101 protein-coding genes and 4 pseudogenes (2 of these 105 running past the window's edge) are annotated in these 115,343 nt (G+C 63.5%); 50 read left to right on the plus strand and 55 right to left on the minus strand.

Annotated features, from left to right (window positions below; translation table 11 throughout):
• Positions 1 to 6,359, minus strand: the 5' portion of a protein-coding gene (locus tag E3T29_RS12720; RefSeq protein WP_134345803.1) for a DUF3320 domain-containing protein. The gene continues 49 nt to the left of window position 1, outside the view; 6,359 of the gene's 6,408 nt are visible here — the first part of the coding sequence; its start codon is at positions 6,357 to 6,359; its stop codon lies beyond the left edge, outside the window.
• A gap of 169 nt (positions 6,360 to 6,528) precedes the next feature.
• Here E3T29_RS12720 and E3T29_RS12725 point away from each other — a divergent pair, with 169 nt between their 5' ends.
• Together E3T29_RS12725 and E3T29_RS12730 are read left to right on the plus strand one after the other, a co-directional pair.
• The gene (locus E3T29_RS12725) at positions 6,529 to 7,140 is read left to right on the plus strand and encodes a hypothetical protein (RefSeq protein ID WP_166792407.1); all 612 of its coding nucleotides are present in this window, start codon (positions 6,529 to 6,531) and stop codon (positions 7,138 to 7,140) included.
• 94 nt (positions 7,141 to 7,234) lie between these two features.
• Entirely contained in the window at positions 7,235 to 9,109 is a 1,875-nt protein-coding gene (locus E3T29_RS12730; protein ID WP_134345807.1) for a hypothetical protein, read from the plus strand.
• Between the two features lie 25 nt (positions 9,110 to 9,134).
• On the opposite strand, the gene E3T29_RS12735 is transcribed toward E3T29_RS12730, so the two are convergent.
• Positions 9,135 to 9,761 carry an NUDIX hydrolase gene (locus E3T29_RS12735; protein WP_134345808.1) on the minus strand — a complete coding sequence of 209 codons (627 nt, stop codon included), beginning with the start codon at positions 9,759 to 9,761 and terminating at the stop codon, positions 9,135 to 9,137.
• Between the two features lie 90 nt (positions 9,762 to 9,851).
• Here E3T29_RS12735 and E3T29_RS12740 point away from each other — a divergent pair, with 90 nt between their 5' ends.
• From E3T29_RS12740 to E3T29_RS20000, 4 genes are all read left to right on the plus strand, one after another.
• Entirely contained in the window at positions 9,852 to 11,291 is a 1,440-nt protein-coding gene (locus tag E3T29_RS12740; protein ID WP_134345810.1) for an ADP-ribosylglycohydrolase family protein, read from the plus strand.
• Positions 11,292 to 11,452: 161 nt separating this feature from the next.
• Complete coding sequence (locus tag E3T29_RS12745; RefSeq protein ID WP_134345812.1) at positions 11,453 to 12,067, plus strand: hypothetical protein; 615 nt, start codon at positions 11,453 to 11,455, stop codon at positions 12,065 to 12,067.
• Positions 12,068 to 12,093: 26 nt separating this feature from the next.
• Entirely contained in the window at positions 12,094 to 12,414 is a 321-nt protein-coding gene (locus E3T29_RS19995) for a hypothetical protein (protein WP_198417758.1), read from the plus strand.
• A gap of 243 nt (positions 12,415 to 12,657) precedes the next feature.
• The gene (locus E3T29_RS20000; protein ID WP_241987800.1) at positions 12,658 to 13,017 is read left to right on the plus strand and encodes a hypothetical protein; all 360 of its coding nucleotides are present in this window, start codon (positions 12,658 to 12,660) and stop codon (positions 13,015 to 13,017) included.
• On the opposite strand, the gene E3T29_RS20485 is transcribed toward E3T29_RS20000, so the two are convergent.
• Positions 13,012 to 13,359, minus strand: coding sequence for an acyclic terpene utilization AtuA family protein (locus E3T29_RS20485; RefSeq protein ID WP_198417759.1), 348 nt, complete (start codon positions 13,357 to 13,359; stop codon positions 13,012 to 13,014). The genes E3T29_RS20000 and E3T29_RS20485 overlap by 6 nt on opposite strands.
• Before the next feature lie 565 nt (positions 13,360 to 13,924).
• Between E3T29_RS20485 and E3T29_RS12760 the strand changes: the two genes are divergently transcribed.
• On the plus strand, positions 13,925 to 14,452 hold the full coding sequence (locus tag E3T29_RS12760; RefSeq protein ID WP_134345814.1) for a hypothetical protein: 528 nt from the start codon (positions 13,925 to 13,927) through the stop codon (positions 14,450 to 14,452).
• Between the two features lie 86 nt (positions 14,453 to 14,538).
• Complete coding sequence (locus tag E3T29_RS12765) at positions 14,539 to 16,182, plus strand: TIGR02391 family protein (RefSeq protein WP_166792408.1); 1,644 nt, start codon at positions 14,539 to 14,541, stop codon at positions 16,180 to 16,182.
• Between the two features lie 157 nt (positions 16,183 to 16,339).
• Here the strand turns inward: E3T29_RS12765 and E3T29_RS12770 are convergent, their stop codons facing one another.
• The 3 genes and pseudogenes from E3T29_RS12770 to E3T29_RS20305 all read right to left on the minus strand — a co-directional run.
• The gene (locus tag E3T29_RS12770) at positions 16,340 to 17,464 is read right to left on the minus strand and encodes a DNA cytosine methyltransferase (RefSeq protein WP_241987802.1); all 1,125 of its coding nucleotides are present in this window, start codon (positions 17,462 to 17,464) and stop codon (positions 16,340 to 16,342) included.
• Positions 17,465 to 18,039: 575 nt separating this feature from the next.
• Positions 18,040 to 18,975 (minus strand): annotated as a pseudogene (locus E3T29_RS20300) (sigma-70 family RNA polymerase sigma factor); the annotation flags it as partial.
• 1,416 nt (positions 18,976 to 20,391) lie between these two features.
• Positions 20,392 to 20,769, minus strand: a pseudogene (locus E3T29_RS20305) (ATP-binding protein); the annotation flags it as partial.
• A gap of 401 nt (positions 20,770 to 21,170) precedes the next feature.
• On the opposite strand from E3T29_RS20305, the gene E3T29_RS12780 reads away from it, so the two are divergent.
• The 12 genes from E3T29_RS12780 (at position 21,171) to E3T29_RS12835 (ending at position 32,539) form a co-directional block, all read left to right on the plus strand.
• Complete coding sequence (locus E3T29_RS12780; protein ID WP_134345820.1) at positions 21,171 to 22,160, plus strand: PD-(D/E)XK motif protein; 990 nt, start codon at positions 21,171 to 21,173, stop codon at positions 22,158 to 22,160.
• A complete protein-coding gene (locus E3T29_RS12785) occupies positions 22,153 to 25,179 on the plus strand; it encodes a Z1 domain-containing protein (protein ID WP_134345822.1) in 3,027 nt (1,008 codons plus the stop codon). Before E3T29_RS12780 ends, E3T29_RS12785 begins: the two co-directional genes overlap by 8 nt.
• A 539-nt stretch (positions 25,180 to 25,718) precedes the next feature.
• Positions 25,719 to 26,054, plus strand: a complete 336-nt coding sequence (locus E3T29_RS12790) for a hypothetical protein (protein WP_134345824.1) — start codon at positions 25,719 to 25,721, stop codon at positions 26,052 to 26,054.
• Between the two features lie 104 nt (positions 26,055 to 26,158).
• The gene (locus E3T29_RS12795) at positions 26,159 to 27,385 is read left to right on the plus strand and encodes an exonuclease domain-containing protein (protein WP_134345826.1); all 1,227 of its coding nucleotides are present in this window, start codon (positions 26,159 to 26,161) and stop codon (positions 27,383 to 27,385) included.
• 148 nt (positions 27,386 to 27,533) lie between these two features.
• Positions 27,534 to 28,232, plus strand: a complete 699-nt coding sequence (locus tag E3T29_RS12800) for a vWA domain-containing protein (protein ID WP_104089779.1) — start codon at positions 27,534 to 27,536, stop codon at positions 28,230 to 28,232.
• A 292-nt stretch (positions 28,233 to 28,524) separates the two neighbouring features.
• Positions 28,525 to 28,773, plus strand: coding sequence for a type II toxin-antitoxin system Phd/YefM family antitoxin (locus tag E3T29_RS12805; RefSeq protein ID WP_134345828.1), 249 nt, complete (start codon positions 28,525 to 28,527; stop codon positions 28,771 to 28,773).
• A complete protein-coding gene (locus tag E3T29_RS12810) occupies positions 28,770 to 29,027 on the plus strand; it encodes a type II toxin-antitoxin system RelE/ParE family toxin (protein ID WP_092338846.1) in 258 nt (85 codons plus the stop codon). The genes E3T29_RS12805 and E3T29_RS12810 overlap by 4 nt, the downstream gene beginning before the upstream one ends.
• A gap of 321 nt (positions 29,028 to 29,348) precedes the next feature.
• A complete protein-coding gene (locus E3T29_RS12815) occupies positions 29,349 to 29,771 on the plus strand; it encodes a hypothetical protein (protein ID WP_166792409.1) in 423 nt (140 codons plus the stop codon).
• 171 nt (positions 29,772 to 29,942) lie between these two features.
• The gene (locus tag E3T29_RS12820) at positions 29,943 to 30,314 is read left to right on the plus strand and encodes a PH domain-containing protein (RefSeq protein ID WP_134345831.1); all 372 of its coding nucleotides are present in this window, start codon (positions 29,943 to 29,945) and stop codon (positions 30,312 to 30,314) included.
• 375 nt (positions 30,315 to 30,689) lie between these two features.
• Positions 30,690 to 31,775, plus strand: a complete 1,086-nt coding sequence (locus E3T29_RS12825; protein WP_166792410.1) for a ThuA domain-containing protein — start codon at positions 30,690 to 30,692, stop codon at positions 31,773 to 31,775.
• A gap of 359 nt (positions 31,776 to 32,134) precedes the next feature.
• Positions 32,135 to 32,236: a type II toxin-antitoxin system RelE/ParE family toxin gene (locus E3T29_RS20560; protein ID WP_134345835.1), complete on the plus strand. Its 102-nt coding sequence runs from the start codon at positions 32,135 to 32,137 to the stop codon at positions 32,234 to 32,236.
• 36 nt (positions 32,237 to 32,272) lie between these two features.
• Positions 32,273 to 32,539: a HigA family addiction module antitoxin gene (locus E3T29_RS12835; RefSeq protein WP_241987820.1), complete on the plus strand. Its 267-nt coding sequence runs from the start codon at positions 32,273 to 32,275 to the stop codon at positions 32,537 to 32,539.
• 15 nt (positions 32,540 to 32,554) lie between these two features.
• Here the strand turns inward: E3T29_RS12835 and E3T29_RS12840 are convergent, their stop codons facing one another.
• A complete protein-coding gene (locus tag E3T29_RS12840) occupies positions 32,555 to 32,929 on the minus strand; it encodes a YccF domain-containing protein (RefSeq protein ID WP_134345836.1) in 375 nt (124 codons plus the stop codon).
• A 393-nt stretch (positions 32,930 to 33,322) separates the two neighbouring features.
• Between E3T29_RS12840 and E3T29_RS12845 the strand changes: the two genes are divergently transcribed.
• Positions 33,323 to 33,841, plus strand: coding sequence for a hypothetical protein (locus E3T29_RS12845; protein ID WP_134345838.1), 519 nt, complete (start codon positions 33,323 to 33,325; stop codon positions 33,839 to 33,841).
• 61 nt (positions 33,842 to 33,902) lie between these two features.
• On the opposite strand, the gene E3T29_RS19705 is transcribed toward E3T29_RS12845, so the two are convergent.
• The gene (locus E3T29_RS19705) at positions 33,903 to 34,055 is read right to left on the minus strand and encodes a hypothetical protein (RefSeq protein WP_166792411.1); all 153 of its coding nucleotides are present in this window, start codon (positions 34,053 to 34,055) and stop codon (positions 33,903 to 33,905) included.
• Between the two features lie 101 nt (positions 34,056 to 34,156).
• On the opposite strand from E3T29_RS19705, the gene E3T29_RS20010 reads away from it, so the two are divergent.
• Positions 34,157 to 34,597, plus strand: coding sequence for a hypothetical protein (locus tag E3T29_RS20010; RefSeq protein WP_198417760.1), 441 nt, complete (start codon positions 34,157 to 34,159; stop codon positions 34,595 to 34,597).
• Between the two features lie 181 nt (positions 34,598 to 34,778).
• On the opposite strand, the gene E3T29_RS12855 is transcribed toward E3T29_RS20010, so the two are convergent.
• Together E3T29_RS12855 and E3T29_RS12860 are read right to left on the minus strand one after the other, a co-directional pair.
• Positions 34,779 to 36,212 carry a sodium:solute symporter gene (locus E3T29_RS12855; RefSeq protein ID WP_134345840.1) on the minus strand — a complete coding sequence of 478 codons (1,434 nt, stop codon included), beginning with the start codon at positions 36,210 to 36,212 and terminating at the stop codon, positions 34,779 to 34,781.
• A gap of 114 nt (positions 36,213 to 36,326) precedes the next feature.
• Positions 36,327 to 37,103 carry a MurR/RpiR family transcriptional regulator gene (locus E3T29_RS12860; protein ID WP_166792412.1) on the minus strand — a complete coding sequence of 259 codons (777 nt, stop codon included), beginning with the start codon at positions 37,101 to 37,103 and terminating at the stop codon, positions 36,327 to 36,329.
• 177 nt (positions 37,104 to 37,280) lie between these two features.
• Between E3T29_RS12860 and E3T29_RS12865 the strand changes: the two genes are divergently transcribed.
• From E3T29_RS12865 to E3T29_RS12880, 4 genes are all read left to right on the plus strand, one after another.
• Entirely contained in the window at positions 37,281 to 38,519 is a 1,239-nt protein-coding gene (locus tag E3T29_RS12865) for an amidohydrolase family protein (protein WP_134345844.1), read from the plus strand.
• Positions 38,520 to 38,669: 150 nt separating this feature from the next.
• Entirely contained in the window at positions 38,670 to 39,212 is a 543-nt protein-coding gene (locus E3T29_RS12870; RefSeq protein ID WP_134345846.1) for a PadR family transcriptional regulator, read from the plus strand.
• Between the two features lie 55 nt (positions 39,213 to 39,267).
• Entirely contained in the window at positions 39,268 to 40,917 is a 1,650-nt protein-coding gene (locus E3T29_RS12875; protein WP_134345848.1) for an AarF/ABC1/UbiB kinase family protein, read from the plus strand.
• A 109-nt stretch (positions 40,918 to 41,026) separates the two neighbouring features.
• A complete protein-coding gene (locus E3T29_RS12880; protein WP_255575292.1) occupies positions 41,027 to 41,278 on the plus strand; it encodes an HNH endonuclease in 252 nt (83 codons plus the stop codon).
• A 65-nt stretch (positions 41,279 to 41,343) separates the two neighbouring features.
• Here E3T29_RS12880 and E3T29_RS12885 read toward each other — a convergent pair whose 3' ends face one another.
• The 8 genes from E3T29_RS12885 to E3T29_RS12920 form a co-directional block, all read right to left on the minus strand.
• On the minus strand, positions 41,344 to 41,892 hold the full coding sequence (locus E3T29_RS12885) for an HAD domain-containing protein (RefSeq protein WP_134345849.1): 549 nt from the start codon (positions 41,890 to 41,892) through the stop codon (positions 41,344 to 41,346).
• Between the two features lie 250 nt (positions 41,893 to 42,142).
• Complete coding sequence (locus E3T29_RS12890) at positions 42,143 to 43,357, minus strand: M20 family metallopeptidase (protein WP_134345851.1); 1,215 nt, start codon at positions 43,355 to 43,357, stop codon at positions 42,143 to 42,145.
• A gap of 85 nt (positions 43,358 to 43,442) precedes the next feature.
• Entirely contained in the window at positions 43,443 to 44,213 is a 771-nt protein-coding gene (locus E3T29_RS12895; protein ID WP_134345853.1) for an amino acid ABC transporter ATP-binding protein, read from the minus strand.
• A complete protein-coding gene (locus E3T29_RS12900) occupies positions 44,210 to 45,172 on the minus strand; it encodes an amino acid ABC transporter permease (RefSeq protein WP_134345855.1) in 963 nt (320 codons plus the stop codon). Before E3T29_RS12900 ends, E3T29_RS12895 begins: the two co-directional genes overlap by 4 nt.
• A gap of 2 nt (positions 45,173 to 45,174) precedes the next feature.
• Positions 45,175 to 46,107, minus strand: coding sequence for a transporter substrate-binding domain-containing protein (locus E3T29_RS12905; protein WP_134345857.1), 933 nt, complete (start codon positions 46,105 to 46,107; stop codon positions 45,175 to 45,177).
• A gap of 266 nt (positions 46,108 to 46,373) precedes the next feature.
• On the minus strand, positions 46,374 to 47,204 hold the full coding sequence (locus E3T29_RS12910) for an IclR family transcriptional regulator (protein ID WP_134345859.1): 831 nt from the start codon (positions 47,202 to 47,204) through the stop codon (positions 46,374 to 46,376).
• Positions 47,201 to 48,478, minus strand: a complete 1,278-nt coding sequence (locus tag E3T29_RS12915) for an amidohydrolase family protein (protein WP_134345861.1) — start codon at positions 48,476 to 48,478, stop codon at positions 47,201 to 47,203. The genes E3T29_RS12910 and E3T29_RS12915 overlap by 4 nt, the downstream gene beginning before the upstream one ends.
• On the minus strand, positions 48,475 to 50,025 hold the full coding sequence (locus E3T29_RS12920) for an AMP-binding protein (RefSeq protein WP_134345863.1): 1,551 nt from the start codon (positions 50,023 to 50,025) through the stop codon (positions 48,475 to 48,477). Before E3T29_RS12920 ends, E3T29_RS12915 begins: the two co-directional genes overlap by 4 nt.
• Positions 50,026 to 50,165: 140 nt before the next feature.
• On the opposite strand from E3T29_RS12920, the gene E3T29_RS12925 reads away from it, so the two are divergent.
• The 6 genes and pseudogenes from E3T29_RS12925 to E3T29_RS12955 all read left to right on the plus strand — a co-directional run.
• On the plus strand, positions 50,166 to 51,320 hold the full coding sequence (locus E3T29_RS12925) for an acetyl-CoA acetyltransferase (RefSeq protein ID WP_134345865.1): 1,155 nt from the start codon (positions 50,166 to 50,168) through the stop codon (positions 51,318 to 51,320).
• On the plus strand, positions 51,313 to 51,711 hold the full coding sequence (locus E3T29_RS12930) for a Zn-ribbon domain-containing OB-fold protein (protein WP_166789986.1): 399 nt from the start codon (positions 51,313 to 51,315) through the stop codon (positions 51,709 to 51,711). The genes E3T29_RS12925 and E3T29_RS12930 overlap by 8 nt, the downstream gene beginning before the upstream one ends.
• The gene (locus E3T29_RS12935; RefSeq protein ID WP_166789987.1) at positions 51,708 to 53,114 is read left to right on the plus strand and encodes a M20/M25/M40 family metallo-hydrolase; all 1,407 of its coding nucleotides are present in this window, start codon (positions 51,708 to 51,710) and stop codon (positions 53,112 to 53,114) included. The genes E3T29_RS12930 and E3T29_RS12935 overlap by 4 nt, the downstream gene beginning before the upstream one ends.
• Positions 53,115 to 53,457: 343 nt before the next feature.
• Positions 53,458 to 54,351 carry a phospholipase gene (locus E3T29_RS20310; RefSeq protein ID WP_241987803.1) on the plus strand — a complete coding sequence of 298 codons (894 nt, stop codon included), beginning with the start codon at positions 53,458 to 53,460 and terminating at the stop codon, positions 54,349 to 54,351.
• 255 nt (positions 54,352 to 54,606) lie between these two features.
• Complete coding sequence (locus E3T29_RS12950; RefSeq protein WP_134345870.1) at positions 54,607 to 59,448, plus strand: NAD-glutamate dehydrogenase; 4,842 nt, start codon at positions 54,607 to 54,609, stop codon at positions 59,446 to 59,448.
• Between the two features lie 113 nt (positions 59,449 to 59,561).
• Positions 59,562 to 60,058: pseudogene (locus tag E3T29_RS12955) on the plus strand (LLM class flavin-dependent oxidoreductase); the annotation flags it as partial.
• Between the two features lie 388 nt (positions 60,059 to 60,446).
• Here the strand turns inward: E3T29_RS12955 and E3T29_RS12960 are convergent.
• From E3T29_RS12960 to E3T29_RS12970, 3 genes are all read right to left on the minus strand, one after another.
• Positions 60,447 to 60,770, minus strand: coding sequence for a hypothetical protein (locus tag E3T29_RS12960; protein ID WP_104129955.1), 324 nt, complete (start codon positions 60,768 to 60,770; stop codon positions 60,447 to 60,449).
• Positions 60,771 to 60,836: 66 nt separating this feature from the next.
• Positions 60,837 to 61,109, minus strand: a complete 273-nt coding sequence (locus E3T29_RS12965) for a glutaredoxin domain-containing protein (RefSeq protein ID WP_134345872.1) — start codon at positions 61,107 to 61,109, stop codon at positions 60,837 to 60,839.
• Between the two features lie 49 nt (positions 61,110 to 61,158).
• The gene (locus E3T29_RS12970) at positions 61,159 to 61,455 is read right to left on the minus strand and encodes a hypothetical protein (protein ID WP_134345874.1); all 297 of its coding nucleotides are present in this window, start codon (positions 61,453 to 61,455) and stop codon (positions 61,159 to 61,161) included.
• A 62-nt stretch (positions 61,456 to 61,517) separates the two neighbouring features.
• Between E3T29_RS12970 and E3T29_RS12975 the strand changes: the two genes are divergently transcribed.
• Positions 61,518 to 61,808, plus strand: a complete 291-nt coding sequence (locus E3T29_RS12975) for a hypothetical protein (RefSeq protein ID WP_134345876.1) — start codon at positions 61,518 to 61,520, stop codon at positions 61,806 to 61,808.
• A gap of 47 nt (positions 61,809 to 61,855) precedes the next feature.
• Here E3T29_RS12975 and E3T29_RS12980 read toward each other — a convergent pair whose 3' ends face one another.
• Entirely contained in the window at positions 61,856 to 62,632 is a 777-nt protein-coding gene (locus E3T29_RS12980; RefSeq protein WP_134345878.1) for an ice-binding family protein, read from the minus strand.
• A 253-nt stretch (positions 62,633 to 62,885) separates the two neighbouring features.
• Complete coding sequence (locus E3T29_RS12985) at positions 62,886 to 63,485, minus strand: histidine phosphatase family protein (RefSeq protein WP_134345880.1); 600 nt, start codon at positions 63,483 to 63,485, stop codon at positions 62,886 to 62,888.
• A gap of 209 nt (positions 63,486 to 63,694) precedes the next feature.
• Between E3T29_RS12985 and E3T29_RS12990 the strand changes: the two genes are divergently transcribed.
• Together E3T29_RS12990 and E3T29_RS12995 are read left to right on the plus strand one after the other, a co-directional pair.
• Entirely contained in the window at positions 63,695 to 65,014 is a 1,320-nt protein-coding gene (locus E3T29_RS12990) for a short-chain fatty acid transporter (RefSeq protein WP_134346038.1), read from the plus strand.
• Positions 65,015 to 65,142: 128 nt separating this feature from the next.
• Entirely contained in the window at positions 65,143 to 65,904 is a 762-nt protein-coding gene (locus tag E3T29_RS12995; RefSeq protein ID WP_134345882.1) for an endonuclease/exonuclease/phosphatase family protein, read from the plus strand.
• A gap of 2 nt (positions 65,905 to 65,906) precedes the next feature.
• Here E3T29_RS12995 and E3T29_RS13000 read toward each other — a convergent pair whose 3' ends face one another.
• A complete protein-coding gene (locus tag E3T29_RS13000) occupies positions 65,907 to 66,650 on the minus strand; it encodes a sulfite exporter TauE/SafE family protein (RefSeq protein WP_134345884.1) in 744 nt (247 codons plus the stop codon).
• A gap of 130 nt (positions 66,651 to 66,780) precedes the next feature.
• Between E3T29_RS13000 and E3T29_RS13005 the strand changes: the two genes are divergently transcribed.
• Positions 66,781 to 67,455: an HAD-IA family hydrolase gene (locus E3T29_RS13005; protein WP_134345886.1), complete on the plus strand. Its 675-nt coding sequence runs from the start codon at positions 66,781 to 66,783 to the stop codon at positions 67,453 to 67,455.
• 164 nt (positions 67,456 to 67,619) lie between these two features.
• Positions 67,620 to 68,480 (plus strand): DarT ssDNA thymidine ADP-ribosyltransferase family protein, encoded by an 861-nt coding sequence (locus E3T29_RS13010; protein WP_166792413.1) that lies wholly within the window; start codon positions 67,620 to 67,622, stop codon positions 68,478 to 68,480.
• 118 nt (positions 68,481 to 68,598) lie between these two features.
• Here the strand turns inward: E3T29_RS13010 and E3T29_RS13015 are convergent, their stop codons facing one another.
• Positions 68,599 to 69,156, minus strand: a complete 558-nt coding sequence (locus tag E3T29_RS13015) for an MOSC domain-containing protein (RefSeq protein WP_134345889.1) — start codon at positions 69,154 to 69,156, stop codon at positions 68,599 to 68,601.
• A gap of 137 nt (positions 69,157 to 69,293) precedes the next feature.
• Between E3T29_RS13015 and E3T29_RS13020 the strand changes: the two genes are divergently transcribed.
• The 6 genes from E3T29_RS13020 to mgrA all read left to right on the plus strand — a co-directional run bounded on the left by E3T29_RS13020 (position 69,294) and on the right by mgrA (position 74,458).
• Positions 69,294 to 69,617, plus strand: a complete 324-nt coding sequence (locus E3T29_RS13020) for a hypothetical protein (protein WP_134345891.1) — start codon at positions 69,294 to 69,296, stop codon at positions 69,615 to 69,617.
• A 140-nt stretch (positions 69,618 to 69,757) separates the two neighbouring features.
• A complete protein-coding gene (locus E3T29_RS13025) occupies positions 69,758 to 70,246 on the plus strand; it encodes a Dps family protein (RefSeq protein ID WP_092340827.1) in 489 nt (162 codons plus the stop codon).
• A 3-nt stretch (positions 70,247 to 70,249) separates the two neighbouring features.
• On the plus strand, positions 70,250 to 71,287 hold the full coding sequence (locus tag E3T29_RS13030) for an acyl-CoA dehydrogenase family protein (RefSeq protein ID WP_134345893.1): 1,038 nt from the start codon (positions 70,250 to 70,252) through the stop codon (positions 71,285 to 71,287).
• Positions 71,281 to 72,681, plus strand: a complete 1,401-nt coding sequence (locus tag E3T29_RS13035; RefSeq protein ID WP_134345895.1) for a bifunctional PIG-L family deacetylase/class I SAM-dependent methyltransferase — start codon at positions 71,281 to 71,283, stop codon at positions 72,679 to 72,681. Before E3T29_RS13030 ends, E3T29_RS13035 begins: the two co-directional genes overlap by 7 nt.
• The gene (locus tag E3T29_RS13040; protein ID WP_241987804.1) at positions 72,678 to 73,433 is read left to right on the plus strand and encodes a glycosyltransferase; all 756 of its coding nucleotides are present in this window, start codon (positions 72,678 to 72,680) and stop codon (positions 73,431 to 73,433) included. Before E3T29_RS13035 ends, E3T29_RS13040 begins: the two co-directional genes overlap by 4 nt.
• Positions 73,433 to 74,458, plus strand: coding sequence for an L-glyceraldehyde 3-phosphate reductase (mgrA, locus tag E3T29_RS13045; protein ID WP_134345897.1), 1,026 nt, complete (start codon positions 73,433 to 73,435; stop codon positions 74,456 to 74,458). The genes E3T29_RS13040 and mgrA overlap by 1 nt, the downstream gene beginning before the upstream one ends.
• A gap of 6 nt (positions 74,459 to 74,464) precedes the next feature.
• Here mgrA and E3T29_RS13050 read toward each other — a convergent pair whose 3' ends face one another.
• The 8 genes and pseudogenes from E3T29_RS13050 to E3T29_RS20750 form a co-directional block, all read right to left on the minus strand.
• Positions 74,465 to 77,152 carry a DEAD/DEAH box helicase gene (locus E3T29_RS13050; protein ID WP_134345898.1) on the minus strand — a complete coding sequence of 896 codons (2,688 nt, stop codon included), beginning with the start codon at positions 77,150 to 77,152 and terminating at the stop codon, positions 74,465 to 74,467.
• A gap of 2 nt (positions 77,153 to 77,154) precedes the next feature.
• Positions 77,155 to 79,284 (minus strand): S9 family peptidase, encoded by a 2,130-nt coding sequence (locus E3T29_RS13055; RefSeq protein ID WP_134345900.1) that lies wholly within the window; start codon positions 79,282 to 79,284, stop codon positions 77,155 to 77,157.
• The gene (gene hutI, locus E3T29_RS13060) at positions 79,281 to 80,486 is read right to left on the minus strand and encodes an imidazolonepropionase (RefSeq protein ID WP_134345902.1); all 1,206 of its coding nucleotides are present in this window, start codon (positions 80,484 to 80,486) and stop codon (positions 79,281 to 79,283) included. The genes E3T29_RS13055 and hutI overlap by 4 nt, the downstream gene beginning before the upstream one ends.
• Complete coding sequence (locus E3T29_RS13065) at positions 80,483 to 81,805, minus strand: formimidoylglutamate deiminase (RefSeq protein WP_134345904.1); 1,323 nt, start codon at positions 81,803 to 81,805, stop codon at positions 80,483 to 80,485. Before E3T29_RS13065 ends, hutI begins: the two co-directional genes overlap by 4 nt.
• Positions 81,802 to 82,992, minus strand: a complete 1,191-nt coding sequence (locus E3T29_RS13070; protein ID WP_134346042.1) for an allantoate amidohydrolase — start codon at positions 82,990 to 82,992, stop codon at positions 81,802 to 81,804. The genes E3T29_RS13065 and E3T29_RS13070 overlap by 4 nt, the downstream gene beginning before the upstream one ends.
• A 2-nt stretch (positions 82,993 to 82,994) precedes the next feature.
• Entirely contained in the window at positions 82,995 to 84,659 is a 1,665-nt protein-coding gene (gene hutU, locus E3T29_RS13075; protein WP_134345906.1) for a urocanate hydratase, read from the minus strand.
• Between the two features lie 23 nt (positions 84,660 to 84,682).
• Positions 84,683 to 85,339 carry an IclR family transcriptional regulator gene (locus E3T29_RS13080; RefSeq protein WP_092340836.1) on the minus strand — a complete coding sequence of 219 codons (657 nt, stop codon included), beginning with the start codon at positions 85,337 to 85,339 and terminating at the stop codon, positions 84,683 to 84,685.
• A 191-nt stretch (positions 85,340 to 85,530) separates the two neighbouring features.
• Positions 85,531 to 85,641 (minus strand): annotated as a pseudogene (locus tag E3T29_RS20750) (putative protein N(5)-glutamine methyltransferase); the annotation flags it as partial.
• Between the two features lie 38 nt (positions 85,642 to 85,679).
• Between E3T29_RS20750 and E3T29_RS13090 the strand changes: the two are divergent.
• Positions 85,680 to 85,952, plus strand: a complete 273-nt coding sequence (locus tag E3T29_RS13090) for a DUF2277 domain-containing protein (RefSeq protein ID WP_104088676.1) — start codon at positions 85,680 to 85,682, stop codon at positions 85,950 to 85,952.
• Here the strand turns inward: E3T29_RS13090 and E3T29_RS13095 are convergent.
• From E3T29_RS13095 to E3T29_RS13105, 3 genes are read right to left on the minus strand one after another with little or no spacing between them, the layout of a single operon-like run.
• A complete protein-coding gene (locus tag E3T29_RS13095; protein ID WP_134345907.1) occupies positions 85,949 to 86,386 on the minus strand; it encodes a hypothetical protein in 438 nt (145 codons plus the stop codon). The two genes, E3T29_RS13090 and E3T29_RS13095, sit on opposite strands and share 4 nt — an antisense overlap.
• Before the next feature lie 16 nt (positions 86,387 to 86,402).
• Complete coding sequence (locus E3T29_RS13100) at positions 86,403 to 86,897, minus strand: hypothetical protein (protein WP_134345909.1); 495 nt, start codon at positions 86,895 to 86,897, stop codon at positions 86,403 to 86,405.
• A 39-nt stretch (positions 86,898 to 86,936) separates the two neighbouring features.
• Positions 86,937 to 88,031: a type I restriction endonuclease gene (locus E3T29_RS13105; RefSeq protein WP_134346044.1), complete on the minus strand. Its 1,095-nt coding sequence runs from the start codon at positions 88,029 to 88,031 to the stop codon at positions 86,937 to 86,939.
• A gap of 371 nt (positions 88,032 to 88,402) precedes the next feature.
• Between E3T29_RS13105 and E3T29_RS13110 the strand changes: the two genes are divergently transcribed.
• From E3T29_RS13110 to E3T29_RS13125, 4 genes are all read left to right on the plus strand, one after another.
• Entirely contained in the window at positions 88,403 to 88,588 is a 186-nt protein-coding gene (locus E3T29_RS13110; RefSeq protein ID WP_241987805.1) for an Ig-like domain-containing protein, read from the plus strand.
• 9 nt (positions 88,589 to 88,597) lie between these two features.
• Positions 88,598 to 89,758 carry a threonine synthase gene (locus E3T29_RS13115; RefSeq protein ID WP_134345913.1) on the plus strand — a complete coding sequence of 387 codons (1,161 nt, stop codon included), beginning with the start codon at positions 88,598 to 88,600 and terminating at the stop codon, positions 89,756 to 89,758.
• A gap of 320 nt (positions 89,759 to 90,078) precedes the next feature.
• Positions 90,079 to 91,695, plus strand: coding sequence for an isocitrate lyase (locus tag E3T29_RS13120; protein ID WP_134345915.1), 1,617 nt, complete (start codon positions 90,079 to 90,081; stop codon positions 91,693 to 91,695).
• 108 nt (positions 91,696 to 91,803) lie between these two features.
• Complete coding sequence (locus tag E3T29_RS13125; RefSeq protein WP_134345917.1) at positions 91,804 to 93,141, plus strand: NAD(P)/FAD-dependent oxidoreductase; 1,338 nt, start codon at positions 91,804 to 91,806, stop codon at positions 93,139 to 93,141.
• A 59-nt stretch (positions 93,142 to 93,200) separates the two neighbouring features.
• Here the strand turns inward: E3T29_RS13125 and E3T29_RS13130 are convergent, their stop codons facing one another.
• Positions 93,201 to 94,721 carry a SulP family inorganic anion transporter gene (locus E3T29_RS13130; protein WP_134345919.1) on the minus strand — a complete coding sequence of 507 codons (1,521 nt, stop codon included), beginning with the start codon at positions 94,719 to 94,721 and terminating at the stop codon, positions 93,201 to 93,203.
• A gap of 255 nt (positions 94,722 to 94,976) precedes the next feature.
• Here E3T29_RS13130 and E3T29_RS13135 point away from each other — a divergent pair, with 255 nt between their 5' ends.
• Complete coding sequence (locus E3T29_RS13135; RefSeq protein WP_134345921.1) at positions 94,977 to 95,339, plus strand: MerR family transcriptional regulator; 363 nt, start codon at positions 94,977 to 94,979, stop codon at positions 95,337 to 95,339.
• A gap of 190 nt (positions 95,340 to 95,529) precedes the next feature.
• The gene (locus E3T29_RS13140; protein ID WP_134345923.1) at positions 95,530 to 95,814 is read left to right on the plus strand and encodes a hypothetical protein; all 285 of its coding nucleotides are present in this window, start codon (positions 95,530 to 95,532) and stop codon (positions 95,812 to 95,814) included.
• Positions 95,815 to 96,418: 604 nt separating this feature from the next.
• On the opposite strand, the gene lnt is transcribed toward E3T29_RS13140, so the two are convergent.
• The 18 genes from lnt to E3T29_RS13230 all read right to left on the minus strand — a co-directional run.
• Complete coding sequence (lnt, locus tag E3T29_RS13145) at positions 96,419 to 97,885, minus strand: apolipoprotein N-acyltransferase (protein WP_241987806.1); 1,467 nt, start codon at positions 97,883 to 97,885, stop codon at positions 96,419 to 96,421.
• A 94-nt stretch (positions 97,886 to 97,979) separates the two neighbouring features.
• Positions 97,980 to 98,210: a multicopper oxidase domain-containing protein gene (locus tag E3T29_RS20490; protein WP_134346046.1), complete on the minus strand. Its 231-nt coding sequence runs from the start codon at positions 98,208 to 98,210 to the stop codon at positions 97,980 to 97,982.
• Between the two features lie 218 nt (positions 98,211 to 98,428).
• Entirely contained in the window at positions 98,429 to 98,869 is a 441-nt protein-coding gene (locus E3T29_RS13155; RefSeq protein ID WP_134345927.1) for a hypothetical protein, read from the minus strand.
• Between the two features lie 249 nt (positions 98,870 to 99,118).
• Positions 99,119 to 100,618: a multicopper oxidase family protein gene (locus E3T29_RS13160; RefSeq protein ID WP_134345929.1), complete on the minus strand. Its 1,500-nt coding sequence runs from the start codon at positions 100,616 to 100,618 to the stop codon at positions 99,119 to 99,121.
• A gap of 145 nt (positions 100,619 to 100,763) precedes the next feature.
• Positions 100,764 to 101,252: a hypothetical protein gene (locus E3T29_RS13165; protein ID WP_134345931.1), complete on the minus strand. Its 489-nt coding sequence runs from the start codon at positions 101,250 to 101,252 to the stop codon at positions 100,764 to 100,766.
• A 75-nt stretch (positions 101,253 to 101,327) separates the two neighbouring features.
• Entirely contained in the window at positions 101,328 to 102,713 is a 1,386-nt protein-coding gene (locus E3T29_RS13170; RefSeq protein ID WP_241987808.1) for a multicopper oxidase family protein, read from the minus strand.
• A 122-nt stretch (positions 102,714 to 102,835) separates the two neighbouring features.
• Positions 102,836 to 103,228, minus strand: coding sequence for a DUF6804 family protein (locus E3T29_RS13175; protein WP_134345935.1), 393 nt, complete (start codon positions 103,226 to 103,228; stop codon positions 102,836 to 102,838).
• A 253-nt stretch (positions 103,229 to 103,481) separates the two neighbouring features.
• Positions 103,482 to 103,928 (minus strand): hypothetical protein, encoded by a 447-nt coding sequence (locus E3T29_RS13180; protein WP_134345937.1) that lies wholly within the window; start codon positions 103,926 to 103,928, stop codon positions 103,482 to 103,484.
• Between the two features lie 111 nt (positions 103,929 to 104,039).
• On the minus strand, positions 104,040 to 105,278 hold the full coding sequence (locus E3T29_RS13185) for an MFS transporter (protein WP_134345939.1): 1,239 nt from the start codon (positions 105,276 to 105,278) through the stop codon (positions 104,040 to 104,042).
• Positions 105,271 to 107,241 carry a heavy metal translocating P-type ATPase gene (locus E3T29_RS13190; protein ID WP_134345940.1) on the minus strand — a complete coding sequence of 657 codons (1,971 nt, stop codon included), beginning with the start codon at positions 107,239 to 107,241 and terminating at the stop codon, positions 105,271 to 105,273. Before E3T29_RS13190 ends, E3T29_RS13185 begins: the two co-directional genes overlap by 8 nt.
• Entirely contained in the window at positions 107,238 to 107,624 is a 387-nt protein-coding gene (locus tag E3T29_RS13195) for a metalloregulator ArsR/SmtB family transcription factor (RefSeq protein ID WP_134345942.1), read from the minus strand. The genes E3T29_RS13190 and E3T29_RS13195 overlap by 4 nt, the downstream gene beginning before the upstream one ends.
• Positions 107,625 to 107,767: 143 nt before the next feature.
• The gene (locus E3T29_RS13200; RefSeq protein ID WP_241987809.1) at positions 107,768 to 109,213 is read right to left on the minus strand and encodes an NADH-quinone oxidoreductase subunit N; all 1,446 of its coding nucleotides are present in this window, start codon (positions 109,211 to 109,213) and stop codon (positions 107,768 to 107,770) included.
• Between the two features lie 6 nt (positions 109,214 to 109,219).
• The gene (locus E3T29_RS13205; protein ID WP_134345944.1) at positions 109,220 to 110,710 is read right to left on the minus strand and encodes a NuoM family protein; all 1,491 of its coding nucleotides are present in this window, start codon (positions 110,708 to 110,710) and stop codon (positions 109,220 to 109,222) included.
• A 3-nt stretch (positions 110,711 to 110,713) separates the two neighbouring features.
• Positions 110,714 to 112,552 (minus strand): proton-conducting transporter membrane subunit, encoded by a 1,839-nt coding sequence (locus E3T29_RS13210; protein ID WP_241987810.1) that lies wholly within the window; start codon positions 112,550 to 112,552, stop codon positions 110,714 to 110,716.
• Between the two features lie 119 nt (positions 112,553 to 112,671).
• Positions 112,672 to 112,974 carry an NADH-quinone oxidoreductase subunit NuoK gene (gene nuoK, locus E3T29_RS13215; RefSeq protein WP_104131416.1) on the minus strand — a complete coding sequence of 101 codons (303 nt, stop codon included), beginning with the start codon at positions 112,972 to 112,974 and terminating at the stop codon, positions 112,672 to 112,674.
• On the minus strand, positions 112,971 to 113,534 hold the full coding sequence (locus E3T29_RS13220; RefSeq protein WP_134345947.1) for an NADH-quinone oxidoreductase subunit J: 564 nt from the start codon (positions 113,532 to 113,534) through the stop codon (positions 112,971 to 112,973). Before E3T29_RS13220 ends, nuoK begins: the two co-directional genes overlap by 4 nt.
• A 2-nt stretch (positions 113,535 to 113,536) precedes the next feature.
• Entirely contained in the window at positions 113,537 to 114,472 is a 936-nt protein-coding gene (locus E3T29_RS13225; protein WP_134345949.1) for a complex I subunit 1 family protein, read from the minus strand.
• Positions 114,473 to 114,482: 10 nt separating this feature from the next.
• On the minus strand, positions 114,483 to 115,343 hold the 3' portion of the coding sequence (locus E3T29_RS13230) for a hypothetical protein (protein ID WP_134345951.1). 303 nt of this gene lie beyond the right edge of the window; the window shows 861 of its 1,164 coding nt (coding positions 304-1,164); its start codon lies off the right edge, out of view — the gene reads right to left on this strand; the stop codon is at positions 114,483 to 114,485.

Raw genomic sequence — 115,343 nt, forward strand, 5'->3', positions numbered from 1 at the left:
CTCCGGGACTTCAGCCCATAGATGAGCCCAGCGTCGAGCCGTTGTCCGATCGCCTCGGTAACCCGTCGACCACCGAACAGGGACAGCGCTTCGCGTTTGAGTTCGGTCTCGTCCATTCCAGCAGCGGATGCCGCGCACTGGCGCATCGCATTGGCAATCTCCAAGAGGGAGACGTGGTCGATCAGGCGCACGCCACCGAGCGGCGTTCGCCGCGCCACGAGCCAGGTTGCCGGATCGATGTCCGTAGGCCAGTGGAAGGGTTCGTCGGTCGAACGCTGCAGCTCCGGGGGGACACAGCGCAGGATCGCCGCTGCGCGCGCTTGCGCCACACGATCGAGCCCGAACTCACTCGCCACGAGTTTAGCCAGGCGAACACTGTGCACCGGACCCTCGGCGGCAACCACGTCACGAATGACCGCTTGCACCCGGGCGGACGAGCGGGGCAGTTCGTCGAGAACGCTCACGGATCCGCGGTAGCTGGGCTGCCACTCGAAATAGGGCACGACCAGCGGATTGCTCGGGGCGGTGACGGGCCTTCCTCGCAACGGTGAAGGGAGCTCTACTTGCGAGGGGTGCTTCGCAGCCGCACGAATCGGCGCTGAAGGGGGCGGCACAGAAACCGACGCCGAAGGCACCGTGACAGGGATGGGGGCCGATGGTCTCTGGGCAGCCACTCTGACGGACTCCGCAAGCCGATCCAGCGTTTCCTCACGCTGGTGCAGCCACTCTGGCATCCACACTCGTTCCACGCCGGGCCAGCGCATCAGGCCCTGCAACACGTCGACGGGCAGACCGTCACGGTCGGAGACTGTTAGGCGTGCACGCCAGTTCGGTCCGTCGAGCAGTACGGCAACCAGCGGGTGATCGGGAGCGGAGGCATCCGCAATGCTGATATCGACCCGAAATTCCGACAGGCCCACGTCGGTCTGCACGGCGAAGCCGCGACCGCGCAGCTCGGCGGCTATATCGTCGCGATGACGATCGACCACCGACTGGCGCCGCACGTCGTCGTGCATGACTGCGGCTCCCCGATCGGCCATTTCGAGGTAGGCCTTCAGATGCTTGATGCCCACCGAACTGGTGTCCTGGGCGCGCAGCACGCCGGGGTCGAAGCTAGCGAACAACACCACTTCGCGCCTCGCCCGGGTGATGGCAACGTTGAGGCGGCGTTCACCTCCAGCCCGTGAGAGTGGGCCGAAGTTGAGCGGTACCACGCCCTTGTCGTTCGCACTGAAGGCGATGGAGAACAGAATGCTGTCTCGCTCGTCACCCTGCACGTTCTCGAGGTTCTTCACGAACAGACCGTCGGGTTCGTCGAGCGCTCGTTCCAGGCGCTCATCCGGGCTGTCGCGCAGCATATTCTCGATCAGGTTGCGCTGCTGGGCGTTGAAGGTGATCACGCCCACTGAGGGTGATTCCCCCGGCGACAGGCGAAAGCGCCGCTGGATGTCGTCGACGATAGCGGTGGCTTCCACCAGATTGGTGCGCAAAGTCTTGCCCTTGCCGCTGCGCTCGAACTGCCCGTTCACGCGCACGAGTGAGACGCCGTGGCCCGCACCGGTGGCGCCCGCCCCAACCGGAGCGGGGAACGACGACAGTCGGCTTTCGTAGTAATAGTGGTTACTGAACGCGATCAGAGACTCGTCCTGACTGCGATAGTGCCACGACAGCCACTTGCTCGACACCCGGGCGTTCACGCACTCCGTGAGAATCGACTCCTCATCAACAACTACCTCTGGCGCGGTATCGACCTCATCATCGATACTCGCGCTGGCTTCTGCGAAACTGGTCGGCGGCATCTGCTTGCTGTCGCCCACCACCACAACGGATGCCGCCCGCCCCATGGCACCAATGGCATCCGCTACCCGAATCTGTGACGCCTCGTCGAACACGACGATGTCGAACAGCCCGGCCTGCGCGGGAAAGAATCGGGCCACCGATTCGGGACTCATCAAGGTGCACGGCATGACCTGGGTAATGAGTTCGCCGTAGTTCTGCAGGAGCGCGCGCACGCTCATACCGCCACGCTGCCGATCGAGCTGGCGGCGCAGACCGCCGACCTGGCCCGAGAGCACTGTCGTGTCGAATCGGCGCAGGGCGAGCACCTCGGCCGGAATGGCGCGCGGCAGCTCGGCGCGCACGAGGCCGGTGCTCGTCGTGAATCGGCCGATGGTTTTGTTGTGCGCGATGATGTTGAAGTCGCCGAGCGCGGTGGCATCTTCGCGTTCGGAGATCGACGCGACGGCGACACCCTTGTCGAAGGCGAGCGCGGCGTCATCCGCTGGTATTCGGCCGTCGAGCAGGGAGGCGCGGGCCTCGAGAAGCCCGCTTCGTATCAGTGGTTCGAGATGACGCACCAGCGCGAGCCAGCGCTCGAGAGGCACCGGCCGTGCTGCCGCAACATTTCGCGCGGCCCGGGTTGAGGTCCAACGGGCGGTGAAGCCGAGATCCCCTGCCCAGACTGGGTGCGAGTCAAGATCGGCCGCTGTCGCAAGTTGGGTCCAGGCCTGTTCGAGCCGCTCGAGCTCACCCTGACCTGCGCCCACCGCACTCGCCGCGTAGTACTGGCGCAGGTCGGCGATACGCGCGACGCCCTGCGGGTTGAGCGCATCGCCGATCCAGCGCAGCCAGTTGATGTCTGCGGCGAGTTTCGCCGCCGATTCAGTGAGGTACGGGTTCCAGCCGACGTCCACGAGCGGGACCGGCAACTTGAGGGCAGCGCCGCGGAGGCTTGTCGCTGCGGCGTGCGAGGCGGCCAGAGCGCCAGTGAGTGTCGACAGCGTCTTCAGCGGCACGGACTGGGAATCAACCTCGAGGTCGTCGGCGAACAACGCAAGAACGGCACGGCGCTTCTTCTTGCGTCCGAAGAACCCCGCTTCGTCGGCCGCGACGGCCGCGGCGTGGATAGCCGGCAGGTCGCGCGCGAGCGCTGTCGGCTTGACCGATACGAGCCATCCCGGGGGAGTTGCCGTCACAGTGGCGAGCTGCTGCTCGAGCGCTGTGAGGTGGGCCTTCCAGTCGTCACCGTGCAGGGAATCGATGATCGGCAGCGGGTACCTCGGGGCGGCGGAAACATCACTCCACTCGCCGATCAGGGCAGCAGAATTGCGTCGGTTGAGCGCTTCGAGGCTGAACCCGGCGGTCTCGGCGGCGACGAGAGCGCCGTCGAACGCGCGGGCGGCGGTGTGAATGGCGGCGACATCGAGCGGGTGGGTGGCTCGCTCGTCGACAAAGCCCCACGGATGCGTCGGGCTGGGCCGGGCCAGATCGCTCACCTCTGGCAGGCTCCGCAGTACCTGCCGCAGCTCGGCGAAGGCTTCGGGAGCGCTTCCGGCCACGAGCGTGGCGGGAATCTCCAGGGCGGTCACGTCGGCATCCGCTGCCAGCTCATTGGTGCGGGCGCCATAGAGCGAGAGACCCGCAGCGTTCACCTCGTGCAGGCGATCGGCATAGCGGGCAAGGGCTCCACGGCTCGACGTCGCCGCTTCGAGGTTGGTCTGCAGTGCCGCCGTGTCTGGCTGAATATGCAGGTCGAGCGCAGCCCGAATCTGGGCACGCACGGCGGCCGGCCGGGCGCTCTTATCGTGCAGGTCGAGGGAGAAGTCGCCCAGGCCCACGCTTTCGAGACGCTTCTTCACAACGTCGAGGGCCGCGCGCTTTTCGGCGACAAACAACACACGTTTACCGGCAGCGAGAGACCGAGCGAGCAGGTTGGTGATGGTCTGCGACTTGCCGGTTCCCGGCGGGCCTTCGAGCACGAACGTGCGCCCATGCACGGCTTCGGCCACCGCTTCGAGCTGCGACGAGTCAGCGGGTACCGGCACCGTTCCGCCGAGTTCGTCGAGATCGACCGCGTTGGCAGCGGAGACGGGATCAGCGTACGCGGCGGTCGGCGAGTTGATCAGGTGCGAGACCAGGCTGTTCTGCGACAGCGTCTCCCAGTTCTCGTCGAGGTCTTTCCACAGCCGAAACTTGGCGAACTGCAGAATCGACAGGTCGACGGTTTCTTCCACTCGAAACGGCAGTCCGGCTGTGGCAATGGCCTCGCGCACGGCCGTGAAAGCGGCGTGCAGATCGATGCCGGACCCGTCGTCTGCCGGGTTGGCCAGCCCGGGAATCTCCAGTCCGAAACTCAGGCGCAGTTTCTCCAGAAGGCAGTAGTTGGGTGTCGAAGCGCCGGCGTCGTCGATCGTGAGTTTGTAGGAAGTGCCGCGGCTCGCGCTGGTCATATTGACCGGGATGAGCACCAGCGGCGACCGCAATTCGCGGTCGTTGAAGGTCCAGTGCAGCATGCCGAACGCCAGGTACAGGTTGTTGGCGCCGGTTTCCTCCACCACGGTGCGGGCTTTGTTGGCGAGGTAACGCAACTTGGTCGTATAGGCGGCCTGAGTGATATCGACGAAGGCGCTCTTCTTGTCGGCGAGCAGGATTTCGCGCACGTCTTCGGGCAGGTCGCGCCCAAAACGGATGCCCCGCACTTCGTCGATCTTCGGCACCGCGTCGGAGGGCAGGAGGGTGATTGGAGTTCCGGCGCTGATCGCGTCTTCGAGTCGGGCCACGGCTGGCGCGGGCACGGCGAGCGAATAGCCCGAGCGGTCGGTGTAGTTGATCAGCTTGTTGCGCAGGCTGAGGTCGAGCAGGGCGTTCTTCCACTGGCTGACCCGGGCGGGCACCGTGGTCGAGCCGGGTGCGGCATCCGTTGTGTTCTTGCCGTAGTACGGGTCGATCGCGCGGCCGGGGGCCGGTTGGTAGACGGTCACGGTGACCTCGCCCTCGGCGGTGGTCGAGCGACTCGGCAGCGGAAAGATGCGGCTTTCGCGAGCCTGGCGAATGTCGGTGACGCCATAGAACCGGTCGAGACCGGCCGCAAGGTGCACGGTGCGTGGAATGCGACCGGCCTCGGCAAAGCTTTTCGACTCTGTGCCACCAGTGACCGCGGTCGTTTCCAGGAGCCCAATGCTGCCGAGGTCGACAAGGTTGACGATATCGGCCACGTCGGTGAGCGCGATGGCGCCGAGCGACGAGTCGATGCGCCAATAGCCGAGAAAGATGTGACCCTGAAGGAGCCACATCGTGGAGTTGAGTCCGGCCTGCTCGAGCGCGGCAGCCAGCGTCACCGTGGTGTCGAGGCAGGTTCCGAGCCGGCCCACGAGTACCTCCTCGGGCGTGCGCACCTTTTGCCCGCTGTTGCCCCAACTCGCGGGCGGTTCGGCGTAGCGAATGTCGCGGGCCCGCATGGCGTCCCAGATAGCGGCGACGGTGTCGTCGACGCGCTGTGTGCTCTCCGTCTGATAACCCGTGAGCGAGGAGTCGCCCGTGCTCGCCTGCAGCAGGTCGGAGGCCTCGCGCAGCAGCGGCGCGATCGCGGCCGAGTTGGGCTGCACGTGGGAGGCGAGGAGTTCCAGTCCCAGGTGCAGGGGAGTGGCAACCCACTGGTTGTACGCGAGCACGGTGACATCGACGGATGCCTCGGCGAGCGTCGTTCCCGCACTGTCGCGCAGGGTGGCGCGGATGACTCCTGGGCGTTGCTCCTCGACGGCGAGCATTCGAGCAGGGTCGAGAATCAGGTCGATCGCGCGCAGGACGGTGGACTGTTTCTCGCCGAGGTCAGCCAGAAGCACCTTGGGTCCGCCGAGCGAGCCATTGGCGGTGACGACGTCGACCTCGAGCGATGCTCCGCGGGCCTCGCCGCCGAGGTTCTCGATGACGACCTCGTCGACGATCGGCACCCGGCAGTGGGCCATGGCATAACTGAGGAACGGGACCGACGTGATGGTGAGGTGAGCAGTCGCCGCAGGTGGTGCTTCTCGGCGATCGGAGTGATCTGGGTCCTTCAGGCGTTCGGAAGCGAGGGAATCGCTGTGGTCATCACGTGAGGACCGTTCATCGTCGGCACGCTCGAACGCCCGGGGTGCCGGAGCGACCGGCAAGACGCTCGCTTTGAGCTCGGACACCTGCTGCGCTTGAGCATCAGCCCCGATCGACTTCAGTAGCAATTCCGCCGAGTCGAGCGCCCGGTACGCCGTCTGGGCCGTGAACTCCTGGGTGTGCGCCCACTGGTTTCGCACCTCGCGCAGTTCGCTCGCGTAGGTCTGTCCCTGGCGCGGCAACTCCTGGTCGAACGGATACCCGAGCTCTCCCATCCGCTCGGTGAGCGCTCGCAGCAGCAGCGACAGGTCGCGCGGTGAGTAGATGCCCCCGCGTCGGCCGGCGAGGTGATCCTTGCGCTCGAGAACACTCGTCCACGACACTTCGGGCGGTAACTTGGTCGCGAAGACCCGCTCGACGAACGGTTGCAACCCCTCGATGAGCAGACCCAGGGCGTCGCCGACGGTAGCGTGGTAATCGATCTCGCTCACAGAATCCCCTTGTTCAACGTGTTTCGCGTCAAAGACAATTGTTTCATCGACCTCGGACACTTGGTCGGTCCGCGGCAGACACTGTGAATGAGCCTATTGCCCGGGTTGATGCGACCCTTGACACCTCTCTCGGGTGATGCACCTATTCTGTACTCACAAAACACAGGCGATGGGGGACATGATGCTAGTCACTGCGGAAAATGGTTCGACGTTCATTCTGCGGAACGATGGAACTTGGACGTCGGTCGAGGCGTCGGAGAACCGGCAATTTTCAGCAGAGTTGGGATTTCGCAAGGTGCCCTGGGGCTCATCGAAATCGACCATCAGGGCCAGTGAAGAGCAGCCGTGGACTGATTCTGCGAACATGCTGGCTTTCGATACTTCAATCGGTGGGATGCCGAGTCGGGCTCTCTTTATTCTGATTGATGATCAGTTAGTGAGGTCGAAGTACCTAATTACGGAGACGTATGCAAATGACAATAAGTATCTCGTCTCATGCTCGGCACTGAAAGCGCTCCTAATTAAGAAGTATGGAACGCCTGATAAAGACAATGAGTTTTGGTCCGATGACCTCTACCAAGATGACCCCGATCAATGGGGCATGGCGGTGGGTCGAGGCGATCTCAAAAAATACACAATCTGGGAAACACACGAGACCACTGTCCTCTTGGCGCTGACGGGGGAGAATTATGACATAACTCTTCAGGTGGAGTATTCAGCTCGTGCTTTCAGCGACTTGGAGGATTCCAGGACAGAGGCTAGGCATCTCGAAGACCTGTAGTCGTTGCTCCGAGCTGAGTAGTACTACCACCACGGTACGTCTTCGCGCGCACAGCTACCTTTGACCGCGCCCACCCAACAAGGAAGTATTCAAAATGTCACTCGGCTACCGCGCAATACTTCGTCTTGACGACACGGAGGACGCGGTCAAAGTCGCAGAGTCCCATGTCCGCGAATGGTTGAGATCCAAGCTGCGAAGTGAACGTGGAAGTCTTGAAACCGCTGACTGGGATGGTCCTGGAGTATTTGAGCTTGGTCCCGACGCGACCTTGACGGTGGTCACACTTACAGACGAGCGCGATCAAAGCATTCGCCAGCTCATTCGGCTGGACGAGACAAATCCAGGAGGTCGATGGATTGTCTCTATCACTGCTTGCTCACTTCCGAAAGCGCGGCGAGACCAGCAGGTTCTCCTCATTGAGCTTGAGAAGGCTGATGTGAGCCTCGATGACGCACTGCACGAGGCGCGCCCGCCCCGACTCGTTCGCAACCTGCTTGAGAGCACGGTCGTCAGGGACAGCACAACCGTCATTTCTCCGCTCCCACATGTCGTCCGAGCCGACGATATCGACGAATTGATGAACGCGATTCTGGACGAAGGGCGAATGGCTTCGGTGATTGTGGCCGTTTCGCCAGGGCAAATATCTGACGAACTCTGGCGTTCCACTATCGGCCAACTGGCCAAGGACAGCGTCGGTGTCACGACGGCTTTCGCCATATCTGAAAGTGCCGTCGATCTGCTCGCTGACCGTCTCCCCGATTCTCACTCAATACCCCGTGGTGGCGTACGCACGTTTGCGCCAAAGGTCGATTTCAGTGACCCGCAGGACGGCCTCAGGCACCGAATGTTGGGAGCCGCCACCTTCGCACGGTCGATTCGGAATGGACGCGTTGGGGGCTCGCTTCCGATCGTGCATGCGCATCAGGCTCGCCGCCGGCTAGTGGAAATGGAATTGCCCGCCGATCTGAGACGTTCTCATGAGCTCCTCATCCGCGAAGATGCACGGATTACGCGCGAGGCTCGAATCGGCCAAATGGCCGTCGCTAACTCGCTCGAGCCGTCCCGAGCAGAGCCAGCGACGTCGATACCGTCGCGCGAATCGCCCGTGACTGTCTTGGATTGGTCAAGGCGTGCGTTCGCCGCCCTAATTCGGCGATGGGTCGGCGTGCCTGAAATCTCCGTCGAAACGGTGGCGAAACTCGATCGATTCATTGAGACCAATGCTGACGGGTATGTCGTGGCGCAGGAGCAGATTGAATCGCTTCTCGAGCGGCGCATAGATCTCGAGAATGAAATTGATCGTTTGCGGGAGCAAAACGAGGAAGCAGAACTTGCTGCCCGAATTGAGAGCGATGAAGCGCGCAAAGCGTCTAGAGAGGCGCGAATCCTCCGTGAGCGATTCAAGGAGGCTGAGCGGTTTGCCGACACGCAGGTACCACCCGAGGAAGCCGGTTGGGAACCGCCGGACAACTTCGAAGACTTTGTCCTGCGCCTCACGCCTGGGGTATCGGACCTGCCAGTTGTCAAGAGAGTCGTGTTTACCGGTGATGAGTCCGCAGCTTTGGAGATCGACAAGAGGGACCACTTTGGACGCGTGGTGTCAAAAATGTGGGACTTCGTTCTTGTGCTCCATGACTATGCCGAACAACGCACGGAACACGGATTTCAGGGCTCGGTGCATCAATATCTCAATGACTCTGAGGTGGACGGGCGAAAGTGCTCACCCCAACGTCACGCGGCCGGTGAAAGCGAATCCGTTTTAGCGAATACTCGCATGAGCAGAGAGCGAATGTTGCCGGTGCCTGAGTCTGTACGACCCGACGGGCAGGTCATGATGGCTGCCCATTTCAAGCCGACGCACTCGGACACTTTTGCGCCCCGGATGCACTACTTTGACGACACTGCCGGCTCAGGAATGATTTACATTGGCTACGTTGGCCGCCACCTAACGAACACTCGAACAAATTAGCAATCCGCCTCGACGCGGCCGATGCTCACAGCTCTGCGTGCCGAAACAGCTTCGCGGGCTTGCCAACCAGGCCGGGCTTGTAGGCATCCGTTTCGACAAGCTCACCCAGCACCCGCCGACGGAAGGTGTCCTTGCCGAGCGGTTCACCGGCGATTGCGGAGTGCAGGCGCAGCAGCTCGAGCAGCGTGAACTCCGGGTCAAGCAGGCGCTCGGGGTCGGGCGAGGCTCGGTACGAGTCACGCAGTGTATGTACCGCCAGCTCCAGAATCAGGTTGTGGTCGTATATCAGGTGCCCAACCTGTGACACCGGTTTCAGCTCAACGTGTGAAATGGATGCGTGCGGCACCGCCACGAGATGCGCCACCGAGATTACCCAGCCCCGGGTGTCCCGATTGGGGGCGTCGAAAACATGCAGTTGCCGCGGGCGCAGGCCCATAATATGGGCCTTGTCGTGCAGAGAGCGGAGCACGGCATCGGAGAGGGTTTCGCGCTCGTGCGCGAAGGTTCCTGGCAGGCGCCACCCCTCCTTGTTTTGCACGAGCGCAACGCATAGCGCGCCGTCTTTCACAGTGAGCACGGCCGTATCCACGGCCAGAGACGGGCGCGGGTAATCGGTCAAGAGCTTTTCTGAACTGTCTCGATACTCGGTCACTTGCTTATTAAAGCAGATTTGCGCTAATCCCGCAAAGGTGTGCTACGTTGGCAATAGATGACATTTGATCTAAATAACAGGGGAGACGACATGACTCAGACGAAACTCACCGCCGCTCAGAAAGACCGCGCCGCCGGGGTTCTCCTCGGCATGGCGAGCGGCGACGCCCTCGGCGCCGGCTACGAATTCGGTCCGCCCCTGTCGAGCAGCACCCCGGTAGTCATGAACGGCGGCGGCGGCTTCAACTGGGCACCGGGGGAGTGGACCGACGACACCTCGATGGCCGTTCTCATCGCAAGAGCAGCCGCCGACGGTCTCGACCTGCGCGACGACAAAGTGCTCGATGGCATCGTCGCCCAATGGGTTCAGTGGGCAAAGACGGCGCCCGACGTGGGGATCCAGCTGCGGGCGGTGCTGTCGAAGACCGAGCCCACGGCATCCGCTGTGCGTGCGGTGGCGAAGGCGCACCACGAACGGCACGGACGCAGCGGCGGCAATGGCTCGCTCATGCGCACCGCTCCGGTGGCGCTCGCGTACCTCGACGACCCGGTGGCGCTCGCCGAGGCGGCCCGCGCGATCAGCAGCCTCACCCACTATGAGGCGGATGCCGGCGACGCCTGCGTGCTCTGGTGCCTCGCCATTCGGCACGCGGTGCTCGAGGGCGAACTCGACGTGCGAGTGGGCCTGTCCGCTCTGCCCGCCGACCGGCGCGAGCTCTGGGCCGAACGTATCGCGGTCGCCGAAACCAGCGAGCCGAAGGACTTCGCCCACAACGGCTGGGTCGTCGAGGCATTGCAAGGCGCCTGGTCGGCCATCAGCACCATCAACCAGGCGGATGCAACGCACCTGCGACTCGCACTCGAAGCCGCGGTGCGCGGTGGTCGCGACACTGACACCGTGGCGGCGATCGCCGGTGGCTTGCTCGGGGCACGCTGGGGCGCATCCGCTGTGCCAGCCGAGTGGCGCCGGATCGTGCACGGCTGGCCCGGCCTGACCGGCGCCGACCTGGTGCGGCTTGGCGGTCGAATTTGCGGAGACGCACACAAGGAACGCTTCGACTATGCCTACCTCGGCGATGTCTCGACCCTGGTGCAGCACCCGCACGACGAGGGGGTTTGGATCGGCGCGGCGGGAGCCCTCGACGCATTGCCGCGCGAGGTCGACGCAGTAGTCTCGCTCTGCCGAGTGGGCACGAAGCAGGTGCCCCCGGACATCCAACACCACGTGGAGGTGCGCCTGATCGACAAGGACGACCCTGCAGAGAACCCGAATCTCGACTTCGTACTCCTCGACACCGTGAACGCCATCGCCGCGCTGCGGGCCGAGGGGCACACTGTGCTGGTGCACTGCGCGCAGGCGCAGAGCCGCACCCCGTCGGTCGGGGCGCTGTATGCGGCCCTCCACCGCGGGGTCGCGATCGACTGGGCACTCAGGCAGGTCCTCGAGGTTCTGCCACCCACGACACCGAAGCGGTTTCTGCAGGCCGCCATCACCCGGCTGGCCGCCGACACCCCGGAGACGAGTAAATGAACAACCCAGCATCTGACGATTCCGGAAATAACTCGTCCACCAACGGTGACGAAGACGGCGGCGACGGCTACTAGGAATACACTCCGCCCGCCGACCGCTTTCTCACCGCGCAGATCTGGTGGCTCGCGAGCGAACTGGTGCGGCGGCATCCGCACCTGCGCGTGTCGGGTCACGAGGTAGAGGGCGAGGGCCGCCTGGTCATCGTGCACGACGAGCAAGACAGCATGAGCATTCAGTGGGATCTCGTGGGCGGCTGCAAGTTTCTCGTGAACGGTGTGGTCAACAGCATCAGCTGGATCGAGATGATGGCCCTGGTCAGCCCGCACGAAACCCTCAAGCGCATCGAGGTGGGCACGGGGCTCGGCATCCCCAAGGCAGTACCGGTGACCACCGCACACTCCCTCACCTACCGCGTCATGGCCAGCGCACTCGCGACCGCGGTCGACGACCGGTACGAGTGGTACGCGGTGCCGGCGCCCATGGATCCCTACGACGACCCCGACTGCCCGTACTTTCTGCCGTTTGAATCGGCCCAGAAAGCCCGCGACGATTACGCCGAAGCAGCGGATGACCAGATCGCCGCGACCGGCCGCGACATCCACTTCTTCCAACCGTTTTGGGCGCTGCTGCGCAACCTCGAGCCGATCGCCATCTTCGACTCGGCCGGTGTGATCCACACGGTGATAGGCGCGACCGAGCTGATGCCGTCCTATGAGTACATGGACCGCAAGCTCGCCCTCACCACGGCCCGCGTTCTTGGCCCGTACCTCCCCTGATGACACCTGAGCCAAGGAGTACCGCAATGATGCAGAATGAACCGCCCGAACCCAAGAAGATCCTCTACATCGACCTGGACAACACGCTGGTCGACTTCCCGAGTGGCATCGCGCGGCTGAGCGAGGCGGCCCGAGTGAAGTACGCAGGCCACTACGACGATGCGCCGGGAATTTTCGCCCTGATGGACCCTTTGCCGGATGCTCTGACGGCCTATCGCGAGCTGGCCCAGCATTTCGATACGTTCATCCTGTCCACCGCGCCGTGGCATAACGCCTCCGCCTGGCACGACAAGGTGCGCTGGGTTCAGGAGCACCTCGGCATCGAAAGCGAGACTGCCGCCTACTAACGGCTGATCCTCTCCCACCACAAGAACCTCAACCGCGGCGACTACCTGATCGACGACCGCTCGGCCAACGGCGCCGCCGGCTTCGAGGGCGAGTGGCTGCAGTACGGGCCGGATGCCGCGTTCCCGAACTGGGTATCAGGCGCCAAGCCCTCACAGCTTCACGACGCAATCACCCTGGCACGAACGGCACATGCAGGCCAGGTCGACAAACTCGGCGTCGCGTACATCTACCACCCCCTGGCTGTGATGCAGCGCGTGAGCGGCACCGATGCGAAGATCGTGGCTGTGTTGCACGACGTCGTGGAGGACACCGACGTCACGCTCGATTACCTGCGCACGCTCGGCTTCGAGGAGCACGTCGTCACGGCAGTGGATGCCATCACCAAGCGCCCGGGGGAGCCGCTCGCCGAGTCGATGGCGCGGGTGGCGGGCGATCCGCTCGCCCTGATTGTGAAGCGGGCCGACATCTCGCACAACGCCGACCCGGCGCGTCAGGCCGGTCTATCGGAGGCGTCGCGCGTCAGGCTGACGCAGAAGTACGAGAAGTCGGCGCTGCTATTGGGCACGACACTGGGGGCGATCCTTGAGGAGCACAGTTCATAGAGAGCAATGATCACGCGACCGCGAGGCAGAAGTGCGTGGTGTCTGATGATCGCCTGGATAAATGAAACTGCGCCTCTCAAACCTCCAGGCTGAGCAGGTGGTAGCTCGGAACCCCAAAAACGGCAGATTCGGCACGGGCTTGGTCACCGGGTCGGCGTAATAGCCGCCCGTGAGTTGCCTGGCGCACTCAAGCAGATGTCCCACCGCTGTTCCCCGTGCGGCACGATCTCTGGACGACCCTACTCCCCGCGCTTCACGACTGCCCCGATGCGTTTGTCCGTCACCTTGCGCGATCGATGACGCGTGGTAGTCGACGACCGAGGTAGCTGGGACGGTAGTCAACTACGCCCGGGCCTCAGTAACCGATGGCTTGACGCCGAACTCAGACTGCTCCGGGGTGGAGCCCTCGCAGATCAGCTGGTGAATGAGGCCCTGACGGGAGAACGACGAGTACTTTCGATCAGGTGCACGTCAGTGCACACCAGCGGGCGGGGCATTTGGTACGACCGAATCGACAGAAGTTCGGTCACCGATCGGCGTGTTCCGCCGCCAGCCCCGGGCCGTTCGTGTGGCGGCTCTCGACTTCCCAGCCCGTGCACATCGCGCAGCCGCAGGCTCACGATCTCGCCGGCGAGCGCGGCGCGCTGCAGCGCGCCGCGGCCAGGAGTGGCCGATCTTGCCCTCGCCGAGTCAGCCGTCGCGAAACCGGAGCGCTACCTTTGGCGCACCTTCCATGCTCGTGTTTGCGACCATTCTCATAGAGACTATGCTTCCGTGGACCCGTGAATCCCGCGGTGAGATTTCTCGTGACAGACCCCGGGCCTTGGCGCGAGACCAGAGTAATACAGCGATGGAGCTGCTTGTTGGGGCACCGCAAATTCTCTGTGGTCGTTCGCGAAAAAGATAGATGGAGCTGCAGATGAATTTGGATTGGGGCGACTTCCCCACTTGGCTTGGCTCCAGTGGAGCGTTAGTCGCTGCCTGCCTTGCCGGAATAATTTCCCTGCAGTTGCGCTCTCGTGAGCGGAAGCAGGCGATATCGAGTATCCACATCGACCTGACCACGGGCGAAACGGCGCAAGCCCGCAATGTCATTGGTACCGTCTTGTACGCCACTGACGGCCTAGACCTTGTCGGTCAGCGGGAAGCCATTTCCGCCCTGTTCAAATTGTACTGGGCCGTGCAACGGGCGCAGAATACTTATCGGGTCTACCGTCTTGACGCGGCCGCACCAGGGAAAATGCAGGGGCAGGAAGAGTTCTTTCTCTCATGGAATTTTCGGGAGTTAGTAGAAAACATTGTCACTTTTCATCGTGACTATGGCGAGAGGCTCCACATCAAAGACGAAGACGCTTGGAACTCTTTTGAAGAACGCCTCAGGGCCGGGTACCCGGACCTCTTTAATGAATTCCTGGCCAGTTCGGCTGAAGGATAATCCTGCAGGGGGCGGGGGCCCCGGTACAAAGTGGAGCACCGATAGATCGGTAAGCTTCAGCTATGAGTCCACGGGGGGTATACGCAATGACTGACCACGAACCGCTGGTGCTGCGGTTTGACCCACAAACAGTCGATCACCTGGGCGCGAAGATGTACTCTCACCTGCCCAATGCTTTGGCCGAGCTGGTTGCTAACGCTTACGACGCTGACGCTACGAACGTCTTGATCCGCATCGAGGCCGACTCCGCGATCTCGATTTCCGATGATGGTCATGGGATGTCGCGGGACGACGTAGCGGACAAGTATCTTCGTATCGGCCGAAATCGTCGCCAGGATTCTCCGTCAGGCCTGACCGAAGGCGGGGGGCGTCCTGTGTCTGGCAAGAAGGGCCTGGGCAAGTTGGCGCTCTTCGGAATCGGAAAGCGTATTGAGCTCTCGACGACACGGGCGCACTCCGCGCAAGCTACGACCATCGTGCTTGACTATGACGACATGCGATCAGCCGAAGGCGCGTATGAGCCAGTTGAGGGGAATCAGCCAGCATCGGAGTCTGAGCACGGGACGTTTATTCGACTTCGACAATTGAAGCGATCTACTCCAATCAACGCTGAAGAACTATCTGTGAGTCTTTCAAGATTGTTCAATTACTTTGGCGCTGATTTCCAGGTGACCGTTGAATCTGCCAGCGGTGAGTCGTTTCCAATCTCTCGCCAGCTGAGGTTATCGGCAATCCAGGTCGAATTCGAGTGGGCCTTTCCCCAGAGCTGGAGGGTCGACGACGAAGTCGGGTCCGCACGCCAAATTTCAGGTGTGATCGTCTCGGCGAAGTCGCCGCTCAAACAAGCGCTTCGTGGTATCACCCTCTACGTGAACGGTAGATTGGCAAATGAACCGGAGTTTTTTGGATCTTCGGAGTCCAGCTTCGCCTTTTCGTATCTGACGGGTTATCTCAACGTCGACTTTCTCGATGCCCTGGTCCCAGACGTCATTGCGACCGACAGGCGGGCCATCGACTGGGACACGGACGAAACTCTCCTTTTGAAGATTCAGCTCCAGCAATTGATGGTTCGGCTGGGTCAGGAATGGCGGCGACTGCGCGCCGAAGCACGGAAGGCCATCATTGATACCGAAGTCGGAGGTTCGACAGAGGAGTGGGTCTCGTCCATCCATGCCGAAGAGCAGGAGTCAGTCCGTGAATTGGTGACTGCAATTGAATCCGATCAAATCGACATGAGTACCACTCAGCAAGGCGACCTGATCAAGTTGGTTCAGCGCGTTGCCCCGCCTCACGCAGAGTTTGTCTGGCGACACCTTCACCCTGAGATTCAAGCTGCAACTAGCAAACACTACGTCATGGGCGACTACTACACAGCGGTGCAGGAGGCGATCAAAAGATACGTCTCGACAGCGAAATTGTGGTCAAACATTGATGAAAGCGATGCGTCGAAAATCGTCAGCAATGCATTCGGAGACAATGGCCCGCTCAAGGTATTCAAGCGGTACATGTTGAGTAACGACTTTGACGTCCAAACGGAAAAGAACGTGGAGAACGGCCAGAAGCAGATCTCCATGGGAATAGTAATGGGATTTCGCAATCCGATGGCCCATGAGGAAGTTGAAAGGCTGCACTCCTCGGGTGCCTTCACGAACGATGATTGCCTGGATGCCCTGAGCATTGTTTCGCATTTAACGCGAAGGATGTTTGATGCGAAGACGGATCATACGTAAGCGATTTCGATGGCTTGGTAGTAACTTCGAGGCTACGGCTGGGGGCTCTTGATCTCAGCTGGTTATCTCGACTGAGTAGTGCGAACTCGTTGTCTGGGTGGTGCGTTCGTTGACGCAGAGACCGCATCGGGCACAATGCTCGTTAAACTGCTGCCAACTAGAGGTGCTTCAGGAGTTGGCTTGCGATTGCGGCGCCCAGGGGGATAGGGACTGCGTTTCCGATTTGGCGAGCAATCGCTGTTTTGGAGCCGACGAACTTGTGGGTCTCGGGGAAGCCTTGAAGCAATGCTGCCTCGTAGTGAGTGATCGCCCGATCGGCGACGGGGTGCAGATAGCGCCCCTTCTCGGGCTTGAAGAATTCCGTGCGGATCGTGACCGACGGTCGATTCCAACGGAGGCGTCCCATCACATCGCCTGATCCGGTCTGGTGTTTCACCCAGCAGGGAGCGAGCAAATCTGTCGGGAGGCTGAAGCGGTTTCCTCCTGCGGGGATCGCAGCGAACCGGTCCAAGGATATCTGTCGGTAGTTCCGGCCCAGGTGGAGCTCTCGAGCCGAGAAAGGGCCGGCGAAAGTCTTGCCGCCGAACTCGTATTCACGCCCATAGGGAAGGTCAATGCCCTCAACGGCTTGAGGAACGCTCCCAATGGCGTCGAAGACCGTCCGAGGTGCCTTCCGGGAAGTTGGTGTCGGGAACCCAGGGAAATCCAGATCGCGATGGTGACCGATGACGACGGCGCGCTTGCGCGCTTGCGGAGCACCGAAGTCTGCCGCGTTGAGTACCGTGTGCTGAAAGTCATAGTGCTCGAGGATTCCGCCGGGTTTCACGGCATCCTGAAAGTCTTCGAACTGGCGCGACTTCGCGAAAGCCGCAACGTTCTCAACGACAAAGTACTTGGGCTGAGCCCGCACGATCGTCGTGGCATATTCTTCCCAGAGGGTGTTGCGAACGTCTTCGCTGTCTTGTTTTCCGAGCGTCGAGAAGCCCTGACATGGTGGCCCTCCAACGATGACATCGACGTTCGACGGCACATCTTCTTCGAGGAGCCAATCTTGGATTCGGCCGGCATAGGTAAGCCCCTTGCCGAATGTCGCTTCGTAGGAAGCGGCCGCAGCGAGATCCATTTCGACGGCTCGAACAGTTTCGAATCGATCGGATGCGGCATGGAAACCGGCCGATAATCCACCGGCTCCGGCAAAGAGGTCCAACACGCGAATAGTCTCTTTGCTCATGATCTGAAAGCCTAGCCGGCTTTGCATCCCCTCCTCGACAGCACCACTCATGGCGTCCGCCTTCGAAGCGATTTGAGGATCTTCCGCGTGACGTGGACCGGCCGTTTGGGGCTGTCGAATAGTTGCCAGGCGATTGCCAGAGGTGTTCTTCCCAGGTCCCCCGCGATCCTCATGAATGAGTGACCTTGCCCGTACGACAAGAGGATGCGTGTTCGCTCGTCAGGCGTGTAGGGGATTCCGTGCCGCGGCGCTGTGGTCTCGTCGTCAAGATCCCCGGTGCCGTCGAGAAGCACCCGTGTCAGCCGAATGGCCACGACACGATCATCGACTCCCAAGTCATGTGCAATTGCCGGAATGCTCAAGCCTTGACGGTATAAATCTATGAAATCTTTGTCACCGGCCGAATCTGGCTCAGTCGGAGCGTCATCGCTGACGAGATCGGGCACCTCAACGACCAAAGAGTCAAACATCCGCACAGACGTCTCCATCTCCAGCTGGAAGTCCTCCGCCGGATCGACTTCGGGCGCGACCAGTGATGTCACGGGGGACGGCTGGTCAGCCACTGCCGACGAGGGTGTGGGGGCTGACCGTGGCGCGCCACGGCGTGAGGTCGCGCCGGCGCCAGGAAGGAAATCTCTGAGCTCATCACTGAATGAGGGGTGCCGCAGCTTCGCCATGGTCTTCCCTTCGATCTGCCGGATTCGCTCGCGTGTCACAGAGTAGACGTCACCGATCTGGTCCAGCGTTTTCATACCGTCGCCGTCCAATCCAAATCGCATCCGAATGACTCCAGCCTCGCGATCCGATAAACGGTCGAGGACATAATCTATATGCCACCTGACTATCTCGGGTTCGACCCGGTCGTAGGCGGATTCCTGCTCCTCATCCACCAAGACATCGGCGAGATTCACCGGGAGGAGATTGAAACCGTCGAAATCGGTTGCGATGATCTCATCGAGCGATATCAGTGGGCGATCGTATGAAAGCATGACCTTTACCTCGGCAACGGTCAGTTGAGCTTCGTCAGCAATCTCCTGGAAAGTCGCAATATGAGGCGAACTTGTGGCCAACTTTCGCATGACAACACGCAGCTTGTTGAGCTGCTCGACCATGTGCACGGGAATGCGGATCGTTCGGGAGGTGTCTGCCAGTGATCGGCTCAGCGCCTGCCGAATCCACCATGTCGCGTAGGTGGAGAATTTGAAGCCCAAAGTGTAGTCAAATTTCTCCACGGCGCGGATCAACCCGAGGTTGCCTTCCTGAATAAGATCCAAGAGGTCCAATCCGCGACCCCAGTTCTTCTTCGCGATCGACACGACCAGACGGAGATTCGCGGAGGTGAGGTGAGCATTCGCGCGGCGGCCATCCCTCGCAAGCCAGGCGAGTTCACGCCCCAGTGCCGATTTCTTCTCCAAGGAGACGAGCAAGTCCAACTTTTCTTCGGCAAAGAGCCCGATTTCGATGCGTTTGGCGAGATCGACTTCCTCTTCAGCGTTCAGCAGCAGGACTGTTCCGATCTGTTTCAGATAATCGCTGATTTGGTCCTTCGTGGCGCCGACGATTGGCTCCGAAAGGTCCTCAAAATCGTCGAAAGGAGCGTCGACATCTGGTTCTGTTGATTCGGGATCGTTGCCGGCAGGCGGCGGAACATCCTGCGCTTTCAGCCTCGGCACATATGGTCCAGGCACGGGGTGCCGACTCATCCCGTCGCTGGCCGGGGCGCCAGCCGAATCGACTGGGTCAGCGACGTCGCTCCCATCGCCGGGGGCAGGCGGCATCGTCAGGGTGTCGTTGTCCTCGGCGGCGAAGGGATCGTAATCGAGCACGTCGATCTGCGCACTCATGGCGCTGGCCAGCACGGATTGCCAGGCCTCCACCTGATCGAGGGTGGATTGCTGCACCCTGTCGCGCGCGAACTGGCTTTCCATCAAGAGGAAGAGAGTCATCTTGAGCAGCGGTGCATCGTTGGGAGCGTCATCCTGCGAACCGGTGAGCTGGCGACGATACCCGGCATTCAGCCACAGAGTGCGTTGAATGCTGTCGAACTGAAACAGCCGTCCTTCTTCCAAGAGCCGCCATTTGATGGACGCGGGGCGTGATTCAGTTCGGTGGCCGAGGTGTTCGGCGATGGTAGCGACAAGATCATCGGAGAGCCCGTCGGCCAAAGGCGTCACTGGCTTGATTCGCACTTCACGCTTGTTGGCGACCTGCATTATTTCCCGAGCAGCGTCGAGATAGGCATGGAAAGTAATATCGCCGGTCGAGTCGAGCGCGCCCTCAATGGCGTGAACGATTGCGGGACGCAGAAGCACCCCACTCTTCTCAGGGTTCATGGTGACGTCTGCCAACAACTCGGGTGTCAGATCGATCACCGCCCTGGCGAGCTGCAGCTCCGCGCTGTTCCCTGTGATCGAATGCCAGCCTCCCGCCTGCAGGAGCCTGTCGTTGCGATAGACGTAGATCCCCTGCCAATCGGCCCGCGAGCGGCCGAGCAGACGGGCGCTGGGGGCCTGCGAGTTCGGAGGAAGAACGAAGCACTTCACTGTCAATGCGGCACCCGATGAGGTGCTCCCGGATACCTCTGCGGGATAGCCCGACTTGCCCGAGAGCTGGAAGCCGAACGGGTCAATGGCTTCCACCGTGCGAGGAACACCCGACATTTCGAGCTCGAGATCGTACTCGTCGATTTCGATGCGCACGTGGCGCTGCGCAATCAGGCGGTGAAAGGTCAGGCCGAGTTCGCCACGGACGGTAGTGATCGTGCTGTTCAGCCACGTGCGGCGAACAGACTCTATGCCGGATGCGGAGACGTTGTCCAGTCCATCCCATTCGATGACAGTGCCCGTCGACATCAGATCCACCCGCTGGTCGAACTCGAAGCCGTTCCTGGAGGCGGAAGCCGTGAGGACTTCGGCGTCGAAGGTGCCTGAGCCTGCGGGGCGGCGCATGCGCATGGACGCTGCCGGTTCTGAAGCGCATCTCGTGTAGACGGTGAACACGCGAGCTTGACTGAGAGAGCTTGCCTTCAAACCGACGCCGAAATGTCCGAGCGCGTTGCTCTCGTACTCACGCCGCTTTCCGAGCGTCATCGCATTCTGCAGTTCGAAGCTGCTCATCCCTCGACCATCGTCACGAATCCTGAGCCCGACCACCTCATCGCGACGCACCAGAAAACGCACATTGATACGCTCAGCGCCGGCATCCAGACTGTTGTCGATGATGTCGGCGATCGCGCTCGTGAGAGTGTGGCCGCGACCTATTGCGTTGAGTATCGACGGGTCGGGCTCCAATGAGACGACACGCTCGACGTCAGCATTATGCGGGATGGTGAATGCGGCATGAGCAACATAGGTCATGACCGGATGATATCGACTGCCACCGACATCGACCTACTACAAACCCAATAGGGGACTCTGACAGAGGATTCCCGGCAGGAGGCGCCTACATGCTCCCAAAATCGCCGAAGCCCCGCCTCGGTTTGTTCAGCTACAACATAGTGCGATAGAAAGGACTTGGCACAGTCGTGAGATGTTGGCTGAGCAATGGTTTTTTGAACTGCGGGGGGACACGCATTGCGAAACGCAAACTCACCGAGGTGGCTCTGCCGCGTGAGGCAATCAATAAAGAGTCCGCCCGCTCATTCGGTGCCGGGACCTTCCGACGCTGCACGTATGGCGGTCGGCGCGACATGACGAGATCGATCTCCAGGCTATGAGTGCGCGTGCAAGGGCGCGACGTAAAAATTTAGGGGACGATATTGGCTGAAGAACCTGTCACTGCACCGGGGCATCTTGACCCGGAGACAGTCGAGCAGTATTTTCGTCTGGGTGTGCCCACGGCCTTTCGACTGAGCGAGAATCCTCGCGCCCAGCTCGAGATCGACCCAGCGAAGCAAGAGTTGCGACTCATCTGCCCCGTCATCGGTGCTGAGCCGGACGTCGCCGCATACGAGCGGCTCAGTTGTAGTCGGATTCGGTTTGCGGGAGCGGGCGAACGCTATCGTTTCACCGTCGATGCGATCGACATGCACTACGAGGCGTACGTGCTCATCGAGTCCATCGTTGACGAACTTCGAAACGGGGCATCATTTCGGCACGCCGTTTCCGAGTCGCTCTCAGGACTCAAGGATCTTCTGTCGAATCGGACGAAACTCACCGATGAGAAAGTCGTCGGGCTGATCGGTGAACTGCTCGTGCTGAAGCACGTCATCGAGGTGCAGGGTGAGCACGCCGCCGTCGAAGCCTGGCTCGGCCCGCTCGCCGAGGAACACGACTTCGGATTCGAACACTTCGATGCGGAAGTGAAGACGACACGGTCTGAGGCGCGTTCGCACAGGATCGGCAGCGACACTCAGCTTGAGCCCGTCCCCGGTCGGCCCCTCTATCTCCTCTCCGTGCAAGTGACTCGTGCCGGGCATGCCAAGGAGGCATTCACCCTCGCCGACCTCATCAGGGATACCCGTCTGATGCTCGATGGTCGGCTGGACGCTTTCGATAAAGCCGTCAGAGACCTGGGCTGGCAAGAAGTTGATGCCGACCTCTATCGGGTCCGGTATCAGGCGCGTTCTGTGCCGCGCGCGTATCTCGTCGATGAAGAATTTCCCGCCATCACGACGGAACGACTTGCTGCCGTGGTTCCCCAACGAGTGCTTGTCTGTGGCGTCTCATATCGTGTGGACGTGACCCACTTGTCACACTCGCTAGCACCCGCACCCTTGGACAATCTCTGTGAGGCTCCGAATGAATGATTCCGCCGCGGCCGTCAATGCCGTACGCGACACACTTATTGCGATACGCGACACAGGGCCGGAGGCGTTGCTGGAGTTCGTCACGTTCCGTCTCCGGAAGACCGGCCTGTCCCTGACGGAGGCTGAACTGATCAATCTGGTGACCGCACCGGATCTGGGGGGGGAACCGCGAAAGTCGATGCATATGGCCATTTCCCAGTGGGACGCCGACACGGGAGTTGCCTGGGCGGCCGCGACAGATCCTTGGACTTCTGAGCGGCGCATCCGTATCTTCGATCTCCTCGAATTGAGCGGCGAGGCGCGCGCGCGATTGGACGAGGCCTACCCGAGCATCGCGAAGCGCGACACGATGATTGCCGACCCCGGCGACTGGGAGCCATGGTATGACGAGGATCGGCGTAGAGAACATGACTTCTATTGGCGTGCCTATCGCGGTGTGTTGGAGGCGAAGAATTGGGACCCGGAGGCCATCGCGGCGCTCAATAAGTCTGCTGTCGATGTAGTCGGGAGGCTTGCTGATCCGGCCGGCGATGCTTCGTACCCCACGAAGGGGCTCGTCGTTGGGCACGTTCAGAGCGGGAAGACCGCCAACTTCACTGGAATCATTGCGAAGGCGATCGATTCGGGCTATCGATTGGTGATCGTGCTCACAGGCACGATCGAGCTCCTTCGTGGCCAGACTCAGCGACGCTTGGACATGGAGCTGGTCGGTGAAGAGAACATTCTCGAAGGTCGTGATCGCAAGGATGCAGACGCCATTCGGAATGTCGACTACATCGGTAATGACGACGCCGATTGGGTTGCCGGGAAATTTCTCCGCCATGGAATAGACATTCACTCCTCCCTGGATATTCCGGCCATCAAACGACTGACCTTCCTTGGGAAGGACTACCGCCAGCTCAAGGCAGGCCTCGACGCGCTCGACTTCCGTCGGACGGGTGAGCTGCGTAACCCGGCCAAGCCCGTTTATGATCTGGAGAACATCTACTCCGTTGACGCTCGACTTGCGGTCGTCAAGAAAAACACGACGGCTCTCAAAAACCTGCTCCGTGACCTGCAGGACGTTCGCGCCGACCTCAGGGAGATCCCTGTGCTCATCATCGATGATGAGGCGGACCAAGCCTCTGTCAACACGATCAACCCGAACAGTAAACAGGCCAAAAAGGACCAGAAGAAGCGCAGCGCAATCAACGCTCTCATCAATGATCTCCTCAGCAAGATGCCGAGGGCGCAGTACATCGGTTACACGGCCACGCCGTTCGCGAATGTGTTCATCTCTCCTGACGATTCCCAGGACATCTTTCCAAAGGACTTCATCGTCAGTCTCACTCCGTCCAGCGAGTACATGGGTGGCACAAAGTTTCATGACCTCGGCGGGCTAGAGGACTACGAGCGGGGCGACCCCGCGTTCTCGAACGAGGCGGCACACGTTCGTGATCTTCGAGCCGCCGACGACGAGAGCGAGCGGGCGGAGATTCGAGATGCCCTGGACGCCTTCGTCTTGACTGGAGCCATAAAGAAATGGCGCCAGGCCAACGACGAAACCCTGACCTTCCGCCATCACACCATGCTGGTGCATGAATCGGTGCGGGTCGCGGAGCATGCCGACCTCGCTGGTGCGTTCCGCTCCGTATGGGAGCAGGCCGGGTATTCGACGCCATCGGGTCTCGCGAGACTTCGTTCGTTGTACATGTCGGACTTTCTGGTTGTCCACAATTCTCGAGCGGCCTGGAATGGCCTCCCCATGCCGGACCGATTCGACGACTTGAAGACGTTCATTGGTGCGACCATCGACGCGATCATGGTTGCTGGCGACCCCGTGGTCGTCGTGAACGGTTCGAGCGACAGCGACTACAACGCGATGGATTTTATGACTCAGCCTTACTGGCGAGTCATGGTCGGAGGTGCGAAGCTCAGCCGCGGGTTCACGGTGGAGGGACTCACCGTCTCGTACTACCGCCGGCGGGCGACGGCGGCAGACACGCTCATGCAGATGGGACGGTGGTTCGGCTATCGCGCGGGTCATCAGGACCTTGTCCGGTTGTACATCGGCCGTGACGTTCTCGACGGGCAGAACAAAAGCTATGACCTCTACGATGCCTTCACCTCCATCATCGAGGACGAAGAAGAGTTCCGGGCGCAGCTCCACAAGTTCTCCGAGCTGAGAGAAGACGGCAAACCCGTCGTGCGCCCCATTCACGTTCCGCCCATGGTTTTTCAGCAGCTCCCGTGGCTCCGCCCAACTGGGCGGAACAAAATGTACAACGCTGTCCTGAAATATGAGGGCGAAGGTGGAGAGGTCAAGGACTTCAACGCCCACGACTACCGGAGTGATGGGTCACGCAATGCGGCCCATTTCAAGGCCGTCGCGAAGTGGCTCGAAGGGCTCGATGCCAGGCCGGAAGAATTCCGGGGAGTTAGCGGTACGAGATTCACCGCACGAACCCGTGTCCTCTCGACGGTTCAGGTCCTCGACGCACTTCGGAGTTTTGAGTTGCTTGCAAAAGACCAACTCCTTCCGACCATCGCCATGATCGAGAAAGCGGTAAGCGAATCGACACTGACTGATTGGCTCCTCGTAGTGCCGTACCTCGGAGATGATCGCGTGCGCGAAGTTGAAGGAGTGCCCGTTCCACTCATCGCTCGTCGACGCCGCGCTGACAGGCCAGGATTCTCTGGCAGTGAGCGTCGCCATCGCGGAGTGCTCGAGCATGTCACGGGAAAGAAGGACGCAATGGACGCGGGGCCGGTGGCGGCCAGGCTGGCGTCACCGACACGGGGTGCGCTCCTCCTGACGTTCACGATTGACCCCGTGATGCTCGACGAGGAGAAGGACGCGGGTCGCGCGGAAGCCAGCCGGGTCGCTCTTCCTCCGTTGGGCGAGCTTGTGTCCGCGAACGACGTCGCCACGCTGTTGTCGCTCGCGCTGCCCTACGAATCGGCGCCCCGGGGGCGTGTCGGCTTCGGGGTCCGACGCGAAGACCTGCAAGATGAAGCCATTATCCCGAAAGATGCCTAACGCGGGCTGAGTTCGGTGGCACGATTTTGATCATTGAAAGCATAGTGCCACCCGGATCATGGGCGACGAATGAGAGACCTCGTCGTTCCATGCAAACGAACAAAGATGGCAGCCCGACGGTGCCGTTCGTGAGGCCGGTCGGCGGGTACCGCAAGCCGTCAACGCCGTACCGCCGTAACCTCTGACATCACGCCATTGTTGACGCATTGCCCGTCGACAAAATCACAACGGTCGTCTGGTGATCTCGACAAACGCGATCCGTGGAATGGTGGGGTCGCGCATGGAGGGTTGCGTTGGTCGTATAGCGATCTCTGGTTCGGGCCTGTCTGCGGGGATCGAGGCCGTGGCTCTTTGGTTCGCCAAAACCTCCCCGAAATGGGTTCTGTCCGAGGGCCGCGGACCGGGTACGTGTTAACTAGAGTGCGAAGTGCGGGTTGAAGCCCGCCTCGCGTATTCAGGACGATTGTTGGAATGCACGGCCATTCAGCCGCGTCCTGCAACCGGATCGAACGCGTCGAGCTAGCGAGAGGACAGCCAGCATGCCGCCGACTTGGCAGCCATCGGCCTGGGGCAAGGCTCTCACCAGCTCCGGCGACTGGAAGCTCGCACTCCACGGCAACACCCTCACGGTCACCCTCGGCGGCATCCCTATCGTGACCGCGGTCGAGGACATCGAGATTCTCACCGTCACCCGCGGCCTGCTCTGGAGCCGGATCGAGCTGCACGTGGGGGAGTGGGTGAGTCGGCTCTATGGCATCCGCTTGAAGGATGCTGCCGGGTTTGAACAAGCCTTCGCCGCGTCACTTCAGGCGCTGCAACTTCGGAAGCACACCGCGGAGTCTGATGCGGCGGCCCACCGGGTGAGCCTGGGCTAGACGGCTTCACTGTCGCAACCGCTGACACCCCGCATCCGCGGGCCGCGCCCGCGTCTACCCCCTCGCTACAGTCAAAGGATCACCCCAATCAGTTCAGGAGCACCATGCCCGGTTTCGCCGTCATCGACTTTGAGACCACCGGACTTTTCGCAGGCGGCAACCACCGGGTCATCGAAGTGGCTGTCGCCCACGTCAGCGGCGACGGACAGATCGAAGGCCAGTGGGAGACGCTCATCAACCCCGGGCGTGACCTCGGGCGCCAGGACATCCACCGCGTGCGCGCCGCCGACGTCATGAACGCACCCATCTTCGCCGAGGTCGCCCCACAGCTCGTGGCGCTACTCGACGGCCGCGTCGTCGTCGCCCACAACGCCGCCTTCGACCTGCGGTTTCTGCTCGCCGAACTTGCCCGGGCCGGCTACCCCGTCACCGAACCGGTGATCAGCCTTTGCACCATGCAACTGGCCCGCGACTTTCTGCCCGGAACCGGTCGCTCGCTCGCCGACTGCTGCGCCGCCTACGACATCGATCTCATCGGCGCCCACCGGGCCTCGGTCGACACCTACGCCACCGCCCAACTACTCAGCAACTACATCAGCGGCGCTGCCAACTCTGTCTTGTGGGCCGACGCCCTGGATCGCGCTGCCGCCTACCGCTGGCCGACCCTGCCGGTGCCGGAGCGCCCGTGGTACGCGCGGCCGGAATTTGCGACCGAGCAGACGGCATCCGCTTTTCTGGAACGCATCAGTGTGCGCCTGCCCGAAATTACCGGGCCGGCCGAACACCAGGACTACCTCGCCCTGCTCGATCGTTGCCTGCTCGATCGAAAGCTCTCGGTGCACGAAGCGCAGGCGCTCGTGCAGCTTGCCGAGGAGCTCGGCCTCAGCCGCCACCGCTGCGAGCTGCTGCACGGCGAGTATTTCGCCGCGCTCGCCCGCATCGCCTGGGCCGACGGCGTGCTCACAACGGATGAGATGGCTGACCTCGTCGACGTCGCCAACCTGCTCGACATTTCAGCGGCTGCCCGGGGCGCCGCACTCGATCAGCCGGAGCCGACATCCGTGGTGGTGGCCAGCGCTCACTTCGAACTGCACCTGGGCGATCTCGTGGTGCTGACCGGCGAGATGATGCGGCCCCGCAGCGACTGGGAATCCGAGCTGCTGGCCCGCGGCTTCGCCCCGAAGAGTGCCGTGACCAAGAAGGTCACGCTGCTCGTGGCCGCCGACCCGGACTCCCTTTCGGGCAAGGCGCGCAAGGCCCGCGACTACGGAATTCCGATCGTGGGGGAGGCCGCCCTGGCCCGGCTGGCCGGTGCGTTTCCGCTGCGCTGATCGCGGAACGACATCGATTCACCGCGTCGGAGTTTGCTATCGCGCGAGCCCCGCCGCACTGCTGTGCTGCGCTGTGCATGGAGCCATGTCGGTGGCTCCTGCCACACTCAACTTGTTCCCGCCGGGAGCAACTTCTGAGGGGAACACCATGACTGATCCGAACTACACCGCCATGCTGCTGGTCATCGATCGCAGCGGCTCGATGGCGGGCATCCGTGATGACATGGTGGGCGGCCTCACCACGATGCTCGCCGAGCAGGCGGCCGAGCCCGGCCTGCTCACCGTTGATATCGTCACGTTCGACACCGAGATTGAGACGCAGTGCTCCTTGGCCGACCCGAAGAACGTCACGATCTCGCTCGAGCCGCGCGGCGCTACGGCGCTCTTCGACGCCATCGGTCAGTCGGTCACCGGCTTCGGCCGGGTTCTCGCGGCGTTACCCGAGCACGCCCGCCCCGAAACCGTGCAGGTCGTCGTCGTCACCGACGGCGATGAGAACTCCAGCCGGGAGTTCGGCCTCGAAGCCGTGCGCACTCTGGTTACGCGTCAGAAAGAGCAGTACAACTGGGACTTCATGTTTCTCGGGGCCAACCAAGACGCCGTGCTGTCGGGGGAGCGCCTGGGCTTTGACGCCGGCAGTTCGATGACTTTCATGGCGAGTACTGACGCGGTGTCGAACATGAGCGCCTCGATGGGGCGTTACGTGAAAGACGTGCGCGGCAAGACCAAGCGCATGTTCGACGACGAAGAGCGGTACAGCTCCATGATGCCGGCCCCGGAGGCGCCCATCCGACCGGCTGAGACATCGCCGAAGCCGGCGAGGGGCAAAAAGGTCGAGAAGCCCTAGCAAAGCTCGGGGCCCTAGCTGCTAGGGCTGGTCGAGTGGTCGCCCGAGGACGGCGATCGCCGCGAACGGGAGGCTCGCCATGACCGATTTAGGGCCTTTGGCGGGCCCCCTCGGCTTGACCGGCGCCCACCATCGCGCACCCATCATCCGACAGACATCATCCGCAGCAGCCGGATGGCTATGAGGGCGAACCAGAACCTGAGTTCGTGGCCACCCGACGGAGCACCGTGCGCCCGGCTGCAGATCTGCACTGCACATGTACATCGCGATCACACTGATGTACATTTGAGGCATGTCGAAGTCAAGCGTCACCGACGCCAGGGCGCGCCTACCAGAGTTGATTGCCCAGGCCAGCTCAGAGGCCGTCTTCTTGGAGCGTCGCGGAAAAGTCGCTGCTGTGCTGGTGAGCCCCGAGCAGTACGCGCGCATGCAAGAAGCGCTTGAGGATGCTGAGGATGTCGGGGCGTTTGATGTGGCGATGGCCGACGAGGGCGACAACATTCCCTGGGAGCAGGTCAAAGCGGATCTCGGCTGGATGTGAGCAAATACCGGATCGAATTGCGCCCGGCAGCGGTCAAAGCGTTGCGTCGCATTGATCCGCAGGACCGCGGTCGGGTACAAGGCGCCATCGCCCTGCTGGGCGAAGACCCTCGGCCGCCCGGGGCGAGAGCGTTGCAGGGACGGGACGGCTATCGGGTGCGCGTGGGCAGCTATCGGATTATCTACACCATCCGCAACGACATCCTTGTGGTGGTCGTGGTCACCGTCGGCCATCGCCGGGACGTGTACGAGTAGCGCGTGGTGCTGCTCGACGGCTGCGTTATCGTGGCCCACAACGCCGCCTTCGACGTCAAAGTAGGACTACCTAGCGCTGCTCGACCGCTGTCTGCTCGACCGGCAGCTCTCCACCCACGAAGCCGAGGCGCTCTGATGCGCCAGAACCTCCCTAAATCAGCCCTGTCCGAGGGCCGCGGGTCGGCTACGTGTTGGCTAGAGTGCGGAGTGCGGATTGAAGCCCGCCCCGCGTATTCAGGACGATTGTTGGAATGCACGACCATTCAGCCGTTCACCCTGCAACGGGATCGAACGCGTCGAGCTAGCGAGAGGACAGTCAGCATGCCGCCGACTTGGCAGCCATCCGCCTGGGGCAAGGTCCTCACCAGCTCCGGCGACTGGAAACTCGCACTCCACGGCGACAGCATCACGGTCACCCTGGGCGGCGTCGATATCGTGACCGCGGTCGAGGACGTCGAGATTGTCGCCGTCACCCGCGGCCTGTTCTGGAGCCGGATCGAGCTGCACGTGGGGGAGTGGGTGAGCCGGCTCTACGGCATCCGCTCGAAGGACGCTGCCGCGTTTGAACGAGCCTTCGCCGCGTCACTTAAGGTGCAGCAACTTCGGCAGCGCACCGTGGAGTCTGATGCGGCGGCCCACCGAGCTACGCTGAGGTCTCTGCCGAAGAATTCCCCGCAGACAAAGTTGTGTCGGTCGAATGGCGATCTCAGCGCGCTCGATCAGCGGAATGGTGAGGTTGCTTAGGTGACGGAGCCGGTCGCCGGCTGACCCGCGTCGCGAGCGGTTGCTGGCCGCCTGCTCCCCGTGATTTCATGCCGGAGCGGGCGGCATCCGCTTCGCTGGCTGAAGTTGGGAGACCGCTAGGGTTGTGCAAACGGCTGTATTTACGTCGAAAACGAAAGTGAAAAAGTCAACATGGAAACAGCCGCGATCACTGCTTGGACGTTTGTCGCCGAAGTAGAAATCCCCGCCGATATTCACCCACTGCTGGTAGCTGGCGAACAGCCGATTGCGGCCTACAAGACATTTCGAGATAGCGCGGTCTTCACGACTAAGCGCTTGATCGTGCGCGATGCCCAGGGCATTACCGGCAAAAAAGTTGAGCTCTATTCCCTGCCGTATTCCAGCATTAATATGTGGTCATCTGAGAATGCCGGCACACTTGATTTCAATGCCGAAATCGAGTTGTGGACACGCGCCGGGCACATCAAGATCAATGTCGGCAAGAAGATTGATGTTCGCAGGCTCGACAAATTGATAGCCGAAGTCGTGCTGAACGGGAATTGATCTGACGCACAGGCATCGATTCACCCAGACTACCCGCGAGCGGTTGCTCGCGCGAGCCGCGCAGGTGTCAGCCATGGCACCAGACCCAGTCACGTTGGTCGTATGGCGATCTCGACAGGCTCGATCAGCGGAATGGTGCGGTTGCGCAGGCGGGTTACGTAGGTCCTAGGGGATATCGACGAGGCGGGTCAGTGCCCCTGGCCCGCACCGGACGGTGCCGCCGTCGCACTGGCGGTCATGTATTGATGCAATCGCGTTGACTTTCTCGCCGATGTGCCCATACGCTATCGACGAAGGTATATGTCGTTGCGCGCAACATATTACGCGGCGGCGGAAAGCAACCACGTCAGGTTGCACTCAATGAGGAGTACACCAATGAAGATGCATGTGAAACGAATGGCGACCGGGATCGCGGCGGTGGGGCTGATGCTCAGCCTCGGCGCCGTCGCCGCACCGGCAACTGCCGACGACGACGAGTACAAGGTGCTGGTGGTCGGGGAAACCCTCGGGTTTCGACACTCGCACATCGATGACACAACGCTCGCGGTGGCGAAGCTTGGCCAGGAGAACGGTTTCACCGTGGATGTGTGGGATTCGCGTCAGCCCGCCCTGACCCTGGCGTCCACTCCGTTCACCACGGCCGAGGACCTCTCGCAATACGCGACCATCATCTTCGCGTCACCGGTGGACGCTACGAACAACCTCGACCCCCTGCGTCCGCGGCTCCTCGACGACGCGGAGTTGTCGGCGTTCCAGGGCTACATCCGAGGCGGTGGCGGCTTTGTCGGTCTGCACGCCGCGACGGATTCGATGCACACCGTGCCCTGGTACAGCGAGCTCACCGGGGGCGGCGCCCGCTTCCTCGGCCACCCGGCACAACAGACGGCCACAATGCATGTCGAGAGCCCGAATCATCCGTCGACGTCGATGCTGCCGGCAGCGTGGGAGCTCTTCGATGAGTGGTACAACTTCACGTCCAACCCCCGCGACAGCGTGCACGTGTTGATCACCCTCGACGAGTCAACGTACAACCCGGGTAGCGGCGCGATGGGCGCCGACCACCCCCTCTCCTGGTGCCAGAACTTCGAGGGCGGACGCTCCTGGTACGAAGGCGCTGGACACGTCGACGCGAACTACTCCGACCCGATGTTCCTCGCCCACATTCTCGGCGGCATCGAATGGACGGCCGGCGTCGTCAGCGGCGGCGGCGACTGCGTCACGTTCGGTGAGGTCGACGAGGTTCTGGCCGGGTTGGATGACGGCTCCCAGAAGTACACGAAGCTCTCCGCTCAGCTGGCGAACTACCTGGACGACGCCGAGATCGCAGCGGATGCCGGCGACCACGCCGGTGCAGCGGCGACGCTCCGCAAGGCCCAGGCCAAGGCGCACGGGCTTCAGGACGACGTGCTGGTCTCGAAGCTCGGTAACCTCGTGACGTGGCAGGAAGGCTTGGGTTCCTAAACCCACGACGCGGCGATTCGAGGGCTCGCCCATCATGCTGATCCACGCGGGCGAGCCCTCCACGAAGTATTGCCAGGCGCGGTGAGAACAGCAACCGAGACCGTGTGGCTCGCCACCTGGAATGGGCCGGCATCCTCCTGGTGGGCCTGTCGAGCAAGGGTGCCGGGTTCGCCGTCGCCTTCGGCGGCAGTGTTCTCTGACCAATATTGTCGCCTGCTCCAGTGGATTTGAGACGGGCGAGCGTCGCGTGTTTAGCCTAGTTTGTTCCGTACGCTCTTGCTATACGTATAGCGTGAGATTACGCTGAGCGCTCGTGGCGACCACATGTCCTTTATGGGGATGGCGAATCGGGTCACGACGTGCACGGGCACTACGCGATCTGGGTTTCAGGAAATTGGCGTCTGACCTTTGTCTTTGAGGGCGTTGACGTCGTGCTCCTCGACTATGTGGACTACCACTGAACCGGTTCGAAAATGAAAGGAATGAAGATGGCTGCAATGCACAACCCGCCTCACCCGGGGCTGCTCTTCGAAGACTATCTCGGAGACGTGAGTCTGGCGGAGGCCGCACGGCGCCTCGGAGTCACTCGTGCAACACTGTCGCGAATTCGGCATGGTCATTCCGCTGTAACCGCCGATATGGCCGTGCGCCTGGGCCTGCTGCTAGGGACGAGCGCGGAACTCTGGCTGGGAATGCAGACTGCATACGACCTGTGGATCGAAAAGCAGAAGCCACGGCCTGAGGTTCTCCCGCTCGCAGGATAGGCGGCATCCGCTTTGCTAGGGCGTGTCGACGATCTGCTTGCCAAGCGGCATGAGCGCGACCGGGATCAGCTTGAAGTTGGCAATGCCGAAGGGGATGCCGATGATCGTCACGCAAAGAGCGATGCCCGAGAGCAGGTGCTCGAGGGCGATCCACCAGCCAGCCAGAATCACCCAGACGACATTGCCGAGCAACGAGGCGATGCCGGCGTTCGGAGTGTCGACCACGGTCTTGCCGAACGGCCAGAGCGCGTAGACGCCGATGCGCGCCGCCGCGATTCCCCACGGGATCGTCACGATGAAAATGCACATGATTACGGCAGCCAGCATATAGCCGAGGAACAGCCAGAAGCCCGAAAGCACGAGCCAGATGATGTTGAGGAGGGTCTTCATGATGGTTCTATTCTCTCAGGTCACTGCTGCCGGGTCGCAGCGATTCTCGACCTGGGCCACTGCGTGACATCGCCCTATCGCGACTCGATTTCGGGTGCGGCCTTGCCGGCGGTGGACAGCACCGCTTGTCGTGCGGGCCCGGGATTGAAGACGATTTGACCCAATAGATGAAAGTCGGCGAGGGACGACAGCGTACGGATGTGCTCGCTACTGCATCGCGAGGGTTCGGTGCAGCTCCGGCGCGAGGCAAGCATGCAACTTTCTGATTTTTGCTAAACACTGCGGGCGTGACCTTGACACTGGGCTTGTGTGCTGCCAATGTCACTGCCACACGTGCCTGGCAGGCAGTACCGGAACAAGGACGTTCCAAACCACATCACGGAAGGCAATCCGATGAAACCATACGAGGATGTCAATTCCGGGCGGCCCAGAAAGCGGCTGTTGCGGACATCGGTCGGGGCGGTGATGACGGTTGTTCTCGTGGCGGTGCTTACCGCATGTGGAGGAGCGCGAACGGGCGCGCAATTGCTCGACGACGTGGCGAGAGCCTTGGGCCGGAGCCCGTCCGAGGTCAGCGTGCTGGTAAAGGCTCAAACGACAGCGGCGGAATCCAGCGATGACATTTTGCGGCGTTGGGCCGCGCCTTTGCGTGAGCCGGGTGCCCTGAGGGACGACGCGTTGACAGTCTCATGCCAGACGGTGATTGATCTTTCGACGTCGGATGAGCCCCTCGACGAGAAATCACTTCTGATCCTGGTCAACAATATCGCAGGGCTGGACCCGACCACAGCCAGCATGCTGGAAGTGAGAGAACTGAGTGATGCCGCCTTCAAACAACTCGGGGGAAAGAGTAATGCCCTGAGCATTCAGGTGCAATTGGATCGCTTCAAAGACGCTGTTTGCACGGGATAGGTAAGTAGGCCCCTGCATTCTGAGTGTGGTCAGGGCTCGATCCGCAACCTTCACGCGCCACTTACACGGGCGCAGACCGAGCACAGGAGCGATCGACGAACTGCGCCTGCATATCGCGACGGCGGTGCTGGGTGCCGGCGAGCCGTTGTTGACAGGGCGGGATGACCTCAACCTGGAACAGGTCAGCGCCGTTCAGCGGGAACTGGTCACCCACGTCACCTATCGGGTGGTGCGCTGAACTGTATTGCACGGCCAGGTCGCGTCCGCTGGTCGTATTGCATCAGCGCGCTGCCGCCATTCGTGGGAGCATGACGCATGCACAACTTCGTGAGCGACATCGTCTATCAGGCACCGCAGCAAGGTAACTGGTGGCTCAATGGCGGCGGCTGGTTCGTGCTGGCGCTGGTGAATGCGGGCCTGGCCGAGCAGAAGAACCGCTCCCGCTGGAACTGGTTCGTGGTCTCGCTGTTTCTCGGACCCGTCGCCACGTTCTTCGTCGTGGTGTGGGAGCCGGTGACCGAGCCGCCACTCGAGGTGCGGAATCCGTTTGCGCGAGCCGACGATCGTTACCTCACCCTCGCCTTCCTGGCCCTGGTGGTCACGATCGGTGCGCTGCTCTTCGCCGTGTTCGGCAATACCGGGTACATGTGGGTAGCCACCGGCGTCGGTGCCGCCGCCGTCGTGGTCTTTCTCCTGCTCTTTCGACACGCACGCGCCAAGCGGATGCTGGCGCGAGCGCACGCGCGCAGCGTCTGAGCGGCGTAGAGCGCTAGGGCCTATCGACGATCTGCTTGCAGAGCGTCATGAGCGCGGCGAATGTGTTCCGACGAACAGCCCAAATTCCGACAGCACGAGCCTGCCTGGCCGAATTCGACCGCGTGCTCGGCTGTGCGCTGAGCGCCCACGACGAAGACTCGGAGCTGGATATGCCGGCTACTTAGACTGACGCGATCGGGCTCTTCTCGGGCTCGGGCTCAGTGTCGACAAGCTGCTCCGACTTCTTTGTCGCCAGACTGACGCCAACCAGCGCGATAAGGGCCACGGGGAGGGAGACGACAATCGCGTTTACCTCCCCGGCCATGCTGCTGAGCTGCCAGATTACGGTCATCAGCCCACCCGCAAGCATCCCCACAATGGCGCCAGCGGGCGTCGCGCGCTTCCAGAAGAGTGCTGCCAGAACGACTGGCGTTATTGAGACGCCATACATCGTGTAGGCATACATCTGGAGGGCGAGAACACTGGGGAAGAATTGCACCATCACGTAAGCGAGCACCGCGATGCCCAGTACTGACCAGCGACCGAGCACTAGGGCCTTCTTCTTGTCAACATTCAGGCGCTTCGATTGGAAGACCAGATCATGCACGATGTTTCCCGAGCACGTGAGTAGGTATGACGAACCGGTTGTGATTATGAGCGCGAACGCTCCCGCCAAGAGCATCCCGCCGACTCCGGACGGGGTGTACCCCTCAGCGCCGAGCGATAGAACAGCCATATCCGCGGCGATATCGGGTTGCAGAAACGAAGATGCGGATGCAAGCAGAATGATTGGGCCGACGATGAGTATGGCACCGAAGAAGAACCCGATAGTCGCTGTGCGAGCGGCCCGCTCTGACTTCGCGGCTGCCAGCCTTTGGTGCATATTCTGGTCGCCCAGAATCAGCAGGAAGAGCGGAAGGAAATATCCCAGCATCTGCAGCGGCGTCAGGCCGCCGGTGATGGATCGCAAGGCGGGATCGAGCTGGTTGACGTAGCTGCCGAATCCGCCTACGTCATAGATAAAGACATAGAAAACGGATGCGAGCAGGGCAATAGCAATAAAGAACGCAGAGAGAAAGTCCGTCCATGCTACGGATTTGAGTCCGCCTCCCATCGCGAGGAATGTGATCAGCAGGGCTGCCACGATGGTTCCTTGAACCGTGCTGAGGGGCGTGATTAGACTGAAGATATAGCCAGCACCGGTGAACTGATACGCGGTAATGCCGATGTACGCGACCAGAACGATGACCGTGGCAATCACGCGCACGCCAGTGCCAAACCGAGCCTCGAGCAGCTGGGGGATTGTGTAGTGCGACATACGGCGCACCTTCGTGGCTAAGAAATACAGGCAGATGATGCCCAGGAATGTTCCGCCGAAGAAGATCAACCCTGCCAGAGGCCCGTGACTGTAGACGAAGTTTGCGCCGCCGATGATGGAGCCCGAACCGACGAAGGTGGCAAGCAGAGTGCCTGTGAGTACCGGTGCAGGCAGGCTGCGCCCGGCAAGAACGAAATCATCGCCATTACTGACCGCCTTGGTTCGGGAGAACCACGCTCCGATCGCGATCATCACAGCGATATAAGCCACCAAAATGAAAACGTGTGTCGTTTGCATATCTAACTCTCTGTCAGCCCTGAGTGTGCATGGGTTTCTGAATATTCTGGCGAGAAGAGATTAAATATGCAACATTCTTTGCAAAAAAGATCCGGTTTGTAACAAACGGTCGGATTAGACCGGCTCGACAAGATCCAGAGCAGCCCAGAGGGCTTCGACGTCACGCAGGGCTGCCGTTGTCTGTTCCGGGTTGATCGTGGCCAGCTCTGCAAGAATCGCTTGTACGACCGATACCGCGCCGACGATGGAGGGCACGAAGCTCACTCCCTCGCTCGGCACGATGAGGGCTTCGTCAGCGAGGTCCGACAGTGCGGAGCGGCGATCGGCGAGAACAACGATGCGTGCGCCGCGGGCTTTTGCGATCTCGGCGACGCTGAATACGAATCTGCTTGAGCGCCACAGGTTGCAGGCTAGAAAGCAATCTCCCGCGCCGAGCAGTTTGATGCGGTTCACCAGGCTGGTGCCGGAGGACGTCAGCAGTTCGATATCGTGGCCCATCGTCTGGCCCATGTGGCTTAGTTGAATACCGGGCGCTGCGTAGCTGCCTGAAGCGACGATTGCGGTTCGTCGGGCTGCTGCGATAATGCCCGCGACGCGTTTGACCTGCTCGCTGTCGATAGTGCGAGCAATCACAGTGAGGTTGCGCACATCTGCGGCGATGGTGGCTTGAGTCAGTCCTGCGGCGGGAGCAGAGTGCTCGGCGAGCAAGCCTTCACTGGTCATCGTTGCAAGATATCGATGGCGCAATTCGGACTTCATGGCGGGCCAGCCGGAGAATCCGAGGAACTGGGCGGTCCGCACCACCGTCGCCACATTGACGGATGACCGATCGGCCAGCTTTTGCGCGGAAAGGTATGAGGCCGCTGCTGGATCACCCTTGATCGTGGCCACGACGAGACGAGTGCCGGAACTGACTTTGCGATTCAGGATGAGGGATTCCAACCAGGTGTCGAGCTGAAGCATAGAACTCCTCAATTCTGCAAAAAACTTTGCATTTTCGCCGCGGCCTGTGATGATCGATCACAAGATACTTCTCTCTGACTCATTCTCGATCATGGAAGCCACGGTATGTCACACCACAATTCTCTTCGCATCATCAACGCCTCTGTCCTTGACATCGCTCAGGGAATCATTCTTGCCGAGCGCACAATTCTGGTTCGCGATGGGCTTATCACTGAGGTCGCCGAATCCTCGTCCGCTGCGGAACTGCTGCCAGATGAGGAGATACTCGACGCTAAGGGCAAGATCGTCATGCCGGGTCTCATCGATGGCCACGTGCACACCTTAGCCAGCACCGCCGATCTCGGCGGGCTCGCTTCGTGGTCACCCAACTACGCAGCCGCACACGCTTCACGGCTGATGAAGGACATGCTCCACCGTGGATTCACGACCGTGCGGGATGTCGCGGGCGCCGACTACGGCCTCGCTCAGGCGGTGGAAGAAGGCCTGTTCATTGGTCCGCGGGTAGTTTTCGGTGGCAAAGCTCTTTCCCAGACCGGAGGCCACGGCGACTTGCGCGCACGAGGTTCATCATTTCAGGACGACCACCAATGCTGCCCTTCAATAAGTATCATCTGTGACGGTGTTGACGCCGTTCGCAAGGGAGCACGAGACCAGCTCCGCACCGGAGCTAATCATGTGAAGATCATGTTGTCCGGGGGTGTGGCATCGCCCACCGACCGTGTCGATTCGACCCAGTTCTCCGACGAGGAGATTCGCGCGGTCGTGGAAGAAGCGCATGCGGCTAACCGGTACGTGACCGGACACGCCTATACCGCGCGGGCTGTGAATCGAGGTTTGCGGCTCGGAGTGCGCTGTATCGAGCACGGCAATAATATCGACGACGAGAGCGTGGGACTTTTTGTCGAGACCGGCTCGTATCTGGTCCCGACGCTCATCACCTACGAGCGCCTCAAAATTGACGGAGTTAAGAACGGCCTCTCCGAGTCGAGCCACGAGAAAGTCGACTTCGTGCTCAATGCAGGGTTGGAGGCACTTGCGCGCGCTACCAAGGGCGGCGTCAAAGTAGTCTTCGGGACCGATCTGCTTGGCGACATGCAGCAATATCAGAGCGAGGAGTTTCGCATACGTGCACAGGTACAGACTCCGTTGGAAGTCTTGCGATCGGCCACTCTAACTGCGGCGGAACTGATGAGTATGGAGGGCCAAGTCGGAGTGATCGCCCCGGGTGCCTTTGCGGACTTGTTGGTAATGAACGAGAACCCGCTCGACGACGTCACAGTGCTGTCGGCCCCTGACACGTCCATTGCTGTGATCGTGAAGGGCGGCGTCGTCGTGCAGCGCTAATCCGTCAGATCGCTCGCGGCAGATTAAGCTGCGGCTCTGTCTGGGAGCCAGCCCTGAGCATCCGTTTTGGGTGTATCGCTCGCGGCCATCGCTAGGTATCGTTGGCCTATCGCTGTATATCGTTAGCACTTCATACCGAGGAGGCAAATCATGGGCAATTCATTCCCCACCGGCGGGTTCAACGCTGGCAACATGGACGGCATCTGGCAGGCCATGGAACAGTTCCGCTCGCGGTTCGAGAAGCAAACCGGCACCCGCGCCGGCCGCGGTGAGGTGCGCACCGCGGTGCTCGCGCTGCTCGCCGAGCAGCCGATGCACGGCTACCAGATCATTCACGAGATCGAGGAGCGCAGCGGCGGCAGTTGGAAGCCCAGCGCCGGCTCGGTCTACCCGACCCTGCAGCTGCTGGCCGACGAAGGCCTGATCAGCGCCGAGGAGAGCAACGGTCGCAAGATCTACTCGCTCACCGACGAGGGTCGCGAGGCTGTCGCTGACGCCGATACGAGCGCACCGTGGGAAGCCACGGCGTCGACTTCTGGCCACGGCCATGCGGCCCTGCCCAAAGCAGGAATCGAACTCGCCCAGGCGGCCGCCCAGGTCGGGCGCACTGGCTCGCCGGAGCAGATCAAAGAGGCCGTCACGGTGCTCGACGACGCGCGTCGCAAGCTCTACTCGATCCTCGCCCAGGACTGACGGGGTGCCACTGGTTCGACGAGGTAGCTACGATTCGACTTCGGGCGCGGGCAACATGCGCGCCCGCTACCGCCGCATTCTGCGTTTTGCCAGCTGGTATCTGGCGATCACGTGGTGGTTCGAGTTGTTCCTGCCTCGCATCGGGCTGGTGAAAATAGCTGAACGCACACGCTCCAAGCGGATGCGACGCTTCGCCCAGGGTTTCCACGTGCTCGCGGCCGACCTCGGCGGTCTCATGATCAAGGTCGGGCAGTTCATGTCCTCGCGCCTCGACGTGCTGCCGCCCGAGATCACCAAGGAGCTCGAGGGACTGCAAGACGAGGTGGCCCCCGTGCCATTCGGGGCCATTCGCGCCGCCGCCGAGGCGGAGCTGGGTATGCCGCTCGAGCGCGCGTTCACCATGGTCGACGAGACGCCGGTGGCCGCGGCTTCCCTCGGTCAGGCGCACCGGGCGCGGCTGAACCCCATCGATGCCGCCGACACCGGTCTCGACACGGTCATCGTGAAGATTCAGCGACCGGGCATCGACGAGATCATCGACGTCGACCTGGCGGCCCTGCGCAAGGTGGGAGGCTGGCTCAGTCACGTGAAGCTGGTCTCCCGGCGGGTCGACATGCCGGCGCTGGTGGAGGAGTTCGCGCTCACCAGCCTCGAGGAGATCGACTACCTGCACGAGGCCGCGAGCTCCGTGCGCTTCGCCGAGGCCTTCACCGACGACGACCGGGTGGGTGTGCCCAGCGTGGTCTGGGAACGCACCACCCGCCGGGTGCTCACCCTCGAAGACGTCACGGCGATCAAGATCACCGATGTCGACGCCCTCGCGGCTGCGGGCATTGACCCGGTGGAGGTGGCCCCGGTCTTCGCGGCGGTCATGTTCGACCAGCTGTTCACGAAGGGGTTTTTTCACGCCGATCCGCACCCGGGCAACATCTTCGTAACGCCTGATGCTGAGGGCGGGTGGAAGCTGACCTTCATCGACTTCGGCATGATGGGCGAAGTACCCACCAGCACCCGCAGCGGCCTGCGCAAGCTGCTGATCGCCGCCGCGTCGCGTGACGGCCGCGGCCTGGTCAATGCCATGCGCGACGTCGGCGTGCTGCTGCCCTCGGCCGAGACCAGCGAGCTCGAGCGGGCGATGACGACCCTGTTCGCCCGGTTCGGCGGCATGGGATTCGCCGAGTTGCGCGAGGTCGACCCGCGGGAGTTCCGCGACTTCGCGGTGCAGTTCGGCGACGTTGTGCGCTCACTGCCGTTCCAACTGCCCGAGAACTTTCTGCTCATCATTCGGGCGATGTCACTCACGTCGGGGGTGTCCAGCGCACTCAACCCCGCGTTCAACCTCTGGGACTCGGTCGAGCCTTACGCCGCGCAGCTGCTGCGCGACGAGAGCGGCAACCTCGTGCAGGACTTCGCGAAGCAGGCGATGGAGACCGTCGGCATTGCCGTTCGTCTGCCGAAGCGACTGGATTCGCTCATCACCCAGTTCGAGGACGGCTCCATTACTGTCGCTACGCCGAGTCTCGAGAAACGCATCACCCGGCTCGAGCGCACCGCACGGCAAACCGTGTCGGCGTTGTTGTTCGGCGCCCTGCTCATCGCCGGAGTACTACTGCGAGCGGATGACGCGGTGCTGGGCACCGTACTAATAATCGCGTCGGTCGCGCCCCTGTTGCACGCGCTGTTCGCGGGCCGTCGCGGGTTCTGAGCGGGCGGGGTCAGCTTTTCGCAGCCGTCGCCGTCCCGGTCAAGGTGATCTCCGTAGCCCACTCATCGGGGCCGTCCGCGACGGAGGCTAAATCATCCCCGGCTGCACCATCCCCGCCCGCTGGACCGAAACCCACCACGTCATCCCCTGGCAAAAACACGGCCGCACCGACATCGACAACGGCGTCCTCCTCTGCTGGTTCCACCACCACACCATCGACACCAGCGGATGGAAAATCCGCATGATCAACAGCAGGCCCCAAGTACGCGGCCCCCTACTCTGGGACCCGACCCAAACCTGGCGCCCCGCCCACAGCCACCGCGCCACCACCCCCAGCCCCGAACCACCCTGGCGCACGTAAGCAGAGCCGTGACCAGTCACGGCGGAAGGCTTGGCGGGGTAGTTTCCCCCCTTTAAGAAGGGCGGTCAGGTGGGCAGCTGCTCGAGCCAGGCGCGCATCCGGGCGATGTCGTCGACCGTGATACCCACCTCGGAGCGCGGCGGAATGAGCAAGGATGGCGTCTCGTGAGTGGCGCTGAGAACCTTGTCGCCGTGAAGTTGCACGTCGGCATCATCGATCCAGATGAACGGTGCCGGCACGCTTTGATCTTCTTCAATGCGCTGCGACTTCCAGAGTCCCGTCTCGCCATCCGTCTGGCCGGGGTTTTTCGGCGGAGTCGTGACGTCGAGCATGCGTCCGCCGGACAGCCCGTGCAGTTCGGGTACGAGCAGTTGCCGGGTGGCATCGAGCTCGTTCCAGGAGGTGAGCCAGACCAGCTCGACGCCGTATTGCATCAGCAGGGAGTCGAGGGCCGTGATCAGTCGGGGCGCCCAGTGCACATTCCGAGTGGAAGCGTGACCGTCGCCGTGCTCGACACTGATCGAAGCTTTGGCCACATCACCCCAGGCCGGGTCGGGGTCCAAACGGGGGCAGAGGCATCCGTTGACAGAGAGGTAGAGCCGTGGAACGTTCACTTTGTCCCTCCGTCGTGACGAGTGGTGTAGCCCGCATCTTCGCGGGGCTCTGGATATGCAATATGGGTTATCGTGCTGGCGCTGTTCAGCGTGAAATTATGAATTGTCTTACTCTCCAAAAATTTGCTTCTGAATCTACCTAAGCACGCGCAACGGACATGCGCCTACCCGCGAACTGGGTGAACTTTGGTGCCGTGTCGTGACGCTGATCCGTGGCATTTGTGCAACAACGGGCGAGCAGTGGCATGCTTCAGCCTGCCAGCTCAGCCATCCGCGACAGCGCCAACTGCGTATACAAAGCGGTGCCGTCGGCCAACACATCGTCGTCGAAGGTCGCCGTGGGGGAGTGGTTGAACGCGGCGGCCTGGGCATCCGCTTGTCGCGGCAACGCCGAGAGAAACACGAAGGTCCCCGGCACCTGCTGCAACACGCGCGAGAAGTCCTCGGAGCCGCCCAGCGGGTTGATCATGCGCGTGAAACGCTCGCCACCGAAGAGCTCGCCCACCACACGCTCGGCCCGGCTGGTCTCGCCGGCGTCGGTACGGGTCGGTGGATATTCGGTGACGTAGTCCACCGTCACCTCCACGCCGTGCGCGGCCGCGATGCCTTGAAGCAGTCGCGGTACGACGCGCGCGAGCTTGGCCCGCGACTCGGGCGTGTAGGAACGCACCGTCGCCTCCAGCCGCGCCGAATCGGGAATGATATTGCGCTTGGTGCCGGCCTGCAGTACCCCGACCGAGAGCACCACCGGGTCGAACATGTCGAACTGGCGAGTCACCAGCACCTGCAAAGCTGTGACCATCTCGGCGATCACCGTCACCGGATCCTGCGCCTGATGCGGCGCCGAACCGTGCCCGCCGGCTCCGTGTACCGTCACCGTGAGGCCATCGCTGGCTGACATCAGGGTGCCCGCGCGACTCATGAACTGCCCGTTGGGCGCGCCGGCCGACATGACGTGCAACCCATAGGCTGCGTCGGCACGGCGCCCGGCAGCGTCGAGGATGCCCTCGCGAATCATCACACCCGCACCGTCGTAGCCTTCCTCGCCCGGCTGGAACATGAGCACCACGTCACCGGCAAGCTGATCTCGATGGTGCGCGAGCAACGTCGCCGCGCCCACCAGCATGGCCGTGTGCAGGTCGTGTCCGCAGGCGTGCATGGCACCGTCAATGCGCGAGGTGAACTCCAGCCCGGTGCGTTCCTGCACGGGCAGCGCGTCCATATCGCCGCGCAGCAACACCACAGGCCGTGAAGCGGATGCCCCGGTGCCGGTTCCGCGCAGCACCGCCGTCACCGAGGTGGTGTCGGTACCGAGACTGATCTCGTACGGCAGACCGCTGAGAGCCTCGAGCACCTTCTCCTGGGTGCGCGGCAGGTCGAGCCCGATTTCGGGTTCCTGGTGCAGTCGGTGGCGCAGGTCGGTGATGTCTGGGGCGAGTTCACGGGCGTCGGCGAGCACGGTCACGGCTTCTCCTTTGAATGCGACTGAATGCGACTGAATGCGACTGATTGGTGGTTCTAGTGTGAGCCGCCGCAGGAGACTTGTCGAATCAGACCAGGGTTTTGCGCATGAACTCCCGGGTACGCGCTTGCTGCGAATGGTCGAACACCTCGGTCGGGGTTCCCTGCTCCAGAATGACGCCCCCGTCCATGAAGACAACTCGATCGGCGGCGGCCCGGGCGAAGCCGAGCTCGTGGGTCACCACGAGCATGGTGGCACCGCTGGCCGCCAGGGCAGCCATGACGTCGGTGACTTCGCCGACGTTCTCCGGGTCGAGGGCCGAGGTCGGTTCGTCAAACAGAAGCACGGCGGGTTCCAGGGCCAGGGCCCGAGCGATGGCGACGCGCTGCTGCTGCCCTCCGGACAACTGGCGCGGATAGGCATGAGCGCGGTCGGCCAGGCCGACCCGGGTCAGCAGCGTCATGCTGCGTTCGATGGCTTCGGCCTTGCTCAGCTTGAGAATTGAGCGCGGTCCGTCGGCAATGTTCTGCAGAACGGTCCAGTGTGGAAACAGGTTGAAGTTCTGAAAAACCATTCCCACTTTGCGACGCTGCACGGCAATCTGGCTTTCGGTGAGCCGACGCACGGCCCCGCCGGACTCCTGCCGGTAGCCCATCAGCTCATCGCCCAGCCAGATCGACCCGCCGCTGGGAACCTCGAGGCAGTTCACACAGCGCAGCAGCGTGGATTTGCCCGAGCCCGACGAGCCGAGAATTGCGACGGTCTCGCCGACCCGCACCTCAAGGTCGATGCCCTTGAGCACCTCGACTCCAGAGAATTGTTTGCGCAATCCGCTGATGCGCAGAATGGGCTGCGTCATGATTCCATCCCTCGATTCAAATTGCGTTCGGCGGCCCGTCGATCGAGAAAACGCGCGACGGGGGAGGAGCTGCCGTTGCGGCTGGAACCCCGGCCGTAGTGACGCTCAATGAAGAATTGCACGCCGTTGAGCACCGTCGTGATGAACAGGTACCAGATGCTCGCGACGATCAGCAGCGGCACCGTCTGGTAGGTCTGGCTGTAGATCTCCTTGACCGAGAACAACAACTCGGCACCCCCGATCACACTGACCAGGGACGTGCCTTTGACCAGCGCGATGATGGAGTTGAAGGTGGGTGGAACAATGAATCTCATCGCCTGCGGCAGCTGGATGCGAAAGAAGACTCGCACCGGCTTCATGCCCAGGGCCTTGGCGGCCTCAAGCTGCCCCTCGTCCACCGAGATCAGCCCGGCGCGATAGATCTCCGCCTGGTACGCGGCGTCGTGCAGGCCCAAACCCACGATAGCCGCCAACAGTGGTGTCACCAGGGTGTTGGACTCGATCGAGGCGAAGGTCGGACCGAACGGTATGCCGATGCTCAGGACCGGCACGAGTAAGCCGATGTTGAACCAGAAAATCAGTTGTACGAGCTGCGGTGTACCCCGGAAGAACCAGATGTACGACGAGGCGAGCGCGCGCAGGAGGGCGTTGTCCGACAAGCGGCACACCGCCAGAATGCCGCCGAGAACCAGACCGATTGTCATCGCTGTCACCGTGAGAAAGAGAGTCATGACGACGCCCTGAAGCACGGTTTCGCTGTTGAGGTACTGCGCGACAACGTTCCATTCAAAGTTGGGGTTCGTCAACAGCAGGTGCACGAGTTGTGCGGCGACGACCACGGTGATGATGGAAAGCACCCAGGTGGCGGGGCGCCTTGGTGACAACGCCCGGGCTACGTCCACGGGGTGGTGCGTGACCGGGAGCTCGAGGTCGGTCTGGTTACTCGGCAGAGTTGCCATGACTACTGCGGGTTCTCGACGAGCCAATCGGCGTACAGGTTGATGCCGGGCTGGTCGATGAGTTCGCGATCGAGGCCGTACTTGGTCATGATCTTCTCGTAGTCACCATTGTCGAAGAGCACTTGAAAGCTCGCGAGCAGGGGGGCGGAGAGTTCGGAGCCCTTGGGGAGCAGGGCACCCATGAACTGACCGGCGAACCCGTTCGAGAACTCGTCGCCGACGACCTCCAACTCGCCGTTCGATTCCTTGGCCGCGTAGAACAGCGAGGCTCCACCCGTGAAGAAGGCATCCGTTCGTCCCGATCTCAGCGCCAGCACGCCGTCGGGAACGCTCGCGACGCTCAGCACCGTGAGGTCTTTGCCCTGCTCCTGGCACTTCACTGCCTGAGCCTCGGCAACCTTATAGGTTGCGGCGTTGGCGAGCGCGGCCACGGTGACGTCACACAGCTCGTCCATGTTGGTGACGTTCTTGGGGTTGCCCTTTTCGACCAGAAAAGGCACGACCTCCTGCAAAACGTCAACGAATTCGGCACCTGGGCGTTCCTTCGGTCCCCCGACCGAGTCAGCGTAGGGAAAGAAGCCGAAGGCGTAACGTTTGGCGCTGATCGCGGCGAACGCTCCGGAAATGTCCGGCACGGTCGCGATCTTGGCCTCTACGCCCATCACTTCGGCGATGGCATCCATCAGTTCGGCGCCGGCACCGGTGTACTCACCGGTTTTTCCGGGCGTCGTGACCCACCACGGCGGGTTTGCGCCACTCGTGACGACCGTGAACTCACCAGCGTCCTGAATGTCCTGGGGAAGGGCATCGTGAATGGCCTGGTCCATCAGGGTGGATGCTGCCGGTTCCTCCGGTTCGACGGCTGCGCTGCAGCCGGCTAAGAGCGAGACGGAGAGGGCTAGGCAGAGGGTTTTCGCGACCTGGATACGTTTCATTGTCGGTACTCCATTGCTGTAGTTGATTGGGCTGAACTCAACGCGCCTGCTGGAAATGTGGTTTGTTATGCTGCCCGGCCCACTCTCGTTTCCAACAAGTTGGGGCTGAGCGTATCATGGCAGTAAATCACTGTATAGACATTTGGTATATCTGTTGATTACTTCGGCGAGCGTGCGGGGCTGACGGTTGACCCGCGGGTCACTGAAGACACCGCATCGAAGCTGCGGCACGGTGACCCGCGCTGGTGGTGTTGGCAGAAGCGTCGCTAAGGTCGGTGGAAGCCGAGCCTTGTAGAAATTCGGTGGGCAGCGCTGACGACCAAATCTTTCCAGGCGCCCTCGAGATTGCCTGTCACCCGCGACATGGCCCCCCCTATGACCAGAGCCGCGATCATTTCGCCCGAATAATCGCAGACGGGCGCGGCGACGGCACCGGCCCCGGCGTCGACCTCACCGAGACTGAGGCTGTAACCGCGTCGGCCAATCTCCTGTAGTTCTTGGCGCAACTCGGCCTCGCCGGTGATGGTGTGTTCGGTGAAAGCCGGCCCCCGGTGGCTGAGCACCTGGCTCAGGCGTTGCTCGTCCTGACCCGAGAGCAGCATTTTCTGCCCGGCCCCCGAATCCAGCGGTCGTTTGGTGCCGATGGCGGCCGAGATGCGCAGCGAATGGGTGCTCTCCATGCTGGAGATACAGATTGCCTCGTTGCCAACCGGAACCAGCACATAGATCGTTTCATTGGTCGCGGCATGCAACATTTCTATCTCGGGCTGCGCGGCGGCCCGCAACGCTTCGATTGGCTGGGCTGCCATCTCGCCGAGGGTGAGCAATCGACTGCCCACCCGGTAGTGGTCGCCGGTGCGTTGCAGAAAGCCGCGCGATTCGAGGGTTTTGATGAGACGAAACGCCTTGTTGCGGGTCACGCCAACTCGGCGGGCGATGTCGGCGACGCGCAGCTCTTGTTGCCCGTTCTCGAACTCGAGCATGATATCGAGGGCCGCAGCGACCGGCCCGATCATGTAATCGGTGGCGGGGCCGGCTGGTGCAACTGCGGTTGGGGCGGCCGAGGTCTCCGGATCGTCCGTGGCGTGGGCCGTCATGCGGTGACCGCCATTGTGTGGCGACTGTGGGCATCCGCTATAGACAGGAGCGAACCGCTCATAAACTGGCCGCCTTTCAACACGGCGGTGCGACGTTTCGCATCCTGCAACAAGCGGATGTCCCGGTGCGGGTCGCCGTCGACAATGAGCAGGTCGGCGAATTTTCCCGCGGCAACCGTGCCAACGTCGGCTGAAACGCCCATGCACTGGCTGGACTGGTCCGTGGCGACCCTGATCGCTTCGGGCGAGGTCATACCGGCCTCTACCAGAAGCTCCAGTTCCATGCCGGTGCGGCCGAAGCCGTGGAACGGGTTGGTGTCGGTGCCAGCAGCGATGCGCACGCCGAATCGAACGGCCAGAGCAAGGCTTTCGCGATGGCGCGCCGGCATGTCAATGGTGTGGGCTCGCACACTTTCCTGGGAGAGGGTGCTGTGCCAGTTAGAGATGCACATTGTTGGAACATACCATGTGCCCCGATCAGCCATTTCGCGCGCGCATTCCTCGGTCAGATAGGTTCCGTGCTCGATCGTGTCAACGCCGGCACGCACCGCGAGAATCGCGCCGGGATCGCCGTGGGCGTGCGCGCACACCGGGATTCCCTCCAGATGGGCCTCGTCCACGATCGCAGCGAGTTCTTCCGGGGTGAACAGCGGGCGGTTCGGGCGGCGTGCCGCGAAGGTCATGCTGCCGGTCATCGCCACTTTGATGACGTCGGCACCCATACGAATAACTTCCCGCACCTTGGCCCGCGCGGCCACCGGACCGTCGCACCAGGGTTCGGGAAGGCCTGGCAGAGTCTCGTAGCGTCCGCGGGACGTGATCGCACCGCCCGACACCGGGTGGGCATCCATCAGGGAGTTGGTCGGCGACACGATGATCAGCGAGGTCTGCAAACGCGGACCGGGAATGACGCCGCGGTCGACGGCCAGAACGAAGCCCCGTTCCAGGCCGCCGAGGTCTCGTGCCGTGGTGATTCCCGCCTCCACGGTCGTCTTCAGGGCGGCCACCGTTTGGGACATCAGCAGTCCCAGCGGTTCCGGATGGGTGACAAGGCTCTGCGCCCAGGCAGCATGGTGGGTATGGCAGTCGATGAGGCCGGGCATCAGGGTGGCGCCGCCCAGGTCGACGACCTCGACCGTGACGGGAAGCGGTCGGTCTTCGGTCACCTCGACGATCCGCTCGCCGTCGATGATCACGGTCGCCCGCTCGCGGGCCGGGCCGCCGGTGCCGTCGATGAGCCGGGCATTGATCAGGGCGCGCAACTGGGGTGTCATGAGAGGTCGTTTCCGGAGGCTGTAACCAGAGCGGATGCCTGGCGCTGGTTGCGATCGCTCGCCAGCGCCGATCGGCGCATCTTGCCCGATTCGTCGCGGAAGCTCGTACTGACGAACTCGAAGGTCTTCGGCACCTTGTAGGGGACGAGGCGTTCCCGGCAGAATGCCCGAACGTCGTCGACGTCGGGCGGCGCGCCCGGGTCGGTGGGCAGCAGGATGGCGTAGACCTGTTTGCCCCACTCGTCGTCGTCGACGCCGATCACCACGGCGTCTGCGATGCCGGGGTGTTCCGAGAGCACCCCCTCGACTTCGGCGGGGTACACATTGGCGCCGCCGGTGATGATCAGGTCGACCCGGCGATCAGCCAGATAGAGGTAGCCGTCGTCGTCGAGCCAGCCGAGATCTCCCAGCGTGACCAGTCCGTCGGAAGTGGATGCCGGTGGTTCGGCGCCGAGATACCGGAACGTCATGGGGGCGCCCTCGGGCCCGGTGAAGATCTCCCCGATCTCGCCGGCCGGCAGCGGAACCCCGGCGCTGTCCCGGATGCTCAGTCGCGTGTCAACCGGCCGGCCCAGGCTACCCTCGCGGAGCATCCACTCGTCGCCGCGAATAGCGACGACTCCGGTGCCCTCCGCGCCGCCATAACAGTCGTATTGTTTCACCGGTTCGACCAGCTGTAACCAGACGCGTTTGACCCACACCGGGCAGACCGCGCCGCTGTGATAGAAGGCGTCAATGCTGGAGAAGTCGCGGGTGAGTACATCGGGCAGTCGAGCGATGCGCTGCATGATGATGGGCACCATGGCGAGAAAAGTGACCCGGTGCCGCTCGATGACGTACACGGTGAGGGCGGCATCAAACTTTTCCAGCAGAATTACCGTGTGGCCCTCGAAGAGACCGTTGTGCGTGAGGCTGAAGGAGATGTTGTGATACAGCCGGCCGGTGATCAGCTGGGTCTGGTCGGCGCGCAGGCCGAACCGGTGCAGGGAGCTGCCCTGGCCGGGGATCTTCTGCCACGGTCGGTCGTCGAGAATGATTTTGGGGCGGCCGGTGGAGCCGCCGGAGCAGATCGCCTTTCCCGGCCACGCGGTGATGGCTGGTAGCGCTGATGCGTCAACGGTGTCGAGTGCCGAAAGCTCGTCGAGTGAGATATCGCCGGGATGCTGCCCCTCGTGTTCCACGAGCATGACGGTGGTGCGCCACGATTCACTCACCGCGAGAATTTCGCGACGTTCCCGCTCTGGCATCTGCGGCGACAACGGGAGCGTGCAGGCGCCGAGTCGCCAGGCGGCGATGGCGGCGACAATGTGTTCGGCGCGGGTGGGCAGGCAGATTGCCAGCAGGGTCGTCGGGCCAACGCCGTAGCCCGCCAGTAGGCGTGCCATCTGATTGGCGCGCGTATCGAGCTCTGCCCAGTTGAGGCAACTCTCGCTGCCGTCGGGGGCGACGAAAATGAGCGCGGTGCGCTCGCCGCGTTCGGCGGCGAGGTCAGCAATGCGCTGCGCGTAGGAGACCGGCGAGGTGATGAAAGGTGAGTCTGCGGTCATGGTGTCGCTTTCCGTGTCGCCCGGTTCGGGTGGGGCGGTGTTTCGTGCGTCGTGGAATTTCTCAAACTGTATCGCTGGATAGATGACATGTCTATATGATGAACAGAAATGTCCGTCGATGCTCGCCGAGGGGTTACGCAATGTTGATGACAGGACCGGACCGTGAGGTGTTCATCTCGGGGGTAGCCGAAGCGCCATTGGGCGAAGTACGAGACCAATCCGAGCTGTCGATGATTGCGCTCGCAGCCAGGGAAGCGCTCGCCGATGCCGGCCTGACCCTGCGTGATGTCGACGGATTGTTCGTGAACTACCTCGGCGAGGAAGGCACGGTGCAGGTCGGGGAGTATCTCGGAATCCAGCCGAGTTACTCCGACTCCAGCGATCTCGGCGGCGCCGCCTTCGTGGCCTTTCTCGGTCATGCCTCGGCGGCCCTGCAGGCCGGACGCTGCCGGGTCGCCCTGATCGTGTACGCGTCCCGGCAGCGCACCCGCGCCACTCGCAAGCTCAATCACTGGAATGAGAAAGCAACGTCCCCCCAGTTTGAACAGCCGTATGGTCTTCCGGCCCCGATGGGCCAGTTCGGGCTGCTCGCGGCCCGACACATGTACGAGTACGGGACCACACGCGAACAGCTGGCGTCCGTGGCCGTGACCGCACGGCAGTGGGCGGGCCTGAACCCCAAGGCCTGGAAGCGTGATCGGCTCACCATTGACGATGTGCTCGAGTCGCGCCTGATCTGTGCTCCGCTTCGTCGCCTGGACTGCTGCCTGGTCACCGACGGCGGCGGTGCCATCGTGTTGACGACCGGGGACCGTGCCCGGGATTCGGCGAATACGCCGATTCGAGTGGCCGGTACCGGGGAGAGCGCGAGGCAGTGGCATATTCCGCAGCTGCCGAGTCTTGAGGCCTCGCCGGGGGTCGCGGCCGCTCGTGCCGCGCTACGGATGGCGGAGGTTGGGCACGCCGATATCGACGTCTTCGAGCCCTACGATGCGTCGACGATCAGCGTGCTGCTCGCGCTCGAAGACGTCGGGTTCTGCGCGCGCGGTGACGCCGGCGCGTTTGTGCAGGAGGGCAATCTGAGCATCACCGGCAGTCTCCCCTCGATCACCTCGGGGGGAGGGCTGTCCTATTGTCATCCGGGGGCGCTGGGCATCCTCTTGGTTATCGAAGCGGTGCGGCAGCTCCGCGGCCAGGCCGGAGCGCGGCAGGTGCCCGGGGCGACGGTCGGACTGGTGCACGGCATTGGCGGACTCTTCTCCACGGCAGCGACGGCGGTGTTGGTTCGTGGTTGAGTCACTGTTCGACTGGGCCGACCCCACGACCGCGCATTTCTGGGAGGCCGCGAGCAAGGAACAGCTCGTGATCCAACAATGCGGAGCCTGCCGTCAGTATCAGTTCTATCCTCGCCCCTTCTGCCTCGCCTGCGACAGCGATGACATCGGATGGGTCGCGGCGAGCGGCCGGGGAACGGTCTATTCGCAGACCACCGTGCATCTGAAGGCCGCGCCGGAACTCGGGCTGGTGACCCCGTACGTTGTGGCGGTCGTACAGCTCGAGGAGGGGCCGCGCTTGCTGACCAACCTCACGGGGGAAGCCTGCCGAATCGGCAGCCCGGTGCAGGTCGGCTGGCGATCACGGCCGGGGCAGGCGCCGGTGCCAGTCTTCGGGCCGGCGACACCGTGAGCATTGACGATGTTTACGCCCACATCGACGCCGGATTCGGTGCCGCGCTCGAAGAACTCGCCTACCTCGTTGGTATCGCTGGCGTCAGCGCTTCGCCGACGGAGGACCTGGCCCTGTGCGCCCAGGCCGTGCAGCACAGCGTGTGCGGGAGTGGTCTGCGCACGCACCTGATCGAGGGTTTTGGGCCGCCGGCCGTGTACGGCGAATGCATCGTCGACCCCGGGCGACCGACGGTGCTCATTTATGGTCACTACGATGTGCAACCGGCCGAAACCAGCGCGCACTGGCAGGGTGACCCGTTCGAGCCGACCATTCGCGACGGTCGCATGTACGGGCGCGGCACCAGTGACAACAAAGGCCAGCACCTCGCGCAGCTCTTTGCCCTCCGGGCGACGCTGGCCGCACACGGCGAGCTGCCGGTGAACGTCAAGGTGCTCATCGAGGGAGAAGAAGAGATCGGCAGCCCGCACCTGGCCGAACTCGTTCGACAAAATCGTCATCTCCTGATGGCTGATCTGGCCATAACCTCGGATGGCCCCGTGCATCGCAGCGGCATGCCGCAGCTCGTGCTCGGCACTCGCGGGCAGCTCGGCGTCGAGCTGTGTACACGCGGGGCGAATCGGGATGCGCACTCGGGCAGCCTCGGCGGTCTGCTGCCCGACGCCGCGCAGCAGCTCACTCAGGCACTGGCCACGCTGTGGAAACCGAGTGGCGAGATTGCCGTGGCGGGCTTCTTCGATGACGTGCGGCCGCCGACGCCCGCCGAAAGTGCGAATCTTGCCGGGCTGCCCCTCGATCTGAAGGACCACTTCAGCGACTACGACATCACGGAGCTGCCCTCGCCGGAGGGACACGACTACTACGAACGCTTGATGCTGCGGCCGACGATGACCATCACCGGCCTGACCAGCGGTTACACCGGGCCAGGCATGAAAACAGTTATTTCAAGCAGCGCCAGGGCGCACCTCGACATGCGACTCGTGCCCGGGCAGCATCCGGACGAGATCTTTCGGCTGCTACAGGTGCACCTGGCGCAGCATGCCCCGATGGTGGGGCTGACGCGACTCAGCTCGATTCCCCCCTCGCGTACCGCCCTCGACAATCCCTACGTTGCGATTCTGGCCGGCGCCGTTGAGCAGGCGACCGGGGTGATTCCCTTCGTCGTGCCCAGCCTCGGCAGCTCGCTGCCGAACTACGTTTTCACCGACATTCTCGGCATTCCCTCAATTCTGGTGCCCTACGCCAACCCCGACCAGAACAATCACGCCCCCAACGAGAATTTCGAGCTGTCGCGGTTCAAGGTCGGCATGAGAATCTGCGCGACCATCCTCGAGCATGTCGGCCGTCACACCGTTGAGCGCTCGGAGGGAAATGTGCGTCTGGAGCAGGAGCGCGTCGAGTAAAATCACGCGCTGGGGCGCTTGCTCGCCCTCGCGGCGAAAGATTAATTCTGACTTCTTTGTAGGCTGCAAGGCCCCGCCGGTCAAATCGCATCCTGCCGAATAATTCACCTTTGATCAGCATAATCGTCTGGTTGCTGCCGCGTCGCCGCCCGTGGGAAATCGCAAAGTATGCCATGGCTCAGCGCCTGTGACCGAAAATCAGGGGTTTCGGAGAAAATCGTGAGGTTTCTTTCAAACAGGCCGGGCATGCTGGCCAACTCGCCCGCGCCACCCCGAAGTGCACGGGCTCGAAACCCAGCGAACGGGCGTACCTAGCGTCCATCATTCGCGCCAGATGAAGGACATGCGCCCAAAAAACACTGAAACGCCCCATGCCCACCTCGCCCCTCGAACGCAGCACAAGCCCCGCAAACCACGCACCCGCTGGCATGAGATCTTCGTTGCCACCGGTGCCGCACTCGTTATCGCCGGCCTCGTCGCCAGCAGCGGATTCGTCGCCCAGTCCGCCGATGCCCGGCAAGACAGCATCGCCGCCACGACCGTACTCGCCGAAAGCACCGGCCTGCAGAGCGACCAGCTCGACTACTACGCGGCGCACGGTGAGTCGGTCTCTCGCGACAACGCATCCGCTGCGCTCAGCGCCGCCAACGTCGTCATCGCTGCCAGTGAGAGCAAAGTGGATGCCACCACACTCACCTCGGTAGCCAGCTCGCTCGCCAGCTACGCGATCATGCCCATCGACCGGGTGGAATCGCTCACGGCCGAGACGAAGGTTGAGACCGCGTCCGTCGCTGCCGCCACCGCTGAAGTCGACCGCGTCGCCGCCGAGGTTGCGGCGGCTGCTGCGGCGGACGCTGCTGCGGCCGAAGCCGCTGCCCAGGCGGCTGCCGAAGCCGCTCGCGTGCAATCTGTCGCCGGAGGCAACACCGTCGACGGTGCACGCGCCACCGCACAATCCATGGCCGTTTCGCAGTACGGCTGGGGCGCGGATCAGTTCAGTTGCCTCGACCGTCTCTGGCAGAAAGAATCCGGCTGGAACTACGCGGCCATGAACTCCAGCAGCGGCGCGACCGGAATTCCCCAGGCGCTGCCTGGAAGCAAGATGGCGTCGGCCGGCAACGACTGGGCCACGAACGCCACCACGCAGATCGCCTGGGGCCTCGGCTACATCAAGGCCTCGTCCTACGGAACGCCGTGCGCCGCCTGGTCGCACTCGCAGACCGTCGGCTGGTACTAGCTCAACACTTTTAGGCAGTTTATGCCCCGGTCACGAGCGAATCGACGACGCGTGGGCCGTTTCGTCGCGGCTGGCCGCAGGTTCTGCGGCGACCAGCCCGGGTGCAGGGCCCGGCGGTACGATGGGCGAGCAAGGGATCTCCATGATTGAGTTCGACGAGGCACACCGACGTGCCCGGCGCAGGAGCCCTGCACACGTATTTCGTCGTGTCGATTCGTACCGCACGACGATGAATTTGATGGAGGCGTTTTTTCGATGTCGTCTGGTTTCACCCGAACGGGTCTGTCCCCGTTAGATCCCACGCTCGAAACGTTCATAGATGATTACTATGAGCATCTAACAGACGAAGATGCCGCGAACTATGACCCGGAGCTTCTCGCATCCCGGGCCCGCGAGCACTGGCAGGTCGCCCAGCGCCGAGTACCCAAGACGGCAACCATCGAGATTCACAATGAATCCGGTCGCAGTGTCGTCTATATCGTCACCGACGACATGCCCTTTCTCGTGGACTCGGTCACGGCCGAGCTGGTGCGCCAACACTCAGCCATCCATTTGGTCGTGCACCCCCTGCTGATCGTGGCCCGCAGCAAGGCGACGAACGATCTCGTCGACATCAACCGAATCCCGGCCAGCGCCGGTGTCTCCAGCGGCGATACCTCTGCCATGCCGAACATCGCGCACCTCATCGCGACCGGTGATGATGCCTCACACCTCGAGTCCTGGATCGCCATCGAGATCGACAGCGCGAGCGACGAAGAACAGGCCAGCCTCATCGCCGGGCTGGCCGCCGTTCTCGGCGACGTTCGTGCCGCCGTCGAAGACTGGCCGCTCATGCGCACCAAGGCCATGCAGATCGCCAACGCGCTCGACACCATCGCCGGTGGCGACCAGATCAAAGACCTCCACCAGACCCAGCAGTTGCTGCACTGGCTCGACGAGGGCAACTTCACGTTTCTCGGCTACCGCGAGTACAACCTCGAGACGCTGGACGGCGAAGACGTGCTCACCCTCATCGAGGGCAGCGGCCTCGGCCTGCTGCGCTCCGCTGACGACCGCCACCAGATTCAGCACCTAACGGATGCCGGCCGACAGAAAGCGCGCGAGCGCACCGCCCTGGTGATCACGAAGGCCAACTCCCGCTCCACCGTGCACCGTCCCGCCTACTTCGACTACATCGGAATCAAGAGTTTCGATGCCGCCGGCCAGGTCAACGGTGAGCAGCGCTTCATCGGTCTGTTCGCCGCGAGCGCTTACACCAGCTCGGTCACGGCCGTTCCGGTGCTGCGCGAAAAGGTCAAAGCCGTCATGACCGAGGTCGGTTTTCCGCTCGAGTCACACAGCGGTAAAGACCTGCTCGGCATCATGGAAACCTATCCCCGTGACGAGCTGTTCCAGATCGAGGTGCCCGACCTGGTCACCGCGTCGCTCGCCATCCAGCGTCTGCAGGAACGTCGTCGTACCCGCCTGTTCCTGCGGCCGGACATCTACGGTCGGTTCATGTCGGCCCTGGTCTACCTGCCGCGTGACCGCTACAACACCGCCGTGCGGCTGCGCATCGAGAAAGAGCTCCAAGAGACCTTCAGCGCTGAGTCGCTGGACTTCGAAGCGCGCATGACCGAATCGGCGCTCGCGCGACTGTTCTATCGCATCCGCTTGCCCAAGGATGTCTCGGCGGATTCCGTCGATATCGCCGCCTTGGAACACCGCCTGGCCATGGCCGTCCGCTCGTGGCCAGAGGGTATCAGTGACGAACTTCGCGAAACACACTCGGTCGAAGAAGCCGAGCGGTTGGCCGATATCTGGGCCGACGCTTTTCCCGACAGCTACCGGGTCGACTACGAAATCGATGATGCCCTCGAAGACATCTCCCGATTTGAGGCCTGCGCTGCGGAGGTCGGGGCATCCGCTGAGGGTCACACCCGCCCGGGGCTGCACGTGTACCTGCCCAAAACCGCCGGTGACCCCGGCGAAGACGCTCGCATCAAGCTCTACATGACCGAACCGAAAAGCCTCAGCCAGATTCTGCCGTTTCTGCAGAATCTCGGCATCGAGGTACTTGATGAGGTGCCGTTTGAAATTCAGACCACCGACGGGCGGCGCTTCTATCTCTACGACCTCGGCCTGCACTACCCGGCCGGCGTCGACCCGGTCGCGACCGGCACGTTACTCGCGGACTCGTTCGGCGCGGCCATCAGCGGAGTCATCGAATCCGACAGCCTCGATCGTCTCGTGCTGCAAGACGGCATGCCCTGGCACCGTGTGGTCATCCTGCGCAGCTACGCCAAGTACCTGCGCCAGATCGGCAACACCAACTCCTACGGCTTCGTCGCGAATGCCCTGCTCGCCAACCCCGACGTCACCCGCGGGCTGGTGGCGCTGTTTGAAGCGCGGTTCGACCCCGACCTGGCCGACGATGAGCGGATCCTGCGCCTCACCGACGTGCGCGAACAGCTGCGGCTCGCGATGGAGCAGGTCGCCACCCTCGACGCCGACCGCGTACTGCGTACCCTCATCACGCTGATCGAAGCGTCGCTGCGCACGAACTTCTTTCAGTACAAGCCCTACCTCAGCATCAAACTCGACCCCTCCCAGATCGAGCAGATGCCCTCGCCCAAGCCCATGTTCGAGATCTGGGTGTACTCGCCGCGCGTGGAGGGCGTGCACCTGCGCTTTGGCAAGGTGGCCCGCGGAGGGCTGCGCTGGTCGGACCGTCGTGAAGACTTCCGCACCGAGGTGCTCGGCCTGGTCAAGGCGCAAACCGTCAAGAACGCCGTCATCGTACCCACCGGTGCCAAGGGCGGGTTCTTCGCCAAGAAGCTCCCAGACCCAGCCCTCGACCGTGCCGCCTGGATGGCCGAGGGTATCGACAGCTACAAAACATTCATCCGCGGCCTGCTCGACTTGACCGACAACTTGGTCGCCGAAGCCGATGGTGAGCATGTTGTGGCGCCGCACCGCGTGGTGCGTCATGACGATGACGACAGCTATCTGGTCGTGGCCGCCGACAAGGGCACGGCATCCTTCTCCGACATCGCCAACGGCCTCGCGGCCGAGTACGGTTTCTGGCTCGGCGACGCATTCGCCTCCGGTGGCTCGGTCGGCTACGACCACAAGGAGATGGGCATCACCGCCAAGGGCGCCTGGGAGTCGGTCAAACGCCACTTCAGCGAACTCGGCGTCGACACCCAGACCGAAGACTTCACCGTCGTCGGCGTTGGCGACATGTCGGGTGACGTGTTCGGCAACGGGATGCTGCTCTCAAAGCACACCAAACTCGTCGCGGCCTTCGACCACCGGCACATTTTTCTCGATCCCAACCCCGACCCGGCGCTCTCCTTCGACGAACGGGCCCGGTTGTTCGAACTGCCGCGCTCGTCCTGGGCTGACTATTCCACCGACCTCATCAGCACCGGCGGCGGCGTCTTTCCACGTCAGGCCAAGGTCGTTCCGATCTCGGCCGAAGTGCAGGTCGTGCTCGGTCTGCCGGAAGGCACGACTCAGCTGAGCCCGCCCGAACTGTTGCGAGCCATTCTGCTTGCCCCTACCGACCTGCTCTACAACGGCGGCATCGGCACCTACGTCAAGGCCAGCGGTGAAACGGCCGCGCAGGTCGGCGACAAGGCCAACGACGGGATTCGGGTCGACGGCCGCGACCTGCGGGTCAAGGTCGTGGGGGAGGGCGGAAACCTCGGCTTCACCCAGCTCGGCCGCATCGAAGCCGCGCTCGCCGGCGTCATCCTCAATACCGACGCGATCGATAACTCGGCCGGGGTGGACTGCTCCGACCACGAGGTCAACATCAAGATCTTCGTGGACCGCATGGTCGCCGCCGGCAAGCTCGACCCGGCCGAACGCGCCGCGTTCTTGGCCGAGATGACCGACGAGGTGGGACGTCTGGTTCTGGTGGACAACGTCGACCAGAACATTTTGCTGCTCAACGACCGGGTGCTCGTGAACAACTGGAGCCCGAGCTACGAGCGCCTCATGAACTGGCTCGAAGAATCGGGCGACCTTCAGCGCGAGCTGGAAGCCCTGCCGACCACGGCCACACTGAGGGAACGCCTCGACCGCGGCCAGGGCCTGACCAGCCCCGAGCTGAGCGTGCTCGCCGCCTACGCCAAGATCGAACTGGCCACGGCGCTGCGCGACAGCGACCTGGCAGATGATCCCTGGTTCGGCAGCACCCTGCGCCGGTACTTCCCGACGCACCTGTCGGAGCGGTTCGATGCGGAACTGGACACGCATCCGCTTCGCCGGGAAATCATCGCTACGGTTGTCGCGAACGACATGATCAACCTCGGCGGCATCACCTTCGCCTTCCGCGCGATGGAAGAGACGTCGGCCAACCAGGCGACGATCGCGCGTGCCTTCGTGGCACTGCGCGAGATCTTCGATATTGACACGATGGTGGGCGAGCTCAATGCGCTGCCGTCGTCGTTCCCGACCGAGAAGTGGACGGCGATCCACCTGGATATTCGCCGGCTGCTCGACCGCGCGGTGCGCTGGCAGGTCAACCACGGCGGCAATATGCCTGTCGGCGCGGTGATCGCCAAGTACAAGCCGCAGATCGCGCTCATGCGGGAGCACCTCGGCGAATACTTGCAGGGCACCGACCGGGGTCGCCTCGAAACGCAGGAGGAAAAGGCCAGAGAATGGGGCCTGCCCGACGACCTCGGTCGTCGCTGGTCCGAACTGTTCGAGGCATACGCGCTGCTCGACGTGGCCAAGGTGGCTGCCCGGGCGAACGTGCAGGTCACCGAGGTCGCTGAGATCTACTACACGGTCTACAACCGTTTCGGTGTCGACAACCTGCTCGAGCGCATCACCAAGCTGCCACGCAAGGACCGCTGGCAGGCACTCGCCCGCGCCGCACTCCGCGACGACTTGTACTCAACTGTCGCCGACATGACCCGGTCAGTTCTCGACGAAACGGATGATGGTGCTGCCGACGACCGCCTGTTGGCCTGGGAAGCGCTCAACGCCGAACAGCTCGGCCGCGCGCGCAGCGTCTTCGAAGAGGTCAACTCGCTCGCGCAGGACGACATGGCGTCGCTCTCAGTTGCTGTGCGCCTGCTGCGCTCCATCGTGCGCCGCTAGGTGTGAGAACCGGGGTGCCCCCACACGGGGGCGCCCCTTGTCCTGAACGCGTGGGAATAGCTCGGCGGGTGCAAACGCTGCACCGAATATGAAGCGCATCGGATTCCTCTCCTTCGGCCACTACCAACCGGATCGAGCTCGGCACCGGCGTCATCGACATGCGCTACGAGAACCCGCTGTACATGGCCGAAGAAGCCGCGATCACCGACCTGATCAGCAACGGGCGTCTGCAACTCGGCATCAGCCGCGGTTCACCCGAGACCGCCTTGCGCGGCTACGAGGCGTTCGGGTATGTTCCGTCCGAGGGCAGCAGCGACGCCGATGACGCTCGTGCGCGCACGGCAATCTTTCGGGCCGCGATCAGCGGCGCCGGAATGGCGCCGGCCAACCCGCAGATGACCGGGCGCACCGGTCTGCTGGCTATTACACCGAAGACACCGGCGTGCCGTTCGGAGACCTGCAGGCCGATCAGATCGCCATCTACCGGCAGTCCTGGGCCGACGCCGACACCGTGCTCGTGACCATCCCGAACCAGCTCGGCGTGGACTACAACTCTCACCTGCTCGAGACCGTCGTGCAGCAGATCGCACCCGATCTCGGCTGGCGCTGACGCAGCTGCGCGCACCGAGGCATCCTGACTGCGCTCAGGCGTCCCAGCCACGCGTCGGCAGCTGGTCGAGCCAATCTTCAAGTGTCGTCGTGCTAGCCGATCGTGTGGTCGCGTGCAGTGCCGAAACCTGAGGCGAGGACTGTTGATCGAGATCAATGGCCCCGGTGGCGATCACGGCGATCGGTGGCAGGGCTATCCCGACGGAGGGCGATGCCCCGCCGGAGAAGTCGCTTATTGAATGTAGAAACGTGTGAAACATCAAAACCCCTCGCTCGTCGCGGTCGAAACCGCTACCGGGTCCGGGGTAGTTCCTCGACACTACGCCCGAAGCTGATGAAATATCAGCGTTCTGTGTGAACAGCAGAAGAATTCTTCGATGTACCGCGGTTTAGGGCAGGGAGGCGATGGCAATCGCGATGGCCATCCAGAGCGGCATCGCCGCGACCATGAGTGCGAGGCCGACCCACTGCAGGCGAGTGTAGGCCGGGTCGGCGTCGCCGCGCTTGCGGGTGCGCACGATGTCGACCACGGACACGACCATGCCCACGAACATCAGTGGAGACACGGTCAACAGGGCGAGAATGTTCAGCGCATCGGTGCGCACGGCCAGAGCTACGGCCACGCCGAGGGCACTGTAGACCACGAAAAGTACCGCGCTGATCCACAGCGAAATGGGAACGCGCCGTGTCGTAGGTGTGAGCGTTGCGTGCATGGTGCGACCCCCGTTGGTATCTACGATTTCTGACAGTAGCACGGGGGTGGCGGCTACGGCGTCGGGTCAGCTCAGGCGGCCGAGCTGCGTGAGCTTGGTTCGCACCTCGGCGTCGCTCGGCTCGACCAGGTGGGTGTCGTCGGGAAACACGATGACGGGAATGTTGGTGCGCCCGCTGATGGCGCGGGCGCGGTCGGCACCGTCTTCGACGAGCAGCAGGTCCACGTAGTCGTAGTCCACCTCGAGGCGGTCGAGCAGCGACTTGGAACGGCGGCAGTCGCCGCACCACTCCGCCCCGTACATCGTGATGCGCGGTGCAGGGGCAGTGGCTTCAGTCATACCAGAGAGCTTATGCGGCGCGCCTGTGTGCCGCGGGTGGGCATCCGCTTTAGTCGTGTAGGTGGTCGACCTGCCAGCCGGTGGACTGCTCCAGCAGATCCAGAATATTTTGAGCGGATGCCCGCGCCTCGGCCTGGCTGCGCGCGTCCACCACGTCGATGGTCAGCGGCAGGCTCTCGCCGAACTTGGGAATCTCCACGTCAATCCGGCCGCCGTCGGGTAGTGCGATGAAGGCGTTCGCTCCGGTCTCCTCCTCAACTTTGGTGCTGAGGGCGGTCGCGATGACCCAGAGGGCATCGGGCTTGGTGCGCTGAACCTGGGCAACGATCGTGGCCGTGAAGGTCATGGGTCTCCGAACTTGAGGGGAAGAGGACTCGTACAGTAAAGCAGTACCCGTACCCTGAAACCATGCCTTCTTATCGCGTGACCATGAGTATCGAATCCCTGCACCCGGGAACCGCGCCCGCTTCGGTCGTGCCCCGAGCCGCGGCGGCGGCCGCGGAATTCACCACGGTGGAGGCTTCTGATCTCACTATCGTCGCGGGAGCCGCCCGGGTCATCGTGCGTTTCACAGCGGATGACGCGGCGTCGGCTCTCCAGATCGGCGCCCACGTGGTGGCCGACCTGCGCGTCGTGGCCGAGCTGCGAGCATTCATGGTCACCGAACGGGTAAAGGGGACCTGGGTGCCGGTGCGTTAACGACCACAGCGCGGGTGACCAGAGTCACCCGCGCCTTTTTTGCTGCGTTACTCGACGGGCGCGGTGACCGTGTTGCTCTGCAGGGTGACGGCCGTCTGGGCCAGGAGACGGCCGTTGATGGTCGCTCCGGTCTTCATGGCGATCATGGTGTGGCTGAGAATGGTGCCTTCGAAGTGCGCGGTCGTGCCGATCGCGACGGATCCGGCAACCTGCCAGAATACGTTCTTCGCCTGCACGCCGCCGGCCAGGATCACGTTCTGGGCGGAGGCCTGTTCCAGGTCCTTGGAGATCTGAAAGATGAAGACGTCATCCGCGGTGCCCGTGAGGACGACATCGGTGGAGATGTTCACGTCGGTGCCCCACTTGTAGAGGCCCTGGGTGAGGGTCAGGCCGCCGATTTCGCCGGCGCCCAGGTTGATGTAGTCGGGAGTGGTGCGCCCGGCGGCATCGGTGTACGCGATCTCGAGGTCGCTGACGGCAGCGGTGAGATAGGTGTCGTCGGTCACCTTGCAGGAGGGGCCCTCGGCGTCGACGCTGTAGATGGTTCCGTTGGTCACCTCGGGGCAGGTGAGGTGAATTGCTGCGCCGGTGATGGGGCTCGCGCCCACATTGCCGCTGACCGACGAGGCGTAGACATCCGTGATGCCGGACTTCGAGAGGATGGCGAAGGTGCCGGCCTCGCCGAGGGCGACCGCTGCGCGCGGGGCGGTCTCAGCGGCGACGGCTCCGCCGACTCCGATGCTGCCGACTCCGATGATGCCGACGACCAGCAGGGCGCCGAGAAGTCGCTTGCGCGACGGTGAAAGCTGTGTGAACGTACTCATGGTGTTTTCCCTCTCCAAAGACCCGCACGATGCGGGTCGGGGCAGGGCCACGCGCGGGCATGGTCGCCGATGCTGCACATCGGGTTTCTCCCGTTGACCGGGCTCGCGAGCAGGTAGCGCCCCCAAGCCCCCACTGGTCGTGCCCTCCGGGCGCAATCCGCACATTCGTTCGTGCGCCCCCACGACAATGGTTCCAACGAATAGAATCTGTCTAACCCCAGACTAGGGGCATTTGCGGCTATTCGGGGGCCAGTTAGACGACGGGGTCCATCGAACTCAGGTGGCAGGCGTCGTTCCACATCTGCAGTACTCGGTTCTCGCGCTCCCAGCCGAGGGTGGACACAGTTGCGGTGCCGAGGCTCAGGCTCTTGCCGGCGGCCGCTGGCAGGCCCATCCAGCGTGCGGTCATGATGCGCAAAAAATGTCCGTGGGCGAAGACGGCCACCCGGCCCTCGGCGGCGAGGCACAATTCGATGGCGAGATCGGCGCGAGCGCCCACCTCGTCAACGGATTCGCCCCCCGCAATTGGGTTGCCCCACACGGTCCAGCCGGGAATCTCCGAGCGGATGTCCGCGGTACGGCGACCCTCATAGACCCCGTAATCCCACTCCAGCACGTCGTCGCTTGCCACTCCCTGCCCGCCGTAGCCGGCCCGTTCCATGGTCTCCCAGGCGCGCACCAGCGGGCTCGAGTAGACCCGATCGAAGTGTTCCCCGTCGAGCATCTCGCCGAGGGCATCCGCTTGTTGGCGGCCAAAGTCGGTCAGCGGAACGTCGGTGCGCCCGGTGTGCTGACCCGAGATGCTCCACTCGGTCTGTCCGTGGCGGATGAGAACGATGTCGTTCTGGGTCATGCGGCTCCCTCACTGCGCCACCGGAACGCGGCGGCCCGACAAGTCTACGTTTCGTGCGTCGGGGTAGCCCCGACCGGGGAGTAGACGACCTGACTGCTACGTTTATATGGTCAGTGCAGATGCCCTGAGCCACAATGCTGTAGCAACTCAGGGGGACCTTCGTGTCAACTACCACTGAAAAACGCGCCACCGGCCCGGCCGCCGCGTTCATGCGCCCGATCAACTCGCTCGTCGAACGGTTCATTCCGAGCGCCCTCGTGTTCGTGATCGCACTGACCGTGATCGTGGCCGTTCTCGCCCTGATCCTCACCGATTCCGGCCCGATCGACGTCGTGCGCAGCTGGGGTGACGGCCTGGCCGGGCTGCTCGCCTTCATGACGCAGATGGCGCTCGTGCTGCTGCTCGGGCACATTCTGGCCAACACGACTCCGGTGCACCGGTTGCTGGTGCGGCTCGGTGGTGTGCCGCGAACGGCTCTGCAGGCCTACATCTTCGTGTTCACCGTCGCCGCGGTGGCCTGCCTTATCACCTGGGGCCTCGGCCTCGTGGTCGGCGGGTTGCTGGCCAAGGAGGTGGCCTTTCAATTGCGGGCCAAGGGTGTACCGGTGCACTTTCCCCTGCTGGTCGCCGCGGGATACTCGGGCTTTGTCATCTGGCATATGGGCTATTCCGGTTCGGGCCCGCTCACCGCGGCCACCGAGGGCTCCTTTCTGGCCGAGCAGCTCGGCCGCACGATCTCGCTGGCCGACACCACATTCTCCGCGTGGAATATCACGGCGGCTATCGCGACGATCGTGGTTGTGGGCCTCGCCCTGGCGCTGGTCGCCCCGCGCCGGGGTGTTCCGGTCTTCGTGCTCGAGGTTGATGCACGCGAGAAGCAGGTCGCGCAGGAAAGTGTCGTGACGCCCGCTGACCGACTGGATGCCAGTCGCATCCTGACCCTGATCGTGGGTCTCGCTCTGGTGGCGTACCTCGTCATCCACTTCGTCGAAGGGGGAACACTCACCCTCGACATCGTGAACTGGTCGTTCCTCGCGCTCATCTTTCTGCTCGTGCGCAACCCGTTCGAACTCATCCGGCTCACCAAGGACGCCGCGTCGAACGTCGGCGACATTCTGCTGCAGTTTCCGCTCTACGCGGGCATCCTCGGCATGATGGTCGGCTCGGGACTGATCGGCGTCTTCTCCGACTTCTTCGTGAACGTGTCGACCCCGGCAACCTTCGGCGTCATGGCGCTGCTCGCGGCCGGGCTGGTCAACTTCTTCGTACCCTCCGGCGGCGGCCAGTTCGCGGTGCAGGGCCCGATCATGCTTGACGCGGCCGAGCGCCTCGGCGTCGACCCGTCGGTGGCTATCATGGCCGTCTCCTACGGTGACCAGTGGACCAACATGATCCAGCCGTTCTGGGCGCTGCCGTTGCTGGCGATCGCCGGGCTGAAGATGCGCGACATTCTCGGCTACACGACGATCACCTTTCTGGCGGCAGGTCTGGTCTTCATCGCGACCATGTTCATTGTCGGCGCCGGCTAGCCCCTGACGGGGGTCGACCGCAGGCTGGATGCCACCTGCGCATGTGCCAACAGACCCCGGATGTTCAATTTCGACCACGGAGAGAGTCGTAGGCTTGAGGCATAGCCATCAAGTCTGAGACGGGTGCCATGAGGGTCATTAGTTACAACCTCCGCAAGAATCGTGCCAGCAGCGAACTCGTCGCCCTGGCCGAGCGTTACAGTCCCAACATTCTCTGCCTGCAGGAATGCAACACCATCGATCTGCCGGCCGAGGTCGGGCATCTGCACCTGGCGGATTCGACCCACCGCAACCGGCTCGGCCTGGCCATCTACTACAACCGGGACCGCTTCACGGCGATCAAGACGCAGACCTTTGCGCTCAAGAAGTCGCTGCACGACCGCGTCGCCGCGCCCGCGCACGAGCGCCTGATCGCCACCCGCCTCATCGACAATGTGGCGCAGCGTGAACTCGTCGTCGCCTCCTTTCACGCGGCTCCTCTCACCGCGCTCAACTCCCTGCGCCGCAACCAGATCCGCACCGCGCACGAAGAACTGGGCATCCTCGGCCCCGGCCTGCCGACCCTCATGGTCGGCGACTACAACTACCCGATCTTCCAGGGCAAACTCGGCAACAAGGTGAACCAATCCGGCTACGACCTCACGCTCAGCGACACGCGCACCTACACCCGCTACAAGTTCTTTCGCGGGCATTTCGATCTGGCCACGTCAATGGGGCTTACCATCGCCAACGTCGAGACCCTCCCGCAGGGTACCTCGGACCACATGCCCATTCTGGTGACGGCCACCTATCCCGACGAGCAAATGATGCAAACAGATGCCTCACATCACCTCGCGTATCCGGCCGCCTCCGAATCGGTGTCGGTCGAGGGCGTCGACTTCACGATCTGAGTTCAGGCGAGCAGCTCGAGCGCTCCGCGCACGATGGTCGCGCACGACCCGAGATAGGCCACGATAACGAGCAGGCGTCGGGCCACGTGCGGCTCGATCACCGTGCTCAGCCGGTCGCCCACGATAAGCCCGACAATGCAGGCGCACGCGATCAACACCCAGACCAGCACGGGCAGGTGCGGCAGATCGGCCGATCCCAGGGCGAACTTTGAGGCCAGGGACGCCAGCCCGATCGTGAGAAAGTACGGCTGCATGGTCGCGGCGAATGACCGTTGCGGCCATCCAATGGCGATCGCGTAAATGCTCACTGCCGGGCCGCCGACCCCGGCAGTGGTGTTCATAAACCCGCTGGCCATCCCGGCTATCACGCGAAAACCGGTTCGGTCGGGCAGAACGACGCGGCCCAGATTGACCGAGATGGTCAGGCCGGCGATCACGAGTACGCCGATCGAAATTTCGAGCCAGGCCGCCGGCACGAACTGCAGCACGTAGGAGCCCGGCACGATGCCGATGACAGCGCAGATCGCCAGAATGCCGTAGCGCCGCCAGTCCACCTGCCGAAACACGCGCAGCAAAATGATGCTCGCGGTGAGCGCTCCGCACACGTTGACTACGATGACGCCATCGACCGGCCCAAGCAGCAGCACCAGAAACGGGGCTGCGACGAGGGCGAACCCCATGCCGGTGATGCGCTGCATGCTCGAGCCGATCAGAACGGCCGCAATCACCAGAACGGTCGTCCCCACGGTACGGTCTCCCAGCTTGATTATTTGCTATCCACGATACCTGCCCGTACCCCCGCCGAATGGCGTGGCCATTGATGCGTGGCCTACCGTTGAGGAACGGCACTCAGCCGCCACGACGAAAGGACAGCGGATGCCCGACCCCGGTACCGAGAACGTTTTGCAGGGGCGCACCTTCGATGCCGTGCTCTTCGACATGGACGGCACCCTCATCGATTCCACGCCCGCGGTCAACCGCTCGTGGGCACTGTGGGCCGAAGAATGGGGAGTGGCCAAGGACGAGACGTCCCACGGACGCCCGGCCCGCGACATCATCGAGGAACTCGTGCCGGCTGAACGTGTCGACGAAGCGATCGCGCGTATTCTCGAGCTCGAAACCGCCGACACCAACGACATCACCGTGCTGCCCGGCGCCGCCGCGCTCATGAACAGCCTGCCGGAGAGTCGACGGGCCATTGTCACGTCCTGCGCGCGGCCACTGGCGGTCGCGCGGCTGGGGGCATCCGCTTTGGTGGCACCGAAGGTGATCGTGACCATCGATGACACCCCCCGTGGCAAACCCTTTCCGGAGCCGTTTCTCGAGGGAGCCGCGCGGCTCGGAGTCGACCCGCGACGCTGCCTGGTGATCGAGGATGCGCCCGCCGGATTGCAGGCCGGCCGAGCCGCCGGCTGCACCACGATCGGCGTCGCCGGAACCTATGCTGCCGCCGAGCTTGACGCCGATCTCATTGTTCCCGGGCTTGACCACCTGCGCATCGAGGTCGCGGCTGGCGGACTGATTTTTCGTCTCGTGTCGCCGAATAGCTAAGAACGGTCACCGTCACCACCCAAATGAACGTAACGTTGATAGGCGGTATGCGCGTTCGGCTTTTCCGAGTGGCGCGAGTGCGCGAAACGAAAGGTTCTTCCCTCTTGGACGACGAATGCATCCACGGACTCGAGGGCCAATTGTGCGCCCTGTGCTATCCCAAAGTGGTCACTGAACCCCTCACCCCGGTGAAGAAGACCCGCGCGCCGAAGCTGTCCTCGCTGCGCGACCCGCTGCCGACCGCGTCCATGCCCGCCGCCCGCGCGGCTCGCCCGGTTCGCGTCGCCGGAGCCCCGCGACCGGTGCGGGCCGAGAAAGTGTCGACCGACAACGTCGACGAGCAGCGCGTGTATCACCTCACCCACATCAGCAACCTCGCCGCGATCCTGAAGGACGGGCGCCTGCTGGCCAACGCCGCCCTGACGACACGTCCGGTTGTGGACATCTCCGCCCCGGCCACGCGCGAGCTGCGCCGGTCGGCACTGGTCGCCGGCGATGGTCGCAGCGTTGCCGAGTACGTGCCGTTCTTCCTGTCGCCGAACGCGACCGTGTGGGAGAGCGTGCGCGCCGAGACCGCTGACCCGCTGCTGGCGCTCGACGCCCACGGTTCCGAGGCCTTCGATTTCGTCATGCTCGTCAGCACGGTCAAGAAGATCAACGACGGTCTCGCTGCGGTTACCGGCACGGCCACGGATGCTGACGCCACCGACGAGCCGGCCCCCCTCGTTCCCAGCGTGGTCGCCGTCACGAACGGTGACGCCGCCGGAGCGCTCACCCGGTTCGGCGCCACGCCGGCCACCGCCGAGCGCATGCTGCAGACCCTGCGTGCCGAGGCCGACGGCGCGATGATCCTCGAAGCCGAGCTGCTCGTGCCCGACGCCGTGCCGATGGAACTGATCACGCTCATCGGCGTCTGTAACGACAACGTGCGCGAGACCGTGCGCGGCATCCTGAAAGCCAGCGCGTTCAAGCCCAAGGTAGCGGTCTACCCGCCGTGGTTTCACAGCTCCGCTGACGCCCAATAGCAAGATCGAGCCACTTTTTCCGGACGGGGCCCGGGCCCCGTCCACGGGCCCAGTTTATAAACTGGGCCCACGGACGTAAGGTGGGCCCGGTGGCGGGCCGGCGCGCAAACGTTCGAGGCTAGACGATGCCGAGGGGCAGGTGTTCGCCAGCGGGCAGCTCCACCCGAATGCCGTCGCCCGGCTGCACGACACCGCCGGTGACCACGACGCCCATGATGCCGCCGCGCCGCTCAACGGTACCGGCGGCATCCGTTCTGATCAGCTGCTTCATCAGGCCTTTTTGGTACCCGTTGATCTGCGAACACGGACTGCGCATGCCGGTGATCGACACCGAAGCCTCGGCGCCGAGGTGCAGCAGGGTTCCGAGCGGCAGCTGCATCAGGTCGATTCCGGTGGTCGTCACGTTCTCGCCGAGTTCGCCCGGAGCCACGATGTGGCCGGTAGGCGTGAGAGCGCCGAAGAGTTCGGCCGCGATGAAGTGCACCTGGCAGAGGTTCGGAGCCGACGGGTTGCGCTTCTTCAGATAGAGGTGTTGCGCCGTGGCGCCAGCGTGCGAGTCACCCTCGACGCCGAATCCGGCCAGCAAACGGATGCTGCTCACCACCGGCTTGCTGAAGCGGTGCTCGTCATCACGGCTGACGGAAACAACCGTGCCAGCGGGTCCGTCACTTGTCATGCCACCGATTCTGCCACAGCGCACGCACGTTCGAAGAGATGTGTGAAACACCGAGAGCGCAGGCGTCAAAATGTTTGTGTCAAGCGGTTGACGCGGCAACTTGCCGGGCCTACATTGCATCAGTGGAAAGGTTGCCGATGACCAGTGTTGCCCCGGGCCAGCCCGACGAGTCCCGCACCGTGACCGCACCTACGCCGCCGGTTGGAACCAATCCAACGGTCGAACGCGCAGACGAACCGGCACCATATATAGCGCGCCCCTACCGAGCGCTCGAGCGAGAACTGGAACGCGCGGTGCGCGACCGGGCCGAGGTCAACCTGCGAGTTACAGCGGCGGTGACCGCCATGCACGACGGCGGCGGCACCTGGGCCGCTATCGCGCGCATCCTCGGTACCGCCCCGCAGACCGCACACAAGAAGTACAGCAAACCGCGGCCGGCGCGCACGACCACCGCCGACTGAGCCTGGCGCGAGCATCCATCTGGCCATTGCCGGGGGCCGCACGTCGGGTCTGCGGCCCTCGGTCGGGTGGTGGCATTGTGGCCCAAATTCCGCGGCGGTGATATGGTCTGGAGGCAAATCTCCCCGATTGAAAGGACACCATGCACGCCTCCGAATCTCTCAGCAACAACCTGCAGTCCGTCTTGGTCGACATGATCGAGCTGCACGTTCAGGGCAAGCAGGCGCACTGGAGCGTCGTCGGCAAGAACTTTCGCGACCTGCACCTGCAGCTCGATGAAATCATCGTCGATGCTCGCGAATTCTCCGACGAAGTAGCCGAGCGGATGCGCGCCCTCGACGCTATGCCCGATGGCCGCAGCGAGACGGTCACCAAAACCACCCACCTGCCCAAGTTTCCCGACGGAGAAGTCGACACAGCCGAGACGGTGACGCTCATCACCGAACGCCTCGATGCCGTCGTTGACAATATGCGCAAGGTGCACGATGAGGTCGACGAGGAAGACCCCACCAGCGCCGACATCCTGCACGCATTTATCGAGAAGCTCGAGCAGTACTCCTGGATGGTCAGCGCTGAGAACCGCAAACCGCGCAAGCGGTCTGCGGTGAAGTCCGCCCACCGCTCCTCCTAACATATGCGGCTTGAAGCGAACCCGCGGCCGGCTGAACTGTTCCGTGTTGGCGATGAATTGGCCGCCGCCGCCAGCGCGGTCAACGGTGACGCGCGGCGGGCGCTGACGCTCGCGAGCTCCCTCGCATCCGTTCCCCGGCCGGGGGAAGGGCGCACCCGGCAGCTCTTCGACACCCTGTCGACGCTCGGGGCCGCTGACCTCACGGCGGCACGGGTGGTCGAGGCGCATCTCGACGCGCTGGCGGTACTCCACCAGGCGGGCTACCCGGCCCGGCCCGACCAAACCTGGGGTGTCTTCGCGGCGGAGGGACCAGGGATGACGCTCACGGCCATGCCGGCGGATGGCGGCTGGCGGCTCAACGGCGTCAAGCCGTGGTGTTCCCTCGCCGGACTGCTCAGCCACGCCCTCGTGAGCGCGCACGTTGCTCGCCCGGACGCCACAACCGGCCGACGGCTGTTCGCCGTCGATCTGCGTCAACCCGGGCTGACCGCGCACGACGACGTCTGGGTGGCCCGCGGGCTCGCCCAGGTGACGAGCGGTCCGGTCGATTTCTCGCACGTGGCTGCCGATCCGGTCGGCGACGACGGATGGTACCTGAGCCGACCGGGCTTCGCCTGGGGTGGTATCGGTGTGGCAGCAGCGTGGTGTGGCGGTGCGGTGGGACTGGCGCGCACACTGTACGATTCCGTCCACAGCCGCATTCCCGACCAGATCGCCCTCGCCCACCTCGGGGCCGTCGATCTGGCGGTGACGGCGGCGCACACTTCGCTTGCGGCGGCGGCCGCAGCCATCGACGCCGGGGCCGCCGATGGAGAGGCCGGTTCGATCCTGGCCGCACGCGTGCGCGGAATCGTCGCGCGCACGGTCGATGACGTCATATTCCACATCGGGCATGCACTGGGGCCGGCACCCCTGGCGCTCGACGCCCGGCATGCCCAGCGGGTCGCCGACCTGCAGCTGTATGTGCGCCAGCACCACGCCGAACGCGACGATGCGGCGTTGGGCCACATGCTCGTGGCGACAGGGAGTGCGCCATGGTGACGTTCAATCATTCCGCCAGCGGAACACCCGAGAAGACCTGGGAAGCAGCCCACTGGCCCGATCGGTTCACCCCACTCGGCCTCGACACCCTCAAACGCCTGGTTGTCGTGTCAGCGCATCCCGACGACGAGAGTCTCGGTGTCGGCGGCCTCATCGCCCACGTCGCCGGGCTCGGGCTGCCGATCGTCGTGATCGTACTCAGCAACGGCGAGGCGTCGCACCCGAAGTCGCAGACCCACGACCCGGCCAGACTCGCGCAGATCCGCCGCATTGAGGTGACGGATGCCCTCGCACACCTCGCCCCGAACGCTCAGGTTCACCTGCTGGAACTTCCCGACGGCAAACTCGCCGAGCACGTGGCCATCGCCGAGGGAGCGATCGCCGAGGCAATCGGCGACGCTGGCGACTCGACCTGGGTGGTGGCGCCGTGGCGCGCCGACGGGCATCCGGATCATGTTGCAGCCAGTGCGGCCGCGGAACGCGCCGTGCGTGAACGACGGGCGCGCCTGTTCGAATACCCGATCTGGGCCTGGCACTGGTCGACCCCTGACGATGCAGTATGGCCTTTGGAAACCGTTCGGTTATTTCAACTGAAGCCGGCCGAACGCAAGGCCAAGGCTCGAGCCCTCGCGTTGCATCGCAGCCAGGTGGGTCCCCTGTCGGATTCCCCCGGCGATGAAGCCATCGTGCCGCCCGGTTTTCGGGCGCACTTCGCGCGCGACTTTGAAACGCTGATCGAGGTGGGTTCGCGGCCTAACTCTCCAGCGGATGCCCGCGCCAACCCCGACCGCACCGTCACCGCTGGGTATTTCGACACCGTCTACTCCTCCGGCCCAGACCCGTGGGGTTTTGAGGCCCGGTGGTATGAGAAACGCAAGCGAGCGACCCTCATCGCGGCACTGCCCCGGCAACGGTTCGGTACCGCCTTGGAATTGGGCTGCTCCACCGGTGTGCTCACCGCCGAACTGGCCGACCGCTGTGAGACCGTGCTGGGAGTCGATCTGGTCGAGCAGCCTCTCGTCATTGCCCGGCAACGGCTCGCGGGCCGCCCGGGAGTGAGCTTTGAGCGCAGAACTCTGCCGGGGGACTGGCCGGAGGGGGAGTTCGAACTGATCGTGCTGTCGGAGGTGGGGTATTACTGCTCGGCCGGCGACCTGCGCCGCCTGCTCGAACGATGCCGCGCCAGTCTCGCCGCCGGCGGGGTACTCGTGGCCTGCCACTGGCGGCATCCGGTCGCCGATTACCCGCTCACCGGCGACGCGGTTCACGCCCAGCTCACCCACGTGGTGGGGCTACAGCGCACCGTGCACCATCTGGAACGTGACTTCGTACTGGAAGTCTACGAGCAGCGGCCGGCCCTGTCGGTGGCCCAGCGCGACGGGCTGGTGCCGTGACCGAACCCCTGCCGATCACAGACGTGGTCATCGTCGTTCCCGTGCGCAACGAAGAGGTGCTGCTGCCGCGCTGCTCGAGCGCGCTGTCCGCGGCAATCGACACGCTGAGTGTCGTGCCGGAGCCGGAGCGACCGCGAGTGTTCGTGGTTCTGGTGCTGGACCAGTGCACGGACCTGTCCGCGCGCGTCGCCGCTCACTGGAGCGCTTTTCGACGTTACGAGATCGCGGCTGGGGCGGTCGGTGTAGCCCGCCGCGACGGTATTCGGCACGCGCTGGGGCGGCTTGGGTGTTTGCAAACGGATGGAGCGGCATCCGCTTCGCAGATTTGGATCGCGACGACCGATGCAGACTCGGCCGTGCCGCCGAACTGGCTGGTCACCCAACTCGCCCTGGCGCGTAACGGGGCCGAGCTTGTGCTCGGAACCGTGCAGCCCGATGACGATCTGGCCGCCCACGAACTGCTGCGCTGGGAGGAGCTGCACACGATCGGCGAGGGGCATCCGCACGTTCACGGCGCCAATCTGGGTGTACGTGCCGACCGCTATCTTGCTGCCGGGGAATTTGCGCCCGTTGATCGGGATGAAGACGTGCTGCTCGTGGCAGCGCTGCGCAATCTCGGGGTGGTCGAGGCCCGCACGGCGCTGATTCCCGTATTGACCTCTGGGCGACGAATCGGTCGGGCCCCGGCCGGTTTCGCCGGATACCTGCGTGATCGTATCCACACTGACCAGAAAAATGGGATCATGTTCTGATGACCTATCTCCCGAATGAATCCCGCTACAAGTCCATGCCGTACCGCCGGGCGGGGCGGAGCGGCCTCAAACTTCCCGCCATTTCGCTGGGCCTGTGGCAGAACTTCGGTGATGATAAGCCGCTCGCAACGCAACGAGCCATTCTGCGCCGAGCCTTCGATCTCGGCATCACCCACTTCGACCTCGCCAACAACTACGGGCCTCCCTACGGCTCGGCCGAAACCAACTTCGGTCAGCTGTTCCGTGAAGACTTCGCGGCGCACCGCGACGAGGTCGTGCTTTCCACCAAGGCTGGCTACGACATGTGGCCGGGCCCGTACGGCAACTTCGGCAGCCGCAAATACCTGCTGTCGAGCCTCGATCAGTCGCTCTCCCGCATGGGGGTGGACTACGTCGACATCTTCTACTCCCATCGAGCCGACCCCGACACTCCGCTCGAAGAGACCATGGGCGCCCTGCACACGGCCGTCACGAGCGGCCGTGCCCTGTACGCCGGAATCTCCTCGTACTCGCCGGAGCGCACCCGCGAGGCCGCGGCGATTCTGGCTGACCTCGGCACGCCGCTGCTCATTCACCAGCCTTCGTATTCCATGTTCAACCGGTGGGTCGAGGGCGACCTGCTCGACACCCTCGAAGACATCGGAGCCGGCTGCATTGCGTTCTCGCCGCTGGCCCAGGGACTGCTCACCGACCGCTACCTTGGTGGTATCCCGGCCGACTCCCGGGTGGCCAGGGACGGATCGGCGAACAAGTCGATGGTGAGCGCGGAGGCGCTGACTCACATTCGGGCGCTGACCGAGATCGCGTCCGAACGCGGCCAGTCGCTCGCACAGATGGCACTGGCTTGGATTCTGCGCAATTCCGAGGTGACCAGCGCTCTGATCGGCGCCTCGTCGGTTGCCCAGCTCGAAACCAACGTCGGGGCGCTGCAGAACCTTGAGTTCAGCGCCGAGGAACTCACCGCGATCGACGTGCATGCCGTCGATAACGGCATCAACCTCTGGGCAGCCTCAAGCGACGTCTAACCCTGGTCACGGTTCGAGCAGGCCGCGAATGTCGTCGGCGGTGAGCGCGGTGCTGAACATGGCATCGTCGTCGAGGACCGAACTGAACAGTTGGGACTTCTGCTTCTGCAGCGCCACCACCTTCTCCTCGATGGTGCCGGTGGCGACGAGTCGGTAGACCATCACGTTTCGGGTCTGGCCGATGCGGTGGGTGCGGTCGATGGCCTGCGTCTCGGTCTGCGGGTTCCACCACGGGTCAAGCAGAAAGACATAGTCGGCTTCGGTGAGGTTGAGACCGAAGCCGCCGGCCTTGAGGCTGATCAGAAACACTGGCGCGGCCCCGCTCTTGAACCGGTCGATCACCTCGCTGCGGCGCAGCGTCGACCCGTCGAGATAGCAATACGGAACGCCCTGCGCGTCGAGCCGGGCGGCCGCGAGCTTCAGAAAAGAGGTGAACTGGCTGAAGATGAGGGCCTTGTGCCCCTCGGCGATGACATCGTCGAGCTGCTCGAACAGGGCGTCGAGCTTGCTCGAGCGCACGCCGGCATACTTCTTATCGACGAGCGAAGCGTCGAGACTGAGCAGCCGCAACAGGGTGAGCGAACGAAAAATGATGAACCGGTTCTTGTCGAGCTCCTCGATCAGCCCGTAGAGTTTCTGCCGTTCGCGCTGCAGGAAGGTGTCGTAGAGCTTCTGGTGCGCCGGGTTCAGCGCGATCTGCAGTTCCTGTTCCTGCTTCGGCGGCAGGTCGCGGGCGACGACCTCCTTGGTGCGGCGCAAAATCAGCGGGCGGATGCGCCGGCGCAGCTTCGCGAGCCGCTCCGGGCCAGATCCAATCGTCACTGGCCCACGGGTCACCGGCCGCACGTAGTCCTCGGTGAATTTGCGCGACGACGCGAACAGGCCGGGAGCGACGATGCTGAACAGGGACCACAGGTCCATCAGGTTGTTCTCGATCGGGGTGCCGGTGATGGCCAGTTTGAACGGTGTGTCCAGCTCCTTCGCGCAGGCATACGCTCGGCTGGTGCGGTTCTTCACGAACTGCGCCTCATCGAGAATGAGGCCGGCCCAGGACACCGCCTGATACGCGTCGAAGTCGAGACGGAACAGCGCGTAGGAGGTGACGAGCACGTCGATGCCTGCGGCGGCATCCGCTATCAGGGTGCGACTTTTCGCCTCGGTCGCGGTGAGCGTGCGAACCGTGAGGCCCGGGGCGAATCGGGTCGCCTCGCTGCGCCAGTTCGCCACAACGGATGTCGGGGCCACGACCAGAAACGGCCCCGAGCCTCTCGCGTGCACCAGCAGCGCCAGGGTTTGCAGCGTCTTGCCGAGCCCCATGTCATCGGCGAGCACCCCGCCGAGCTGGTGCTTCCACAAGAACGCGAGCCAGGCGAAGCCCTCCTGCTGGTAGGGGCGGAGGGTGGCATGCACTTCAGCGGGCAATTCAACCGCGTCGACACCGCTCAGGTCTTTCAGGCCGGCGGCGGCGGCCCGCCAGGACACGGCCGGCACGGTCTCGTCGGCGAGGTCCTCGAAATCGCTCCACAGGCTGGCCTGGTAGCGGCTGATGCGCAGGCCCGTTTCCCATTCCTGCAGCGCGCGGGCTTCGTTGATGAGCTCGTGCAGCTGCTCAAACTCGGGTTGCTTGAGCGACAGGTAGCTGTTGTCGACCAGTTTCAGGCGGGTCTGCCCCTTCGCGAGGGCCTTGAACAGCGGGCCGAACGGCACCGTGATCGCCCCGACCGTGACGATCACGCCGAGGTCGAACCAGTCGCGCTGGTCGGTCTCCACGGTTGTGATCACGAGGTGGGGCGTTTCGGTGCGCTCAAAGTTGTCCGGCAATACCTCGGGGAAGTGCACTGATGAATCGGTGCTGGTGACCGCGACCCTGCGCTGCAAAGCCGGGTAGACCGTTCCGAGAAACTCGGCCGTGTCGGCCGCGGGAACGATCGCCGCGTCGACCTGCCCGACCAGGTGACGCTGCTCGGCGCTCAGCGGGCCGGCGGTCGGCGCGAGGGTGAACACGGTGGGGGCGCCGAATTGCACACTGTAGACGCCGTGGCCAGCGATGATTCCGGCGGCCTCGAGCGGATGCGGGGCGCCGTCGATCTGCAGCCGGGCTTGCAGGGCGACCGGGCCGGCGGCATCCGTTTGGGAGGCGTCGAGGCTGATCTCGGCGAGCGAACCGACCCGCACGGTGACGTCTTTTTTGTTGCCGACCAGGCCGATGCCGAGCTGCTCCGCCTCGCGCAGCAGGGGCCAGAGTAGCGGGCTGGTGAAATTATCGAGGTAGATCCAGTCGGTTTCCTGGCTGGTGTAGACCTCGCGTACCGCCTTGTACAGGGCGGCAAACTGAGAGATCCAGCGGTGGTGCTCGGGGTCGAGGTTGAACCGGTTCAGCTGAAAGGTGAGGTGACTCCAGGTGACATTGCTGCGCACCCAGTTGCCCTGGGCGTTGTGAATGACCGGTCGCACGCCGAGCCGGTACTCACCGTGGCTGGGCGTGAGCGCCTTCACGGGCTTGGCTGTCGGGCCGCGCCAGCGGTCGTTGGTGCGCGGCGTCTGCTCGCGCAGCTCGAACTGCAGTCCCATCGGTACCTTTGGGCCGGTGGCGACCGGCCGCGGCTGACCGAAATTACCGATACGCGGCACAGCGGATGCCGACTGCTCCGGCGGCAGCACCAGTCGCTTCCAGGCCGGGGTGTCCTCTGACATATTTAGCTTTCGGCGGCAATCAGGCCGGCAGCATCGAGCACCCAGGCGTAGTTGAACGCCCGCTCGTGCCAGGCGCTGTACCGACCGGAAACGCCGCCGTGGCCGGCCGACATTTCGGTCTTGAGCAGGGCATCCGCTCCCACTTCGCGCAGCTTGGCCACCCACTTGGCCGGCTCGACGTAGAGCACCCGGGTATCGTTCAGGCTGGTCACGGCCAGAATTGCCGGATAGGCGACGGGCCGCACATTCTCGACGGGGGAGTACGACTTCATATAGGCGTACACCTCGGCGTCGTGCAGGGGATCGCCCCATTCGTCCCACTCGATCACGGTGAGCGGGAGCGACGGGTCGAGAATCGAGGTGAGGGCGTCGACGAACGGAACCTCGGCGAGAATGCCGGAGAACAGCTCCGGCGCGAGGTTGGCGACGGCGCCCATGAGCAGTCCGCCGGCGCTTCCGCCCTCGGCGACCAGCTGGCCGGGGGTGGTGAATCCGGCGTCGATGAGATGCCGGGCGCAGCTGACGAAGTCGGTGAAGGTATTGCGCTTGGTCGTCGTCTTGCCGTTTTCATACCAGGTGCGGCCGAGCTCGCCGCCGCCGCGCACGTGCGCGATGGCGAAGATCATGCCGCGGTCGAGCAGGCTGAGCCGGGCGATGCCGAACCCGGGGTCGATGCTGTGCTCGTAGGAGCCGTAGCCGTAGAGCAGGGTCGGAGCCGGGGTGCCGGGCGTGACGAGGTCGGGGCGGTAGACCAGCGAGATGGGCACCCGGGTGCCGTCGTCGGCGGTGGCCCACTCCCGGCGTTGTTCGTAGAGCGTGGCGTCGTAGCCGCCGAGCACGGGCTGCTGTTTGAGCATGCGGCGCTCGCCCGTCGCAACGACGAGATCGTACACCGTTGAGGGGGTGACGAAGCTCGTGAAACCGAACCGCAGGGTGGGCTGGGTCCACTCCGGGTTGCCGGCCGAACCGACGGCGAACAGGGGTTCGTCGAAGTCAAGCTCGGTCAGTCCGCTCGCGTCGTGGCGGTCGATGGCGAGCCGGGTGAGGCCGTCCCGGCGATATTCCACGACGAGAAAGTCGGCGAAGGCGTCGACGCTTTCGAGGCGGATCTCGGGGTCGTGGGGCAGCAGCATCCGCTTAACGCCCTGCGGGTCTTCGGCTGCTACGCTGACCAGCTCGAAGTTCACTGCATTGCCGCCGTTGTGCACGATCAGCAGGCGGTCTTCTTCAGCGATGACGGCGTGCTCGACGTCGTATTCCGTGTTGTCTTGCCGTGGCCAGACCACGGTGAACTCGCCGGTCGGGTCGCTCGCGTCGAGCACCCAGGACTCGGTGGTGACGCTTGACCCGGCCTCGATCATGAGGAACTTGCGGCTGCGGGTGATGCCGACGCCCACCCAGAATCGTTCGTCGGGTTCGTGAAAGATGCTGGCATCAGTGTCTCGGGCGGTGCCGATTTCATGCCGCCACACGGTGTCGGGGCGCCAGGCATCGTCGACGGTTGTGTAGAACAGGTAGCGTCCGCTCGGGTCGAACAGAGCACCGGCGCTGGTATTTTCGATCGTGTCCGTGAGGTTTTCGCCGGTCGCGATGGTGCGCACCCGAATCGTGTAGCGTTCGTCGCCCTCCACGTCGACGGCATAGAGCAGCTGGGTGCCGTCATTGCTCAGGTCGAAGCTGCCGAGCGAGAAGAACTCGTGGCCTTCGGCTTCAACGTTGTCGTCGAGCAGAATCTGCTCGCCGGGCACACCCTGGTGGGCGTCACCGAGAATCGGCGCGGCCCAGTCATCCGGGCCGCTGATCGGTGCCCGACAGTGGATGCCATATTCCTGACCCTCGACGGTGCGGGTGTAGTACCAGAAGTCGCCGCGGCGCACCGGAACGCTGAGGTCGGTTTCCTGGGTGCGGTTCTTGATCTCGTTGAAGATCTGCTGCCGGAGTGGCTCCTGATTGGCGGTTCGGGCCTCTGTGTAGCTGTTCTCGGCCTCGAGGTGGGCGATGACCTCGGGGCTGTCCTTGTCGCGCAGCCACTCGTAGTCGTCGATATAGACGTCATCGTGGTGTTCGCGGCGGTGCGGCTTCTTGGCGGCGAGGGGAGCGGCGACGGGAGGGGTGATCGGGCCAGAGGTCATCCCCCCAGCGTAGTTTGCGTTCCCTGCCTCTCGCATCTCACGTCGGAGTCAACGCGCACCCCTCGGCGCCAGACCGAAGCGGTCAACGGCACTCCGGGGCGGTAGGCCAGGTGGGAAATCGACGGAGCATTCAGAACCTGCAGGTCGGCGCGGCCACCGACAAACAGGGAGCCGACGGCATCCGCTCCCTGGTCGCGGCCGAGCGACCGGGCTGCTCCACGGGTTGCCGCCCAAACAGCCTCACCGACGGTCAGATCCATCTGCAGCACGGCGGTCGCCACACAGAACGGCATCGACGTCGTGTACGAGGTGCCCGGATTGCAGTTGGTCGCGAGGGCGATGCTCACGCCGGCGTCGAGCAGCCGGCGGGCCGGCGGGAACGGCTGCCGGGTCGACAGATCGCAGGCCGGAAGCAGCGTGGCGACCGTGGTCGATGCGGCCAGCGCGTCGATATCGGCCGGCTCCAGGTAGTTGCAGTGGTCAACACTGTGAGCGCCCAGCTCGGCGGCGAGCCGCACACCACCGCTGAATCCCAGTTGGTTGCCGTGCACCCGCAATCCCAGGCCGGCGGCACGGCCGGCCAGCAGCACCTCTCGGGTCTCTTCGACGTCGAATGCGCCCTGCTCACAGAACGCATCAATGAACTGCACGTAGGGAAGCACCGCCGAGAGCATCGGCCCGGTCACGAGGTCGAGGTAATCCCGACGATCCATGCCGGGGGGCACGATGTGGGCACCGAGAAAGGTCACGACATCGGCCACCTGGGCGGCGCCCCGCGCCGAACGCGCCTCACTTTCAACGTCGAGCCCGTAGCCGGTCTTCGTTTCGAGAAAGGTGGTGCCCTGGGCTTCGGCCTCGCGGCGCAGGCCGCGCGCCGTGGCCACGAGCTCGACCTCGCTCGCAGCACGCGTCGCCGCGACGGTCGTGTTGATGCCGCCGGCGGCGTAGGCCTGGCCCGCCATGCGTGCTTCGAACTCGGCCGAGCGGTCCCCGCCGAACACGAGGTGGGTGTGCGTGTCGACCCAGCCGGGCAGAACGGCGCGGCCGCCGACATCCGTTTGACGATCGGCGGCGGGTGCCTGGGCGGCCGGGCCGATCCAGAGAATGTGGCCGTCACCGATCACCAGAGCCGCGTCGTGCCGGCGCTCGCCGGAGTCATCGTGCGTGGTCAGCTCGCCGATACCCGTGATCAACTCGGTCATCTGCCGAGCCTAGCGAGCGCATCGGTCATGAGCGTTGCCGGCCGCTCGCCGCCAACCAGCTGACCGCACTCGGCGACCAGGCGCCCGCCGACGAACACGCGCAGCACGTCGGAGGCCGTCGCGGTCAGCGGCAGTTGCTCCGGCAACGACCCGACCGTGCGCACGCCGGTCGTGCTGATCTCGACCAGATCGCACGGGTCGCCGACCTGCAGCCGGTGGCGGCCGAGCCCGAGGGCGGCGTAGCCGGCGGTCGACGCCGCGTTCAGCAACTCGACGGGAGTGAACCGTCCGCGCTGGTGCGAGCCGAGCCGTTCTCCCATTTCCAGGCCGCGCATCTCCAACAACGGATCGATGACCGCGTTTTGATCGGAGCCGAGCGCGATCGGCGCCCCCGCCGCGGCCAGCGCGAGCGCCGGCCCGATGCCGTCGCCGAGGTCGGCCTCGGTAGTCGGGCACATGACGACGCTTACCCCGGCATCGCCGAGAAGTGCACGGTCGTCGTCGCTGAGATGGGTCGCGTGCACCACGCTCAGGCGCGGCGCGAGTGCCCCGAGCGAAGCGAGCAGGCCGGCCGGGGTCATTTTGTACGCGGCCAGGCAATCCGCGTTCTCCTGCGGCTGCTCGGAGAGGTGAATGTGCAGGGGAATCTCGCCGGGCAGCCCGGCGAGTACCTCGCGCATCGCGTCGGGCGTGACCGCGCGCACCGAGTGCAGGGCCGCCCCGAGTGTGACCAGATCGTCTCCGGCCAGCACTTCGTTCAGCGACTGCCAGCGGGTCAGCCAGCCGGCGGCACTGCCATCGCCAAACGCTTGCTGCTGGGGTGCGAGCTCCTGCCCAATACCGCCCTGCAGGTAAATCGTGTCGAGCAGCACCAAACGGATGCCGACGGCCCGCGCCGCCGCCGCAAGCGCCAGTTCCATGGCGTGCTCGGCCGTATACGGCGTGCCATCCCGGCGATGATGCACATAATGAAACTCGCCAACGGCGGTGTAGCCGCTCACGAGCATCTCGGCGAATACCGCCGTGGCCAGCGCCTCATATTTCGCAGGGTCGAGCTGGGCGGCGACCCGGTACATCCGCTCGCGCCAGAGCCAGAAATCGCCGCCCTCGCCGTGGGTCTGGCCGCGCAGTGCCCGGTGAAAAGCATGCGAGTGCGCATTGCCAAACCCCGGCATGACCGTTCCCAAACGGATGTCCGCCGCCTCCGCCGCAGCCCCCGTCTGAACCCGCGCGATGCGTCCGTCTGCGCCAGCTTCCAGCCGCACTCCCGCGACTGCCCGGCCGTCGATCAGCAGGTACTCGCACCAGAATGCGTTCACAGTAGTTCTCGCAGCAGCAGTTCCAAGGCGTCGACGCCGGCGACACAGTCCGCGACCTCGGCGAATTCCTCCGGCGCGTGCGAGATGCCGGTGGGGTTGCGCACGAACAGCATCGCGCTCGGCACCCGGGCGGCGAGCACGCCGGCGTCGTGGCCGGCCCCGGTCGAGAGTTGCGGCACGTGGCCGAGGGCCTGCGCAAACTGCTCGCGCAGCCCGGGGTGAAACTGCACCGCTCCAGCCCAGGATTCCTCGGTGAGGGTGGCGGAGCATCCATTCTGCGCGGCGGCCTGCTGGGCGCTGGCGGCAATGTCGGCCACGAGCAGGCGGGTTTCCTGGTCGGTTTCGGCGCGAGCGTCGAGCCAGGCGTCGACGCGGCTGGCGATGACGTTGGTGCCGCCCGGGATCGCTTCGATGCGGCCGATCGTCGCGCGGGTGCCCGGGCGACCCAGGGCTGCGGTCTGCACGCCGACGATGGCTGCGGCGGTGGCGACCATCGGGTCGCGGCGCTCGGCCATGGTGGTAGCACCGGCGTGGTTCCCCTGGCCGGTGACGGTGAGTCGCCAGCGTCCGTGAGCGAGAATCGACGACGCCACGGCCACGGGCTGGCCGAGATCGATCAAGCCGCGGCCCTGCTCAACGTGCAGTTCGATGAACAACCCGATGCGGGCGAGCGCATCGCGGTCGACGCCGAGGTGCGCCGGGTCGACACCGGCAGTTCGGGCGGCCTCCGCGAGCGTGACGCCGTCACGGTCGGTGAGCGCTCGGGCCTGGTCGGCGTCGATCGCGCCGGCCAACAGCCTGGAGCCGAGGCAGGCAACGCCGAAGCGGGAACCTTCTTCTTCGGCGAACATCAAAATGGCGCACGGCCTCGACGGCACGAATCCGCTCGCCTGCAGCCGGGCGATGGCCTCCAGTGAGGAGACCACGCCGAGCGGACCGTCGTAGGCGCCGCCGCCGGGAACCGAGTCGAGGTGGCTGCCGGTGACGACGGCATCCGTTCCGGGCTGGCCCCACCACGCCCAGAGGTTACCGTTGCGGTCGGTTTCGACATCGAGGCCGAGGCGCTCGGCGCGCTCCACAAACCAGGAGCGCAGCTCGAGGTCGGCCGCCTGCCAGAGGTGGCGAGAGTAGCCGCTGCGGCGGGAATCGCGGCCGACCTCCGCGATTTCGGCGAGGCCCGCCAGCATGCTCACTCTTCCCACATGGGCACGCGCAGGCCGCGGTCGCGGGCCACTTCTTCGGCCCGTTCGTAACCCGCATCCACGTGACGCATCACGCCGGTGCCGGGGTCGTTGGTGAGCACGCGCTCGATCTTCTCGGCGGCCAGCGCGGTGCCGTCGGCGACGATGACCTGCCCGGCATGGATGCTGCGGCCGATTCCCACGCCGCCGCCGTGGTGAATCGACACCCAGGTTGCGCCGGACGCTGTGTTGAGCAGTGCGTTCAGCAGCGGCCAGTCAGCGATCGCGTCCGACCCGTCCTTCATTCCCTCGGTCTCGCGGTAGGGCGATGCGACCGAGCCGGAGTCGAGGTGGTCGCGACCGATCACGATCGGCGCGCTGAGCTCGCCGGAGGCGACCATCTCGTTGAATTTCAGCCCGGCGAGGTGTCGTTCCTTGTAGCCGAGCCAGCAGATGCGGGCCGGCAGGCCTTCGAACTGCACCTTCTCTTCGGCCTTGGTGATCCAGCGGTGCAACCCGGCGTCGTCGGGAAAAAGTTCGAGGATGGCCTTGTCGGTGGCCGCGATGTCGGCGGGGTCGCCGGAGAGCGCCACCCAGCGGAACGGGCCCTTGCCCTCGGCGAACAGCGGGCGGATGTAGGCCGGCACGAACCCCGGAAATTCGAAAGCCCGCTCGTAACCGCCGAGCTTCGCCTCGGCCCGAATGGAGTTGCCGTAGTCGAAGACTTCGGCGCCGGCATCCTGAAATTCGACCATCGCCTGCACCTGCTTGGCCATCGCAGCTCGGGCGCGCACGGTGAACTCTTCGGGGTTTTCGGCCGCGTAGGCGTGCCATTCTTCAACCGTCACGCCTTCGGGCAGGTAGGAGAGCGGGTCGTGGGCGCTGGTCTGGTCGGTCACGATGTCGATGGGCACCTTGCGGTCGAGCAACTCGGCGAACACGGTTGCGGCATTGCCGACCAGACCCACCGACAGAGCGCGGAGTTCCGCCTTGGCCGCGAGTACCCGGGCGATGGCGTCGTCGATGTCGTCGGTCATTTCGTCGAGGTAACCGTGATCGACGCGGCGCTGCAACCGCGCCGGGTCGACGTCGACAATGAGCACAACGCCGTCGTTCATGGTGACGGCGAGCGGCTGCGCGCCGCCCATGCCGCCGGCCCCGCCGGTGAGGGTCAGCGTGCCCGCCAGGGTGCCGTTGAACTTCTTGGTTGCCACTGCGCCGAACGTTTCATAGGTGCCCTGCAGAATGCCCTGGGTGCCGATGTAGATCCACGATCCGGCGGTCATCTGCCCATACATGGTGAGCCCCAGGTGCTCGAGTCGGCGAAACTCCGGCCAGGTGGCCCAGTCGCCGACGAGGTTGGAATTGGCGATCAGCACCCGCGGCGCCCATCCGTGGGTGCGAAACACGCCGACCGGTTTGCCGGACTGCACGAGCAGGGTTTCGTCTTTCTCGAGGGTTTTGAGGGTACGCACGATCGCGTCGTAGCACTCCCAGTTGCGGGCGGCTTTGCCGGTTCCGCCGTAGACGACGAGGTCGTCGGGGCGCTCGGCAACCTCGGGGTCGAGGTTGTTCATGAGCATGCGCAGCGGGCCCTCGGTCTGCCAGCTCTTCGCGGTCAGTTCGGTTCCGCGGGCAGCGCGAACGGGGCGTGCGGTGTGGGTGGTCGTCATGTGAATCTCCTTTGATTACAGAATTAGACGGATGCTTCGGCGCGGTACAGCGCGCTGCTTTCAGTGAGCAGAACCCGCGCCATGTGCTCGATGCTGGACGGGGTGACTCGGTAGCTGGGAACGACCACGCTCAGGGCTCCGACGACGCGCTCACCCACCCGGATGGGTACGGCTATGGCGGTGACGTCCTGTTCGACGCCGTCGCTGACGACGCAGTATCCGCTGTCGCCGGTCGCACCGGCGAGCACGCGGCCCGAAGCGCTCGACTCCAGGGGAAAGCGACGGCCGACCCAGTTCGCGTGTCGCACCGAGTGGGTGCCTTCGACGATGGCAATGTAGAGCCCCTGACCGGCGGCGGCCGCAACACTCAGATACACGGATTCAGCGGTCTCTCCAACTATGCGGTTCATCGGTTCTCGGCACACGGCGACGAGCGATTCCTGACTGAGCGCGAGTACACCGAGCCGAACGATGGCCGTGCCGGGCCGATAGAGTCCGGCATCGTCCCGCCGCACAAACGATGTCGATTCGAGAGTTCGCAGCAACCGCAACGCAGTGCTCGGCGACAGGTCGGCGGCCTTGGCCGCGTCGCCGAGGGTGACCGAACCGCCCTCGCAGACCACGCTCAGCAGTGTCAGGGCGCGCTCCGCCGTGCGGGTTGTACTGTCGGCCTTCTCCATCGCGCTCGTCCCTTCAAGTGCACTCAGTAAAACACTGATTTCACTAGACGGCAAGGCCGATCACGATGGTCGAGTCCAGCTCCTCGCTCCGAATGATGCGCGGGAGCAGGCCGAAGCGGGTGAAGATCTCGGCGGTCCGCGGTGCTTGACGCTGCCCGGTTTCAACGAGCAGGCATCCGCTGGGGGAGAGCCACGGCGCCGGATCCGCAGCAGAGATCGACGACGAGCGCGTCGCGCGGGCAGAGCGCGAGGGCCTGCGTCACCAGAAACTCGGTACGCCGCCGAGGCACGAACACGCCCGGGTCTTGAACGCTGACGGAAGCGTGATTACCCTGAGGGCATGTGCCGAAACATTCATGTCCTGAGTAATTTTGAGCCTGCCGCGACCGACGACGAGGTGCACGCGGCCGCGCTGCAATACGTGCGCAAGATCAGCGGCGGGGCGCATCCGTCGAAGGCGAACGCCGAGGCGTTCGACCGCGCGGTGCACGAGATCGCGCACATTTCCCGTCATCTGCTCGAAGATCTGGTGATCTCCGCGCCACCGAAGAACCGTGAAATCGAGGCGGAGAAGGCCAAAGCGCGCTCCCAGAAGCGGTTTGCTGCCGCCTAAAGGGTGCGCCATTCCGCATAGAACACCATGACAGCCGCCACAACGCTGGCAGCCACACCGAAGACCAGACCGAAGGCAATGGTGATTCCGGCGTAGGCTCCGTCGTCCACCAGGGAGAGCACTCCGGCCACCACCACTGAGAACAGCACCACGCCCAGGGTCGCGCCGACTGCGGCTACCGAGGTGCGCACCCGCCGCGATTTCGTGAGGTGCCGATCGACCAGGGCCACGGTGGCCAGGCCGCCCAGCAGCGCCACCGCCGCGATGACCGCGCCGATCACGCCGTAGTTCGCCATGGAACGCACGACAAACCAGAACCGAAATTCGGTTTCCCCGGTGCCGGCATTGGTCATGACGATCGCCACGACCGCCGCGAGAAGAAACCCCACGAACGGTGCGAACACCGCGATGCGCCAGTAACGCCGAATAATCATGTGCCCACCCTACGTTCTAGAACTCCACCCACGCACTGGGCAGCGGATGCTCCACTCGCGTCGGCGGGATGCGCTCGCTTCGCCGCTCCATCCGGTACACCAGAAACGCTGCCACGATGCCCGCCGCAGCGGCCAGCACCAGGGTGAAAGTGATGATCAGGTATGCCCAGCCCTCTCCGATGACTCCCTCCACGGTGGCGAACACGATTCCGAGGATCAGCACGCCGCTGGCCGCCCCCAAAGCGGCCCACGCACTGCGCGCGCCCGACGTTTTCTCGAGCTGCCGGTCGACGCAGGCGACCAGAACGACGCCGCCGATCAGCGCCGCGATGCTGACCGCCAGACCGACGGAACCGAAGCCCAGAACTGACCGTACGACGCCTTCGATCGTCTGACCAGCTCGCGCCTGGGGGTTACCGCCCATGGTCATCACGCCGAGCACGGCGGTACCCAGAAGAAATCCGAGTACGGGCGCCAGCAACGCAATGGGCCAGTACCGGTGAAACATCATGCGTCCAACCCTAAAATGCGGAGATTGACTTGAACCTATCTAGTCCTGATAACTCTTAATCGTTTCGCGGATGTCATTCGCAAATAGGTAGATCTCATCGAGAGTTTCAATCGGGTGGCGAGTCTCGACCTTCTCAGCGTCGAAGACTCCAAGATACTTCTGCTTCTTTCCGTTGAAGTGAAGTCGAGCGACCGGCTTGCGATTGTTGTCATCGAGAAGAACAGCGAAATACGACTTGGAATCCCTGTGCATCACTCGCTGAGGCTTCACCTCGCTGCAGGCGATCGCCTTAACGATTTGATACCCTTCCAACTCCTCAAGGGTCGTCTCAATCTCCGTGTCACGGGCGAGATCAACTTCAACAATGTCGTGGCTGTTGATGACACCGCCCTCTGTTGCTGAAGCTCCTGAGAAGTTCGACCCGCCTAACGCCGTCTTCAAGCGGTCATTGACCTGGTCATTCAGGAACTGCTTCGTAGACTTTGCGACCAGGGAAGTAAACTGCTCACGGACTTTCTGCGTAAACGCACCCTCATAGACTCGCGTCGTGAAGAATCGAATCCAGTCGTCTTCGGGCTGCGTGAACTGAGCTGCGATAGTGCGCTTGATTTGACCAATGTACTTGAGCTCTTCAGCCGAGTTGATGATCGAGTCGAGATCAAAGACTTCCTTGGTGAGCTTCCGCAGTTCCGGAATCAGTGTTTCATCGATGTCCATCAAATCGAGAACCAGAAACGGCTTCTCGTCCATGCGGTTGGGTGCATCCAGGTCCGTGTAGAACTGGTAAATCTCGCCATTCGTGAGAACGGCGATACGCGCATTGGTGACCGCGAAGTAACGGAAGAGTTGCGAGGCGTGTTCTATCTTCAATGCTTCCGTGGATTTCTTGCATTCGATGAGGATCTGGACCTCACCGTCGCGCATAATCGCATAGTCAACTTTCTCGCCCTTTTTCACGCCGACATCAGCGGTAAATTCGGGGACAACTTCCAATGGATTAAAAACGTCGTAGCCCAAAATGGTCGAGATGAACGGCATGATAAACGCGTTCTTGGTTGCTTCTTCAGTCTGAATTGCTTCGCGCTGGTTGCGCACCTTGAGAGCCAATGCCCCAATTAATTCTGCAAATTCCATCATTCCCCCAATTTGTGGTTCACTACCTGTGACCTTATCGAAACAATTTATTGGCTCAGACGAGCGGGAAGCCTCAAAGGGTGCTGCGTGGCACGATCCACTCGTGTCGAAACTGGGTCATTACCTTCGAGACGGACTCGAAGTCGCTGTCGTAGTCGTAGTGCACAACAGTCGCATCATTGATGAGAGCGCATGCGGCGATGAGGGTGTCGCCCGCGCCGACCGGCCGCACCAGCGCGGCATGCCAGAGTCAGCTTTGGACCACTAAAGATTCGTCGATTGTGGGCGCGCGCGGGCAATCGCTGACGGCCGAGAGCTGAGTCCATACCCGGTCATGCTCGGACCCGTTCCGTGGGCTGAATCCGATTTCTGTGGCGGTCGGCGCGCAAACTGAGGTTGAAGCGGGGCTGTGCACCTCGACGATTTTGCGCCCCAACTCCACGCTCGCGGCCAGGACCAGTTTCACGGTCACGGTCACCGGCGGTGCCGCGGGCGTGCGCGACCTGGCCGGCAACCCCGTCTCATCGACCAGCTGGAAATTCACCACGGGTAGCTAGTCTGGAGAGATGCCCGACCTCGTCTGCTCCGACTGCGGCACCATCTACCCGGTGGAGAGCCTGGTCTGGCTCTGCAGCTGCGGCGGCATGCTCGACGTGGTTGCCTTCGACACCACAGTGGATGCCGCGGCCCTGCCCGGCCGCGCCCCCTCACTCTGGCGCTACGCCGAAGCCCTGCCGATCGCCGCCGACCCCACCATCACCCTGGGGGAGGGCTTGTCGCCGCTCGTGCCAGCCCGCGCGCTGCCGCACGTGCAGCTCAAGCTGGACTTTCTGCTGCCGACGCTCTCGTTCAAGGACCGCGGCGCCGTGGTGCTCGCGACCCTCGCCAAACAGTTGCGCGTCGAAAGCGCCATGGTCGACAGCAGCGGCAACGCCGGCACAGCGATGGCCGCGTACTTCAGTCGGGCCGGCATCGACTGCACGGTCTACGTTCCCGAATCCACCTCGCCCGGCAAGCTCGCGCAGATGCGCGCCCACGGCGCCACGGTTGAACTGGTACCCGGTTCGCGCGCCGACACCTCCGCGGCGGCCCTGCGGGCTGCCGGGCAACCCGGCGTTTTGTACGCGAGCCACGTCTACCACCCCTATTTTCTGCACGGCGTCAAAACCTACGGCTATGAAATTTGGGAGCAGCGCGGGCGCTCCCTACCCGAGACCGTGGTGGTTCCAGTCGGCAACGGAACGATGCTGCTCGGCTGTTACCTCGCCTTCAGCGAGCTGGTGGCCGCGGGTCTCGCCGAGTGGATGCCGCGGATTGTCGCGGTGCAGGCATCCGCTTGTGCACCGCTGGAACAGGCCATGGCACAGGGTCTCGACTCGCCCGTGACCCTTGACGGCTCAGCCACGATCGCGGAGGGCATCGCCATTGCGGCGCCACCGCGGGGACGACAAATTCTCGCGGCCGTTTGCGCGACCGGCGGCACCATCGTCTCCATCACCGACCGGCAGACCGCGGCCGCCCGGCAGGAACTGGCCGACGAAGGACTCTTCGTCGAGCCGACCTCGGCCGTGTGTTTCGCCGCGGTGCGCGCCGCCGTCGACCAGACGTTCGACTCCGCCAGCCGCACCTGGGCGGCGGCCGAGAGCCTGCTCACGGCCGAGTCGGTGGTCGTGCCCCTCTGCGGTGCCGGCCTGAAATCGCCCACGTCAACCACGCGGTACTCATGATCGACGACGACCCCGCGGACGCCCCCCTGTGTCCTGCCTGCGGCGTCACGATGATCACCGACGGCGTCGACACCGCCGAGGGGCTGGAATCCTGCCATCGGTGCCCACGATGCCGACTGATTATCGTCATACCCGGCCTCTGGCCGGAATAGGCCGATCCCTGGCGAAAAACTTTTCAATTGCAGAAGAATCACGTTTATTCTGGTGAACATTCTTGAGAAGACCGCTTGTTCTTGCACCAATCTGGGTTTAGCAGCCGATACCGGCCAGTTGAGTCAGCAGTCCCGGCTCAGCCCAACTCATACGTCGAAGGAATGAACATGACTGAGTACCAGAAAGACATCGAGGACATCGAAGCTCTCAAGCAGCAGGTCGGCAGCAGCTGGGACGCCATCAACGCCGAGTCCGTCGCCCGGATGCGTGCCCAGAACCGGTTCAAGACCGGCCTCGAGATCGCGCAGTACACCGCCGACATCATGCGGAAAGACATGGGCGAGTATGACGCCGACTCCTCCGTCTACACCCAGTCATTGGGCGTCTGGCACGGTTTCATCGGCCAGCAGAAGATGATCTCGATCAAGAAGCACCTCAAGACGACGAACAAGCGCTACCTGTACCTGTCCGGCTGGATGGTTGCGGCGCTGCGCAGCGAATTCGGTCCGCTCCCCGACCAGTCCATGCACGAGAAGGCGACCGTTCCGGCTCTGGTCGAGGAGATCTACACCTTCCTCCGCCAGGCTGACGCCCGCGAGCTCGACCTGCTCTTCACCGGCCTCGACAACGCCCGCATCGTTGGCGATGACGCCAAGGCAGCTACGATCCAGACGCAGATCGACAACTTCGAGACCCACGTTGTGCCGATCATCGCCGACATCGATGCTGGCTTCGGTAACCCGGAAGCCACCTACCTCCTGGCCAAGAAAATGATCGAGGCTGGCGCCTGCGCCATCCAGATCGAGAACCAGGTGTCGGACGAGAAGCAGTGTGGCCACCAGGACGGCAAGGTCACCGTTCCTCACGAAGACTTCATCGCCAAGCTGAACGCCGTTCGCTACGCGTTCCTCGAACTCGGCATCGAGAACGGCATCATCGTCTCGCGCACCGACTCGCTCGGTGCCGGCCTCACCCAAAAGCTCGCCGTGACGTACACGCCCGGCGACCTGGGCGACCAGTACAACTCCTTCCTCGATGTTGACGAAATCACAGAGGCCGACCTCGGCAACGGCGACGTCGTCATCAAGCGGGGCGGCAAGCTTTTGCGCCCGAAGCGCCTGGCCAGCAATCTGTTCCAGTTCCGTGCCGGAACCGGCGAAGCTCGTTGCGTGCTCGACAGCATCACGTCGCTGCAGAACGGTGCCGACCTGCTGTGGATCGAGACGGAGAAGCCGCACATCGGCCAGATCGCCGGCATGATGAACGAGGTTCGCAAGGCCATCCCGAACGCCAAGCTGGTCTACAACAACAGCCCGTCGTTCAACTGGACCCTGAACTTCCGTCAGCAGGCCTACGACGCACTCCTCGCCGAGGGCAAGGACGTCTCCGCTTACGACCGCGCCAAGCTCATGAGCGTCGACTACGACGAGACTGAACTTGCCGTGAACGCCGACGAGAAGATCCGCACCTTCCAGCGCGACAGCTCGAAAGAGGCTGGCATCTTCCACCACCTCATCACCCTGCCGACGTACCACACGGCCGCACTCTCGACGGATGACCTGGCCAAGGGCTACTTCGCCGACCAGGGCATGCTCGCCTACGTCAAGGGCGTGCAGCGTCGTGAAATCCGCGAGGGAATCGCCACGGTCAAGCACCAGAACATGTCTGGTTCAGACCTCGGTGACAACCACAAGGAGTACTTCGCCGGTGCCGCAGCCCTCAAGGCTGGCGGCGTGAATAACACGAGCAACCAGTTCGAGGAACCGGCTTTGAGCAGCCACTAACTTCCACTGAGTGACCAGGAAGCCCCAGTCGAAAGACTGGGGCTTCCTGGTTGTATCCGTTCAGACTTGAGACACGGTCGCGGTGGCAGAAGTGTGCCAAAGTCAGGCATGGAACATTTAGACACCATCGTGGTCGGCGCCGGCGTAGCCGGCCTGACGGCCGCTCGACTGCTGGCGAAAGCGGGCCGCAGCGTCGTCGTGCTCGAGGCCCGCGACCGCGTCGGCGGCCGGGTGTACACGAACCGCGCCGACGGGCTGGTCACCGACCTGGGCGCATCCTGGATTCACGGCGTGACTGACAACCCCGTCGCGGCAGCGGCAGAGGTGTTCGGCTTGCCGACCGTGGAGTTCACCGTCGGGGGATACCAGCCGGACAGCCGCCCGATCGCCTACTACGGTCCGACCGGCGAGCGACTCTCTGATGATGCCGCGCTGGCCTTCGCCGACGACGTGCGGGCGGTCGACGCCGCGCTCGTCACGGCGGTCGCTACCTCGAAAGCGGATGCCTCCTACCGCGACGCTACCGAGACGGCCTTGGCCAGCCAGGGCTGGAGCTTCGAGCGCGGGGAACGGGTGCGCGAGTTTTTGCAGCACCGGAGCGAGGAACAATACGGGGCGTGGATCGAAGATCTGGCCGCGCACGGCCTCGACGACGATGTCATCGACGGCGATGAAGTGGTCTTTCCAAACGGCTATGACCAACTGCCGGGGCGCCTGGCGGCCGGGCTGGACATCCGCTTCGACCAGATCGTCACCCGGGTGCGCTGGTCGACGGAGGGCGTCACCGTCACGACAGGGGGCGGCACGCTGACGGCGGGCACCGCGGTCGTGACGGTGCCCGTCGGGGTGCTCCAGTCGCCGGATTTCACGATTGAACCAGCGCTCCCCGAACCGAACGCGAACGCCCTGGGGCGACTCACCATGAACGCCTTCGAGAAGGTCTTTCTGCGGTTTTCGACCACGTTCTGGGACGAGGGAGTCTATGCAATCCGGCAGCAAGGGGCCGAAGGGCGTCGGTGGCACTCCTGGTACGACCTCACGGCCCTGCACGGACCGCCGACACTGTTGACCTTTGCAGCGGGTCCGGTGGCCCGAGAGATTCGCGAGTGGTCAGAACAACAGGTCGTCGACTCCGTTCTCGCGCAGCTGCGGCGGCTGTACGGCGACCGAGTTGAGCAGCCGACCAGTGTGCACATCACCGCCTGGCAGGACGATCCTTTCGCTCACGGTTCGTACGCCTACATGAAGCTCGGCTCCACGACGGCGGACCACGACGACCTCGCGACGCCCATCGGGGGAGTGCTGCACCTCGCCGGTGAGGCAACCTGGACGGACGATCCCGCGACGGTCACCGCGGCCCTCTGCTCCGGCCACCGAGCGGCGTCGAATATTCTGCACCAAGAGATCCCTATGGCCCAGGTATGGGGGGACCGGCCCGCTCAATAGTCACTTTTGTGGGGTGTTGGCCGCCCCCAACCGTACAAAGTTGTCCACTGAGGCCGGCGTCAGTGGGCGCCGCCGAGGTTGCCGGCGAGACGGGCGTGTAGTTCGTGGCTGGCCTCGTTGAGCCCCTCGATCACAACGTGCTTGTCGTGTCGGGCGTACTTGTAGGTGATGGCGTCGAGGGTGGCGACCGTCGAGGCATCCCAGATGTGTGAGGCCGACATATCGATGACGATGCGGTCGGGGTCGTCGGCGTACTCGAACTGGGTCATCAGGTCGTTGCTGGAGGCGAAGAACAGCGCTCCGGTCACCGTGTAATACGCGGTAGGAACGGGCTGGTCGAGTTCGAGAGTGCGTTCCACCCGGGCGAGGTGGGCGACGCGGCGGGCGAAGGCGACCATTGCGACGATGACCCCGACGACCACGCCGATCGCGAGGTTGTGAGTGAGAACGATGACGATGACCGTGGCGACCATGACGGTGGTCTCGCTTTTCGGCATCCGCTTCAACGTAGACAAGCGGATGCTGTGCCAGTCGAACGTGAGATAGGACACGATTATCATCACCGCGACCAGGGCGGCCATGGGAACTGCGGCGAGCACGTCGCCGAGGCCGAGGACCAGCACGAGCAGGAAGATGCCGGCGAGGAAGGTGGAGATGCGGGTGCGGGCGCCGGAGGCTTTCACGTTGATCATGGTCTGGCCGATCATGGCGCAGCCGCCCATGCCGCCGAAGATGCCGGACATGACGTTGGCGACGCCCTGGCCCCAGGTCTCGCGGGTCTTATTGGAGTGGGTATCGGTGATCTCGTCGACGAACTTCGCCGTCATGAGGGACTCGAGAATTCCCACCAGCGCCATGCCGAGCGCGAACGGCGCGATGATGGTGAACGTTTCCCAGTTGAGCGGAACGCTTGGGAGGAACAGTTCGGGAAGGCTCTTGGGCAGTTCGCCCTGGTCGCCGATCGTCGGCACGTTGAGGCCGATGACCACGGTCGCCACGGTGAGTACTACGATCGCGACGAGCGGCGCCGGAATGACCTTGGTGATACGTGGCATGACGATCATGATGATCAGGCCGGCGGCGACGAGCGGGTACACCAGGAACGGAACGCCGAGCAGCTGGGGGAGCTGTGAGGTGAAGATGAGGATGGCGAGGGCATTGACGAAGCCGACCATCACGCTGCGCGGGATGAACCGCATGAGTTTGGCGACGCCGACCACGCTCAGCACGATTTGGAACACCCCGGCGAGGATGACGGTGGCGACGAAGTATTCCATCCCGTAGTCGCGGGCGACCGGGGCGATCACGAGGGCGACAGCGCCGGTCGCGGCGGTGATCATGGCCGGGCGTCCGCCGACGAACGCGATAGTGACGGCCATGACGAACGAGGAGAACAGGCCCACGCGGGGGTCGACGCCGGCGATGATCGAGAAGGCGATGGCCTCGGGAATCAGCGCCATCGCCACGACCAGTCCGGCGAGCACTTCGCGGGTGAGCAGGCGCGGCGTGCGCAGTGCGGTGAGCACCGAGGGTTCCGCTTTATAGCGGTTGGATGCAGCAGATTTTTGAACGATGGCCATGAGGCCTCCAGAAGCTGGGCCGACAATGCGGCCGAAGTGGATAGGGAAGAGTTGGGTGGGCGCCGCAGTGCGCACCTCCACCGGACCTTGAGGCCGTGCCCACACGGGCAGGGCGTTCAAGGACAATGGTGGGAGAGTGGGCTCACAGATGAATGTCAGCCGACTTCTGCAACACTACCCTAACGTAAGGGTTGATTATGATCCTAAAGAAAGAGGCTTCCGGTGGAACCAGGCGCGACAGTCCCTGCGGTCACGATGCATATCGGCGAACTCGCCGACAAGACCGGGCTCTCGCTGCGCACGATCCGTCACTACGACGAGGTCGGCCTACTCAAGGCATCCGCTCGCACCGATGGTGGCTTTCGGCTCTACACGCCCGACGATTTCACTCGGCTGATGCTCATTCGTCGCATGAAACCGCTCGGCTTCACCCTCGACGAGATGACGACACTGCTGGCGGTCATCGACGCCCGACAAAACGGTGAAGCGGATGCCGACACCCCCGAAACCAGGCAGCAACTGGACGCCTTCATCACCGAAACCGTTGCCCGACGCCAGAAACTCCAGCACCAACTCGGCATGGCCGACGAGTTTCTGGAGTTGCTCCGCGCGCAGTAGTAGCGGCGGTCCCTACGCACATAGACGAAACCACCTCGATACAGTGGGACCCACATCCCCAATTGACTACTTCTATTAGAAGCGAGTTTCTATGTCACTGAGCGTCAACTCCGCCCCATCGATTGCTGGGCTCGCCCTGAGTCGAACTTCTGCCCCTCGCGCCACCGGAGCGCAGCCGGGCGATAAGCTCATGTCTCTGTTGACGGCATCCGATCGCGAGGTCGTCTATCAAGCGACCGGACGTCGAGTCGATGACAGCTCAAAGATCGTGTCCATGTTTGCGGTCGAAATCGCCTTGGACCGTCAGTCGGGATATCTCTTTGCCGGTCAGGAGATTTCACCGGCGTACCTTCAGCTCCTGGCCACCAAATACGCCGGTGACGAGTACTCGCAATCATTCGGATTCGCCATCGACAATGCTTTGAGCTACCTGACCGGGCAGGCGCCCCAAGCGGCCCTCGACGTCACGGCGTAGCTCGTAACCCGCCGCCGCGTCATTCCCGGGCCTTTCTTGGTGTGCCCCCAGGCAGATTCGAACTGCCGCCCCTGCCTCCGGAGGGCGATACACGCCTCCACGGCGCCGGGCGATGCCCCCGCGATCTTAGTGTTTTACTGGTGAGATGTCCTGACAGATAACAGAGGCAACTCGCGACTCGAGCGCCCCGTCACATATCAGGACATTTCTGACAGTTGATAGTTGGCCAGATAGAAAACAGGTGCGGAGGACCGCCAGGGTGCCGATAGGGGAGAACTGCACTCACCAGAGAGCGGTGGACCGTGTTCACCTCCCCAGCTATCCAGACGAGTTTGTATTCCGGTCCGATCGTCGAGCTGCGCGAAACCGCGGCCTCCTGTTCCTGCGCGTTCTTGAGCTTGCAGTTGGTCGCGACACGGTCCGGTATCGACAGCTGATCAGCCAGCCGAGTCCCCATTCGACCGCGCCGGTGCCGCTAGGTCAAACCGGCCACCCGCCCAGCCTCGCATGCGTACGCGTTGACCGGCCCTGACGAGACGGCGAAGAGGCCAACTCCGGTTGTGGAGAGCCCGAACCGGAGAAATTTGATCACAATGGACCGAGATTATCGTTCGAGGTCGCGTCTGCGACGGGTGCGAAATGCCGCAAAGAGCAGTCCAGTGAGTCCTAGACCAGAAGCGGTGAACTCGATTGTCTGGCCAGCGGTCATGGCGAGTGTCTTTGTCGTGCTGAGTGGCACTTCCTGAATCATTGCCCCCGGTGTGAAAGTTGGCAGCTGGTCGATGGTGCTGCCGTCTGGGGCGATGATCGCCGAGGTGCCAACGGTTGAGGTGTTCACGACGCTGCGACCGGTTTCGATGGCGCGCAGGCGTGCGATTGCGAGCTGTTGGACGCTTTCGTCGGTGCGCCCGAAATCTGCGTTGTTCGTCGGTGCGAGAATGACGTTTGCTCCCCCGGCGATCATTTGTCGGATGAGGTTGTCGTCGACGATGTCGAAGCAGATGGCGAGTCCGGCGGCTACACCGTTGATATCGAACAGATTGTCGCGGGTACCGATTGCGTAATCGCGCGGGATGAGTGAGAACAGATCGGGGGCCAGCGGATACCAGAAGTCACGGTCGGGGATGTATTCAGCAAATGGCACTGGGTGAATTTTGTCGTACTGGTCAACGGCACCCTCTCCGTTCTTCCAGAGCAGCAAGCTGTTGTAGATGCCACTTCGGTCGGATGTGATGGTGCCAGTGATCAGTGGCGCATTCATTCCCGCCGTCACCTGGTCGAGCGTTGCAGCGGACCGACTGTTCTCTAGGGGGTTGATGTCGGAGGCGTTCTCCGGCCAGACGACGAGGTCCACGTCTTCTCCGTAGAGCGGTTTGGTGGCAGCAACATGGTCGTTGAGGATCTGGCCTGGCGTGTATTCGGCGAACAGTCCGGCATCCGCGTTGCCTTGCACTGCCGCGACTCGCATGGTTCCGGACTGGACGAGGGGAAAGGCCGGTATGGAAAGCATCAGCGCGATCAAGCCAATAGGTGCGCTGCTCCGGAGCATCCGGCTTCGGGACGCTGGTTCTCGTGTTACCTGGATTATGAGGGCGCTGACCCACGCAATGAGAAACGACAAGCCGGATATGCCGACCCACGCGGCCAGCTGTCCGAACGGGCTTTCCGATTGGGAGAAGGCGAGTCGTCCCCACGAGAAGCCCCCGTATGGCCAGTTGCTCGTGAGGTACTCACGAAGGGTCCACAGACCCGCGATGATTACGGGTGTCAGTCCGAGGCGGCCCCATGCGCCGGGGAACGCTTGGTCGGTGAAGCGCCAGGCGAGAGCAATGAGCACGCAGCCCAGCGCGAAGAAGATCGCTTGCAGGCCGGCCAGGGCCAGCCAGGGCACCGGTCCGAGGTAGATGGTAAGCCAGAGGATGTGGGTTCCCCAGAATGAGAAGCCTGCGAGTAAGCCAACTCCAAGCGCTCCCCACACCCGGCGACCTATAAGGGAGAAGAGGATGAGTGGGGTACCGACAAAGATCAGCGGCCACCAGCCGGTGCCGGGGAACGCTAATGCGTTCAGCAATCCTCCGAGTGCGGCGACGGGGGCGGCGAGCCACAGGGAAAGCCTGGTCCTGCTCGGTGCAGTTCGTGCTAGTCGTTTCGCGGTTGGAGTGTGCTCATTTAGGGTAAGCATGGACGCCCATCATTTCGGCTTCGCCGTGGTAGGGGTCGTGGCAGTAGGGGAGCCGCCGACCGGGGTTGTCTGCATCGATGTCGACGGTCAGGGTCCGACCGGGCACAACGATTGAGGTGTCTTTGCGTGTTCCGCCGCCCGAGTTTTGGAAGGCGTGGGGTTCATTCTTGACCGGGAGTTTGGCGCGTTCTTCGGCCTCGATCCGGGCATAGATCTTTCACTTGTTTCGGTCGGCGTGAGTGATCGCGCGCATGAGGAAGGCCGACTCCAATAGTAGGGGCGACGGAGAAAATGGCGTTGAACCAAAAGCTGTCCATGTTCATTTCGGTTTTTACCCGGCTATGATTGCGCCGACGATGAGCAGGACTGCCCCCATCGGGGCGGCCGTCCGGGTCGGAACGCCGTGGCCGGTGAGGTCGCGGTAGGTGGTCATCACGGTTTCGTGTGCGGTGTTTCGTCCCGCGAGCTCTTCGAAAGATTTTCGAGTAGCTCGTGCATTTTTGACATGATCTCCAACGCCACCCCCGTCGTTTCCAACCGCCGCTCCGTCAGATCGAGCTGACGGCGAAGCCGGGCGATCTCGGCCTGCTCGGGCGTGAGCCGGCCGATCTTCTCCCCAGGTTTCTTGCCCTGTAGCACCCCCGCATCGCGCAGTTTTCGCCACTCCGTGATCTGGGAGGAATAGATGCCCTGCTCCCGCAAATACGCGCCACCCCCGTTCCGGGAGATGGCGTCCTCGTAGGCGGCGAGGTGGTCGAGTTTCTGCTTCGGCGTGAACGAGCGCCGGGGCGTGGGACCGCCCGCGCGGGGGCCGGGTCTGCTGTTGTTCATGGAACTATCGTCGCGCACGGCGATCAACGAGGGGCTGGACATGGTGGGACTTCCTGATTCTCGCCCTACGTCAAACGGCGGACTTGCTCTGAGCTACTGGCCCCAACTCACCCTGACACGTAGGGGTAGGGAAACCTTTCATGAGTCACTTGAATGGATTTCCTAACACCAAACGTGGGGCACGGATGGAGCAGTAAATCGGCGCACGACTGAGTAAGAGTGATCTGGCGATTTTCCTGAAAGCAGATTTCAGGGCGAGGAGGCCGACCTGGGGATGGAGCAGCCCGTGCCCTATCTCACGTAGGAGAACAGTCCGATCATTCCACGTTCGGCGTGGTACGCGTTGTGGCAGTGGGCGATCCACTGTCCGGGGTTGTCGGCGTCAAATTCAAACGTGACGGTTTCTTTCGGGCGAACGATTACGGTGTCTTTGCGTGCGCCGTTATTGCTCAGTTGGAAGCTGTGTCCGTGCAGGTGCATGGGATGCCACATGCTGGTGTCATTCACCATCTTGACCTGAACGCGTTCATCCAGACCGATATCAAAGGCGCCCGCAAACGGCTTCTTCATGTCGAAGCGTCGCCCATTAATGCTCCAGTCATACTTCCCCATGCTGCCGGTTAGACGCATGGTGTGGATGCGGTCGGGTTTCGTGGCGGTGAGGAGAACGGATTCGTCTGCGGTGAGACGCCCTCCGTCGGTGACTGTGCCGTCCAGGGTTGACGGAAGTGTGGCGGCGCCTGGGGCGGTGCCGCTGCCGGTGCTGATGAGGCCGTAGGCGCGGCCGTCCTTTCCCTCCGGGATGGCCAGAAGCGGCGTGTATCCGTCCTGAACGGTGAGGATCGCATCGATGCGTTCGCCCATGCCTAGCACGACCGCGTCGACATCCTCCTGTTGCACTGGGAACCCGTCCGTGTGCGTCAAGGTTATCTTCTGCCCCGGCACACCCACCCGGTAGGCAGTGTCTCCGGCGGCGTTAATGATCCGCAGACGTATGCGGTTGCCCGGTCGGCTCTGGAATACCTCCGCATCCTGCGTGGCTTTTCCGTTGAAGAGGTGGGCTGGCATGCTCACATCTCCGGCGTCTCCGCCGAGGTAGGAGCTGGTGGCGCCCATCAGCATGTGCGTCATGGGCATATCCATTCCGGACATGTCCATACCCATGGATAGTTCGTCCAGGGCGTCTTCGGGGGTGCCGGTGATGCCGTCGAGCCAGTCGTCGAGCATGATGACCCATTCCTGGTCATACAGCAGAGGCTCTCGCGGGTCCTCGATGATGAGCGCGCCCGAGAGGCCACGTTCGCGTTGCATATCCACGTGCGAGTGATACCAATAGGTGCCGGGGTGGTTAAGTCGAAACGTATAGTCAAAGTTGGCGCCCGGTTTGATCGCCGGTTGGGTCACAACCGGCACCCCATCGGCGTCATTGCGCAAAGCCAAACCGTGCCAGTGCACACTCGTCGATTCCACGAGCGCATTGGCGACCTGGGCGTTGAGCGTATCCCCCGTTTTCGCGCGGATAACGGGCCCGTTGACCGCTCCGTTGTATCCCCAGGTGCTCAATGCGATGCCAGCGACGGTCGTGTCGAATACACCGGCGCTGAGCTTCTGCGTGACCGTTGTTCCGTTCGAGGAGCGAGAATCTTCGTACTGTGAAACCAGCCGATCCGTTGGCAGGATGCGATCGACCGTCTTCGCCGCCGGTGATGGTGAGCAGGATGCCAGTGCTGCTGTGGCCGCTGTGGCCAGGGAAGCGCCGAGAAATGTGCGACGCGTAAGAGATGAGTTCATTATGTTTCCTTCAATCGATAATCGGGACGCCGAAGTCTTGACCAGCTCAGATGAGCGACATGGCGGCATTACGGCGGAGCGGCAATGCGGCCGATGGCGAGGTAAAGTTCCACTGCCAGGTACTGGCTCGGAACTCCATAACGGTCTAAACGCGACTGATCGACAGAAGGGTGAGGCTGGGACGGTGAATCGGTAAGCCAACGCTGCGCCATGATCCCAGAGTGACGCCACCGGTATCGAGCAGACGCCGACGCATGGCCGGAAGCCGAGTCACGAAAAGTATGATGACGAGGGTGAGCAGCAGCATGCACGTCATCACGAACAGCGCGCAATCGAGCGTTCCATCACGGCTGCCGGAGGCGATCGCATCAACAACGGATGTAGCGGCGACAGCCGCCACGCCCATAACGTTTGCCTGTTGGCTGGCCGCTGCCGACGCAGCGGGAACCGCTTGCATGGCATGCCCAGTGGCCTCGGAATGGAACGCGAAAACAGCAAAAAGCAGAGCGGCAAGGGCCAGCAGCGAAACGAAAGGCGACAGAGAGACGGGTGCGACTATCCGTCGTACCGCGCGAACCAGCGTCATGTTACCTTCTGCTTTGTTCTCAGCCCAAGAGTGGACTGCCCATGTCAACTCTCACGGTATCGCATGGCCAGCTGGGAATCCTGAATGTAGGTTCAGCGGGACCGATGAATCGTGGATCACGCACTATTTTTCGTAGGCGACCGTCGTCATCATTCCGGATTCGGAGTGATACACGTTGTGGCAGTGCAGCATCCACTGGCCCGGGTTGTTCGCGTCGAAAATCACGGAGAGTGTTTGCCCGGGAACCACAATGGAGGCGTCCTTGCGGGGACCGCCGCCCAAATGCTGATAGGTGTGTCCGTGTAAATGCATCGGGTGCCACATTGTTGTTGTGTTCACGAAATCGATCCCGACGCGTTCACCGGCACGGATGATTCGAGCGTTGTCGAGTGGCTTGCCCATATTGAATGGGCGTTTGTCGAGCGCCCAGTCGTAGCTTGCCATGCCGCCCGTGAGACGCACGGTCAGTTGTCGGTCGATATTTTTGACGGGCAGCGCAACCTCCGCGTCGGCGGCGAGCTCATCGGCTGTACCGACCTGTCCGGTGAGTTCGGGCACCGTGACGTTTGAGGTGGGTGCGGTGGCCAACGACGCGGTTCGAACAACTGCAAACCCACGGGCCTTTTTTCCCTCTGCCTCGGCAACGAAGGGAAAGGCGCCGTCGCCGAGCGTGACGAGCACGTCGTAGCGTTCGCCCACGCCGAGCAGGATGCTGTCGACGTCAACGTGCTCGACCGGGTAACCATCCGTGTGAGTGATAGTCATCCGATGTGACCCCAGAGCAACTCGAAAGGCAGTGTCACCGCCAGCGTTTATCAGCCGGATGCGAATGCGCGCCCCGGGACGTGAACGGAAAGTCTCCGGATCGGCGGCAGGCCGACCGTTGACGAGGTAATGCGGATACTTCACATCACCGGCGTGCCCGCGGAGCAGCGATGATCGAGCATCCTGCATTATGTTGCTCTGGCTGTTCGATGCGCCGCGCATGCCTTGGGAGAGCTCGGCAAGTATTTCGGGAGGTGTGGCGTTCACCCCATCGATCCAGTCATCGAGAATGACGACCCATTCGTCGTCATAGACCATCGGTTCGTGCGGGTCTTCGATGATTAATGCGCCCAAGAGGCCCCGGTCGCGCTGGGTTCCAATGTGTGGGTGAAACCAGTACGTGCCGGCATTGGGCGCCAAAAATTGATAGTTGAACTCGGACTGTGGAGGGATGGGATCTTGGGTGAGATGGGGTGCACCGTCCATGTCGTTTCGTAGTGCGATGCCGTGCCAGTGCACCGTCGTCGCTTCGGGCAGCTCGTTCACGACGCGGGCCGTGATCAGATCACCCTGGGTGGCACGAATCGTTGCGGCCGGAAGTGCGCCGTAACTCCAGGTCGTGGCGAGCGTGCCGGCCAGATCGACGGTGGTCTCGCTGGCTCGAAGCTCGACCTTGACTGAATTCCCCGACGCGAGCCTACGTTTCTCCGCAGCCCGAACGGCAGCGGACTGCGGCGATAGCAATTGTGGCTGCGGGCTGCACGCGGCAAGAGCAAGAAGCGCCGCGGCGGAGAGCCCGGCTCCGACCACCGTTCGCCTGGTTAGTGTGGCCGGTGAGAACAAATTGGTAGTGGCTGGCAAACGGGTCATTCGCGACGAACCGGGACCTTTTTGCGAATGCCCACGACGACGAAAGTCAGGGCTGCGATGAACTGGGCTGCGAGCCAGCCCCCGCCTTCGAGCGGTATCACCACCACCGGGTTCCAGAGCACCGCAATGGGTGCCAGAAGCACCAGCCACCACCACGTTTTGGCCTGAATAACAAAGACGCAGAGGATGAGCGCGAGAATACTGACGGCGTATCGGATGATGGTGAAGCCTTCCCCATCGATGAGCACGAACCCGGCCAAGAGTACCAACGCTCCCAACAAGCCCGGTGCAAGCCCAGAGCGCACGAAAGTTGGTGCGGCTGGGGTGCCAGAGGCACGTTTCTTGGTGCTTTTGGTACTTTTGGTTCTTTTATTGCTCTTGGTGCTCATATTTTTCAGCCTATCGAGAAGGGAAAATGGGAAAATCGAACGGTGATCACCGTTGAAATCACGTGATGGTGACGCGGTGAGATTGCGGCGATGCGCCCGGTCGAATCGAACAAGGTGGCAGGAATTTAGCCCAAGGGGACTGCTCGAGCGCTCATGAAGGGTTGAGAATCCACGCGTGCACCTGATTAGAAACCGAGTGGACGGGCCACCGCCAACGCAGGAGCCATCTCATGGCTTGGGCGCAAAATCGGGTCTAGACGCGACTGACTGAAAGCAGAGTGAGGCTGGGGCTGGGAACCGACGAAGCGATGGCGTGCGCGGTAATGCGAGTTACGACTGCGGCGGGGAAGAGATGCCGAGTTAGCGTCGATATCGCGGTCCAGAAGACCAATGCAACAAGACCAAGGAGAAGAACGCAGGTTAGGGCGAGCCACGTGCCATCGCTTGTCCCATAGTGGGCGCTCGACGATACCAGAACGGACTCCGGAGCGGCCTCGGCGAGACCGATCGTGCCCACTGCGAGGTCACCGGCTGACACCGACCATGCTGATGACAGCAGCGGCGTCGGAAGATCATGACCGGTGGCCGCTGAATGAACGGCGAATAGGCCGGCCACTAGCGCCGCCAACGCGAGGAGCGTGATGAAGAAGGAGAAAGGAACGGCGGGGACGATCGTGCGCGCACTGCGATTCAGCGTCATGCCACCTCCATTCTCGTCATTAGCTCACAGTCGATTGATTGGTTGCACTAGTCGCAGAGTACCTCACCGTGAGTTTGGCAACTTGAATACCCATGTTGGTCGACCGTCGCGTCAGGCTGTCACGGCCGGTGATTCGGTGTCGCGAACGGGTGTTGACGGTGTCCAGACGCGGGCGGCAGTAACTGCTGCTGCCGTTCCCAGCGCGGCCAGCAGAAGGGCTGTTGGGGCGAGGCCGAGCAGGGCGCCGAGTACTCCGGCTAGGGGATAGGTCACGATGAAGCAGGCGTGGGATAGCGAGAACTGCGCGGCAAAGACCGCGGGCCGAGTGGTCTCGTCGGAGGAACGGCGCAGCAAGCGGGCCGATGGGGTGAGGATCAGCGCGGTGGCGGCGCCAAGCACGAACCAGATCACAAGCAGGCCAGACCAAGTCACGACTGTCGCCGGAGCGAGAACAACGAGGGCGAGGGCGACCAGCCCGATAGGTAGGACGGCGCAGCCGAGCAGCATGACGCGGCGGTCGGCGAAGCGGTCGAGTACCCGTGGTAACGCCAGTGCGACCAGCATCGACCCGAATCCGTAACACGCCAGAGCGATCGCAAAGTCGGACTGGGCGCGACCAAAGTGGCTCTGCACGAGCACGACGGTATTCACGATGACCATGCCGGTCGAGGCGGCGACGACCATATTCATCGCGAGCAGGGCCCGCAGTTCCGGCGTGCGCCCAAAGACGCGGACGCCTCGGGTGAGGCGCTCCCAAAAGGGCGCCGGAACGGATGCTCGGTGGGTCGGCAATGTGGCCGAGAGCACGAGCAGGGCGGAGCCGACGAATCCGACCACGGTTCCTACGAATAGGGAATGATAGCTGATCACGGTCAACAGCGCGGCGGCCAGAATCGGGCTCAGCAGCGACTCGAGGTCATATGCCAGTCGGGAGAGCGACAAGGCCCGGGTGTACTCACTTTCCTCCGGCAGAACCTCCGGAATCAGAGCTTGAAATGCCGGGGTGAAGGTTGCCGAGGCAGCCTGAAGCACGAAGATGAGTACATAAATCTGCCAGGCCTCGGTGACGAATGGTAGCGAAAGTGCGACGATCGCGCGGAGCACATCCGCTGAAATGAGCAGGGTCTTTCGCGGGACGTGGGCGGTGAGCGCGGAGATCACCGGGGCGATGCCGACATAGGCGAGCATCTTGATGGTCAGCGCGATGCCGAGCACGATGCCGGCGTCGCCGCCGGCCAGGTCGAACGCGAGCAGGCCCAGGGCCACGGTGAGCAGTCCGGTGCCGATGAGCGCCACGATCTGCGCGCTGAACAGTCGGCGATAGGTTCGGTTGCGCAGGACCTCAAGCATGAGGGGTGTCCTCCGGGGCAGTGACCATCTGTTCCAGCGGGCGGCTTGGAGTCGGAGCTTGGTGCCAGGCCTGTGTGCGAAGGAGTCGCAGACCGTTGAGGGCCACGATCACGGTGGAACCTTCGTGGCCGGCCACGGCTAGGGGGAGGGGCAGCGTCGAGATTAGGTCCCAGGTGACGAGTACGGCTATGAAAGTCCCCGCGATGACGAGGTTGGCCACGACAAACCGGTGCGCCTTCCGCGAGAGTTCGATGACGCTCGGGATCGCAGCGAGTTCGTCACGAATGATTACGGCGTCGGCGGTCTCCAGCGCGAGGTCAGAGCCGTGGCGTCCCATCGCGATGCCTACGCTGGCCAACGCGAGGGCGGGGGCGTCGTTTACGCCGTCACCGACGATCAGCACCGAGATACCATCGCCCTCGAGCCTCCGCACAATGGCCGCTTTGTCTTCGGGGAGCAGGCGGGAGCGCACTTCGGTAATGCCAGTGCGGGCCGCGATATCGGCCGCGGTGCGCTGGTTATCGCCGGTGAGTAGATGCACCGGGTGTTGCGTGATCGCCGCGGTGCGTGCGACTGCTGTTGCCGCGTCCGGGCGGAGCGCGTCCTCCAGCGTTAGGGTTCCGGCGAGTTTGCCGTCGACGAGTACTTCGACGACCGTTCCGATCGTGTCGGTGCGTTCCCTGGGGGCTTGAACGACACGCACGATTTGCCCGTGGACCGTGCCTTGAACGCCCTGGCCGGGAATGGCCCGAAAATTGGTCGCCGGGGTCACCGGTGTTTGGGCAGCGCGCACGACGGCTCGGCCAAGGGGGTGCTCACTGTGGTGCTCGACGGCAGCGGCGAGGTTCACGACGGCCTGTGCGTCATACCCAGTGGCGGGCGTGACCTCGACGAGGATAGGAGCACCTTCGGTGAGGGTGCCGGTCTTGTCGAAGGCAACCAGCTGAGTGCGTCCCATCGCCTCCATCACGGTGGCGGACTTGACGAGGATGCCGTGGCGAGCGGCGTTGGCGATCGCAGCTAACAGCGGAGGCATCGTTGACAGAACGACCGCGCATGGGGAAGCAACGATCATGAAGGTGATCGCGCGCAGGAGGGCGTCGCGAAAATCCTCGCCCAACAGCAGCGGCAGCGCAAACACGACAACGGTCGCGATGACCACGCCAAGCGAATAGCGCTGCTCAACCTTCTCTACGAAAAGTGCACGCGTCGGCTTCGTCTCAGATGCTTCGGCAACCAAAGACACCATACGGGCAATGACCGACTCGCTTGCCGGGCTCGTGATCTGCACGGTCAAGGCTCCAGTGCCGTTGACAGTGCCGGAGAGTACTTCATGACCGGGCTCGCGGCGCACGGGAACTGACTCTCCCGTCATGGCGGCCTGGTCGACCTCGCTGATGCCCTCGACGACGATGCCGTCGCCTCCGATCCGCTCGCCGGGACGGACGAGGATGAGATCTCCAACCCGAAGGTCTGCCGTGTCGACGGTGACGAGCTTGTCACCGGTCGCCGAGCGGGTGAGGCGGCTGGCTTGTTCGGGCGCCAGGGAGAGCAGGCTGCTGACTGAGTCGGCGGTCCTCTGGGTGACGAGGGCTTCGATCGCTCCGCTCGTGGCGAAGATGACGATGAGGAGAGCGCCGTCGAAAACCTGGCCGATGGATGCTGCGGCGATCGCGGCGACGATCATCAGCAGATCCACGTCGAGGACCTTGGCGCGCAGGGCTGAGATTCCGGCCCATGCCGGCTCCCACCCGCCGGCGAGGTAGCACGCGAGATAGATCGTCCACCATACCGGTGCGGGTGCGCCAGTGAGTTGCAGGGGCCAGGCGATGAGGAACAGCAGCAGCGCGAGGCCGGCCCAGCGCACCTCGGGTAGGTGGCTGCCCGTGCGGAAGATTGATGGGGGCTTCGCGAGGACGCGGCCGCCCGTTCGGATTGGCGCGTCCAATAGCGTGTTCGTCATGCGCTGGTAGCCTCTGCGCCTGTCGTTGCGAGGTCGGGGTGGTGGTGGCGAGGCGTGCCTCCGAGGCTGTGCTCGGCTTGGAAGATCGCGTCGCGGACCAGCTGCGCGGCATGCTCGTTTTCGAGGCGATAAAAGATGCGCGTTCCCTCTTGACGCGTAGAGACGATGCGCGCCAGGCGCATTTTCGCCAGGTGCTGGGACACCGACGCGGGAGTCTTGTCGACGATGTCAGCAAGATGATTCACCGACAGCTCTCCCGCGTCTCGAAGCACCAAAATCAGACGTACCCGGGTGGCATCCGCCAGCATAGAGAAGATCTCTACGGCCAGTTCTACGAAGTCACTTTCGGGAAGACGACCACATATCTGTTTATCTGCATCCATACGCAAATAGTAGCAGACACGCATCTTGGCGTTTTGAAACTATGCGCCGGGACAGCTTCTGAAACCAGATTGAACGACGCAGGTGGCCACGTCAAGCCTCGCAGGGGGCCTGAATCTCGCGTGACATGCAGACACTGTCGCATTCAGTGAACAAGGGGAGAGCCGGCAATTGAGAGGATGCCGCCGGCGACGATGCCGAGAATAAGTACGGATGCCGATCCCGTGACGGCGGAGCCAGCTGCCCAGCGGCGTCGCACACGTGCTGCGGCAGCGGCCGGTGACGCAGTCGACGGGGAAAGCGGAAGTGCAACAGTGCGGGAAAACATTGGTGCCAGCCAGCGCAGGTAATAGAACAGGCTCGCCACGCTATTGATCACGGCGATGACCGCGAGCCAGGCTAGGCCTCCGTCCCAGGCCGCGGCGAGCGTGGTGAGTTTGCCGATGAACACGATGGTTGGGGGTGTTCCGACGAGGCCGAGCAGGCTCACGATGAGGGCGCCGGCGAGCCAGGGGTGGGTCCTGGCCGCCCCGCGATAGTCGGTGAGGGTGCGGCGAGTGGGAAGTGCGGCGACCACGGCGAAAGCGGTGAGGTTGGTGGCGGCGTAGCCTGCGAGATAGAGGAGCAGCGATGGCAGGGCGAGGTCGCTGCGCCCGGCGACCGCGACCGGCAGCATGAGGTAGCCGACCTGGCTCACGGTTGACCAACCGAGCAGCCGGCGAACGTCGTCTTGCCAGAATGCGGCAAAGTTCCCGAGGGTCATGCTGGCAGCGGCAAGAAGCCCGACCAACAGTGGCCAGTCGATGCTTCCCGGAATGATATCGAGCAGCCGGTAGGCCGCAATGAGAGCGCCGATCTTCGGAGCTGTGGTGAGGAAGGCTGCGACAGCCGTGCCGGACGCCTGCGTCGCGTCCGGAATCCAGAAGTGTCCCGGCACACCGCCAGCCTTGAACATCAGGCCGCCGAGCACCCCGACGACCCCGACGGCCACGGCGGCAGCCGGAGCATCGACTAGAGCGGGCCCCAGCTGACGGTACGAGGTGCCTCCGCCGACTCCGAACAGCATGGTGACGCCCAGCAGCATCATGATTCCGAGCAAGGCTCCGAGCAGATACGTTTTCATCGCCGCCTCGGCGGCACCAGGAGAACGACTCATTCCAATCAGGGCATATAACGGGATTGAGGTGAGCAGGTACCCGGTCACGAGGATGAGGAGGTCGCTTGCGCCAGACAGGAGCATTGCGCCGAGGGCGGCGAGAAGCAGCAGGGCGTATGTCTCGCTTTCCCGGCGCGCACCACTGAGCTCCTCGATTCCGAGCACGATAACGAAAATCGTTGCCAGGGCAATGATGATTCGACCGAAACCGGAGCCGATGTCCACGGCGAAGCTCGCTTCGAAGATCGTCGTCGACGGCTGCATCATCCCGACTGCCGCCGCGACCACACTCGCCATCAGCGCCAAGATGGCGATCCACCGGGTCGCGACTTGGCGGTTCCGGGGGAGGAACGACCCGGCGAGGAGCGCAACGATCGCCCCGCCGAGAACGAAAACTTCCGGCAAAAGGGCGAGAGTGTCCAGTGCTACGTTCACGGGCAACTAACGGCTGACCAGGTTGACGACGACGGATGCTGCGGGTTCGATGATGTCAAGCAGGAACCGCGGGAACACGCCGATGACTACCGAAAGAACCAGCAGCGAGCCGATGGAGAGTGTCTCGTTTGTGTTCAGGTCGCTAAACCCGGTAGATAACCCGCGTGTTGTGCCCGTGAGCAGACGCTGCGACGCGAGGAGAAACAATGCCGCGGTAATCAGGATGCCGGGGAGTGCGAGCAGGCTCAGCGGTACGGTTCCAATGCTGCCGGCGAAAATCTGGAATTCGGCGATGAACCCGCTGAAGCCGGGCAGTCCGAGGGACGCGAATGCGGCGACGGCGAAGAATGCCGCGTACCGGGGTGCCGGTGCCGCGAGCCCGCCGAAAGCGTTGAGATCGTAGCTCTTTCGTCGTTCGTACAGCACGCCAGCGAGGAGAAAAAGTGCGCTGGTGATCAGGCCATGGCTGACCATCTGCACGACGGCGCCGGTCACGGCGAGCTGTTGCGCCTGGGCGGAGCTGTCGCTGACGACGCCAGCGGCGCCGACGGCCACAACGATGTAGCCCATATGGTTGACCGACGTGTAGGCGATCATCCGTTTAACGTCGGTCTGGGCCAGGGCAACGAGGGCGCCATAGAGCACCGACACGATGCCGACGACGATGATGACCCAGGCCCAGGATCGCCAGGCGTCGGGAAGTAGGGGCATCGCGATGCGCACGAAACCGTAGGTGCCCATTTTCAGTAGCACGCCGGCCAGCACGGCAGAGCCGATGGCGGGGGCATCGGTGTGAGCCGGCGGTAGCCAGGTGTGGAACGGAAACGTGGGTGTCTTGATCGCGAGGCCGATGAGGATGGCGGCGAGCACGAAGCCCCCTGCAACGGGGTTGTTTTGAAAGGGGGGAGACTGGGCGAGCTCAACCATATCGAAGGTGTGCGGGTCGGCGCCAAGATACAAGCCGATGAAACCGAGTAGCAGGGCGAGGGACCCGAGGAACGTGTACAGGAAGAACTTCAGGGCCGAGCGCGCAGCGTTGCCGTGGCCCCAGCCGGCGATGACGAAGTACATGCCGACGAGTGACAGGTCGAAGAAGACGAAGAACAAGATCAGGTCCTGCGCGGCGAACACGCCGAGGCAGGCCGACTGGAGAAACAGAAAGAGAGCGGCCTGCGGCCTGGGCCGGTCGTTCTCCCTGAGGGCATAGACCGCGCAGGCGGCGAAGATCACCGCGGTGAGAGTGAGCAACGGCAGGGACAGACCGTCCACTCCGACGTGGTAACTACTGCCAACACTCGGCATCCACTGCAGCCGTTCCTCGAACGCGAGGTCGCCAGGTTTTGGGCTGTCAAAGCCGATCCACATTCCGACCAGCAGCGCGAGATCGATAAGAGCGATCCCCAGCCAGGCCCACCGGGCGGCCCGGTCCGGAACCCGGGGCACGACAACGAGGATCACCGCGGTCAGTACCGGCAGGAAGACGACAAGACTGAGCATGGACTACCTCATAACAGGAAAAAGGAAAACAAGGAGAAGGATTACGGCGGCAGCGAGAACGACGGTGATTTGTGCGTAATACTGATGCAGTTGGCCCGTTTGGGGACGCCGGGCGATCACGCCGAACCGGCGCGCGGCGCCGGCGATAGCCGTAACGGCCGCATCCACACCGGCGGTGTCTGCCCGGGCCACCGCGGAACCGGTGACGATACTGCCGCGCGCAGCCAAAGTCACGGCCGCATCCAGCCCGTGGTCATCGAACCGGCCGAGTCGACTGGCCCCGCGCAGCGCTGCACGCGCCGCAGTGTGGATTCCGCGATCAAGCACTGCGTCATCGAAATGGGCGAGCCGTTGGCTCACAAGAAGCACCGGGTCAACGAACACGACCCGGGTCATCCGCTCGAGCCCCAACCAGTTCGCGGCCCAGGAAGGCCGAGGCGTCCGCTTCCAGGCCACCAAACCGAGCACGAGAAGTGCCAGAATGGCCGAGCCGACCAGTTCGAGGGCGCCTGGCCGCGGATCTGATTCTGCTCCGAGCACACCCCGTACCCAGCCGCCGACCGGCGGCAGAGCGAGCACTCCCAGGAGCGCCGCGCCCGCCGCCAGGACGGTAAGCGGCACCCGTTCCCAGGCGCCGATGTGCCGCGTGCCGCGCTGCTCGGTGTCGTACTCGTCGCGGGCATTCGCCAGCGGGTGGCTCCAGACGATGATGACAGCCTTGCCCGCATATGCTGCGGCGAGTGCGGCGGCGGCCAAGCCCACGACATACAGGGCCGGGCTGGTTTTCAAGGCACCGGCCAGCAGCTGATCCTTCGTCGCCCACAGGGCCAGAGGAGCTATTCCGGCCAGGGACAGGGCGCCGACGGCGAACGTCACTCCGACGAGCGGCCAGCGGCGGGCGGCGCCCCGGAGCGCTGGCAGTTGCTTGGTGCCGAGCGCCGCGAGCCAGGCGCCCGCCGCGAGAAACAAGAGCGCTTTCGTTGAAGCGTGAGCGATGAGGTGGGTCGTCCCGCCCGCCACCGAGCCGACGCCGGCAGCCAGCACCACGAAACCGAGCTGCGCTGCAGTCGATGCCGCCAGGAGCTGTTTCAGGTCCTGCTGGGCGACGGCGACCGCGCCGAGCAGCAGAGCGGTCAGCGCCCCCACCCACGCTGTGGTCGTCGCAGCCCAACCGGTGACCTCCAGCAGCGGAGCCAGTCGCAGCAGGAGGTAGCCGCCCATCGCCACCATCGCCGCCGAATGCAGGAGGGCGCTGACCGGGCTTGGGCCTTCCATCGCCCGGGAGAGCCAGAAGCTGAAAGGCAGTTGGGCTGCCTTGCCGAATGCGGCCATCAGAATTCCCGCGGCGATGATGTGACGCCAGGGAGAGGGAGCCGCAGCCAGGTCAGCGAGTCCCAACCCTGCGCCGCCAGCCAAGGCGGCTCCGGCCGCGAGGTAGAGGCCGAGGTCGCCGAGCCTGGTCGTGATGAACGCGGTCAGTCCGGCACCGACCCGGTGGTCCTCCCGCCAGCGGAAGCCAATCAGCGCGAAAGACATGGCGCCCATGATCTCCCAAGCGAACAGCAGAGCGGGAATCGTGGTGGCGGTCGCCGTCACCGCAACGGCCGCCGCAAAGATGAGCATCAGCCCATGAAAGCGCGCCGGCGATTCCGTTCCCTCAGCGGCCGCGAAGACCAAAACCATGAGGGTGATAACCGCGACCGTCGGTACGAGCAAGGCCGAGAGCCCATCGACGGCGAGTCCGAACCGGGCTCCGGCCACGAATGGGACTTCGACGGACGGGCGGACGGAAGCTACGACGAACGCCGACGCCACGGTGAGGCTGGCGGTGACAAGCGACACCGGAACGGCGACAAGATTCGCACGCCGCCCCGTGACGCAGAGTGCAATTCCTGCCAGAGCAGGCAGACTGACCAGAAGCCACAGCGCAGTTACACCCAATGCGTTTACTGTCGCGGCGCTCATCCGGCGAGGTCCGTTGCCGAGTCAGTCATATCTGATCCCCGGGAACGATGCAGAAGAGTGGCAACGGCGAACCCCATCGCCATTTCCACGGTCATCGCCGCGATCACCACGAGCAGGAGCACCTGCCCGTCCGGGACCGGTGTCAGGAACCACCAAAAAGCGGCGACCGCGAGGATGACGCCGTTGAGCATGAGTTCCAGCCCCATCATGACCATGACGACGACTTGCTGGGAGAGCGCGCCGTAGAGCCCGACGCAGAACAGTGCCGCGGCGGCGATCAAAACGAGCTGCAGTGTCATCGCCCCAACCCTCCCTGCTGTGGGTCGTCAGGAGCGGAACGATCGAGCTCGTCGCCCCACCGATCGTAGCGGCCTCGCGGGTTCGCGAGCACGAGGGCAGCGACGATCGTTGCGAACAGGATCGGACTCACGGTGAGCATCACGAGCATCTTGGATCCCATGATTGCCTCGCCGAGAGATGCGGTCAGGTCGGCGGCCGGCGAACCGTTGCGCGCCGGCCAAGGGATGAATAGTGCGCCACCGGCCAGCAGAATAAAGGTACCAACGGCGAGGATCGCCGACCATCGTTTGTTATGCACCATGCTCATGGGCATGAGGGCAGGGTTCATCCCCATGAACATGATCATGTAGATCGCCATGATGGCCATCTCCATCACCATCATGAGAATCGTAATGACGCCGATGTAGTCGAGATTAAACATCAGCAACATCACGCCGACGGCGACGAACGACACAGCCAGGGCGTAGGTTGCCCGCGCCATGGAGTCGACGCGGAAGACGGCGATTCCCGAGGCGAGCGCGATGATCGCCAACGCGGAAAAAACAATGACCGACAGCATCCTCAGCCCCTCACCGCGACGACGATGGAGACAACGAGCGTCTGCAGCAATACCGCCGGCAACACGACTATCCAGGCGACTTCAGCGAGGCGTTCGGGACGCACTGCCGGCATACGATGCCGCAGGGTGACGAACGCCGCAAGCACCAGCAGGGTTTTCACGAGCGTCCACAGCCAACTCGGCAGCAGCGGACCGGCCCCACCGCCGAGAAAGAGGGCAACGGCGAACGCTGCGCCTGTCGTGAGCAGCGCATAGCGTCCCGCGAGAATCAGCAGGCGGTCCACGCCGGATACTTCGGTCAGGATCCCGCCCGCGATGTCACCGCTCGCGGATGTCGCAAAAGGGCCCCAGTTGGAAAAGGCGACGACGCTTAGGCAGAAGACGACGAAGGCGATGGGCATCCAGACGATGAACCACAGCTCCTGTTGCGCGGCAACTACATCGCTCACGCGCAGGCTATGCGCTGCGACGGCGGGGGTGACCAGTGCGAACATCAGCGGCAACTCATAGGAGACGGCCTGTGCGAGAAACCGGTAGCCGCCCACCAGCGAGTGGGCGCTGTTGGCACCCCAGCCGATCAGCCACACGAGCGCCCACACCAGAACGTCCATTGTGTTGAACCAGACAACCCCGACCGGTATATCGGCCAGAACCCACGGACCCATCGGGATTACCGCGGTCTTCAGCACCGCGATCACCACGAGGCCGGCGCAGCCGATGCGCCAGAGGAGAACATCGGCCGCGACGGTCGTGCGACGTCGCTGGCGCATCAGACGGGCGATCTCGAACACCGGGATGGCTGCTCCCGAACGGAACGACCGGCCCTCGGCGCGCGAGACGAGGATCCCATTGAGCGCGGCTCCGGCCAGGGCGAGAACGCCGAGTAAGGCCGGAGCCAACAGAGCCCAGACAGGATTCACCTCGACGATGTCAATCATGCTTTGTCACTCATGCGCGCGACTGTGGAGTCTGAGTGACGGGGGTCGTCTCGATTGCCAGAGCGGCAATGATGAGCCGCGCAGTTGCGATATCCGTGCCGTTGAGCAGCCGCGGGATCTCGCTCAGCCAGCTGCGCTGCAACGACAAGGTGTCCTGTAGCCCGCACGCTCCTTCAGCCGTGTCGTCTCGGGCAATGCGTCGCGTCTCGTCGAGCCAGCCGATGAGGCGGCCTCGTACCGTCTCGGATCCGCTCTGCCCCATCCCGTCTTCCGCGTAGACGAGTGTGTCACCGACCGTGATGCCTTTTAGCGTCCAACGCAGAGTCCAGGAGCGGCCGACGCTCTGCGCAAGCTTGTCGAGGTCGGCGGCCACGTCGAGCAGTGCCGTGCCCGACGCCACGGCGTCGCGAATCCTTCGGGCGCGGCCTGCCGCGAACGACCACCCGGCCAAAGCAAGCACCGACGCCGCAGCATCAGAACGGCGAATGATCGCCCGTCGTCGTTCGTTGTCCGCCAACCGGAGGCTGTCACCCGCGACACGGCCGTCACGACTCGATTGCGCGGCCGCGGGAAGGATTTCTGCCTTGGCGCTGACGATCACATCACCTTGGAGCACGCAACGCACAACGAGCCCGGCCGGCCAGTGGGGGAGTACCGGGCCAAGAGGAACGTGAAGCACATCCATCTCGAGGCCGTCGCGATCGGGTGCGCCATTCGCGAGAGGAATCCCTCCCGGCATGGGCATGTCCATATCCATATCCATATCCATGTCCATGTCCATGTCATGGTCGGTCGATTCGCCGCTGCCACCAGGCGCCGCGTGCTCGGCGTGTGCTTCTGCCGGCTGGCGCGAGCGGGTTCGCGCATCGCT

The sequence above is a fragment of the Cryobacterium sp. TMT1-66-1 genome, assembly GCF_004403435.1.
GTDB classification, from domain to species: domain Bacteria; phylum Actinomycetota; class Actinomycetes; order Actinomycetales; family Microbacteriaceae; genus Cryobacterium; species Cryobacterium flavum.

What these genes read in the sequence shown, in the direction of transcription:
- E3T29_RS12725 (WP_166792407.1), top strand. Translation starts at nt 6,529, where the DNA reads ATGGGGGACATGATGCTAGTCACTGCGGAAAATGGTTCGACGTTCATT.
- E3T29_RS12730 (WP_134345807.1), top strand. Translation starts at nt 7,235, where the DNA reads ATGTCACTCGGCTACCGCGCAATACTTCGTCTTGACGACACGGAGGAC.
- E3T29_RS12740 (WP_134345810.1), top strand. Translation starts at nt 9,852, where the DNA reads ATGACTCAGACGAAACTCACCGCCGCTCAGAAAGACCGCGCCGCCGGG.
- E3T29_RS19995 (WP_198417758.1), top strand. Translation starts at nt 12,094, where the DNA reads ATGATGCAGAATGAACCGCCCGAACCCAAGAAGATCCTCTACATCGAC.
- E3T29_RS12760 (WP_134345814.1), top strand. Translation starts at nt 13,925, where the DNA reads ATGGAGCTGCAGATGAATTTGGATTGGGGCGACTTCCCCACTTGGCTT.
- E3T29_RS12765 (WP_166792408.1), top strand. Translation starts at nt 14,539, where the DNA reads ATGACTGACCACGAACCGCTGGTGCTGCGGTTTGACCCACAAACAGTC.
- E3T29_RS12770 (WP_241987802.1), bottom strand. Translation starts at nt 17,464, where the DNA reads ATGAGTGGTGCTGTCGAGGAGGGGATGCAAAGCCGGCTAGGCTTTCAG.
- E3T29_RS12785 (WP_134345822.1), top strand. Translation starts at nt 22,153, where the DNA reads ATGAATGATTCCGCCGCGGCCGTCAATGCCGTACGCGACACACTTATT.
- E3T29_RS12790 (WP_134345824.1), top strand. Translation starts at nt 25,719, where the DNA reads ATGCCGCCGACTTGGCAGCCATCGGCCTGGGGCAAGGCTCTCACCAGC.
- E3T29_RS12795 (WP_134345826.1), top strand. Translation starts at nt 26,159, where the DNA reads ATGCCCGGTTTCGCCGTCATCGACTTTGAGACCACCGGACTTTTCGCA.
- E3T29_RS12800 (WP_104089779.1), top strand. Translation starts at nt 27,534, where the DNA reads ATGACTGATCCGAACTACACCGCCATGCTGCTGGTCATCGATCGCAGC.
- E3T29_RS12805 (WP_134345828.1), top strand. Translation starts at nt 28,525, where the DNA reads ATGTCGAAGTCAAGCGTCACCGACGCCAGGGCGCGCCTACCAGAGTTG.
- E3T29_RS12815 (WP_166792409.1), top strand. Translation starts at nt 29,349, where the DNA reads ATGCCGCCGACTTGGCAGCCATCCGCCTGGGGCAAGGTCCTCACCAGC.
- E3T29_RS12820 (WP_134345831.1), top strand. Translation starts at nt 29,943, where the DNA reads ATGGAAACAGCCGCGATCACTGCTTGGACGTTTGTCGCCGAAGTAGAA.
- E3T29_RS12825 (WP_166792410.1), top strand. Translation starts at nt 30,690, where the DNA reads ATGAAGATGCATGTGAAACGAATGGCGACCGGGATCGCGGCGGTGGGG.
- E3T29_RS12835 (WP_241987820.1), top strand. Translation starts at nt 32,273, where the DNA reads ATGCACAACCCGCCTCACCCGGGGCTGCTCTTCGAAGACTATCTCGGA.
- E3T29_RS12840 (WP_134345836.1), bottom strand. Translation starts at nt 32,929, where the DNA reads ATGAAGACCCTCCTCAACATCATCTGGCTCGTGCTTTCGGGCTTCTGG.
- E3T29_RS12845 (WP_134345838.1), top strand. Translation starts at nt 33,323, where the DNA reads ATGAAACCATACGAGGATGTCAATTCCGGGCGGCCCAGAAAGCGGCTG.
- E3T29_RS20010 (WP_198417760.1), top strand. Translation starts at nt 34,157, where the DNA reads ATGCACAACTTCGTGAGCGACATCGTCTATCAGGCACCGCAGCAAGGT.
- E3T29_RS12855 (WP_134345840.1), bottom strand. Translation starts at nt 36,212, where the DNA reads ATGCAAACGACACACGTTTTCATTTTGGTGGCTTATATCGCTGTGATG.
- E3T29_RS12865 (WP_134345844.1), top strand. Translation starts at nt 37,281, where the DNA reads ATGTCACACCACAATTCTCTTCGCATCATCAACGCCTCTGTCCTTGAC.
- E3T29_RS12870 (WP_134345846.1), top strand. Translation starts at nt 38,670, where the DNA reads ATGGGCAATTCATTCCCCACCGGCGGGTTCAACGCTGGCAACATGGAC.
- E3T29_RS12875 (WP_134345848.1), top strand. Translation starts at nt 39,268, where the DNA reads ATGCGCGCCCGCTACCGCCGCATTCTGCGTTTTGCCAGCTGGTATCTG.
- E3T29_RS12895 (WP_134345853.1), bottom strand. Translation starts at nt 44,213, where the DNA reads ATGACGCAGCCCATTCTGCGCATCAGCGGATTGCGCAAACAATTCTCT.
- E3T29_RS12900 (WP_134345855.1), bottom strand. Translation starts at nt 45,172, where the DNA reads ATGGCAACTCTGCCGAGTAACCAGACCGACCTCGAGCTCCCGGTCACG.
- E3T29_RS12905 (WP_134345857.1), bottom strand. Translation starts at nt 46,107, where the DNA reads ATGAAACGTATCCAGGTCGCGAAAACCCTCTGCCTAGCCCTCTCCGTC.
- E3T29_RS12910 (WP_134345859.1), bottom strand. Translation starts at nt 47,204, where the DNA reads ATGACGGCCCACGCCACGGACGATCCGGAGACCTCGGCCGCCCCAACC.
- E3T29_RS12915 (WP_134345861.1), bottom strand. Translation starts at nt 48,478, where the DNA reads ATGACACCCCAGTTGCGCGCCCTGATCAATGCCCGGCTCATCGACGGC.
- E3T29_RS12920 (WP_134345863.1), bottom strand. Translation starts at nt 50,025, where the DNA reads ATGACCGCAGACTCACCTTTCATCACCTCGCCGGTCTCCTACGCGCAG.
- E3T29_RS12925 (WP_134345865.1), top strand. Translation starts at nt 50,166, where the DNA reads ATGTTGATGACAGGACCGGACCGTGAGGTGTTCATCTCGGGGGTAGCC.
- E3T29_RS20310 (WP_241987803.1), top strand. Translation starts at nt 53,458, where the DNA reads ATGCGCCCAAAAAACACTGAAACGCCCCATGCCCACCTCGCCCCTCGA.
- E3T29_RS12950 (WP_134345870.1), top strand. Translation starts at nt 54,607, where the DNA reads ATGTCGTCTGGTTTCACCCGAACGGGTCTGTCCCCGTTAGATCCCACG.
- E3T29_RS12960 (WP_104129955.1), bottom strand. Translation starts at nt 60,770, where the DNA reads ATGCACGCAACGCTCACACCTACGACACGGCGCGTTCCCATTTCGCTG.
- E3T29_RS12965 (WP_134345872.1), bottom strand. Translation starts at nt 61,109, where the DNA reads ATGACTGAAGCCACTGCCCCTGCACCGCGCATCACGATGTACGGGGCG.
- E3T29_RS12970 (WP_134345874.1), bottom strand. Translation starts at nt 61,455, where the DNA reads ATGACCTTCACGGCCACGATCGTTGCCCAGGTTCAGCGCACCAAGCCC.
- E3T29_RS12975 (WP_134345876.1), top strand. Translation starts at nt 61,518, where the DNA reads ATGCCTTCTTATCGCGTGACCATGAGTATCGAATCCCTGCACCCGGGA.
- E3T29_RS12980 (WP_134345878.1), bottom strand. Translation starts at nt 62,632, where the DNA reads ATGAGTACGTTCACACAGCTTTCACCGTCGCGCAAGCGACTTCTCGGC.
- E3T29_RS12985 (WP_134345880.1), bottom strand. Translation starts at nt 63,485, where the DNA reads ATGACCCAGAACGACATCGTTCTCATCCGCCACGGACAGACCGAGTGG.
- E3T29_RS12990 (WP_134346038.1), top strand. Translation starts at nt 63,695, where the DNA reads ATGCGCCCGATCAACTCGCTCGTCGAACGGTTCATTCCGAGCGCCCTC.
- E3T29_RS12995 (WP_134345882.1), top strand. Translation starts at nt 65,143, where the DNA reads ATGAGGGTCATTAGTTACAACCTCCGCAAGAATCGTGCCAGCAGCGAA.
- E3T29_RS13005 (WP_134345886.1), top strand. Translation starts at nt 66,781, where the DNA reads ATGCCCGACCCCGGTACCGAGAACGTTTTGCAGGGGCGCACCTTCGAT.
- E3T29_RS13015 (WP_134345889.1), bottom strand. Translation starts at nt 69,156, where the DNA reads ATGACAAGTGACGGACCCGCTGGCACGGTTGTTTCCGTCAGCCGTGAT.
- E3T29_RS13020 (WP_134345891.1), top strand. Translation starts at nt 69,294, where the DNA reads ATGACCAGTGTTGCCCCGGGCCAGCCCGACGAGTCCCGCACCGTGACC.
- E3T29_RS13025 (WP_092340827.1), top strand. Translation starts at nt 69,758, where the DNA reads ATGCACGCCTCCGAATCTCTCAGCAACAACCTGCAGTCCGTCTTGGTC.
- E3T29_RS13030 (WP_134345893.1), top strand. Translation starts at nt 70,250, where the DNA reads ATGCGGCTTGAAGCGAACCCGCGGCCGGCTGAACTGTTCCGTGTTGGC.
- E3T29_RS13035 (WP_134345895.1), top strand. Translation starts at nt 71,281, where the DNA reads ATGGTGACGTTCAATCATTCCGCCAGCGGAACACCCGAGAAGACCTGG.
- mgrA (WP_134345897.1), top strand. Translation starts at nt 73,433, where the DNA reads ATGACCTATCTCCCGAATGAATCCCGCTACAAGTCCATGCCGTACCGC.
- E3T29_RS13050 (WP_134345898.1), bottom strand. Translation starts at nt 77,152, where the DNA reads ATGTCAGAGGACACCCCGGCCTGGAAGCGACTGGTGCTGCCGCCGGAG.
- E3T29_RS13055 (WP_134345900.1), bottom strand. Translation starts at nt 79,284, where the DNA reads ATGACCTCTGGCCCGATCACCCCTCCCGTCGCCGCTCCCCTCGCCGCC.
- hutI (WP_134345902.1), bottom strand. Translation starts at nt 80,486, where the DNA reads ATGACCGAGTTGATCACGGGTATCGGCGAGCTGACCACGCACGATGAC.
- E3T29_RS13070 (WP_134346042.1), bottom strand. Translation starts at nt 82,992, where the DNA reads ATGCTGGCGGGCCTCGCCGAAATCGCGGAGGTCGGCCGCGATTCCCGC.
- hutU (WP_134345906.1), bottom strand. Translation starts at nt 84,659, where the DNA reads ATGACGACCACCCACACCGCACGCCCCGTTCGCGCTGCCCGCGGAACC.
- E3T29_RS13080 (WP_092340836.1), bottom strand. Translation starts at nt 85,339, where the DNA reads ATGGAGAAGGCCGACAGTACAACCCGCACGGCGGAGCGCGCCCTGACA.
- E3T29_RS13090 (WP_104088676.1), top strand. Translation starts at nt 85,680, where the DNA reads ATGTGCCGAAACATTCATGTCCTGAGTAATTTTGAGCCTGCCGCGACC.
- E3T29_RS13095 (WP_134345907.1), bottom strand. Translation starts at nt 86,386, where the DNA reads ATGATTATTCGGCGTTACTGGCGCATCGCGGTGTTCGCACCGTTCGTG.
- E3T29_RS13100 (WP_134345909.1), bottom strand. Translation starts at nt 86,897, where the DNA reads ATGATGTTTCACCGGTACTGGCCCATTGCGTTGCTGGCGCCCGTACTC.
- E3T29_RS13105 (WP_134346044.1), bottom strand. Translation starts at nt 88,031, where the DNA reads ATGGAATTTGCAGAATTAATTGGGGCATTGGCTCTCAAGGTGCGCAAC.
- E3T29_RS13115 (WP_134345913.1), top strand. Translation starts at nt 88,598, where the DNA reads ATGCCCGACCTCGTCTGCTCCGACTGCGGCACCATCTACCCGGTGGAG.
- E3T29_RS13120 (WP_134345915.1), top strand. Translation starts at nt 90,079, where the DNA reads ATGACTGAGTACCAGAAAGACATCGAGGACATCGAAGCTCTCAAGCAG.
- E3T29_RS13125 (WP_134345917.1), top strand. Translation starts at nt 91,804, where the DNA reads ATGGAACATTTAGACACCATCGTGGTCGGCGCCGGCGTAGCCGGCCTG.
- E3T29_RS13130 (WP_134345919.1), bottom strand. Translation starts at nt 94,721, where the DNA reads ATGGCCATCGTTCAAAAATCTGCTGCATCCAACCGCTATAAAGCGGAA.
- E3T29_RS13135 (WP_134345921.1), top strand. Translation starts at nt 94,977, where the DNA reads ATGCATATCGGCGAACTCGCCGACAAGACCGGGCTCTCGCTGCGCACG.
- E3T29_RS13140 (WP_134345923.1), top strand. Translation starts at nt 95,530, where the DNA reads ATGTCTCTGTTGACGGCATCCGATCGCGAGGTCGTCTATCAAGCGACC.
- E3T29_RS13155 (WP_134345927.1), bottom strand. Translation starts at nt 98,869, where the DNA reads ATGTCCAGCCCCTCGTTGATCGCCGTGCGCGACGATAGTTCCATGAAC.
- E3T29_RS13160 (WP_134345929.1), bottom strand. Translation starts at nt 100,618, where the DNA reads ATGAACTCATCTCTTACGCGTCGCACATTTCTCGGCGCTTCCCTGGCC.
- E3T29_RS13175 (WP_134345935.1), bottom strand. Translation starts at nt 103,228, where the DNA reads ATGAGCACCAAGAGCAATAAAAGAACCAAAAGTACCAAAAGCACCAAG.
- E3T29_RS13180 (WP_134345937.1), bottom strand. Translation starts at nt 103,928, where the DNA reads ATGACGCTGAATCGCAGTGCGCGCACGATCGTCCCCGCCGTTCCTTTC.
- E3T29_RS13185 (WP_134345939.1), bottom strand. Translation starts at nt 105,278, where the DNA reads ATGCTTGAGGTCCTGCGCAACCGAACCTATCGCCGACTGTTCAGCGCG.
- E3T29_RS13190 (WP_134345940.1), bottom strand. Translation starts at nt 107,241, where the DNA reads ATGACGAACACGCTATTGGACGCGCCAATCCGAACGGGCGGCCGCGTC.
- E3T29_RS13195 (WP_134345942.1), bottom strand. Translation starts at nt 107,624, where the DNA reads ATGGATGCAGATAAACAGATATGTGGTCGTCTTCCCGAAAGTGACTTC.
- E3T29_RS13205 (WP_134345944.1), bottom strand. Translation starts at nt 110,710, where the DNA reads ATGCTCAGTCTTGTCGTCTTCCTGCCGGTACTGACCGCGGTGATCCTC.
- nuoK (WP_104131416.1), bottom strand. Translation starts at nt 112,974, where the DNA reads ATGACACTGCAGCTCGTTTTGATCGCCGCCGCGGCACTGTTCTGCGTC.
- E3T29_RS13220 (WP_134345947.1), bottom strand. Translation starts at nt 113,534, where the DNA reads ATGCTGTCGGTCATTGTTTTTTCCGCGTTGGCGATCATCGCGCTCGCC.
- E3T29_RS13225 (WP_134345949.1), bottom strand. Translation starts at nt 114,472, where the DNA reads ATGATTGACATCGTCGAGGTGAATCCTGTCTGGGCTCTGTTGGCTCCG.